Raw genomic sequence first — 115,343 nt, 5'->3', positions numbered from 1 at the left:
GCGAGTTTAAACGTCGTGCCTTTGATGAATGCTATGCCTGGCTTGACCTTGTGGCAGAAAAATACGGCAGAACGCGCGGCGGCGCAAAGGGTAATGTGACATTCAGCAGCTTTGACGGTGGCGAGCAAATCACTATACGCGTACAGGAAACGCTGACTTTCGGTCCGGAGTTGCAGATTGCTAAAGACCTGTTTGATGAATGCGTCACTGAATGGTCGAAAGATGCCAATGTTAACCTGCGGGCTATTGTGAGCGATGCTTTCCAGGTTGATAAAGAGGGACAGCTTAACACCGGGCGTATTCTCTCCCTGCGAAGGGTAAAAATTCAGGATGAGCGCTGGATTAAGGCAATGGATGCGATATCGGAATCGCTGCAGGTGGCCATGTCCAAAACCTATATTAATTTCCGGGAGAAAGATAAGTCCGGGAAGCTGGTTAATATACCGTTAGATATAGCTGCTATTTAATTTATTTCTGCATCTCTTTTTAATCCGGCGTCAGTGCCGTGGGATTCTGCACGCCGGATTTAGCAATAGGACTAATTATGCTGACATTAGCCGGTTTTATTTTACTGGTATCAGCCTGCGGAACAGATGCCTGTGACGCACTGCCTGTTACTGAAGATATCTATCTGAATAAGCAGTCCTGCGAGCTGGTCGCAGACGTCATTCATGAGCGCTCACCGGGCGCTTTATTGATTTGTGGGGAAGTCTGGCGGGAGGAATAATAAATGTCTCTGTTATGCAAACGTTGCGACAACCCGGTCGATGATCTGGATTTTGAGCAAGCGACCATTATGGAAAGTTTTGATGGTACGTGGTGTATCGACCTGATTCTGAAATGCCCTCACTGCGGACTTTCCTATAACGCTTTTGTCCCCACCGCTGAATTACAACCTCTGACTGGTGATGAAAATGACAAATGAAACTGAAAAGTATCTGGCTAAAATCAAAAAACTCCTGAATCTGGCCCGTCGCAGTTCGAATTCTCATGAAGCGGCCACTGCGCTCAATCAGGCGCAGGCATTGATGCGTAAACACAAGCTGAGCCAGAATGATATCGATCTGATGGATATCACCAGCAAGGCCAGTAAAGGTGCGCCATCCCATGCACAAAACATCCCTCGTTATATGACGTTTCTGGGCCAGTTAATTTGCCGTGCTATGGGTGTTAACTGCTATTACTCTTTCCGCCGCAACTATATGAACGGCCAGAAGCAAAACACCGTCATTTTTTATGGTCCGGATGAGCGCCCGGAAATTGCCGCTTATGCCTTTGATGTGCTTTCCCGCCAGATGGTCAAAGCCCGCCGTACATTTATTAGCTCTCTGCGTAAGAATATTAAGCCTTCCACTAAAACAGCCCGCGCTGACCAGTTCTGCGAAGGGTGGACTGAAGGCGCGCATCAGGCGATAGAGCCATTTATAGTGACTGAAACCGAAGAAACATTGATGGCGAATTTTCTGGCGAAGATGAAGAAAGAGCAGGAATTATCCGATCTGAAACCCCGTGAAGCTAAAAAATGCCGGGGTGATCAGGATGCAGCGGAAGCGGGATTTAATGAGGGATTAAAAGCGCGTTTGAATCAAGGCGTATCCGGTAAAGATTTGGCCCTTTCTCTGGAGTACAAGTCATGAAACTAACTGTCGGGAATATTCTTTTATTGTGCTTGCTGGGCTGCATCGTCATATGGGTTGCAGTCGGGTTTATCGGTTATTACACCGTTATCGCTACCCTGGATTATTTTAATAAACCGTAAGAGGCTTACATATATGAATAAAAAACTTATAGCTGAAGCCTCCCGCTTTCAGTCATCGCAAGAGCGAAAAGGGTTCTGGTGGTTAATTCTGGGGACTGTAGTTGCTGCTTTAATTGTTTTATTCATTTTTAATTTATTTTGATGGAGATAAAATGATTATTGGCGCACTGATTTTAACCATTATCGGCCTTTTACTCGCTATCATGGCTGGGTCTTTATCGGCAAATAATCTAAGCCCTGTACCAGCCATGCTGGGAGTCATCGGTTCAGTTATTGTTATTGTGGCACTTGCCCTGGCTCATGGTCCAGGCAAGGTCCATGCCCCGGATTCGCCCCTTGTTACTCAGGAGGCAGGTAAATGACCCGTTCCCAGCTGATTAAAATCATCCATGTGGCAAAGCGTGAACTGCGCATGGATGAAGATACTTACCGCCAGTTGCTGAATACCTACGCTGGCATTGAATCCACGCGAGAAATGAATATCGGGCAACTGAACCAGATCCTCGATGCGATGAAAAAAATCGGGTTTAAGGTCCGGACTCAGAAGAAAGAAAAGCTCACGGCCACCGACGATCAGTCGAAGAAAATCCGGGCACTGTGGCTGGAAATGGCTGACGAAGGTTTTATTCACGACCGCACCGAACGGGCAATCAACGTCTATGTGCATCGCATTACGGGCGTCAGCCGCCTTGACTGGCTCAATACATCGGCAGCAAGCCGTGTGATTGAGACACTGAAGCAGTGGCAGACTCGCGAACGCAAGGCTCTGGAAGAACTGCAGGGCGCAAAGTGATTTCTGGAGGTCACCATGACAACACCAATGGAGCATAAGCGGCATAAACTGCTGTCTGAAGTTGCCGACCACGTTACTGAGACCGGCGTTGATTACGGTTTATCATCCGAACAGGCTGAACAATTGGGGCTGGCTGTGGCAGATTTTCTGGCATCTCACTTTGGCGGGCAAAACTTCACCTTTCCTCGTGACTACGCATATAAGCTGTCTCTGCGTGATATGCAGATTTATGAAGAGTTCCGGGGGAATAACTGGGCTGAGTTAAGTACGAAATACGGCATTACTGAACGGGGGCTACGGAAACTGATTCACCGTGTACACAAACAAGTGATGGCTCACCGCCAACCACAGCTGTTTTCCTTTGGTGATAACGAGTAAAATAATGGGCAGATGAAGAAATTTCTCTGCCCGATTTCTTTTTCACTGTATGTAATAGTTTTACAGTAACAATCCCAATAAATCCCCGGGACAGCCACAGAATCCCACAATTATCTCGCTTATCCCTGTTCATTTATCTCACTTCTAATCATAAGGCAGTCATTGCGATTCATGGCGGAGCAGGGGCAATAAGTCGCCAGCAGATGTCAGCGGAAAAAGAGCGCGAATATGTCACCGCGTTGTCCAGCATTGTGGAGCATGCGCAGCAGATGCTGGAATCCGGTGCCAGCGCGCTGGATACGGTGACCGAAGCGGTTCGCCTGCTGGAGGAGTGCCCGCTGTTTAACGCCGGGATCGGCTCGGTGTTTACCGCCGATGAAACGCATGAACTTGACGCCTGCGTGATGGACGGCAATTCGCTGCAGGCGGGGGCCGTCGCTGGAGTAAAGCGCCTGCGTAACCCGGTGCTGGCGGCCAGGCTGGTGCTGGAAAATAGCCCGCACGTGATGTTGATTGGCGAAGGGGCAGAGGCTTTTGCGCAGACGCAGGGCGTCGAGCTGGTCGAGAATTCGCTGTTCTCCACCGACGCGCGTTTTCAACAGCTTATTGAGGCGCGCAGCAACGGTGAGTTTATTCTCGACCACGACGCGCCGCTTGATGAACGGCAGAAGATGGGCACCGTCGGCGCGGTGGCATTAGATCTCAACGGCAATCTTGCCGCGGCGACGTCTACCGGCGGCATGACCAACAAGCTGCCAGGGCGGGTGGGCGATAGCCCACTGGTCGGCGCGGGATGCTATGCCAACAACGCCAGCGTAGCCGTCTCCTGTACCGGCACCGGCGAGGTGTTTATCCGCACGCTGGCGGCTTACGATATCGCCGCATTAATGGAATACGGCAATCTCAGCCTGCTGGAAGCCTGCGAACGCGTAGTGATGGAAAAACTGCCCGCGCTGGGCGGCAGCGGTGGGCTGATTGCCATCGATCGTGAGGGCAACGTCGTGCTGCCGTTTAACAGTGAAGGGATGTATCGCGCCTGGGCCTATGCCGGGGATACGCCTACGATTGGCATTTATCGCGAATAGATAGAAGGAGTCACCGTGCCGCATTCCGACGAGCTTGATGTCACGCAGGTGCTGAGCATTCAGAACCTGAACGTCGCGTTTCGCCAGGACAAGCAGTCCGTGCGCGCCGTGCATCAGCTCTCTTTTCACCTGAACCGAGGAGAGACGCTGGCGATTGTCGGCGAGTCCGGTTCGGGCAAGTCCGTGACGGCGCTGGCGCTGATGCGGCTGCTGGAACAGTCCAACAGCCAGATGCAGTGCGAGCAAATGCTGCTGCGGCGGCGCAACCGCGAAGTGATCGAACTGCAGGAACAAACGCCCGCCCAGATGCGTAGCGTGCGCGGTGCCGACATTGCGATGATTTTTCAGGAGCCGATGACTTCGCTTAACCCGGTGTTTACCATCGGTGAGCAGATTGCCGAGTCCATCCGCCTGCATCAGGGGCTGGGCCGCGAAGAGGCGCTGATTGAGGCGAAAAAAACGCTCGATAAAGTGCGCATTCCTGAGGCGCAGACCATGCTGTCGCGCTACCCGCATCAGCTCTCTGGCGGCATGCGTCAGCGGGTGATGATCGCGATGGCGCTGTCATGTCGTCCGGCGGTGCTGATTGCCGATGAGCCGACAACCGCGCTGGACGTCACGATTCAGGCGCAGATTCTCCAGCTTATCAACGTGCTGCAGCAAGAGATGTCGATGGGGGTGATTTTTATCACCCACGATATGGGCGTCGTCGCGGAAATCGCCGACCGGGTGCTGGTGATGCATCAGGGAGAGGTGGTGGAGACCGGTACCGTTGAGGCTATTTTTAATGCGCCGCAGCATCCGTATACCCGCCGTCTGCTGGCGGCGGTTCCCCGACTGGGGGCGATGCGTGGCAGCGATTTTCCGCGTAGCTTTCCGGAGCTCAACGCGCCGGAGATTGAGCCTCAGCAGCAAAAAACAGTGGTGGAGGGTAAGCCGATTCTTCAGGTGCGTAACCTGGTGGCGCGCTTTCCGCTGCGCGGCGGCGTGCTTAACCGTGTGACCCGTGAAGTGCATGCGGTGGAAAATGTCAGCTTTGACCTGTGGGGCGGTGAAACGTTGGCGCTGGTGGGTGAATCTGGCTGCGGCAAATCCACGACGGGACGAGCGCTGCTGCGGCTAGTGGAATCGCAGAAGGGCACGATTACCTTCAACGGCGAGCGTATCGATCTGCTCTCCGCTCACCAGCTTCAGCCGCTGCGCCGCGATATTCAGATAATCTTCCAGGACCCTTACGCCTCCCTCGATCCGCGCCATACGGTTGGCTTTTCGATCATGGAGCCGCTGCGCGTGCACGGCGTACTGCAAGGCGAAGCGCTCCAGCAGCGGGTTGAGTGGCTTTTGCAGCGCGTCGGATTAGAGCCGGAACATGCCTGGCGGTATCCGCACGAGTTTTCCGGCGGCCAGCGCCAGCGTATCTGTATCGCGCGCGCACTGGCCCTACAGCCGAAGGTGGTGATTGCCGATGAGTCGGTATCGGCGCTCGATGTTTCCATTCGCGCGCAGATTATCAACCTGCTGCTGTCGCTGCAGCGGGAGATGGGCATCGCCTTTCTGTTTATTTCCCATGATATGGCGGTGGTGGAGCGCATCAGCCATCGCGTGGCGGTGATGTACCGCGGGCGGATTGTGGAGATTGGCCCGCGGCGCGCTATTTTTGAGAATCCGCAGCATCCTTATACCCGCAAGCTGCTGGCCGCCGTGCCGGTGGCCGACCCGACGCACAAACGTCCGCAGCGCGTGCTGCTGTCTGACGAGCTGCCGGGCAATATCTACAGACGGGGCGAAGAGGTAGAACCGATCGGTTTGCAACAGGTGGCACCGGGGCACTATGTGGCCCGCGAACCGGCAAGCAGTGCGCTGATAAATCGATAATAAAACGACAGGCAGGGGACAATATGACACAACGCGTTTCACGTAAATGGCTGGTTGCACTGGGGGTGGCTTCAGCGCTGGCCTCCGCTTCCTCGTTCGCGGCAAAAGATGTGGTGGTGGCGGTAGGCTCCAACTTCACCACCCTCGACCCGTACGACGCTAACGACACGCTATCACAGGCGGTGGCGAAATCCTTCTATCAGGGGCTGTTCGGCCTGGATAAAGAGATGAAGCTGAAGAACGTGCTGGCGGAAAGCTACACGGTATCGGATGACGGCAAGGTCTATACCGTCAAGCTGCGCCAGGGCGTCAAATTCCAGGACGGCACCGATTTCAACGCCGAAGCGGTGAAGGTCAACCTCGATCGCGCCAGCAATCCAGAAAGCCACCTCAAGCGCTATAACCTGTACAAGAACATTGATAAGACCGAAGTCGTCGACCCGCAGACGGTGAAAATCACCCTCAAGCAGCCGTTCTCGGCGTTTATCAATATTCTCGCCCACCCGGCGACGGCGATGATCTCGCCAGCGGCGCTGAAAAAATACGGCAACGAGATTGGCTTCCATCCGGTAGGGACCGGACCGTATCAGCTGGATACCTGGAACCAGACCGACTTCGTGAAGGTCAGCAAGTTTGCCAATTATTGGCAAAAAGGGCTGCCGAAGCTGGACTCCATCACCTGGCGTCCGGTGGTCGACAACAATACCCGCGCGGCGATGCTGCAAACCGGTGAAGCGCAGTTTGCTTTCCCGATCCCTTACGAGCAGGCGGCGCTGCTGGCGAAAAATAGCCAGCTTGAGCTGGTGGCCAGCCCGTCAATCATGCAGCGCTATATCAGCATGAACGTGACGCAAAAACCGTTCGATAACCCGAAGGTCCGTGAGGCCATCAACTATGCGATTAACCGCCAGGCGCTGGTGAAGGTGGCCTTTGCGGGTTACGCGACACCGGCTACCGGCGTCGTGCCGCCGTCGATTGCCTACGCAACCCAGTATCAACCGTGGCCGTACGACCCGGCAAAAGCGCGTGAGCTGCTGAAAGAGGCGGGTTACCCGAACGGCTTTAACACCACGCTGTGGTCATCGCACAACCACAGCACCGCGCAGAAGGTGCTGCAATTTACCCAGCAACAGCTGGCGCAGGTGGGCATTAAGGCGCAGGTGACCGCGATGGACGCCGGGCAGCGTGCGGCGGAAGTGGAAGGCAAGGGGCAGAAAGAGAGCTGCGTGAGAATGTTCTACACCGGCTGGTCGGCCTCGACGGGGGAAGCCGACTGGGCGCTGTCGCCGCTGTTTGCCTCCTCAAACTGGCCGCCAACGCAGTTCAACACCGCGTTCTACGGCAATCCGCAGGTGGATAAAGATCTCAGCGCAGCGCTGCAAAGCACCGACAGTAACGAAAAAGCGCGGCTGTATAAGGACGTTCAGGATACTATCTGGAAAGAGTCGCCGTGGGTGCCGCTGGTGGTAGAGAAACTGGTATCAGCGCACAGCAAGTCGTTGACCGGATTCTATATTATGCCGGATACCGGGTTTAGCTTTGACGACGCGGATTTGAAGTAAGCGACGTTTCCCTGCCTCATGAAGGGGCAGGGAGTCATCGGCAAGGAGAGTCATGCTCAACTATGTGATTAAACGCCTGCTCGGCCTGATCCCCACGCTGTTTATCGTGGCGGTGCTGGTGTTTTTGTTCGTCCACATGCTGCCCGGCGACCCGGCCCGGCTGATTGCTGGCCCGGAAGCGGACGCGCAGGTGATTGCCATGGTGCGCCAGCAGCTGGGTTTGGATCAACCGCTGTACGTGCAGTTCTGGCATTACATTAGCCATGCCGTGCAGGGCGATTTTGGCACGTCGATGGTTTCCCGCCGTCCGGTATCGGAAGAGATTGCCAGCCGCTTTTTCCCCACGCTGTGGCTGACGCTCGCCAGCATGGGCTGGGCGGTGCTGTTTGGCATGGGCGCGGGCATTGCCGCCGCCGTCTGGCGCAACCGCTGGCCGGATCGTCTGGGCATGGCGCTGGCCGTGACCGGCATTTCGTTCCCGGCCTTTGCCCTCGGGATGCTGCTGATGCAGATTTTCTCCGTTGAGCTGGGCTGGCTGCCGACCGTGGGCGCCGACAGCTGGCGACACTATATTTTACCCTCATTGACGCTGGGCGCCGCCGTTGCCTCGGTGATGGCTCGCTTTACCCGCGCCTCATTTGTTGACGTGCTGAACGAGGACTACATGCGTACCGCGCGTGCCAAAGGCGTCAGCGAAAAGGTGGTGGTGCTCAAACACGGGCTGCGTAACGCGATGATCCCGGTGGTCACCATGATGGGGTTGCAGTTTGGCTTCCTGCTCGGTGGCTCGATCGTGGTCGAAAAGGTGTTTAACTGGCCGGGGCTAGGACGCCTGCTGGTCGATTCGGTGGAAATGCGCGACTACCCGGTGATTCAGGCCGAGGTGCTGCTGTTTTCGCTGGAGTTTATTCTTATCAACTTAGTGGTGGACGTGCTGTACGCCGCCATTAACCCGGCTATCAGGTATAAATAACGTGCGATTATTCAACTGGCGTCGACAGGCTGTTCTTAGCGCCATGCCGGTGATGCAGGCAGCGTCGCAGCGCACGCCGTGGCGGGAGTTCTGGCGGCGCTTTCGTCAGCAGCCGGTGGCGATGGCTTCGGGCATTTTTGTGCTGCTGCTGATTGTGGTGGCGGTGGCCGCACCGTGGATTGCGCCGTTCGATGCGGAAAACTATTTTGACTACGACAGGCTAAACGACGGGCCGTCGCTGATTCACTGGTTTGGCGTGGATTCGCTGGGGCGTGATATTTTCAGTCGCGTGCTGGTTGGCGCGCAGATCTCGCTCACCGCAGGCGTCTTCGCGGTGCTGATCGGTTCGCTTATCGGTACCGTGCTGGGGCTGGTGGCGGGCTACTATGAAGGCTGGTGGGATCGCATCATCATGCGCATCTGCGACGTGCTGTTCGCCTTTCCCGGCATTCTGCTGGCCATCGCCGTGGTGGCGATTATGGGCAGCGGCATGACCAACGTGATAATCGCCGTGGCGATTTTCTCCGTCCCGGCGTTCGCCCGTCTGGTGCGCGGCAATACCCTGGTGCTCAAGCAACAGACCTTTATCGAGTCGGCGCGCAGCATTGGCGCCAGCGACAGGACGATCATTTTCCAGCATATTCTGCCGGGGACGGTATCGTCGATTGTGGTCTATTTCACCATGCGTATTGGCGTATCGATTATCTCTGCCGCCAGCCTGTCGTTCCTCGGCCTGGGGGCACAACCGCCAACGCCGGAATGGGGCGCTATGCTCAATGAGGCGCGTGCTGATATGGTGATTGCGCCACACGTCGCGGTCTTCCCGGCGCTGGCCATTTTCCTGACGGTGCTGGCGTTTAACCTGCTGGGCGATGGGCTGCGCGATGCGCTGGATCCAAAGTTGAAAGGGTAATGAGGCGGCTATGTGCGGTGATTTTGCCTGATGGCGCGATGCTTATCCGGCCTACGCTTTAAATACAGTCGTAGGCCGGATAAGGCGAAGCCGCCATCCGGCAATGTGCGATGTTACCGGAGATTAAACCCGGCTACCCCACAGGTCATACTCGTCGGCGTTTTCCACCTTCACGCGTACCACGTCACCCGGTTTCACCTTCGTTTCACCGTTCAGGTAAACCGCGCCGTCGATTTCCGGGGCATCGGCCATGCTGCGGCCAATCGCGCCTTCTTCGTCCACTTCATCGATCATGACCAGAATTTCACGGCCGACTTTCTCCTGCAGACGTTCAGCGGAGATTTGCTGTTGCAGCTGCATGAAGCGGTTCCAGCGATCTTCCTTCACGTCGTCCGGCACCTGGTCCGGCAGATCGTTCGCGGAGGCACCATCAATCGGGCTGTACTGGAAACAGCCGACGCGGTCGAGGCGGGCTTCTTTCAGGAAGTCGAGCAGCATCTGGAAATCTTCTTCCGTTTCACCCGGGAAACCGACGATAAAGGTTGAGCGCAGAGTCAGGTCCGGGCAGATTTCACGCCATTGTTTAATCCGTGCAAGCTGACGGTCTACCGAACCTGGGCGCTTCATCAGCTTCAGAATGCGCGGGCTGGCATGCTGTAGCGGGATATCGAGATACGGCAGAATTTTACCTTCCGCCATCAGTGGGATCACGTTGTCAACGTGCGGATACGGATACACATAGTGCAGGCGCACCCACACGCCGAGTTTTGCCAGCTGTTCACACAGGCTTTCCATGCTGGTTTTCACCGGCTCGCCGTTGTGGAAACCGGTACGGTGCTTCACGTCCACCCCGTAGGCTGAGGTGTCCTGAGAGATCACCAGCAGCTCTTTCACGCCAGCGTCGACCAGACGTTTCGCTTCCGCCAGCACTTCGCCAATCGGACGGCTGACCAGATCGCCGCGCATCGACGGAATGATGCAGAACGCGCAGCGGTGGTTACAGCCTTCGGAAATTTTCAGATAGGCGTAATGGCGCGGCGTCAGCTTAACGCCCTGTTCCGGCACCAGGCTCAGGAACGGGTTGTGCTGCGGTTTTGGCGCGTAGTGGTGCACGTGCTCCAGAACCTGCTCGTAGCTGTGCGGGCCGGTGATTTCCAGCACCTTCGGGTGTACTTCGCGAATTTGATCTTCTTTGGCACCCAGGCAGCCGGTCACAATGACCTTGCCGTTTTCTTGTAGCGCTTCACCGATCGCTTCCAGAGACTCCTGGACGGCGCTGTCGATAAAGCCGCAGGTATTGACGATGACCATATCGGCGCCCTCATAAGTGGGTACCACCTCATAACCTTCGGTGCGCAGCTCGGTAAGGATGCGTTCGGAGTCGACCAGGTTTTTCGGACAGCCTAAAGATACAAAACCAATTTTGCTCATTTTATGTACGAATCATTGCTCAGGAAAACGCGGAGTATACATCATGCCCCAACGCTACAGCTATATCCGATAGTCATCTAAGCGGCAGAGTTAGGGAACAACTGAATCAAGGCTGTTAACAGCCGCAAAAACGTATGTCGCCAAACATATCTAGAGATGGTTGACTCAAGTAATTTGCACCGAACGGTACAGAGTACGGAAATGGCAAAACCCAATTTTTCAGAGAGAAAAAGTAATCAGTTAACTGCATGGTAGCTATCGCGTACAAAATCTCATTTACACCCCTTTCCTTTTGAGTAGGTTTGTTGATGGTTGGAACGGGATATGCTACCTACAGTAAAGTTATTACCCCAACTGCCGATAATATCCGTGTATGTCACAATGATAATCATGGATGCTTATATGAAAACCAGTACCAAACTAATCTGGGGCTTTGCAATAGTCGCAACATATTTCCATTTCAAAGATGGAACGCCCACAAAGGCCGTTGCAGAAACCGAATCAGTGAAACTAACAGATCAAGAAACACAGGATGCAAAGGATTTTGCACAAGCACTAATCCAGCGTGATTACACTTGTAATGAGGTAACAGCATTTAGTAATGCTAACTTCTCTGGGTATGTGGAGATTGGTTGTGATGATCGTCAGATGTTCAAAGTAAGTAAAAATTCATCCGGTAGATGGATAGTAGAACCGCAGTAATCCTAAAAAAGCCCTGTGGATTTTTCCTGTAGGGCTTTTGTGTTACTATCTACAGTACCTGTAGATGGAAAATGAATAGTAGAATGAAAATTACTGTAGAAAATATCGCTGAAATGTTCGAAGGAACGAAAGAACTATTAATTGGTGGTTTAATAACGGCAATCACTGGTGCACTTATTATTGTTAAAATTAGTGAGGTAGTACCCGCTAAAATTCCTTTAATGATAATTGCAATATTTCTTTTTACCGTTGTACCGGGTTTCTTTGCAATGTTGTTTTCACCATTAACTAAGTTAACTGCAAAGATATTCGATATCAAAAGCAGTACAGTAATATGCCGTATATTCTCAGGAATATACTTTATACTTTATTGGTTTATACCATTAATAATAGTCAACGCGATTATCTCAAGTATCATGCATCTTGGTAGTGGTGATGGTGGATTGAAAGCATGTTTTGCAATAGGGTGCTTTATCATTGCCGTGGTGCAGACCAGGAGATTCTATACGCTCCTTACTAAGTAACTCTCCATAGCTCACAATCACGTGAGCTTTTTTACGTCCTCAATACTCGCACGATCGCTTACTTACATTATCCCCTCGGTACACTTGTAATCGCACCTGATGGCTCTCAGAGCGGTTATTAACCCACACGCTCATAGAAGACTTCACGATATCAGAAGAAGGATTCTGTGAATTTGATTTAGGGAAATATGAAACTTTCTACCTTCTAAAACACTCCAGAAATCACGCTAAGAGGTGCAAAGGGGGGATGCGATAATAGTATTAGTTAGTGTAAGATAAGGATATACAGAGTCTTGGAGGACGTTAAAGTGCTAGAACTCATTATAAAACCGCTGGCATCCATTAAACGCTATATTTTTAATGAAGTTACGACCTCTATTGGAATGTGGTTAATTGGGGTCGTCTTTGTTTTTTTTACTATATTAGCTCTGCTGTATGTAATCTTCTCTAAAGAAATTGATGCTTCTTTTGTATCTGCTGTTATGGATTCAATTATAGCGGGAACCGCGATATTAGCTGTGTTTGGTGCTAAGAATTATCTAGCACAATTTACTGCTCAGGAAGGATTCAAGATAGCTATATCATTAGTTAATGATGATCTGATGACTCTAGATAGACATCATGTAGTGTTAAATAATTACCTTAAACTTTACGACCATATTCATGAAGTTGATGGTAAGACTATAAGTAAAAGTATGGCGCCGAAACTAACAGAACTACAGAAGGAACTGACAAGTTCGAGAACTGAATTATATACGCTATATAACCGAATACTTGAGAAAAAACGTAAGCTAGATACTTATGGTATCGCTGTTCAAAACAGTAAAAATAAATTTTATATTGATATGATTTCTAATTTGACAATGTTCCTGGGTGAATGCCAAACACTTGAATCTAAAACTCAGGTGATGACTGGAGCTATTGAATATCTTTATAAGGAAAGTGAAAATACAATATTTAGCAACAAGCTTGATGTTTCCAGATATAATTTTAATGACGAGATTTCAGACCACCGTAAGGATATAAATCTCCTTTGGATGTCGATTATCAACAACTATACTAAATTCAGAGAGGAAGGGGGCAGCAGTATTACTAAACTCTTTAAAGTTAACGGGTGAAGTAGTGGCTAAACGACGGTGACGATTTACTACACACCGCTTGTATTATAAGAGCCAGACTTCGAACTTATAGTAATGTATTTTTGTAATGGGTACTGTCTGCCTGTGAAGGGAATTTCCCCTGGAACCTGGAAAACGATACGCCAATAATCCGCTTCGTGAGCACGAATGCAGGCCAGAAAAAGCGCCTGCATTCTGCCTTCACCTCGGCAGCGTATTACTCTTTTTTCACCACATCGCCCCGGATGAGGAAAGGAACGGAATCACGCAGCGATGGATTGACGGTACCACTGTGGTCAAGCCCTTCATAAACATGCACTTCTGCCTGTGTGCCGGCGGCTTTAACGGCCTCGGCGAAACGCATCTGCATGGCGGTAGGAACGTTGATATCCGCGCTGCCAATACCGATAAACACCGGGTGCTGAAGGCGCATTGTCGGGTACAGCATGGTGTTGATCCCGTTGCTTAACAAGGTTTCGATAGCCGGTTTGAGCGTATTGCCGGCGTTCAGACCCGCCTGCATCGTTTTTTGCGTCAGCGGCGTGATACAGAGATTTTTCGCCTGTTCCAACAGCGGCAGCGCGCCGTTCTGGAAATAATCTTCAGGCTTCAACGAGGGATCGGCATCTGCCGCGGCGAGGTAGATATAGAAGATATACGGAATCTTAGGATCTCCGGCGTTCTGATTATCCCCTTTTGCCGGTGGCAGGATATCAGCAGCGGTGGTTCCGATCGCAAAATACGGTGTACCGGTTAATACGGTGGCGCGGATATTCAGTTCCGGGGCGTACTGGGGCTGGAATCCTGCGCTGGAAAATGCCGCGTGAGCCCCTTGCGATTGGCCCACCAGAGTCAGTTCATTTTTCAGCGGGAACTGGCGTAGCGCGGCGCGAACGCCATCCAGTATGCTCCATGCTTCGCCACGAGCATTAAGATAGTGGTGTACGCCTTCCGAACCCAGACCGGCATAGTCAGGCGCCACAATGGCGTAGCCCAGCGAAAGCCAGGTATTAAGGTACTGTTTATCGCGTGCCGTACGTTCATTGAGCGACGGTGCGCATTGACCGGCTACGCCGACGGTGCCGTGCGCCCAGACCACGACGGGCCATCCGCCTTCCGGCGCTTTCCCTTTTGGAATAAACACCGCGGCGGAATCAACGCGCGGCGAGCGCCCGTCAACGCCACTACGGGAAGGGTAATGTATCAGATACTGCTGGGCGGCTTCGCTAAGCCCATGGTCGGCGGCCAGAGTGGCCGTATTTTCATGCTCTTTGGCCTGCGTCGGCGCAGCAAGCACGGGGGAGGCGCTTGCGGATAACAGCATTAATGCACAGGCCGTTACCCGGACTCTTTCCTGAAATAACATACACAACATCCTTTTTTCATCTGAATAGTCACAGTGTAGTCGGCGACGCGTTAACGTGGCGTCAATGACCTTGTGATGTGGGGCAGGGCGCTTGAGGTCCTTTTCCCGCTCCGACGATGTTTAAGGTTGGCTCATTGTTAAAAATGTTGCAAATGATGAATTGTTGATATCGCGCAGCATTTTGTACGTTAAGTAATCTCATAATGAGAATGCCAATGGGTGGCAAGGGAGGTAAATGCATGACGGAAAGCAAACTGAAACGCAAGCTGGTGGGGCGGCTCATCAACGCGCGAATTGACCTTGATGCCTATTTGCAGCTGAGGAAGGCAAAGGGGTATATGTCAGTCGGTGAAAACGATCATCTGCGTACTAACCTGCTTGAACTGTGCGGCGAGCTGCGTGATAACGCGGTCGCGCTTAAGCGCTGTACATCACTGAACGAATTGGAAATGATGCGGCAGGCGGGCGAGGCAATGGCCTCTGCAGCGGTTTGCCTGATGAGCGGGCGCTATGATTGCCCCTCTTATATTGCGGTTAACGTAGAAACGCTCGATCGCTGCCTGGCGGCGTTGACGAAAAGTATTCGTAAGCTGGACGCAGGGTCTCCCGTGGTGGAAACCTGAAACCAGGGGGACATTCGTCCCCCTGTCACTGTTACCCTACCTGGGTGGAACCCTTTGGCTGTGCTGCGATGGGGTTATCAGCCCGCGAATCCCGGAGTGTGAAGACGGAGAGCAGCGTAAAGCAGCCGGCAATCGCGCCGAGAATGAGATACGTGTCGGCAAAACCAATCGTGTCATACAGATAACCCGCAATGGGGGAGTAGATAGCGGTAGCGATAGAGGCGACAAACAGTACCAGCAGGTAGACCGTTGAGAGCAGCTTGTTATCGAAATTGGCAGAGATAAATTTAAACACCGATACCAGAATGAGCGGTTTTTCAATGGCGTGCAGCATTTTCACCGCCGCAATCCACACCGGCCCGAGCTGAACGGCGGATCCCGCAATACGGACCGACATAATCGTACCCGCAATAATTAACGCCCATTTAGCGCCCGTTCGGTTAACAAACCACGGCATCAGGCACAGGAACAGCGTCTCTCCGCATACCTGAATGGATGCCAGTATGCCGTACCAGTGATTGCCTTCTTCTTTCGTGGGGAACTGCATTGAGAAGTACTGGGCGAACTGTTGATCGTAGGTGTCGTAAATCTGCGTGACGAACAGCGTAAAGATCAGCAGCATCCAGAATTGACCATTCTTCGCCAGCTCCAGCGCGTGAACCGCCTTGAGTGAATTTGTTTTTTGGATCTCCGCGTCGGTCAGCTCGATTTTGGTCATCATAAAGCAGATTGCCGCCACCACAATCGCGCAGCTTGCCAACCAGAAGGAGAGGTTTGGCAGCGTATCGATATATTTGCCTACGATCCACGCTGCGGCTGCCCAGCCGAGCGATCCCCACATTCTTACCCGACCGTATTCGAAGCCATAACGACGGGAAATTTTGTCGATGTAGGAGTCAATAACGCCGCAGCCTGAGTTAAAGATAATACCGAGGTAAACCCCGCCAAGCACAGCGCCAAGCCAGAAGCTATGCGTCAGCAATGGCGCGTAAACATAGATAAAGAATGGGCCAACGGGCAGCAGTAGGGCGACAATAATCCAGATAAGCTGTTTTTTCAGGCCAAACTTATCGGAAATAAAGCCAAAGAACGGCTGCATCAGTAGCGCGATAAAGGCGTTAATCGAATAGAGCAGCCCGGTTTGCGTCGCGCTGATGCCGAGATGCTGTGTCGTCCAGATGACAAAGAATGCCATGGTTGACGACCAGGCAAACAGATACAGAAAATCGAAAATGCTGAGCAGAATATAATTACGTTTGCCGGGTAGTAGCATCGCCCCATCCTCATCAAATATCAGATAACTCACCTGGCACGTGGCGACGCCATCATGCCCACTGGTTATTGTTTTGGTATGTCTCGTTATTAAAATGTCATACGTTAACAATTTGCGTTTTAATCTGACATCCAATCGCTATAGGTGAGCAATCCCTATAGCGATTAATTGTGATTCTATTCACAGATGTAGAGGGGGTTTCGCTGTGATTAGCGATGGCGATCACTTAATCATTTTTGAGAGCGTATGACTTTTTACGGTTTTTCTGCGAGCTGGTCTGCCAGCGCACGGAGTTTTTCGGCGATATCCTGTAGGTTGGTTTCCGATGTATGCAGCGGACCGGCAGAGCGACGTACGACCAGGCGGCTGGGTAAGATGGTTGAAGCGCGCGTCGCCAGCGGCGATTCAGACGATTGCAGAAGCTGCTGCACCGCCATTTTTCCTTGTAAATCAAAATCGATCGCCACGGTTGTTAACGCGGGCTCAAAAAAGGCGCTCTCGTAAGTATCGTCATAGCCAATCAGCGAAATATCCTGCGGGATTTTGCGTTTTTGCTGATGTAGCGCGCTGAGCGCACCTAACGCCATTTGGTCATTGGCAATCAGCAGCGCCGTTACCTGTGGGGTTTCTCGGAGCATCTGCAGCGTTGCCAGATAGCCGCTTTGCGCATCCCATTGCCCGTGGTGTATCGCCAGGGGGCTGATTTGATATGAGGCCAGCGTATCGCGCCAGGTATTCAGGCGAAGACGGGCGGGCACGGATTCTTCCGGCCCCGAGAGCAGGCAGAACTGGCGGTGGCCCAGCTCGTAGAGATATTTGACGCTGGCCCGTGCGCCCTCCGCAGGGTTAAAGGTGACGTTGAACACGGAACTGTAGGGGTCAACATCAAGAAACAGACATTGCACCTCCGGATTCTCGTCGACCAGACTTTCCGCTACCGGGGTTTCCAGCGGCGCGTTGATGATGATGCGTTCGACGCGTTGGGATTTCAGATCGTTAATCGCGTGCTGAATCGCGCCGTCACTGGCGTCATCAATCATTGAAATCAACACCTGATAGCCTTGCTCACCCGCGTATTTTTTTACCGCGGCGGCAATCTGCGAGGGGGCATGCAGCGCAAGTGATGTTGTCACTAGCCCCAAGGTTTTGCTCTCTTTGCCCACGAGCTGCTGGGCCATGCGATTCGGGACGTATTTCAGCTCCGCGATCGCCAGTTCAATTTTCTTGCGTGTTTTGGCCGATACGTTAGCCGAATTATTCAGGACGCGGGAGACGGTCTGATAAGAGACATCGGCGTGACGCGCCACATCCGCGAGAGTTGCTGCTTTGGTTTTCATACTCGCCCCATCAAAAGTTTGTCTCAGTATACCCGAGCCGTTGTTGGACGTATCACCTAAGCGCACATTGCCTGGGTGACCGACCACGTATTGACGGGATAATAGGGTGAAAATGCGCGTGAAATCACATTTTCTGCCGCTGCTGGTTGCGTCATAAGCGGTGTGGCGCGTAGAAATGTTGAAATGTGAACGAATAACATTTTTTGTCTTTGTGTTACATTGAGGAGCCGACATGGACAAGCATCTTCCGATAAATCCCCGCGCGCCGTGGTTGTTGCACGGTGCCGATTACAATCCTGAACAGTGGTTGCACGTACCGGGGATCCTGGAACAGGATATTGCGATGATGCAGCAAGCGGGCTGTAACATCATGTCGGTGGGGATTTTCAGCTGGTCAGCGCTGGAGCCCGTTGAAGGCCATTATACCTTCGAGTGGATGGATACGGTCCTCGATAAGCTCTATGAGGGCGGGATTTCCGTCTTCCTGGCGACGCCGGGCGGGGCAAAGCCCGCATGGCTGGCGGCGCGTTATCCCGAAACGTTGCGCGTCAGCGCCGACAGAGTAAAAGCGCTGCACGGTGGCCGTCATAATCACTGTCCTTCCTCGCCGGTATACAAAGACAAAGTGACGCAAATAAACACAAAATTGGCTCAGCGTTACGCGCATCACCCCGCCGTTTTGGGCTGGCACATCAACAATGAATACGGAGGAGAGTGTCATTGCCCGCGTTGCCAACAGGATTTCCGCGCCTGGCTGAAGGCGCGTTATCACAGCCTGGAAGCATTAAACCATGCCTGGTGGACCGGGTTCTGGAGCCACACCTACAGCGATTGGTCGCAGATTGAATCTCCCGCTCCGCAGGGAGAGACATCCAATCATGGACTGAATCTTGATTGGCGACGTTTTGTCACCTCGCAGGTGAAAGCGTTCTATCAGACGGAAGTCGCGCCGCTGAAAGCCGAGCGTCCTGAGCTCCCGGCGACAACCAATTTTATGTGGTATTTCAATGATTACGATTACTGGCAGCTGAAAGATGTGGTGGATTTTGTCAGTTGGGACAGCTATCCCATGTGGCATAAACACGATGATGAACGCGCGGTGGCCTGCAAAACGGCGATGTATCATGACCTGATGAGAACGCTCAAAGGCCAGCCGTTTGTGCTGATGGAGTCAACGCCGAGTCAGACCAGCTGGCAGCCGACCAGTAAGCTGAAAAAACCGGGAATGCATATTCTCTCCTCGCTGCAAGCCGTGGCCCATGGCGCTGATGCCGTGCAATATTTTCAGTGGCGTAAAAGTCGCGGTTCGATTGAGAAATTCCACGGCGCCGTGGTCGATCATGTCGGTCATCTTAATACGCGTACCGGGCGTGAAGTCACGCGCCTGGGGCAGATGCTAACGGCCTTAAGCCCGCTGGTGGGCAGTAAAACTCAGGCGAAAGTGGCGATCATCTTTGATTGGGAGAACCGTTGGGCGGTGAATGATGCCGCCGGGCCGCGCAATGTGGGTATTCACTATGAACAGACGGTAGTCGATCACTATCGCCCGTTCTGGGAGCAGGGGATCGCGGTGGATGTGATTAACGCCGACTGCGATCTCTCAGGCTATGCGCTGGTGATTGCGCCGATGCTGTATATGGTGCGTGACGGCTTTGCCCAACGCGCAGAAGCATTTGTGCGTGAGGGCGGCTATTTTGTCACGACCTACTGGTCGGGGATTGTGAATGAGACCGACCTTTGTCACCTCGGCGGTTTCCCGGGCCCACTACGCCCGCTGCTTGGCGTATGGGCGGAGGAGATAGATAGCCTGACCGATACGCAATTCAACGGAGTTGAAGCCTTGCCGGACTGCGGCCTTCAAGGACGCTGGCGTGCACGCGAATTGTGCGAGGTGATTCACCCCGAAGGCGCAGAAGTACTGGCTTGTTACACCGATGATTTCTATGCTGGCTACCCCGCGCTGACACAAAATCGCGTCGGTAAAGGCAAGGCCTTTTATATCGCATCACGTAATGATGATGACTTCCACCAGGCATTCACGGCAATGCTGGTTAAGGCGCTCAAACTGCCGCGCGCGTTGAACGCCGAGTTGCCCACTGGCGTGGTGACCACACGTCGTACAGACGGTGAATGGGAGTGGATATTTGTGCAAAACTACACCGACGTCGAGCAGAAAATTATGCTGACGGACCGTTTCCATAATGCGGTATCGGGTGAAAAAGTGGAAAACCAACTGATGCTGGCAGCGTGGGGCTGCGAGGTGCTGGTACGCGCATTGTAGTTTCTAGTGGCGCAGTTAGCCCGGAACGTGGCGGTTGCCCGGGCTAACTGCGCCATCTCGGTCATCTCACTAGCGCATAATACGGCGTAGAATACGGTTGGCCTGCTCTTCGAAGTTCGTTGCGGCCTGGTCGATCGTGGCCTTACCGTAATCGATACTTTGCAGCGCGGCGCTGAACAGTGAACCAAACTGTGGGTCTTCCAGATACGGCAGCGCTTTCGACTTGTTCGGCAGCGAGGCCGACTGTAACAGCCCGGAAATAACCGGATCGTCATCGGTCAACAGGCCCGCCTCGCGCAGGATTTTCTCGCCCGATTGGCTCAGCGGGACGCCACGTTCCAGCGCTACCGGCAGCACGCCTTCTTTCTCGCTCATCAGGAAGTTAATTAACGTTGCCGCCTCTTGCGGATGGCGCGTGTTTTTACTGATAGAGAACATCAGCGCCGTTTTATGGAACTGCCCGGCGTCTTTCGCGCCTTCGCGCATCGGGTATGGCCCCATCACCAGATCCGCCGGATTGGCCAGATTCTGCGACTCGGCGGTGTACAGCACGTTCCAGTTATAGACGCCGCCCCATTCGCCGTTGATCCACGGTTTCATCTCATAGGCCACGCCTTTGCCAAACGAAGCCATGGTACGGGCGTCCGGCACCGCGTGGGCGTCAACCAGCTTACGATAGAAGGTGAAAGCCTCGACGAGATCGGCGTGGTTCCAGCCGAGCTTGCGTTTCTTCTCATCGACCATCGGTTTCTGGTTGCCCTGATAAACATACGAGTTCAGCAGTAGCAGAGAATCCTGCTCGGTGAGAATCAAGGGATAGTAGTTATCACCCAGCTTCTCTTTAAATATCGGCCCGGCCTGCAGCAGTTCGTCCCAGGTTTTGGGTAACGCAACGCCGGCTTTTTTCCACGTGGCGGCGTTGTAGTAAAACAGCATCACGTTGGCGGAAACCGGAATAGCGTTGATTTTGCCGTTCACCGTGGTGCTGGCCAGTGACTCTGGCGAGAATTGGTTGAGGCCAATCGGCTTCGCCAGTTTATTGAGGTCATAAAAACCGTCGCCGGTTTTTGACAGCAGCGTCAGCCAGTTCCAGTTGGTTTGAATAACGTCGGCTTCGGTATTGCTGTTGATCTGCGTCGTCAGACGCGAGTAGAAGCCGTCCCAGCCGGTGTATTCCGCCTTCACTTTGATATTGGGATATTTAGCCTCAAAGGCCTCAAGCGCTTTCAGGGTCGCCTGGTTGCGGGCCTTGCCGCCCCACCAGGCAAAACGGAGTTCCACCTGATCGGCGCTGTGTGCGATGGGCATCGCGCCGAAACTGCAGCAGGCCAGCAGGAACAATATCGACTTTTTCATGGATGAATCCTCCGTGTCATAAGATTAACGCTGCTGCCGACGCCAGGTCGTTAAACCTTTCACCAGCTGCATTTCCTGCTCGCACCACGGTTTGCCCTCTGGGGTTAACACATCGTGGAACCAGAGCGACTGCGGATCGGGGTGATTTTTATTGACGCTGGTCCATGGGATCCAGGTCTGGGTGCGGCCCTGCACCAACCCCCACTGATAGCAGCCGGTATCAAAGGCGCAGAACAGCGGTAGCTGTTCGCTGAAGACGCAGTCCATATGACGAGCCAGCCACTCGGTACACAGTACGGGACGATTGCGGCGAACCAGGTTCTCCAGCACGCTCAACTGGCAGGCGGCGGTGTTGTAGTTGTGGTAGGTGATGATGTCCGACAGATCCATTGCGGCGGCGTCGATCGGGTGTTCCAGCGTGCCGTACTTGTCGTGATCGATATGCCAGGCGCCCACGGTCAGCGGCTGGGTTGGCCCCACGTCACGCGCCCAGCCGAAGGTGGCGATCATCAGCTCCAGGGCGAAGCTTTCCAGCGCTTCGTCATACTCTGTTGATTCCGTTGGCGACAGGTTGATGCCGCGGTTTCCCGGTTCGTTGTAGAGATCCCAGATGCTGATGCGTGCGTCGTCTTTAAATTGGGTCAGCACATCGCGCACGTAGGCTTCAACCCGCGGCCACTGCTGTGGATCCATCACGATGGCGCGACCCGGGCTGGCGGCAGCCTGGCTGTTGTGGACGCCTTCACGCGGCGCTTTTTGCGGGCCGAGGTACGGCTCATCGCCAGAGAAGCCGCAGTCGTCCATCAGCGTCAGCATCACCTGAATGTCATGCTTTGCGGCGAGTTCCTGGAAGGTGTCGATACGCGCCAGCAGGCCCTCGCGATCCGCTTCCCAGACGATAAACGGCAGGTTAGTGCGCAGGGCGTTATAGCCGTAAGTGTGCGCCCAGCCCAGCTCCTGATCGATCGTTGCGGCGTCAAAGGTATCGGCCTGCCACATCTCCGTCCAGTTGACCGCGCTGCGCGGTAGATAGTTAAAGCCGCAGGCCCAGCCATGTTGTTTAAGCCACGCCTGCGCCTGAGATTCGGTCCATTGCGAATGCATTGCTGTTTCTCCATTGCTAATAATTATTAGCTAATATTTATTAACACCTGACCCGGACGCAACGATCGGGCGCTCATTCTGCTGGGGTGTTCACAAAAAAGACGGCGGATAACTGTGCTATAGTCGGCGGCGACAAGGAGTAATCATGCAGAAAAAAAATAAGATAACGATGAGTGATATCGCCAGGGAAGCCGGTGTTTCTCAGGCGACCGTTTCGCTGGTGCTCAACAATAGCCGGGCAATTCGCCTGAGTGATGCCACGCGCGACCGGGTGTACGCCGCGGCGCAGGCGTTAGGCTATCAAAAAATTATCGTGCCGCATCGCCAGGACGGGCAGGAAGAGATTGCGCTGCTGCTCAGCGGGATGCCGAACTACGATCCCTTCGTGGATGCCATCAGCGAGGCCAGCAGCACGGCGTGGCAGCGCGATACGCTGCTGACGGTTTACGATTACGGCGACGATATGGAGCTGGCCGGGCAAATTCTGCGTCAGCTGGAACGGCGCAACTGCGCGGGGGTCATTCTCGCCAGCTCGGTGACGCGCGCCTTTGATTTTTCGCCTTTTGAGTCGCTTATCAATAAGCCGGTGGTGCTGCTGAACCAGTACGATCCCAACCGCCCGCTGTTGCCGACTTTCCTGCCGGATGACCGGGCCAACGCCTGTCAGACCGTCAACCATCTGCTGGAACAGGGGGTGACGCGCATTGCGCACATCATGGGCGATGAGTGGATGGATGCCAGCGTGCTGCGCCTGGAAGGATATCGCCAGACGCTTGAACATGCGGGTATTACGGTGGATGACGCGTTGATCAAGCAAACGGACTGGTCGCTGGACGCCACGTTTAAGGCCACGCTGGAGCTGATGCGCCTGCCGCAGCCGCCGCAGGCCATCTTCTGTGCCAGCGACTGGATGACGCTCGGCTGCTATCAGGCGCTGGCAACGTTAAATGTGTCGATTCCCGGAGACGTGCTGGTGTGCGGTTATGACGATCAGCGGATTGCCCATCAGTTGACGCCAGCGCTGACCAGCGTGCAGCTCGCTTATCACGAGTTGGGGAGAATGGCGGTGAGCTATCTTTGCGATGGCGACGATACCGCCGCGCATATCCGACTGGTGGGTAAACTGCAGGTGCGCGGCAGCAGCCAGCGCACCTGAAAAAATTAGCTGACGGGAATCATCACCACGTCGCGGAACGCCGGGCGCTCGGCTAACTGCTGATACCAGCGCGCCAGGTTTGGACGTGGCTGCCAGGTTTTAACGGTTTCCAGCAGGTTATAGACGAACGGCGCAACGGCAATATCACCGACGCCGAACGTTTCGCCGGAGAGCCAGGCCTGTTTTGCCAGCGTGCTCTCCAGAATGTCCAGCAGCGGTTCGCAGGCTTCAATGGCCGCTTCAATCTCCGCCATATTGCGCTGTTCCGCTGGGGTTCTCACCAGCCCGAAGAGAATTTTGCGGTGCACCGGTGACAGGGTTTCGTTGGCCCAGTCCATCCATTTTTCACTTTTGGCTCGCTGGATTGGGCTGGCCTGCCACAGGCTGTCTGCACCGTACTGCGCCGCCAGGTAACGAACGATGGTATTAGACTCCCACAGCACATCATCACCGTCTTTCAACATCGGCACCAGACCGTTCGGATTGAGCGCCAGATAGGCCGCGTCGCGGTTCACGCCAAAGCTCTGTCCCGCCATAATCTGCTCGTAGGGCAGGTTGAGTTCGGCCAGCGTCCAGCGCACTTTCTTCACGTTCGTTGAATTATTTCGTCCCCACAGCGTAACCATAACCACTCCCGTTTTTTTAGCGAAGGTTCAATGTGCGGCAAAGTTAACGCTTACGCAATCTTGATCAAAAAAAATGTCAGGTTTTAAGCACAAGTTGGGGATCTTGCGTAAACTTAAAAAACTTTACCAACTCACTGTTTCTTTAAGAGAGTTTCTACGTTATTACTCACGGCCTGGTGCAGCACGGCACTGTCGTGGCGTGTTTTTGGGAATGGATACTTGGGTGGTTTTTATGATGAGTAACGCTAACGCCTTCAGGAGCCTGATGGCAGGCTCAGCGCTTTTACTTTTGATTGCACCGGCGGTGCAGGCGGCGGAGCAGATGCCCGATGCGCCGGCTATCGACGCGCGCGCGTTTATATTGATGGACTATGCCAGCGGTAAGGTGCTGACCGAAGGCAATGCCGATGAGAAGCTGGACCCGGCCAGCCTGACGAAAATCATGACCAGCTACGTGGTTGGCCAGGCGCTGAAGGCGAACAAAATCAAGCTGACCGATATGGTCACGATTGGTCGCGATGCGTGGGCCACCGGCAACCCGGCGCTGCGCGGTTCCTCGGTGATGTTCCTCAAACCGGGCGAGCAGGTCTCCGTCGAGAACCTCAATAAAGGGGTGATCATCCAGTCGGGCAACGATGCCAGCATTGCCATCGCTGACTACGTCGCGGGCAGCCAGGACTCATTTGTGAGCCTGATGAACGGCTATGCCCAGAAAATCGGCCTGACTAACACCACGTTCAAAACGGTTCATGGCCTGGATGCGCCAGGGCAGTACAGTACCGCCCGCGACATGGCGTTGCTGACCAAAGCCATGATTCACGATGTGCCGGAAGAGTACGCGGTACACAAAGAGAAAGAGTTCACCTTCAATAACATCCGCCAGCCGAACCGCAACCGTCTGCTGTGGAGCACTAACCTCAACGTTGACGGCGTGAAAACCGGTACGACCGCAGGCGCGGGCTACAACCTGGTGTCATCGGCAACCCAGGGCGACATGCGCCTGATAGCCGTGGTGCTGGGCACTAAGAGCGATCGCGTGCGCTTTAATGAGTCGGAAAAACTGTTGACCTGGGGCTTCCGTTTCTTTGAAACCGTCACCCCGATTAAGCCTGATGCGACCTTTGTCAGCCAACGTGTGTGGTTTGGCGATAAGAGCGAAGTGAATCTGGGGGCCGGAGAAGCCGGTTCTGTGACGATTCCAAAAGGGCAGTTGAAAAACCTGAAGGCCAGCTACAGCTTAACTCAGCCGCAGCTGACTGCGCCGCTCACCAAAGGACAGGTGGTGGGGACCATTGATTTTAAACTCAACGACAAGACGATTGAACAGCGCCCGCTGATCGTCATGGAAGCGGTCGAAGAGGGCGGGTTCTTTAGCCGGATGATGGACTTCGTGCTGATGAAATTCCACGAGTGGTTCGGCAGCTGGTTCTCTTAATGGCTGATTAATACAGCAGCGAGATTTGCTGCTGTTTCGCCAGCGCCACCAGCTCCTCGTCCGGACAGGTGTCGCTGGCAATCACATCAAAGCGCGTCAGATCGCCCATGCGGGCGGGGCGCACCTTACCAAACTTGCTGTGATCCGCCACCAGCACATGGTAGCGCGACTGGCGCATTGCCCAGTGCTTCACCGGCAGCTCTTCCAGATTAAAACAGGTTGCGCCCATCTCGACGTCGATGCCCGCTGCGGAATAAAAAGCGATATCCGGGCACAGGTGCGATAACGTATCGTTTTCGCTAAGCGGTTTGAAAATGGCGTTACTGGCGTGGAACTCGCCGCCGCAAAGAATAGGCCGACAGTTGGGCTTGTCCTGCAGCGCAAGGAAGGTGTTGAGAGAGTAGCAAACCGCGGTAAAAGGCAGGTCGTTATCAATAGCATCGATAATCCACGGTGTGGTCGTGCCGCAGTCGAAAAATGCCATCTGGTGCGGCTTTAGCAGCTTTGCTGCATGGCGCGCCGCCAGTTTCTTCTCTTCCACCAGGCGGGTTTTTTGGTCGCTCAGTAAATAGTGCGGCACGCTGCGCGGTTCCAGCACCACGTAGCCTCCCAGCAGCACGACCGGCCCGCTTTCGCTGTTGAGATCGCGACGAATCGTCATTTCAGAAACGCCAAGCAGCGCGGCCGCTTCTTTAAGATGCAGCTTATCGCTACGTTTCAGTGCCTGAATCAGTTGACCAATTCGCTCGTCGCGTCGTGTTTCCATAGTGCCTCTATCGGAAATGCCTCGGCAAGGATGCCGAGGTCAGCGCGGTATTTTACCTGTGAGCGGCAACTTCGCAAAGGCTTCCTCAAGGTCAAAGATATTGTGCCAGCAAGCTTTCCAGACTGTTCTGGTCAACAGCAAACAGACGAATGCCTTCGGCCAGCTTCTCTACCGCCATGGCGTCCTGATTGTGTGCCCAATAAAACGCTGCTTCGCTGATGGCGTCAGGCTTTGGCTGCGTTTCACCGGCATAGTGCAGCGGTGCTGGTACGCTGGCATTGCGCTGCTGAAGCTCGGCAAGCAGCGAGGGGGAAACCGTCAGGCGATCGCAGCCGTTCAAGGCCAGTACCTGCTCCGGCGTGCGGAAGCTCGCCCCCATCACCACAGTCTGGTAGCCATACGTTTTGTAGAAGTGATAGATACGACGGACGGACTCCACGCCCGGATCGTTTTCCACGGTGTAGCGGGTTTCCGGATTGTTTTTTTTGTACCAATCGTAAATACGCCCGACGAACGGAGAGATCAAAAATACGCCCGCATCGGCACAGGCGCGGGCCTGCGCGAAGGAGAAGAGCAGGGTGAGGTTACAGCGAATGCCCTCTTTTTCCAGCACTTCGGCCGCGCGGATTCCCTGCCAGGTGGCGGCAAGTTTAATCAACACGCGTTCTTTTCCTACGCCTTGTTCGGCATACAGCGCAATCAGCTCACGGGCCTTGTGAATACTGGCGTTGGTGTCAAACGACAGGCGCGCATCCACCTCGGTGGAGATACGCCCCGGCACGCTTTTCAGAATCAGCGCGCCGATGCTCACCGCCAGATGATCGGCCAGCGTGGCAGGCAGGATTGTTTTTCCAGCGTTGCGTAATTTTACGCGAGCAACGGTCTCTTTTATCAGAGGCTGATACTGTGGCAACTGTGCTGCTTTATAAATAAGCGACGGATTGGTGGTCGCATCTTCGGGCTGATAGGCGATAATGCTGTCAATATCCCCGCTGTCAGCGACAATAATGGTGTGCTGCTTTAATTGTTCAAGCTGATTCATAACCTGTACCTGTATTTATTCAGTGCGATGAAAAATAAGGAGGGGCCCTCTCCCTATTTTTCGCCGTTTATTATTTAGCTTGCGCGACGCGGGTGGTCAGACCCGGCATATTAAAGCACTCAGCTTCGTTCTGAATCATGTCTTTAATTTTGTTCACCACATAGCGTTCTGGTTCGATGCCGAACGATTTCAGGTTGGCAAACATCAGCTGCATCTCTTTCACGACCGCCGGTTTTTCATAGTTATAGTGACCGCTGAGCTCAAGAATTTCCTTCAGCAGCGCAGGTTCACTAAAGATTTGCTCTTCGGATTTATTTTTATGCTCGTCGGTCATCCATTTTTCCCATTTGTGGCTCAGGACACACTCGCGGGTCAGTACGGTTTTTAAATCCGACGCGGATTTAATAAAGCCTTTTGCCGCCAGATCTTTTTCCACTTCCGCGAGCTTCAGATAGGCGCGGGTTTCAATGGTGCCGTAGGCCGGAGCGACGTTCATCGCGGTGATTCCAAGGCCTGGATGTTTGAGCAGTATTTCGTCCGGCAGATAGTCGCCGTTGTGCTCTTTCAGGCCCACGCCGTAACGGGTGCTGATTGCCGACAGTTCCGCCGATTGCGTATCGTTGAAATGGCCAACGTTTTTGGTCAGGCGGGTCAGGGTACCCGTCTGGCCGACGATAAACAGCGGTTGCGGCAGCCCTTCGTCACTGAGACGTTTGTTCAGTTCGATGATAAAGCCTTCGTAGGCGCTGATGTCGGTCAGACCGCCGTTGGTCTCTTCGGTGCCCACTTCGTAGAAGAACTCTTTCAGATTGTTCTTCTTACGGTACGCTTCACAGAAGCGAATAAGCTCAACGGTACGGCTTAATACCAGCTCAATATCAATCACTTTCCCCATGACATACGGGTCTTTCGTGGGGTCGATATGCAGCAGGTCGAACCCCGCATCCATATCAATTTGATAAGAGCGCCGCGCCAGCTCCATCGCTTGTGCTTCGGGAATATGGTCTTTACGCTCTTTATCACGCTGCCATGGGCCACCGTGGTCACGACAGAGGAAGTAGTCGCCATCGAAACCGACCTTATCAGCCATGGCTTTCAGGTCGGCGGCGAAGCGGAACTGGTCCCAGTTATTGACGTAGCCTGCGCCAAATTCATCGGCATCAACCTGGTTACGGCTGGCAATGAACATCAGCGGCAGATCTTTTTCTTTGCCTAATTCAAAACATGCCTGAATAAGCGCCGGAGACATTGGGCCAATACCCAGCATCGTGGACTTTCCACCCTTAACGATATAATCAACGTACTGCTTCATGGTGTTTTTCATGACAACTCCTTAGGCTTTATTCATATCGGAATGAACGGTTTTTTTAGCGTCGGTTTTCTTAATCGGTTCGCTAATGTTTGGACGTAGAATGTGCAGGCAGATCGCGGTAACAACGACGCCAATCGCCATATCGAGGACGTACCACAGAGGCGCTTTATTGACGCCCGCGATGGCAATTAATCCGCCGTGCGGCACCATCGACTCCACGCCGTGAACCATCGCCAGGCCAGCGCCGACAGCGCTGCCGATAATGATGGAAGGCAGAACGGTCTTAAGGTTTTTCACCGCGAAAGGAATCGCGCCTTCGGTAATCCCAATGAGCCCCATAAAGGCCGCCGAGGTACCCATACGGCGTTCATCCTCAGCCCATTTACGCTGAGAAATGAAAGTGGACAGGGCGATGCCCAGCGGCGGAATCGCACAAGCAATTCGGTAGGCGCCGTTCGGGCCGTAAATTCCTTCTGCCATCAGCGCCAGGGTGAAGGCCGTGGCGGTTTTGTTGACCGGGCCACCCATATCGAAGGCTGCCATCGCGCCAAGGATCAGCCCTAATACGATGCCGCTGCTGCCCTGCATATTGGAGAGCATGGAGACCAGCCATTTCATGGCGGCGCCGATAGGCCCAATCAGGACGTACAGGTAGAGCATGCCGACGATGCAGGTGGAGACGATGGGGATAATCATGATTGGCATAACCGGCATCAGGGCTTTACCCACCTTCCAGGTTTTGATCCATTTCGCGACGTAGCCGCTGAGAATGCCGAGCAGCATTGCGCCAAGGAAACCCGTCACCACGTGATCTGCACCCAGCGGAGTGCTGGCCATAAACCCGGTGATAATGCCTGGCGTTAGCCCCGGCTTACCGGCGATGGAGTAGGCGATATAGGCGGCCAGCACCGGAATCATCATTCCAAGCCCCGCACTCCCGATAGCCCCCAGATTGAGTAAGAATGGGTTGGTTACCACCATCCCTTTGCCTACGACCGGTTCGCCGCCAACCAGTGACAGCGCCAGGCAGATCCCACCGACCACCACCACTGGCATCATGTACGACACACCGGTGCTGAACGCTTTAACTAAATCATCTTTAATGGCTTTCATTTTTTCCGACATATTTATCCTCCTGGCTCCCGCTATTTTTTATTAGGCCAGCGTCCTGATGAGGGTGTAACACGCCCCCAGACACTCAGGTCTGGCCATGAAAATAATGGGCTCGCAGAAATTACATTACGTGTTATGTCCCTTTCCGAATGCCGAAATAAATTCGGGAAAGGTCGTTTTAATTAACTCACCAGCTTTTCTGCTCTATCAATAATCGCGACGGGGTCGCGTACGACTTCGGCTGGGTTGAGTGAAATGACGCGTCCGGCATCTTCTTTTTCTTCAAAGCGTTCAACGCCTTCGATACCGATGGCGATCGCCAGAATCACCACATCGGCCTCGGCAATCTCGTCGTCGCTTAATTCGTTTTCAATGCCCATACCGCCCTGTGTTTCAACCTTTACGTCGTATCCCCGTTTTTTACATTCCTGCTCAATGGCTTCCTGAGCCATATAGGTATGGGCAACACCGGTAATGCATGCAGCAACTCCGACAATTTTCATAAGATGCTCCTGAGATTTTTATATTGGCTGTTTATTTAAATTTTTAATCTATGACCATGAACTTAGACGTCCAGCGTTCTGGTCATCAGGTTGTAGAGTACGTCGACGCTATCAGCATTTTTTATTTCATTGCGAAATTCCTCTTTCATTAATTTACGGGCGAGGGTGGAGAAATATTTCATATGCATATTTGAGTCTGCGGATTTACAGACTGTAAGCATGAAAATAGTTTCCACCTGCTGGTCGCCCCATATAATAGGGTGCGCCAGCGTCGCCATACTGATGGTTGAATCGGTGATGTGGTCGGATTTGGTATGCGGAATGGCAAAACCGTAGCCGACGGCGGTAGAGAACGCGTCCTCGCGCGTCCAGATATCATCGCACAGGTGCTCACGGCAGTCGGTGCGGTGATGTAGCCAAAGGTTATCGGTCATCTTCTTAATGACTTCGTTTTTATCCTCGGCATCAAGATTGAAAAGAATAAACTCCGGCGCGAGAATCGATTTTTGAGTTTCCGCCTTCACTGCTGGCGTCTGAAGCGCGGCTTTCACTTCCGCTGAGCGGGTAAGCGCAAGCACTTCCAGAGCCATCAACCGGCACTGAGCGAAGTTGAGTTCGCGCAGCGCATGTTTTACGCCGGGGATAGCGGTAGCGCTCATACTGAGTTCGTCAAACCCCATACCGATGAGCAGCGGCAGGAAATCTTTACTGGCGCCGAGCTCGCCGCACAGGCCGATCCATTTTCCAGCACGATGTACTTCATCGATAGCAAACTGCAGCGCTCGCAGGAAGGACGAGGCATAGTTGTCATAAACATTAGCTACCTGTGGGTTTCCCCGGTCGGCGGCGAAAAAGTACTGCGTCAGGTCGTTGCTGCCGACGCTAAAGAAGTCGGCATATTCGGCCATTTCAGGAATCGCGAAGATGACGGACGGCACTTCCAGCATGACCCCAAGTGAAATCGTGTCGTTAAACGGTAAACCTTCCTTGCGCATCGCCTGTTTGACCGCCTCCAGCACTTCTCGACACCAGATAATCTCTTCCACGCTGGCAATCATCGGGATCATCACCTTCGCATCGCCCGCCGAGGAGGCGGTAAGGATGGCCTTCAACTGCATTGCAAACAGGTCACGATAGCGCGGGTAGGTGCGTATCGCGCGATAGCCAAGGAATGGATTCTCTTCTTCGCCGAGGTTCAGGTAATCAACGGGCTTATCGCCGCCGATATCAAAGGTGCGGAAGATGACGGGCTTACCGTTGGCGCAGGCCATCACGCGAGTATAAAGAGCCGCCAGCTCGGCATAATCCGGCGGCGTTTCGCGGTCCATAAATGACATTTCAGTACGGAATAGCCCGATGCCCTCGGCGCCGTTATTAAACGCCGCCTCGGCCTCTTCAACGCTGGCGATATTGGCGGCTATTTCCAGACGATGCCCGTCGGCGCTGACCGCAGGCTGGTGGACGCTGCTCAGCATCTGCTGTTGCATCGTTCGTTGTACCGCCATTTCGTTACGGTAATAACGCAGGAGCGGCTCATCGGGATCCGTTGCCAGGAGAGCCAGGTTGCCGTCGATAATTATTTCCTGCTGCGGCTGTAGATCGAGCGTGGAAAAATCGATATCGGTCAGCGTCGGAATGCCCAGTGAACGGGCAAGAATCGCGGTATGCGATGTTGTTCCGGTGGCAGTAAGCACCATCCCCGCGAGCATCTTTTTATTAATCCCGAGGAATTTACTTGGCGTCAGGTTATCGGAAAAAATAATCGAAGCGGCATTAAGATTAAGGCCGTGTTGCGGTAGAGAATGCTCACCATAGACGGTGGTCAGCAATTGGCTAGTAATATCAAGCACGTCCAACGTTCTTTCTTTAATATATTTACTGGACGATTTTTTGAGTATTTCGCAGAAATCCATGGCCGCCAATACGGTGGCGCGCCAGACATTTTCACCATTATCAATAAAGTGGCTAATAGATTGCTGGAAAGCGGCGTCGGTAATAATGGATAAATGAGCCTGGATAATATCATGTTCGACGCCGACTTTGCTTTCAAGGATATCCAGCTTGGCCTGTTTTAACGCCTCGATGCCGGCGTTCAGCGCCTGCTTTTCCTCGGCTGTTGCACGGGTTTCCATGGGGGCTCGCGCCATGATGTCGTCAAAACTCAGACTCTTCACCACCACCGGACGGGCAATTGCCACGCCGCCGCTGATACGTGAACCCTGAATGAAACTGGGCTGCATTTCACGCAGCGATCGAGGAAGATAGCCGGCAGGAACCTGTGATTCTTCCTCGTGAGCGACTTCAAACTGCGGCAACTTTTTTAGCAATGCCGTAAGTTCACTTGCCGCACGTCGGGCGTCGGCGCCGCTGAGGATAATTTCGCATTCGTCATTCAGAAGGGTATCAGTAGCGACAAGCGAGAGCGCACTTTTGGCGCTGCCCTGTAATCCGCTGCGTATATTTTTCCAGTTCACCTCAGACTGAAAAGTATTACAAAGGCGTTCAATATGTCCTGCCGGTCTGGCATGGATACCTTCCTTAAGCTCACACTGATAGGTAATCAATTCCGACATAACCACTCCCCAAACGTTTCGCCAATGCGGGTTAATTTTTGTTTTGCAGAACGGTATCTGCATTTCATAGGTATATCCTTGACCGTTCAGCACGTTGTTTGAATATAAAAAATGTGACGTTTTCTTGAAAAAAATGGCCAGCTATTTATTTTGTGACTTTAATCATGAAAATGAACTTAAATAAGGGGGGATAGGGTGGTGATAACAGAATTACTATGGAAGCCCCTTTATTTATATTTATTGAAGGTCATTAGCTGCGATAGAAATAAAGAATGTTGTGGCTAGTGATGGTGATGAATATGCATTTCCGTGGACTGCTCTTTGATTTAGACGGCACGCTGGTAAATTCGCTGGATTTTGTCGAGGCCTCCTGGAGCGCCTGGGCGGAGCGTAAGGGGGTCAGTGCGCAGGCGGTGCGTCATTACCTGCATGGGAAGCCGGCGGTTAGCACGCTGCGTCACTTTATGCCGGACGCAAGCGACGCGGTTATTGAACAGGAGTTTCTGGCGCTTGAGGCGTATGAAGTAAGCCATGCGGAAGGCATGACGCCAGTGCCCGGAGCCCGGGAGTTTCTCCAGTCCCTCAATTCGCTCAGCGTCCCCTGGGCCATCGTGACTTCGGGTTCACTGAAGGTGGCTTCGGCGCGCATTCACCACGCGGGGCTGCCTTTCCCCAACGTGCTGATAACCAGCGAAGATATTACGCGTGGGAAGCCTGACCCGCAGCCTTTCTTGCTGGGGGCGCAGCGTCTGAATATTTCCGCATTCCACTGCGTGGCGTTTGAGGATTCCTGTGCCGGACTGCTGTCGGCGCAGGCGGCGCAATGTGCGGTGGTGGAGGTGTTGACACCACAGTCTGCAGCCCATGATCTCGAGGTTTTCGCCACGATACCGTACTACCAGAATCTTTCCGTCAGTCGTAAAGACAGCGGGACATTTTTCCTCAGCATTGAACATGGAGCATGTGATGATCTCGAAAAAAACGCTGGCGAACGCGATTCGCTTTCTCAGTATTGATGCGGTACAGCAGGCGAAATCGGGCCACCCGGGCGCGCCGATGGGAATGGCGGATATTGCGGAAGTGCTGTGGCGAGACTTCCTCAACCACAATCCGGCAAACCCGGGCTGGGTTAACCGCGATCGCTTTGTTCTGTCGAACGGTCACGGCTCGATGTTGATCTACAGCCTGTTACATCTCACCGGCTACGATCTGCCGCTGAGTGAACTGAAAAACTTTCGTCAGCTGCACTCAAAAACACCGGGACACCCGGAAGTGGGCTACACCGCAGGCGTCGAAACGACAACCGGCCCGCTGGGGCAGGGGATTGCCAACGCCGTAGGCATGGCGATAGCGGAGAAAACGCTGGCGGCGCAGTTTAACCGCCCCGGCCATGCCGTGATTGACCACTTTACCTACGTTTTTATGGGCGATGGCTGCATGATGGAAGGGATTTCCCATGAAGCCTGTTCGCTGGCCGGCACGCTTAAATTGGGAAAGCTGGTGGCATTTTATGATGATAACGGGATCTCGATTGACGGCCACGTGGCGGGATGGTTCACCGACGATACCGCCCTGCGTTTTGAAGCCTACGGCTGGCACGTGGTGCGTGATGTCGACGGACATGATGCTTCGGCGATACAGCGCGCGATACAGGCCGCCCGGGCGGTGAGCGATAAACCGTCTTTGCTGATATGTAAAACGGTGATTGGTTTTGGCTCTCCGAACAAAGCGGGCACCCATGACGTGCACGGTGCCCCGCTCGGTGAGGCGGAAATTGCCGCCACCCGTCGGGCGCTGAACTGGCCATATGCGCCTTTTGAGGTACCGTCCGAAATTTATGCACTCTGGAACGCGAAAGAGGCCGGTGAAGTCAAAGAGTCGCAGTGGCAGCAGAGTTTTGCCGCCTACGCGCAGGCTTTCCCGGAGGCGGCGGCGGAACTGACCCGTCGCCTTAACGGCGATCTTCCTGCTGAATTCCATGCAAAATCGCAGGCTTTTATTGAACACCTGCAGGCTAAGCCGGCGAAGATTGCCAGCCGTAAAGCGTCACAAAATGCCATTGAAACCTTTGGCCCGCTGCTACCGGAGTTTTTAGGCGGTTCGGCGGATTTAGCGCCCAGCAATCTGACGCTATGGTCCGGCTCAAGGGCCATTAATGAAGATAGCGATGGTAACTATATTCATTATGGCGTACGTGAGTTTGGTATGACCGCTATCGCTAACGGTATTGCACTGCACGGCGGTTTTCTGCCATACACCTCCACTTTCCTGATGTTCGTTGAATACGCGCGCAACGCGGTGCGCATGGCGGCGCTAATGAAGCAGCGTCATGTCATGGTCTATACCCACGACTCGATTGGTTTGGGGGAAGATGGCCCAACGCATCAGCCGGTGGAACAGATTGCCTCGCTACGCCTGACGCCAAATCTCAGCGTGTGGCGGCCTTGCTGCCAGGTAGAAACCGCTGTGGCGTGGCAACAAGGCGTTGAACGCAGAGACGGCCCGACCGCGCTGATCCTCTCGCGGCAGAATCTGCTTCAGCCGGAGCGCACCTGGCAGCAAATTCAGGACATTGCGAGAGGGGGCTATGTGCTGAAAGCCTGTGAAGGTGAGCCGCAGGTGATTCTCATCGCCACCGGTTCGGAGGTGGCGTTGGCTATGGCAGCCTGGCAGCAACTGACTGCCGAAGGCGTTCGCGCTCGTGTGGTGTCGATGCCCTGTACCGATCGTTTTGATCGGCAGGAGGCCGCCTACCGTGAAGCGGTGTTGCCAACATCGGTGACCGCCCGGGTGGCAATCGAAGCTGGTATCACCGACTACTGGTTTAAATATACCGGGCTGAACGGAGCAATTATCGGAATGCATGGCTTTGGTGAATCTGCGCCCGCTGAGCAGCTGTATGACGCGTTTGGTATCACCACGGAGGCCGTGGTACGCCAGGCCAAAGCGCTGCTGGCGTAATCATTCAGGCCCCTGTTGACCGGGGCCGATTTTCACCGGGAGGAGTTATGTTCAACGTTGATTTGCATCTGCATACCGTGGCGAGCACCCATGCCTACAGCACCGTTCACGATTATCTTGCCGCCGCCGCGCGTAAAGGCGTAAGGCTCATTGCCATTACCGATCATGGCCCGGAAATGGTCGATGCCCCTCACGCTTTTCATTTTAACAATCTGCGTATTCTGCCAAGAGTAGTGGACGGCGTGGGCCTGCTGCGCGGTATTGAGGCTAACATTAAGGCCAACGGCGAAACGGATTGCAGCGATAAGATGCGCAGCGCGCTGGATCTTGTCATCGCAGGCTTCCATAAGCAGGTTTTTGCCCCCGCAGGTATCGTGGCCAATACCGAGGCGATGATTGCGGTTATCGCCAGCGGTAAGGTGCATATCATTAGCCATCCGGGCAATCCGGAATACCCGATAGATATTTCAGCGGTGGTCGCCGCCGCCCGGGAATATGACGTTGCGTTGGAGGTCAATAACGCGTCATTTCTGCTTTCCCGGAGAGGGAGCGAGGGGAACTGTCGCAAAATTGTGGCTGCGGTGCGCGATAGCGGTGGCTTACTGTCGCTGGGGACAGACTCGCACAGTGCGTTTTCATTGGGTGACTTCAGCGCTTGCCAGCATCTGCTGACGGAGAGTGAGTTTCCGCAAGAGCGTATTTTAAACGGCTCGCCCCAGCGAGTGCTGGCATTTCTTGAACGGCGCGGCGGCGAGCCCATTATGGAACTGAATATGCTATTTGCTAAAGATCGATAACGTTGCCCCGTGGCAGGTTCAGCGACTTGCGAATCGCAGAGATCACCTCTGACGGCTTGAGCAACAGCGAATTGATGCAGACGTTGACAATGCGGCAGCCGTCAAAGCGCGTTGGGTTATCAATGGTGATATCGGAGGCGATAATAGCGAGTTCGGCCTCGTGTAAGTCCTTTTCGGTTATCTCATTTTTCAGCCCCAGCACACCCTGAGTCTCGATTTTGATCGAGAAGCGATAGGTTTTCGCCAGTTTTTCCAACTGCTCGGCGGCCATGTAAGTATGCGCCACGCCGGTTGCGCAGGCTGTAACCGCCACGATATGCAGGTGGCGATCGCTGGAGAAGGGCTGCACTTCCTCTTTTGCGATACGGGTCATGATAGGTTTGCTCCCTTGTTTTTACGCCGGTACTCAAGCGGCGTACAATCGTTAATGTCCCGGAACACTTTGCAAAAATAGTTGGTATCGGTGAAACCACACTTTTCTGCGACCTCGTTTATCTTCATGGTGGTGTTGGTCAGCAGCATTTTCGACCGAGAGATCCGGGCGAGCTTCAGGTATTCATTAAACTTCACGTCTGATTCACGGGAAAACAGCCGCGAAAGGTAGCCGGGGGAAATATTAAAGGTTTCCGCGATGCTTTCGCGGCTGATCTCCTGATGATAATGGCTATCTATATAGCTTTTGATGTCGTCCAGCAGTGAGAAAGGCCCCCTCGGGTTATTCATCCCTTCGGCCACCTGATAAAGCAAATCGTTAAGCAGAGCGTAGACGATGTGAGCAAAGGTTTCGCCCGTTATATCCTGTGCCCACGCCATCGATTCCGCTAACTCCAGTAGCCGGTCGCGCACCGTACTGCTGGAGTTTTGCAGGTTAAATTTTTCCACCTCTTTGAACTGTGCCCCGTCCCAATTGCTGATGCTAAAGCCGACGTCCTGTTTCCAGAAAACAATCGACATACAGATAACCGGGTTTTCCCACTGCGGTGAATTCCAGCTGTTGGCGGGAATATAGGTGATGGTGCCGACTGCGCGTTCGCACTTAATAATGCGATCGCAGCCTTTTGGCAGCAGCATACTGAGCGTCCCTTTTACCGTCAGCTCAATGCGCGGTACGTGCAGGTGGTAGGCCATGACCGGCGGCTGCGCGTTACCGTTGGCGACCAGCACGCTTTCGCTGGCGGCGCTCTGGGTGCTGAACTCGCTCAAAATTGACTGAATAAATGCGGCCATTGTCTGCGTCCTTATTCCTCATCCTGGGATTTCACCATGGTTTTCAGAACCTTTACCGCAATGGCGGTGGTGAGCGTACCGGCAATCACCGAAACGATATAGCCGAAGTGGTTGCTGACGACCGGCAGTACAATAAGCCCGCCCCACGGGGCGGCGTTGGTTGCGCCAAACCACAGAGATGAAATCGCCGCCACGGCGCTGCCCAGCATGATGGCGGGGATCACGCGGATTGGGTCGGCGGCGGCAAAAGGAATGGCGCCTTCGGTAATTCCCATAAAACCCATGATGATCGCCGGTTTACCGGCTTCGCGTTCTACGTCGTTGAAAATGCCTTTAAACATAAAAGTGGCCAGCGCGAGGCCAAGCGGTGGCGTGCAGTCGGCGGCGGCGACAGCGGCCATCAATTGCGGGTTGGTCGAGATCAGCGCCACGGCAAAGAAGAAGGCGGTTTTGTTCATCGGACCGCCCATATCGACGGCGATCATGCAGCCCAAAATACCGCCGAGAATGATAAATGATATTCCCTGCATGTTAGTGAGCCATTCGCTCAGCCACTTCATCAACCCGGCAATTGGGTCACCGATGATGTAATACACCGCCATCCCGGTGACGAAGGTACCCAGCAGCGGGATGATAAAAATTGGCAGCACCATGCGCAGAAAACCGGGGACGTTCAGGCGCGCAATCCCCGCCAGCAGCACCCATACCACCAGCCCGGCGATGATCCCCGCCAGCATGCCGCCGAGAAATCCTGCCCCCATCTGATAGGCCATCAGGCCACCGATGGCGCCGGGAGCAATACCCGGCTTATCAACCATTGACCAGGCGATAAATCCGGCAAGAATCGGAATAAACAGCGTCAACCCCGCCATGCCAATTTGCGACATAGCCTTCAGGAAACCGCTTTCAGGTATCGCCGCATGGCCGCTGAACATGACGGCCAGCGCCAGCAGTACGCCACCCGCGACGACAAACGGCACCATATAGGAGACGCCAGTCATAAAATGCCGCTTGGTATTTTTTAACAGTTTTAACATACCGGCCTCGTTGCTGTGTTGGGCGAATCAGCACATTAAGGTGCTAAAAATCAGGTTGTAGAGTGCAATCGGGGTTGTGGTCTCTTTGGCTTTACTGACGAACTCATCGTTCATTAACAGGCGGGCCAAGCTTGAGAAATAGCGCATATGCTCGTTTTCCGCCGCAACCGCGCTGATGGAGAGCATGAAAACGGTCTCCACCTGCACGCCTCCCCAGGTAACCGGATGGCGTAATCTGGCGATGCTAATAGTGGAATGTTCTACCGCCTCGGTGCGCGCGTGCGGAATGGCAAAGCCTGTGCCAACTACGGTCGGGAACGGTGTCTCTCGTGCCCAGATGTCATGACAAAGCTGGTCCCGGGAATCCGTGCGCTGCTGTAGCCAAAGGTTATCAACCATGCTTTTGATCGTTTCATTTTTATCTTTAGCATCCAGATCCCACTGGATAAACTCCGGCGTCAACAAGGGCCATTCGCTCGGCGCGGCCCTGGCTTGCTGACGCTTCTGCGTCTGAACGGCTATTTCGTGGCGGAAATAGCGCTCGATTTGGTTATTGACCTCGGTAATCAGAATCCCGTGCTCGGCATCGAGTATCAGAAGCGGTTTTCGGGAAAGGGCTACCGGGTCGACATCAATATCCGCCAACGTTGGGATATTCAGCGCTCTGGCGAGGATGGCGGTATGCGAACTTTTCCCTGTCGCGGAGATCACCAGGCCCGCCAGATTTTTCCGCGCCAGCGACATAAGCTGGCTCGGGGTGAGCCGGCTTGCAAACACAAGGCTTGGGCGAGCGAGGGAGGGTGCGGGTTGCAGCAGTGGATGATCCGGGTAGAGGACATAGAGGAGCTGCGTAGCAATATCGAGAATATCCAGCGTACGCTGTTGAATATAGCGGCTAGGAGAGCGCAGCAACGCGGCGCTAAAATCCATTGATGCATGGATAACGGCAGACCAGACGCGCATTCCCCGATGCAGATAGCCCTCGATGCTGGCCTGAAATTCGCGATCGCTAATCAACATTTGATGGGCTTCCAGAAGATCCCGTTCGATGCCTTCTGAACGTTGTAAATCGCGCGCTTTTGTCTGTCGCAAGGTTTCCAGCGCGGCAAGCAGGCGCTGTTGTGCGGGCTCTGGCTGCTCAAATTCTCCTGGGCATTGGGTGAGCAGCGTGTCAAAGCTGACCCCTGAAATAAATACCGGCGGCGCGATGGCTATACCGGCGCTAATTTGGTCGCCGGGCAGATAATGCGGATGCAGTTCTTCAAGGCAGCGCGGGAGTGAGCCGGGGGGAGAGGGCGGAGCGGCACTGAAATTTGGCAACTGCTCGAGCAACGTCGTCAGCGCGACGCCTGCGCTTTGGCAGTCCGGCCCGCTCAGGGTTATGCGGCAGGTATCGCCCGGCAAGGTGTCGGTGGCGACCAGCGAGAGCGCATTTTTAGCACTGCCAACGATCCCGGTTCGTAAGTTCTGCCAGACAACATCGGCCTGCCAGGTATTACACAGACGGGCAATATGTCCAGCAGGCCTGGCGTGGATCCCCTCGCTTAACGTGCAGTGGTAGGTGATTTCCTTCGCCATGGTCACTCCTGAGGGGATTGCGCGGGTAGGTCGAGTAAAAAGATCATGTGACACCTGCTATCTTTTACCGTTCCCTCAGGGGTTAATATAGTAAAAATGTCACCTTTTCTTAAAAATAGTGAACTGATTGTGAATTTGTGATGTTAGTCATATTTTATCAGTCAGATAATATGAGCTATCTCTATGTTTTTAATAATGATAATTATTTAATAAGGCCATGGAGAGTTTGCGAGGCAAGTCACAAAATTTAAGCTATTTGGGAGGGGAAGCGGAGAAACCGCCCCTTTCAGGGCGGCAGCAGGGTAGTTATTCGCGTACCCAACCCTTGCGGATGGGCAGTGAGAAGACGGTACGATGAAGCTGCTGCAGGCGCGGATAAACCGTTGCGCCGATGGCGTGCCACAGCATTTGAGCGACCAGACAGCCCACCAGGCCGCTGAGGAAACCGCCGAGCATATCCATCGGCCAGTGTACGCCGAGGTAGACGCGGGACCAGGCAATCGCTATGCCCACGATCATCAAAACCAGCCCGGACCACAAACGATGCCAGAACAGGAACGCCAGCGCGAAGGTGAAAATCACCGTGCCATGATCGCTCGGGAAGGAGTTATCAGGCGCGTGATGCAGGAACGTATACCCGACCTTTTCGACAAACGGACGCTCGTGCGGGAACAGCTGACCAATCGTCCACGACAGCGTCAGGCTAATCGCAATTGCCAGCGCGACTTTAACCACCAGATGACGCTGAGCATGCACCTGCTTACGTTCACCCCACAGCCACATGGCGGCGGCCAGCAGCGGGACTATCAGGATCAGATCCTGCGCGATGAATGTCGCCAATGAAATTTCCCACGCCGCCGAAGCAGGGGTGGCATTGATGAGCAAAAACAGCGAGTTGTTCAGGTTTTCCAGCATAGCGTTCCGGCTTAATAGATGACATTTATATGACTGCTACCTTAAAAAGCCATGTCTGGCGGGTAAAGCGGCATTGTCTGATTCGCTATACTCAATTTAAGGCGGCCTATCGCGTGGCGTAGAGTATAGTGCCGACTACCTTAAGCCAATCTTAACAACATCAATTTGTGCGAAATTGTTAAGCTGCGTGATAATTGACTATCACCACTAGCGCGCATTGATTAAACTTGCGCGTTTTTAGAATGCATACGAGTCATATCGAGTCATATGGACACTTTATCTTCTTCCCGGAAACGCTTAGGGCGCAAGGCGATTCTGTTCCCGCTTTGCCTCGTGCTCTATGAGTTTTCTACCTATATCGGCAACGATATGATCCAACCCGGCATGCTCGCAGTGGTGAAGGAATTCAACGCTGGCGATGAGTGGGTGCCGACCTCGATGACCGCCTACCTTGCCGGCGGTATGTTCCTGCAATGGCTGCTGGGGCCGCTATCGGACCGCATTGGCCGCCGCCCGGTCATGCTCACCGGCGTTGTCTGGTTTATCGTCACCTGCCTGGCGATTCTGCTGGTGCAAAACATTGAGCAGTTCACCTTTCTGCGTTTTTTACAGGGCGTGAGTTTGTGCTTTATCGGCGCGGTGGGGTATGCGGCAATTCAGGAGTCTTACGATGAGGCGACCTGTATCAAGATAACCGCCTTGATGGCCAACGTCGCGCTGATTGCGCCATTACTGGGGCCGCTGGTGGGGGCCGCGTGGATCCACGTCGCCCGTTGGGAGAGCATGTTTGTCCTCTTCGCGGCGCTGGCAGCGTTGGCCTATATCGGGCTGCATAAGGAGATGCCGGAGACGGCGACGCGCATTGGCGAGAAGCTGTCGTTAAAAGAGCTGGGGCGAGACTATCGCGAAGTGCTGAAAAATGGCCGCTTCGTGGCGGGGGCGCTGGCAACGGGTTTTGTCAGCCTGCCGCTGCTGGCGTGGATCGCGCAGTCGCCGGTGATTATTATTAGCGGTGAAGGTGCGAGCAGCTATGAATACGGCCTGCTACAGGTGCCGATTTTTGGCGCGCTGATCCTCGGTAACCTGGTGCTGGCGCGTCTGACCTCGCGTCGGACGGTGCGTGCGCTGATCGTCGCGGGGGGGTACCCCATTATGTTCGGTCTTGCTCTGGCCGCTGCGGCGACGGTGGTGTCGTCTCATGCCTATCTGTGGATGACCGCCGGATTAAGCTTCTACGCCTTCGGCATTGGTCTGGCCAACGCCGGGCTGGTGCGTCTGACGCTGTTTGCCAGCGAGATGAGCAAGGGGACGGTCTCTGCGGCGATGGGCATGCTGCAAATGCTGATCTTTACCGTCGGCATTGAGCTCAGTAAACACATGTACCTGTTGGGAGGAATTGGCTTATTCAGCCTGTTCAACCTGGCCGGTGGTTTGCTGTGGCTTGGGCTGATGGTGATGTTCCTGCGGGATAAAACGGTCGGCAGCGGCTTACAGCCGCAATAACCGTACGCAGCTTATCGGGCCTACGATCGATAATCGACCAGTCGGCCCGATAAGCTAGCCGGATCTCAATCAGGCAAACGGCGCTTCGCCGTTGAGCACCTTATCAATAATCTCCAGCACGCCTTCTTCGTTATTGTGCGCCGCACGATAATTCGCGACCGCTTTCACCGCTTCAGACGCATTGGCCATCGCAAAACCGTAGCCTGCCTGCTTCAGCATTTCGATATCGTTACCGCTGTCGCCAAATGCCACGACTTCCTCATTATGAATGCCCCAGCGCGCCTGCAGCAGGCTCAAACCGTGTGCCTTATGCACGCCGGGGATGATCAGGTCGATACTGCCGTGGCCGGTGGTGACGGCGGTGAGCATATGGCCAAGCTGATCATCAAGCAGCGTCTGCATTTGCGGCACTTTTTCGTCCGGAATATTCAGGGCGAATTTGAGAATGGTGTCGTCAAGGTTATCGAAATTTTCCACCAGCTCCAGACGGTGATAATAGTGCACCGCAATATCGTGGAAGCGCTGGTCATAGTGCTTCAGCGTGTAGGCGCTCTGTTTACCGCAGGCAATAATCTCAATTTCCGGGCGCGTTTGCAGGAACGCCACAATCTGCTGGAAATGGTCACGCGGCATTGAACAGTTGAAAACGTCCTCTCCGGCGTCGCGGACCCAGCCGCCGTTTTCGGCAACGAAGCCGATTTCATCAACAATTTCCGGGAAGAACGACGCCAGCTGGTAGTACTGGTTGCCGCTGGCGACCACAAAGTGAATCTGCTGTTCTTTCATCCGCGCATACTGTTGACGGAAGCGCTCGCGGTTATAGGTTTTCTTGTCGTTTAAAAACGTGCCATCCATGTCGACAGCGATCAGTTTAACGCTCATCAATGACTCTCCATTACAACGCGGGGCTCGGGTTTCGCCACCGCTTTCGCCACCAGAGCGGCAATCAGAACCAGCGCCAGAACGGCCAGCATCGCGCTACGCAGACCGTAATGTTCGCCGAGGAAGCCGAGCAGCGGCGGCCCGACCAGAAACGCCAGATAGCCGGTGGTGGCGACAACGCTGACGCGGGTTGGCGCATCCGGGCCGGTATCGCTGGCTGCGGAAATCGTGAGCGGGAAGCCAAGCGACGCGCCCAGTCCCCATAGAATAACCGACACGCCGGCCACCCAGGCGCTGTCGACAAAAATAATTAGCGCAATGCCGAGCGCCCCCATCAGCGCGCTGGCGCGCACGACGCTGACGCGGCTGTAGCGGTCGATAAACCAGCCGCCGGTAAAGCGCCCGACGGTCATACCCAGCGTGAAGCCCGCGTAAATGAGCGAGCCGGAAGTCGGGCTGAAGCCGTGGCCGTCGACCATCAACAGGGGCAGCCAGTCGTTGGCAGAACCTTCGGCGAACGCCATCGCCAGCACCACCACGCCAATCAGCATCAGCTGCATATCGCGCCAGAACGGCAGGCCTTTTTCCTGATGCTGGGCATCTTCCGCGGCGTTTTTACCCGTGCCGTCGGGAATGGCCTTAATCGCAATGGCAATGGGGGCAATGCCCACCAGCGCCGCCAGCAGGATATGCCACATTGCAGGAAGACCGAAAGCGGTGACCGCCATGCCGATGCCGGCGCCAACCAGCGTGCCGAAGCTGTAAAAGCCGTGCATCATCGGCAATACGGTTTTTTTCATTTCGCGCTCGACCGCCGCGCCTTCAACGTTAATCGCCACCTCAGCCGAACCGAAGCTCGCGCCAAAGATGGCGAGGCCGATGGCGAAGATCCACGCCGAGCTAAAGTGCAGCGCCAGGCTGAGGATCATCATCCCAAAGAGGGCGCATGACATGGTGGTACGAATCACCGCGCGGGTCCCGAATCGTTTCACCAAAAAGGCCGAACAAAGGATGCCGCTCATCGAACCAATCGACAGGCCAAACAGCACGATGCCCATCTCGGCGGTGGAAACCGATAAAATATCGCGGATCGCAGGCGTACGCGTAGCCCAGGAGGCCATTAATAAACCGGGTAAAAAGAAGAACATAAAGAGCGCCCACATTCGCAGCTGTAGGGCTTTACGAGAAGTTAACGTTGTCATCCATTCGCGTCGGGTCGGAAAGTGTGCAGACAACACTAACAAGACTGTGTACATTTGTACATAATCTGCATGAGGAGAATTATGGCTCGTCGACCGAATGACCCGCTGCGCCGGGAGCGCATTGTTGATGCCACGCTGGAGACGATCGCCACGCATGGCATTAATGCGGTTACGCACCGTAAAATCGCCACCTGCGCCGATGTGCCGCTGGGGTCTATGACCTATTATTTCGACGGCATTGAAGCGCTGCTGGGCGAGGCGTTTCGTACCTTTACCGAGCGGATGTCAGAAGAGTACACGGCGTTTTTCACCCATGTGACCAACACTACGGAAGCCTGCGATGCCGTGGCTGGCATCATTTTCAGCAGCCAGGTGACCACGCCAAAGAATATGACACTGATGTATCAGCTGTACGCGCTGGCGAGCAGTACGCCGTCGATGAAAGCGATTATGCAAAACTGGATGACGCGCAGCCAGCAGACGCTGGAGCAGTGGTTTGACCCGACGACGGCCCGTGCGCTGGACGCCTTTATCGAAGGCATGACGCTGCATTTTGTCACCGACCGCCAGCCGCTGGCGCGCGAGGATATTCGCAACATGGTGGGGCGCATTGCCGGGGAGAATCTGCGCTAGCTCAGCGTCGCGCCAGCGGTCACGTTGACGATAGTCGCGGTCATGGCCCCGGCGGCGTCAGCGGCCAAAAATGTTATCACGCCGGCGACCTGCTCGAGCGTAGGCAATTGTTTAAGCAGGGTGCCTTGCGCCGCGCCGCCCAGCCATTCGTCGACGGTGAGTTCCATCGCCTGCGCCTTCTGGCGAAAGATCTCTCCGGTATAGGAACCCGCCTCTACGGCCCCGATAATTGCGTGTGAACGTACGCCGAGCACGCGGATATTGCGTGGGCCCAGTTCGCTCGCCAGCGCTTTAATAAACGCCTCCGTTGCCGCACAGCCAACGATATGTCCCAGGTGTCCAGGCATTGCCATCGCGGCTGCCGGGGCGACAACGGTCAGCATCACCCCCTGGCGGCGTCCGCCCAGATAGGGGGCAGTCGATTTGGCGATAATAAACTGGGCTGCCAGAAACGGATCGATCCCCTGCCTGAACTCGGCAAGAGAGAGCCGCTCCAGATGTTTTCCCTGCTCATGCATAAAGCCGGTTGCGTTCACCACCACGTCGATACCGTGAGCCTGCTCGGCCAGCTGCGCAACGCGCCGCTGCGTCGCCTGTTCATCGAGTACGTCAACGGTAAAGGTGCTGACAGTCCCCCCCTGCGCGCGCACGCTTTCGGCCACCGCGTCGAGCTTATCCTGATGGCGCGCCGCGAGATGCACCAGCGCGCCCTCACGGGCCATGGCATGCGCTACCGCGCCGCCAATAGCACCGCTACCGCCGAAGATAATCGCCACTTTGCCTGCTAATAACATAGGTCACCTCATGGGTCGGTGCGTGTTCTATGAGTATGGGATAGGGGGAAAGAGATGCAAGCGAAGGGGAAAAGTGGTGTGTGTTAACGGTTTGATTTTATGTTGGTTATTTGAAATTCAGGCAACAAAAAACCCATCAACCTTGAACCAAAGATGGCGGGGTTGATGGGCTCCACAAAATGGGGACATCAAAGAAAAGCAGTGGCACTAATTAAGACTCGCACCCTGAGGAAAAGTTCTGCGTTGCGCAAAAAAATTTTCTTTTCTTTGTTTTCCCCTGCCAGGGCTAGCCGCCTAGCCCTGGCCAGATGATGATAATGAGCGTACCGGCAAGGGTTAACAGCACGTTTGCGATCGCATACGTGCCCGCATAACCCAGCGCCGGAATATTGCTGCGCGCGGTATCGCTGATGATTTCCATTGCTGGCGCACAGGTACGTGCCCCCATGATGGCGCCGAACAGCAGCGCGCGGTTCATACGCAGGACGTAAGCACCGAACAGGAAGCAGATAACCACCGGAACCAGGCTCACGAACAGGCCGGCAACCAGCATCTGGCCGCCAACCACGCCGAGGCTGTTGCCAATGCCGCCGCCAGCGCTTAAGCCGACGCCCGCCATAAACACCATCAGACCAAACTCTTTCACCATGTTCAGCGCGCCCTGTGGGATATAGCCGAAGGTGGGGTGGTTGGCGCGCAGGAAGCCAAGCATGATGCCCGCAAACAGCAATCCGGCAGCGTTGCCGACGCCGAAACTAAAGTTGCTGAACTGGAAGGTGATCATGCCGATCATCAGGCCGATGATAAAGAAGGCGCAGAAGGCCAGCAGGTCGGTCACCTGGCTGTGGATGGAAACGAAGCCGATACGATCGGCGACGGTTTTCACGCGGCGCGCGTCGCCGCTCACCTGCAACACATCACCTTTATTGAGGACGATGTTATCGTCGATCGGCATTTCAATCTGGCTGCGGATGACGCGGTTGAGGAAGCAGCCGTGGTCGGTCAGCTTCAGCTGCGCCAGACGGCGGCCCACCACATTATGGTTTTTCACCACGATCTCTTCGGTAACGATGCGCATGTCCAGCAGATCGCGGTCGAACACCTCTTTACCGTTACGGAAGCTCGGGTCCAGACGCGCATGGGCATCCGGGTAGCCCACCAGCGAAATCTCATCACCCATTTGCAGGACGGCGTCGCCGTCCGGGTTCGCCAGAATGCCGTTGCGGCGGATACGTTCGATATAGCAGCCGGTCTGGCGATAGATGCCCAGTTCGCGCAGGTTCTTGCCATCGGCCCATGCGACCAGCTCTGGACCCACGCGATAAGCGCGGATCACCGGTAGATAGACTTTACGATTGGTGTCGGTGTCCAGACCGCGCTCGCGGGCGATCTGCTGGGCGCTGGTTTGCAGATCCTGATGCTGGAACTTCGGCATATAGCGGGCGGCGACGATCAGGCTGACCAGACCAATCAGGTAGGTCAGGGCGTAGCCGAGGCTCAGATGATCCTGCGCCTGCGCCAGCAGAGTGGCCTCCATCCCGGAGTGGCGCAGGGTATCTCCTGCACCCACCAGAACCGGCGTAGACGTCATGGAGCCGGCAAGCAGACCGGCAGTCAGACCGATATCCCAGCCGAAGAGTTTACCGAGGCCCAGCGCAATCAGCAGCGCGCTGCCGACCATCACTAACCCCAGCATGAGATAATTTTTACCGTCGCGGAAGAAAATAGAAAAAAAGTTAGGCCCGGCTTCAACGCCGACGCAGAAAATAAACAGCATAAAGCCCAAATTCAGCGCGTCGGTGTTAATACTAAAGTGCTGCTGCCCTAATAAGAGGGAGACGACTAAAACGCCAATGGAATTACCAAGTTGGATAGAGCCCAGCCGTAATTTGCCAAGACAAAGCCCCAGCGCTAATACCACGAATAATAACAGGATGTAATTCCCGTTTAACAAATCTGCGACGTTTATATTCACGGAATCTAACTTATCGTTTACCAGTAACGTGTTGAAAGAAATGGTTATTTGGTCTACTGTTGACCAAGGGCGATGGTTGGCTTGATGCTATCCTGTACCCAAAAAATAACCAGAAAATAGCGGTCAGTAGTTTAATCGTTCCTGAAAGCTACGGCTAGCAACAATCGCTTTTAGCACCGAAGTGTTTTGGCAGGGAAAGCCAAAAACTTTATCTGACTGGGCGCCCGTAAGGGTGATGAATGGGGTTTGATAGAGAATTTTTCAGGAGATGCGTGTGAAAACTGAACGCGGTTGGGTCGGTATAATATGCTGCTTTTTACTTTTTATTGTGGTCTTTTTTTCACTTGTCCTGCACGTCAAGGGCGCATTTCGCGCATCTGGAAATCCTGAACTCGGCCTGCTGTTTTTTATTATTCCAGGCGCGGTGTCCAGCTTTATCTCTCCACGTCGCCGGGTGATGTTGCCGCTGGTCGGGGCAATCCTTGCGGCACCGTTTTGCCTGTTGCTAACGCGACTGTTTCTCGAGAACCACGGTTCTTTCTGGCAAGAGCTGGCGTGGCTGTTCAGCGCTATCTTCTGGTGTGCGCTCGGCGCGCTGTGCTACCTGTTCGTCAGTTCGTTGCTGCACGACAAACGCCGGGAAGACAAACGCCCGCTTTAAGGGCGGGCGTTGTGTCACGTCTCGTTAAGCGAATCAGGCAAACAGGCCCAGATTCTCTTTCGCCCACGCTTCAAAATCGGTGCAGCCGCCGATGTGTTTCTGATCGACAAAAATCTGCGGCACGGTTTCAACCGGTTTACCTACCGTTTTTTCCAGATCGGCTTTGCTGATGCCTTCTGCGTGAATATCCACGTAACGGTAGTTAAAATCGTCGCGCTCCTGAGTCAGTTTCTCCGCCAGCTCTTTTGCACGAACGCAATAAGGGCAGCCCGGACGACCAAAAATTACGGTAAACATAGTGTCTCTCCTCAAACGAGCGGAATCATTAACGTGCCTGTCGGCGAATGGCGCTTATCATGCCGCGCCGGACGAGCAGGGGAAAGAAGGTTCTGCCTGTTGTTCTGATTCATCAAGGCTATGTTTGGCTAATTATTTTCCCCCGCTTACCGTTATACTCGAGCTAAATTGGCTATCAAAATACGCGACAGGTTCACAGGAGGAGAGGCATGCGTTCGCTGGGAGCACTACCGAAAAGCGTTTTAATTCTGGAGACCATCGGCATGATTGTGCTGGCGGTGGCGTGGCTGTCGTTGAATCAGTATGTCACGCTGCCCGCGCCGTTTGCCAGCCCGCTGGCGGCGGTGGTGATGATCTTCGTGGGAATTGCGCTGATGCTGCCTGCCGCTGGCGTGCTGTTCCTCGGTATTGCCCGCGCCGTAGCGCCGCAGCTGATGAATCCTGGCCAGTCGCGAAAAAAGGAAGACAAAGATGACACCGACCATTGAGGTATTGCTTAACCATCGCTCCATTCGTCAATTCACCGACGAACCAATTCGCGACGACCAGCGTCAGGCGATTATCGCCAGCGCCCAGGCAACGTCCAGCTCGAGCTTTTTGCAGTGTACATCGATTATTCGCATTACCGATAAAGCGATGCGCGAGCAGCTGGTCGGCCTGACCGGCGGGCAGCAGCACGTGGCGCAGGCGGCTGAGTTTTGGGTGTTCTGCGCCGATTTTAACCGTCATCTGCAGATTTTCCCTGATGCGCAGCTGGGGCTGGCGGAGCAGCTGCTGTTGGGCGTGGTGGATACCGCGCTGATGGCGCAAAATGCGCTGACCGCGGCGGAATCGCTGGGGCTGGGCGGCGTGTATATCGGCGGTCTGCGTAATAACATTGAAACCGTGACCGAGCTGCTGGCGCTGCCTAAGCACGTGCTGCCGCTGTTTGGTCTGTGCCTGGGCTGGCCGGCAAGCCATCCGGACCTCAAGCCGCGCCTACCTGCCGCGCTGTTGGTGCATGAAAACCATTACCAGCCGCTCGACCATGAGGTGCTGGCGCAGTACGACGAGCAGCTGGCGCAGTATTATCTGTCACGCAGCACCAACGCGCGCCGTGATACCTGGAGTGACCATATTCGCCGCACGCTAATTAAAGAAAGCCGTCCGTTTATTCTGGACTATCTGCACAAGCAAGGTTGGGCGACACGCTAAGCGCTGTGCCCCCAGAGGCCCGATAAGCGCAACGCTATCGGGCTGAATCTTTGTCAGGGCGCATACATTCGGCCAGGGGAAAGCGGTATGCTACGTCGGCTTTTTTTACGGTCTTTTTGGAGAGGTAAAGGGTGAAAATCGCCATTTTATCCCGGGATGGAACGCTCTACTCGTGCAAACGTCTGCGCGAGGCCGCCCTTCGCCGTGGCCATATCGTCGAAATACTCGACCCGCTTTCGTGCTACATGAATATCAATCCGTCAGCGTCGTCCATTCATTATAAAGGGCGCCAGCTGCCGCATTATGATGCGGTGATCCCGCGTATCGGCTCGGCTATCACCTACTACGGCATGGCGGCGCTGCGTCAGTTTGAAATGCTGGGCAGCTACCCGCTCAACGAATCAGTGGCGATTACGCGTGCCCGTGACAAGCTGCGTTCGCTCCAGCTGCTGGCGCGCCAGGGTATCGACCTTCCGGTGACCGGCATTGCCCATTCGCCGGACGATACCAGCGATCTTATCGACATGGTCGGCGGCGCGCCGCTGGTGGTCAAGCTGGTGGAAGGGACGCAGGGAATCGGCGTGGTGCTGGCCGAAACCCGACAGGCGGCTGAGAGCGTGATTGACGCCTTTCGCGGGCTGAACGCGCATATTCTGGTGCAGGAATATATCAAAGAGGCCAAAGGGCGCGATATACGCTGCCTGGTGGTGGGCAATCAGGTGGTGGCGGCGATTGAGCGTCGGGCGAAGGAGGGCGATTTTCGCTCCAATCTGCATCGCGGTGGTGTCGCCACGGTGGCCGATATCACTCACGCCGAGCGTGAGATTGCGATTAAGGCAGCTCAAACTCTGGGCCTTGATGTAGCCGGTGTGGATATCCTGCGCGCAGCGCGCGGACCGCTGGTGATGGAAGTGAACGCCTCGCCGGGGCTGGAAGGGGTGGAAACCACGACCGGTATCGATATTGCCGGAAAAATGATCGCCTGGATCGAACAGCAGGCACACCCTGGTTTTTGCCTGAAAATCGGTGGCTAGTGCGGCTTTCATGGTATGTGAGGCTTTTTTTGCGTAAGCTATAAGTCAATCAGGTTCTCAGGCCGGGCGCTGTCCCGGTCGTTTGTGTTTTATGAAATGTTACTTTACCGCATGAGGTCATAGGCAATATGGATTCTCTCGTCGTCCCGAGTCTGGATACGTTACGTCAGTGGCTCGACGAAATAGGCATGAGCTTTTTTGAGTGCGACACCTGTCAGGCGCTGCACCTGCCGCATATGCAAAATTTTGATGGCGTCTTCGATGCCAAAATTGACCTCATTGATAACGTCGTGCTCTTCTCGGCGCTGGCCGAGGTCAAGCCGTCTGCGCTGCTGGCGGTGGGGGCCGACCTGTCTGCGATTAACGCCAGCTCGCTGACGGTGAAAGCGTTTCTCGATATGCAGGATGATAATCTGCCAAAGCTGGTGGTTTGCCAGTCTTTATCCGCTGCGGTTGGGGTCAGCTTTGAACAGTTTGCGGCTTTCGTGCAGCAAAGCGAAGAGCAGGTCTCGATGGTGATCCTCGAGGCGTCCGCCCAGCAGCTGCTGTATAAGCCGGAAGAGGAAGAGCAGCCGCCGGAAGATGTTCAATACCATTTTCTTCACTAATCCTCCCCGCTAAATAGCGCAGTCACTGCCATGGTGGCTGCGTATTACATGCTTTTATTCTGCTTTTAACCTTATTTTAAAGATTCTTTCACTACCTGATTGGCTCTTTTGGCTTATCAGATAGAGTGATCTTGCATAAAAAATTGATAAAAGGCGTTTTTTACGCTGACCTATAGCCTCCGGCTCGGGCTACAGTTATCCTTGCGACATATCGCTGCACCCCCTAATTATTGCTGGCAATTCTCATTGTTGGCGAGAATTTTGCATCGATAGCGCGAGCAATGACTGCAGGGGAGCCCGGTCTCTTCTCTTTCATGCAGTACGAAAAAATATGCATGATTTCTGCATACTCTAAATTGCGTATATTTAGTCCGTTTGTTAACGGGCGACGAGAAGGATAAGAGATATGGCCGCCTTAAATAAAAAATGGTTAACAGGTCTGGTGACGGGTGCGCTGATGGCTGCCTCGGCAAGCGTGCTCGCTGCAGAACAAAAAACGCTGCATGTCTATAACTGGTCCGACTATATCGCGCCGGATACCGTGGCGAACTTCGAGAAAGAGACCGGGATTAAAGTCGTGTACGACGTATTCGACTCTAACGAAGTGCTGGAAGGGAAACTGATGGCGGGGAGCACCGGTTTTGACCTGGTGGTGCCGTCGGCAAGCTTCCTGGAGCGCCAGCTCACCGCGGGCGTGTTCCAGCCGCTCGATAAGAGCAAGCTGCCAAACTGGAAAAATCTCGACCCGGAAGTCCTGAAGCTGGTCGCTAAGCACGACCCGGAGAATAAATACGCCATGCCTTACCTGTGGGCGACCACCGGTATTGGCTATAACGTCGATAAGGTTAAAGCCGTTCTGGGCAAAGACGCGCCGCTGAACAGTTGGGATCTGGTGATGAAGCCGGAAAACCTTGAGAAGCTGAAGAGCTGCGGCGTCTCCTTCCTCGATGCGCCAGAAGAGATTTTTGCCACCGTGCTGAACTATCTGGGCAAAGATCCGAACAGCAGCAAGGCGGATGATTACACCGGCCCGGCAACCGACCTGCTGCTGAAGCTGCGCCCGAATATTCGCTACTTCCACTCCTCTCAGTACATTAACGATCTGGCCAACGGCGATATCTGCGTGGCCATTGGCTGGGCAGGCGACGTGTGGCAGGCGGCGAACCGTGCGAAAGAAGCGAAGAACGGCGTGAACGTCTCCTACTTCATTCCGAAAGAGGGGGCGTTGGCATTCTTTGACGTCTTCGCAATGCCTGCCGATGCGAAAAACAAAGACGAAGCCTATCAATTCCTCGATTACCTGATGCGTCCGGACGTGATTGCGCACATCAGCGACCACGTGTTCTACGCCAACGGCAACAAGGCTTCAACGCCGCTGGTGAGCGCGGAAATTCGCGACAACCCGGCGATTTACCCGCCAGCCGATGTCTTCGCCAAGCTGTTTACGCTGAAAGTCCAGGATCCCAAAATCGACCGCGTCAGAACGCGCGCATGGACCAAAGTGAAAAGCGGGAAATAATGACGTTATGCACCGGGGCAGTGCAACTGCCCCAATCTGGACACCCACCACGCGGCGGGTGTCCAGAGGTTGATATGACAACCGGGTCATATCGATATTCGTTTTTTGCCGGAGAGCACCAGATTGAACGACGCTATTCCCCGCCCACAGGCGAAAACCCGCAAAGCGCTCACCCCGCTGCTGGAAATCCGTAACCTGACTAAATCCTTCGACGGCCAGCACGCCGTGGATGACGTTAATCTCACTATCTATAAAGGCGAAATTTTTGCGCTGCTGGGCGCTTCCGGCTGCGGGAAATCGACGCTGCTGCGTATGCTGGCGGGTTTTGAACAGCCGACCGCCGGGCAAATCATGCTGGATGGCGTCGATCTGGCGCAGGTTCCGCCGTATCTGCGTCCGATTAACATGATGTTCCAGTCCTACGCCTTATTCCCGCACATGACCGTTGAGCAAAATATTGCCTTTGGTCTCAAGCAGGACAAGCTGCCGAAGGCTGAAATCACCGCCCGCGTCGCCGAGATGCTGGCGCTGGTGCACATGCAGGAGTTCGCGAAGCGTAAGCCGCACCAGCTTTCCGGCGGCCAGCGTCAGCGTGTGGCGCTGGCGCGAAGCCTCGCCAAACGTCCGAAACTGTTGCTGCTCGATGAACCGATGGGCGCGCTGGATAAAAAGCTGCGCGACCGGATGCAGCTGGAAGTGGTTGATATCCTTGAGCGCGTTGGCGCGACCTGCGTGATGGTCACCCACGACCAGGAAGAAGCCATGACCATGGCGGGCCGCATTGCCATTATGAACCGCGGTAAGTTCGTACAGATTGGCGAACCGGAAGAAATTTACGAACACCCGACCACCCGCTACAGCGCCGAGTTTATCGGCTCGGTCAACGTTTTCGAAGGGCTACTGAAAGCGCGCGACGAAGACGGGTTGGTGATTGAGTCTCCGGGACTGGTTCATCCATTGAAAGTCGATCCGGATGCCTCTGTCGTCGATAACGTGCCGGTGTACGTAGCGTTACGCCCGGAAAAAATCATGCTCTGTGAAGATCCGCCAGCGGATGGCTACAACTTCGCCGTGGGGGAAGTTGAGCATATTGCCTATCTCGGCGATCTCTCCATTTATCACGTCCGCCTCAAAAGCGGCCAGATGATCAGCGCACAGCTGCAGAATGCTCACCGCTACCAGAAAGGGTTGCCGACCTGGGGCGATGAAGTCCGTCTGTGCTGGGAAGCCGATAGCTGCGTGGTGTTGACGGTTTAAGGAGGGGCTATGAGTACGTATGAACCACCGGCCCGCCCGCACAAACCGGGCGGCTTCGCCCTGTGGCTGGCGCGGGTCAATATGAAGCACGGGCGCAAGCTGGTCATTGCGCTGCCGTATGTCTGGCTGATTCTGCTGTTCCTGTTGCCGTTCCTGATTGTTTTTAAAATCAGTCTGGCGGAAATGGCGCGGGCGATCCCGCCGTATACCGACCTGATGGAGTGGGCCGACGGCCAGCTGACGATCGCGCTGAACTTCGGCAATTTCCTGCAATTGACCGACGATCCGCTCTATTTTGAAGCGTATCTCCAGTCGTTGCAGGTTGCCGCCATTTCAACGATCTGTTGCCTGCTGCTCGGCTACCCGCTGGCGTGGGCGGTGGCGCACAGCAAGCCGTCAACGCGAAACATTCTGCTGCTGCTGGTGATTCTGCCGTCGTGGACCTCGTTCCTGATCCGCGTGTACGCGTGGATGGGGATCCTGAAAAACAACGGCGTGTTGAATAATTTCCTGATGTGGCTGGGGGTAATCGATCAGCCCCTGACTATTCTGCACACCAATCTCGCGGTCTACATCGGCATTGTTTACGCCTATCTGCCGTTTATGGTGTTGCCTATTTACACTGCGCTGACCCGCATCGACTATTCGTTAGTTGAAGCCTCGCTGGATCTCGGCGCGCGTCCGCTGAAAACCTTCTTCAGCGTAATTGTGCCGCTCACCAAAGGGGGGATTATTGCCGGCTCGATGCTGGTGTTTATCCCGGCGGTAGGGGAGTTTGTGATCCCGGAGCTGCTCGGCGGCCCGGACAGCATCATGATTGGCCGCGTACTGTGGCAGGAGTTCTTTAACAACCGCGACTGGCCGGTGGCCTCGGCGGTGGCGATCGTCATGCTGCTGCTGTTGATCGTGCCGATCATGTGGTTCCATAAATATCAGCAAAAACAGATGGGGGACCACGGATGAACAATCTACCGGTCGTCCGCTCACCGTGGCGGATCCTGATTCTGGTGCTTGGCTTCACCTTCCTGTATGCGCCGATGCTGATGTTGGTGATCTATTCATTTAACAGCTCGAAGCTGGTCACCGTGTGGGCAGGCTGGTCGACGCGCTGGTACGGCGAGCTGTTCCGTGACGATGCGATGATGAGCGCGGTCGGGCTGAGTCTGACCATTGCCGCCGCGGCGGCTACGGCGGCGGCGGTTCTCGGCACCATTGCCGCAATGGTGATGGTGCGTTTTGGCCGCTTCCGCGGTGCCAACGGTTTTGCCTTTATGATCACCGCGCCGCTGGTGATGCCGGACGTCATCACCGGGCTGTCGCTGCTGCTGCTGTTCGTCGCTCTGGCACACGCTATCGGCTGGCCGGCGGATCGCGGCATGCTGACCATCTGGCTGGCGCACGTGACCTTCTGTACCGCCTACGTGGCAGTGGTGATCTCCTCGCGACTGCGCGAGCTGGATCGCTCCATTGAGGAGGCGGCGATGGATCTTGGCGCCACGCCGCTGAAGGTATTTTTCGTGATTACGCTGCCGATGATTATGCCGGCGGTCGTCTCCGGCTGGCTGCTGGCCTTTACGTTGTCGTTGGACGATCTGGTGATTGCCAGCTTCGTCTCCGGCCCGGGAGCGACAACCTTACCGATGCTGGTCTTCTCCAGCGTGCGTATGGGGGTGAATCCGGAGATTAACGCCCTGGCGTCGCTGATCCTTGGCGTGGTCGGAATTGTCGGATTTATCGCCTGGTATTTGATGGCGCGCGCGGAAAAACAGCGGGTGCGTGATATCCAGCGTGCAAGACGCGGATAATCCACTTAAAATCGATACGGATATGCAGTCGATGCCGCGAATTTTCGCGGCATCGTTTTCATGGAAGGCGATACATTGGAACTGTTTACTCGAAGCCGTCGGTCGCATGCCCGTCTGAATGTTCCTGCTTTAGTGCAGGTGGCGGCGCTCGCCATTATTTTAATCCGCTGTCTCGACCTGTTGATGGTGTTCAACCTGTTGGGGCTGAGCGGGATAGGCGAATTTATTCATCGCAGCGTCCAGACCTGGTCGCTGACGCTGGTCTTTCTCTCCAGCCTGGTGCTGGTGTTTATCGAGATTGCCTGCGCCTTTTCGCTGGTCAAAGGGCGCAACTGGGCGCGCTGGGTCTATCTGCTAACGCAGGTGATTGCCGCCAGCTACCTGTGGGCGGCATCGCTGGGCTATGGCTACCCGGAACTGTTCAGCATTGCCGGTGAATCGAAGCGCGAGATCTTCCGCTCGTTGGTGATGCAAAAAATGCCGGATCTGCTGGTTTTATGCCTGCTTTTCGTGCCCGCCGCTTCCCGGCGATTTTTCCGCTTACAATAACGGTGATACAATCCACGCCCCATTAGTCTCAAGGTTTTTCTATGCAGTGCGCACTTTATGATGCCGACCGCTGTCGTTCCTGTCAGTGGATTGAGCGGCCCATCGCCGAACAGCTTGCCGCCAAAATGGCCGATCTCCAGACGCTGCTGGCGGGGTTTACCGTCGCCGACTGGTGCGCACCCGTTTGCGGGCCGGAGCAGGGTTTTCGCAATAAAGCCAAAATGGTGGTCAGCGGCAGCGTAGAGCACCCGCTCCTCGGCATGCTGCATCGCGACGGCACGCCGGAAGATTTAACCGATTGTCCCCTCTATCCGCCGTCGTTCGCGCCGGTGTTCGCCGCTCTTAAGCCGTTTATTGCCCGCGCGGGCTTGACGCCGTATAACGTGGCGCGCAAGCGCGGTGAATTGAAATATTTACTGTTGACGGAAAGCCAGCTCGACGGCGGGATGATGCTACGCTTCGTACTGCGGTCAGAAAACAAGCTGGCACAGCTGCGCGCCGCGCTGCCGTGGCTGCAGGCGCAACTGCCGCAGTTGAAGGTGATCACCGCGAACATCCAGCCGGTGCATATGGCGATTATGGAAGGCGAGCAGGAGATTTTCTTTACCGAACAGCAGGCGCTGGCGGAGCGTTTTAACGGCGTGCCGCTGTGGATTCGTCCACAAAGCTTTTTCCAGACCAACCCAACGGTGGCCAGCGCGTTATACGCCACGGCGCGCGACTGGGTACGGGCGCTGCCGGTGAATCACATGTGGGATCTGTTCTGCGGCGTGGGCGGTTTTGGCCTGCACTGCGCGACGCCCGAGATGACCCTGACCGGCATTGAAATTGCCCCGGAAGCCATTGCCTGTGCGAAGCAGTCGGCGGCAGAGTTGGGGTTGGACAAGCTGCATTTCCAGGCGCTGGACTCCACACAATTTGCCACCGCCCAGGCGGATATTCCGCAACTGGTGCTGGTCAATCCGCCGCGCCGGGGCATTGGTAAAGCGTTATGCGACTATCTCAGCGAGATGGCGCCGCAGTATATTATTTACTCCAGCTGCAACGCGCAGACCATGGCAAAAGACATTGCCCACCTGCCGGGATACCGGATCGAAAAAGTACAGCTGTTCGATATGTTCCCGCACACCGCGCACTATGAGGTGCTGACGCTGCTGGTTAAGAGCCTATCCCATTAGGCTATTTTATTCGCCATTTTGGGGCCGGGCAGTGCTCGAAATCCTCACGTACTACGTGTACGCTCCGGTTTCTGCGCGCTGTCCGGTCCCAAACTGGCTTCAACAATTACGCCTACTGGGATAGGCTCTAAGCGTTGAGCCGTCCCGCCCGGAAGTTTAAATAAAATGTGATAACTCGTGACGCCCGCCTGAGTTAAGCTTGAAAAAAAGCGTCGGTGGAGCGTCATGAATAACGCAAAAAAAATCTTACTGGTGGAAGATGACCAGGATATCGCAACCCTGCTGCGCCTGAATCTGCAGGATGAAGGCTATCAGATTGTGCATGAGGCCGACGGCACGCGTGCGCTGCATCAGCTTGAGCAGAGCGTATGGGACGCGGTGATTCTTGACTTAATGCTGCCCGGCGTTGACGGGCTGGAGATCTGCCGCCGTATTCGGCAGATGACGCGCTATTTACCGGTGATTATTATCAGCGCCCGCACCAGCGAAACGCACCGCGTGCTGGGGCTGGAGACGGGGGCCGACGACTACCTGCCCAAACCGTTTTCGGTGCTGGAGCTGATTGCCCGTGTCAAAGCGCTGTTTCGTCGTCAGGAGGCGATGGGGCAAAGTATCCGTCTGGAAAGCGGGGCGATTGCCAGCCATGGTCTGACTATCGATCCGCTCTCCCGCGAGGTGCGGCTGCATGGGGAGTCTATCGAGCTTACGCCGCGTGAATTCGACCTGTTGTACTGGTTTGCGCGCCATCCTGGCGAGGTCTTCTCGCGCCTGTCGCTGTTGGAAAACGTCTGGGGCTATCAGCACGAAGGCTATGAACATACCGTCAACACCCATATCAATCGCCTGCGAATCAAAATAGAGAATGACCCGGCCGAGCCGGAGATTATCCTCACCGTCTGGGGAAAAGGCTATAAGTTCGCCACTGACAAACCGGAGCCTGCGCCATGAATCGACGGCTGAGCCTGAGCCAGCGTCTGACGCTGGTCTTCACCGCCATCCTGCTGCTGTGCGCGATCGCCGCTTGCAGCATACAGCTGTATAACAGCAACCAGTACGGCAATGCGATGGTGCAGCGTCTCTCCTCCGGGCTGGCGCAGCAAATCGTCAACCGCGAGCCGCTGCTGGAAGCGCACGGCGAGGTGAATCGTCAGACCCTGAAAATGCTGTTCGATCGGCTGATGACCTTCAATCCCAGCGTCGAGCTCTATCTTCTGTCGTCCGAAGGCACGATTATCGCCGACGCGGCGCCGCCCGGACACATCAAGCGCCAGCAGCTCGACATTGAACCGGTCAAAACCTTCCTGAGCGGCGCCTCCTGGCCGGTATACGGCGACGACCCGCGCAATCTGAATAAACGCAAGGTATTCAGCGCAGCGCCGGTGATGCAGAACGGCAATCTGCAAGGCTATCTTTATATCGTCCTCGAAGGGGAGAATTTCAACGCGTTGGCGGAGAGCGCCTGGCAGAAAACGCTGTGGAGCACCGTGGTTTGGTCGCTGCTGCTGGTGGCGCTGTTTGGCCTGTTGGCGGGGGTGATGATCTGGTACTGGGTTACCCGCCCGGTACGCCAGCTTACCGCAGATGTTGAGGGGCTGGATCGGGACAGTATCAGCGCTATCCGGCAGCTCGCGCAGCAACCGCTGGAGGGCGATACCTCGAACGAGGTCGCGATTCTGCGCAATACCTTTATCGAGCTGGCGCGCAAAATCGCCGGCCAGTGGGACCAGCTTTCCGACAGCGATCGGCAGCGCCGCGAATTTATTGCCAATATTTCCCACGACCTGCGCACGCCGCTGACCTCGCTGTTGGGGTATCTGGAGACGCTTTCGCTGAAGGCCGATACCCTGACGCCGGAGGATAATCGTCAGTATCTGGCGATTGCGCTGCGCCAGGGGCAAAAGGTACGCCATCTGTCACAGCAGTTGTTTGAGCTGGCAAAACTGGAGCACGGCGGCATCAAGCCGCAGCGGGAACCTTTTGCCATCGGTGAGCTGCTGCAGGATGTGGCGCAAAAATTCGATCTGGCGATTGAGACGCGCCGACTTACGCTGAAGGTTGAGATCCCGCGTGCGCTGCCGTTACTGAATGCCGACGTTTCGATGATTGAACGAGTCGTCACGAATCTGCTGGATAACGCCGTGCGTCATACGCCGCCGGGTGGCACGGTGATGCTGCGCGTGTGGCAGGAAAATGAACGCTTGCAGGTGGAGGTGGCGGACAGCGGGCCGGGCGTCGAGGCCGCTTTGCGGGAACAGCTTTTCCAGCGTCCTTCCGCGTTAAGCCCGCAGAGTGCGCGTGAAAACCGTGGTGGCTTGGGGTTGCTGATCGTTCGAAGAATGCTGGAGCTGCATGGCGGCAGCATTCGTCTGGTCGACGCGGCGGCGGGGGCCTGTTTTCGCTTTTTCGTGCCGCTGTAGAAAAACAAACCCGGTAAGCTGGGCGCTTACCGGGATAAAGGTGGCTTACTCAGCAAACCACTTATCGTTAATTTTCTGGTAGGTACCGTCGGCTTTAATCGCTTTCAGCGCGCCGTTCAGTTTTTCCAGCAGCGCTTTGTTATCCGGGCGTACCGCAATGCCGAGACCAATGCCAAAGTACTGCGGGTCGGTCACTTTCTCGGTCGCCGCGCCCAGCTGCGGGTTGGTTTTCAGCCATTCGTTAACCACCGCGGTGTCGCCGAATACACCGTCGATACGGCCATTTTTCAGGTCGATAATCGCATTCTGGTAGCTGTCATAGGCCACGGTTTTAACTTCCGGGTGCTTGTCCATCAGGTATTTCTGGTGGGTGGTACCATTTTCCATACCGATGCGTTTGCCTTTCAGGTCGTCAAACGTTTTGAACTCACCTTTTTTGGCAATGACCAGCGCGGAGTTAGCGTAGTAGGCGTCGGTGAAAGCGACCTGCTTGCTACGTTCCGGCGTGATGTCCATACCGGAAATCACCGCGTCATATTTCTTGAACTTCAGCGCCGGAATCAGGCTGTCGAACGCATGGTTAGTGAAGGTACATTCAGCCTGCATCTGCTTACACAGCGCGTTGGCGAGATCGATATCGAAGCCGACAATCTGGTTGTTGGCATCCATGGATTCAAACGGCGGGTAGGTCGCGGAAACGCCGAAGCTGATTTTTTCTGCGGCCTGAGCGCCGAAGGTCACGGTGGCCAGTAAGGCGGCCAATACTAATTTTTTCATGGATGAGCTCCTGTCTGTCTCGCTTATAGAATGCTGCCCTGCGTGTGGCATGGAGTTACAATGCCATTATGTGAATTTATATGCAATATATTTGAGTAAATATTTTATTTGAGATGAAAAAAAACGGATAGGCCAGAGGCTTATCCGTTTTCTGTTTTAATGATTATGCAAAAATCAGTTACGACGCTCGAAGGCCAGCGCTTTACGTTCAATCAGACGCATCAACAGCGTCAGCAGGCCGTTGACGACGAGATAGACCAGCCCGGCGGCACCAAATACCATCACATCGTAGGTGCGGCCATAAAGCAGCTGCCCGTGGCCCATCACTTCCATCAGAGTAATGGTGTAGGCCAGAGAGGTACTCTTGAACACCAGCACCACTTCGTTGGAGTAGGAGGAGAGCGCGCGCTTAAACGCGTACGGCAGCAGAATCGCCAGCGTATCTTTCTTACTCATTCCCAGCGCGTTACACGACTGCCACTGGCCTTCCGGAATCGCGCGAATGGCCCCGAAGAACAGCTGCGTGGTATAGGCGGCGCTGTTCAGCGACAGAGCAATCAGCGCACACAGCCACGGTTCCGAGAGCAAATGCCACAGTACCGGGTAGTTCTGCAGCGTCGGGAACTGGCCGGGGCCGTAGTAGATCAGGAAGATCTGCACCAGCAGCGGCGTGCCGGTAAACAGCGTAATGTAGCCGCGAACCAGCCACACCAGCACCGGCGTCTTCAGCGTCAGGATGATGGTGAAGATCAGCGCCAGCACCAGCGCCACCACGATGGAGGCGACGGTCAGCGTCAGGCTGGTGTGCAGCCCTTTCATCAGTTCCGGTAAATACTCGAGCATCAGCCTGGTCTCCGTTCAAAGCGAGTGGTACGCAGGTCAATGCGTTTGAGAATGTACTGGCTGAGCAGGGTAATCACCAGGTAAATGGCTGCCGCCACGATGTACCAGGTAAACGGCTCCTGGGTACGGGTGGCAATGCTTTTGGTTTGCAGCATCAGGTCGTTTACGCTAATCAGCGAGACCAGCGCGGTATCCTTCAGCAGCACCAGCCACTGGTTGCCGAGCCCCGGCAGCGCGTGACGCCACATCTGCGGCATCACCAGGCGGAAGAAGATCGCGCTTTTCGACAGCCCCAGCGCCTGGCCGGACTCCCACTGGCCTACCGGCACCGCTTTCAGCGCGCCGCGCAGGGTTTGCGAGGCGTAGGCGGCGTAGAGCAGGGAGAGGGCAATCACGCCGCACAGGAACGGGCTGACGTCAAAGTTTTCAATCTGCATCTGCACCGGAATCTGCACGAAACCGAGGTTGATGCTAAACCCATCGGACAGCGTCAGCAGCAGCTGTGAAGAGCCGAAGTAGATAAACAGCACCACCAGAATTTCCGGCAGGCCGCGTAGCACCGTCACCAGCGCGGAGCCGAGCCATGCGATCGGGCGCCATTTTACCGACTCCCATACCGCAAAGAACATCGCCAGCGCGAGCCCGATAATCAGTGCACAAATGGCAAGGCCGACGGTCATGCCGGCGGCGCTTGCTAAAGGAAACATTTCGTTCATCAAGTCTTACTTCTGGAACCATTTCGCGTAGATGGTTTGGTAAGTGCCATCTTTCTTCACTTTTTCCAGCGCAGCGTTGAATTTCTGCTGCAGCTCGGTGTTGCCCTGACGCACGGCAATGCCCAGACCGGTACCGAAGTAACCTTTGTCGGTGACTTTGTCGCCAACGGCGGCCAGCTTGTCGTTCGCTTTCAGCCATTCGGTGACCACGGCAGTGTCGCCGAAGACGGCATCAATACGACCGTTTTGCAGATCCAGTTTTGCGTTCTGGTAGCTGTCGTAAGGCACGGTGGTGATTTCCGGATGTTTATCCATGATGAACTTCTGGTGGGTAGTGCCGTTCTGCACGCCCACTTTTTTGCCTTTCAATTGGTCGACGCCGGTAAATTTACCTTTCACGCCCACGAACAGCGCAGAATTGTCGTAATACGGGGTGGTGAACAGTACCTGCTTTTCACGTTCTGGCGTGATATCCATACCGGCCATGACCGCGTCGATGCGGCGGAACTTCAGGCTTGGGATCAGGCTATCGAAAGACTGGTTGCTGAAGGTACAGGTGGCGTCGATCTCTTTACACAGGGCGTTCGCCAGATCCACGTCAAAGCCGACGATCTGGTTGTTGGCGTCCATGGACTCAAACGGAGGGTAAGACGCTTCGGTAGCGAAACGGATGGTTTGAGCAGCACCAGCGGAGAGGCTAACGCTAGCAAGCAGCGCGGCAATCAGTACTTTTTTCATCGTCATTGTCCTGAATCTCAGTGAGAAAGATAACTTCTAAATGCATCAGTCTGTGGGCTGTTAAAGCAGCTTGCATCGCCTTGTTCGACGATATAACCGTTTTCCATGTACACCACGCGGCTGGCCGTTTTACGCGCCACTTCCACTTCGTGGGTGACGATCACCTGGGTAATGTTGGTTTCCGCCAGTTCATGAATGATGCTGACGATCTGGGCGGTAATCTCCGGGTCGAGCGCAGCGGTCGGTTCATCAAACAGCAGCACCTGCGGTTCCATCATCAGCGCACGGGCAATCGCCACACGCTGCTGCTGGCCGCCGGAGAGATGCAGGGGATAACGGTCGCTGAACGGCTTGAGGCGTAAACGCTCGAGCAGTTTTTCGGCACGCGCCATCGCGCTGTCTTTGCTTAAGCCGAGCACGCGGCACGGCGCTTCAATCAGGTTCTGTACCACCGTCAGGTGCGGCCACAGGTTGTACTGCTGGAAGACCATCCCTACGTTTTGACGCAGTTCGCGAATCGCCTTGTCTGACGGGGTTTTAGCAAAATCGAAATGGTTACCCGCAATCGCCAGGGTACCGGACTTCGGCATCTCCAGCAGATTCAGCACGCGCAGCAGTGAGCTTTTGCCTGCGCCGCTGGGGCCAAGCAGTACCAGCGTTTCGCCCTCCGGGCACTGTAGCGTGATGTCGAACAGCGCCTGATGCGCGCCATAAAAGCAGTTAATGCCGTCTAATTTAATGCTCATTGATACCCGTCACGAAAGAGTTATTCTCGCCCTGGAAACGCCAGGTGCTTACTCTGCTGCCGCTCTTCTATTTCCCCGCTGAAGGCATCAGCCATAGAGGAATTATCAGCAATTGAGGCCGCAAATAGTACCTTTGACAGAATAGTTATGCAATATTTGTGCGTTAAAACTTAAATATAAACCAACTTTTCTTTTAAAGTTAGCACAAAATAACGGTCGGGGTGGGCGAGGGGTATAAATGTCGGCATTCCTGGAGGAATGCCAGACATTTTGCCGGGATAAACGATTTAGCAGGATTTGTTTACACTTTATTAACGTTTCTCGAGAGATTGACGCAACGTACCCGCTGGCGCGTGGCTGTTGTTGCCAAGGTAGCGCACATCGTCCACCGCCCAGCACTGACCTTCCCGAATCATCAGCACTTCATCTTTCCAGCTTTGGGTTCCCTGTTTTAAATCGACGCGCAGCGGAATATTGCGGGCATCGGTATTCGGGATAGTCGAAGCGCTAGCCACGCTTGCCGAATCAGGCGCCGTAGCGCTGCTGGAGAACAGGCCGGACTGCATCAGCGAGCGTTTGCTGGCATCCTGACTGCTCTCGTTCAACAGTTTGGCGAGGCCGTCGCTGAGATAAGGACGCAGGGCGGTGATGTCGCTAGTCCGGTGCTGGATCTGGTCGTCGTAGAATTTTTGTGCCACGGTATCCGGGCCGCCTTCAACGCACTGCCCCACGCGCGTGCCGGTATCTTTATAGGCGGGAGTGACGGTGGTGCAGGCGCTCAGCAGCAGCGCGGCGGGAAGAATAAGTGCAAGGTTGGTGTAACGCATAGTGATTCCTTGTTAGCTGTCTCAACATTAGTCGCTTCTACGCCGTCGAGGGCGTATCAACCGCCGCCATGCAGCGGGCGCGATTTACGTATACGATAATGAAGTAATCCCTTTTCAAGCATAGCGTATCGGTCCGATAATGCGTTTAGCGCTGAGAGCTAAGGCATTGAACGTTAAAGAAGGAGCTGTCCATGCAATTTTCAACCACCCCCACCCTTGAAGGGCAACCGATTGTCGAATACTGCGGCGTGGTCACCGGAGAGGCGATTTTAGGCGCCAACATTTTTCGCGATTTCTTCGCTGGGATCCGCGATATCGTTGGCGGTCGCTCGGGGGCATACGAAAAAGAGCTGCGCAAAGCGCGCGAAATTGCCTTTAAAGAGTTGGGCGAGCAGGCCGCGGCGCTGGGTGCCGATGCGGTTGTGGGCATTGATATTGATTATGAAACCGTGGGTAAAGACAGCAGTATGCTGATGGTCAGCGTGAGCGGTACGGCGGTCAAAACGCGCAGATGAAACGTATTCTGACAATAGCCATGCTGGCGGTGTTACTGGCGGGATGCGCCAGTAACGATGATAAAAAGGCGGTTATCGAGAAACTTGACTATGTGCTCGATACCAGCCGTTCTGCTCCCGCGGCGTATCCGCGCATCAAAATGCTGGTGATTCACTACACGGCAGATGATTTTGATGTCTCGCTCACCGCGCTGACCGGCAAGGATGTGAGCGTCCATTATCTCATTCCTGCCGTGCCGCCGCTGGTACGCGGCAAGCCGCGAATCTGGCAGTTGGTGCCGGAGTCCGAGCTGGCGTGGCACGCGGGGGCGAGTTTCTGGCGCGGGGCAACCCGCATTAACGATACTTCTATCGGCATTGAGCTGGAAAACCGTGGCTGGCAGAAGTCGGAGGGGACGAAGTTCTTTACGCCGTTTGAACCGGCGCAAATCCAGGCGCTGGTGCCGTTGGCGAAGGACATTATCAAACGCTACAACATCGAACCGCAAAACGTGGTCGCACATTCGGATATTGCGCCGCAGCGTAAGGACGATCCCGGTCCGTTATTCCCGTGGCAGTCGCTGGCGCAGCAGGGTATCGGCGCGTGGCCGGATGCCAGCCGCGTGGCCTTCTATCTGAACGGCCGCTCGCCGAATGCGCCGATTGCCTCGTATACCCTGCTGGATTTGCTGGCGCGCTATGGCTATGACGTTAAACCGAATATGACCCGGCTCCAGCAGATGCGGGTGATAGCGGCCTTCCAGATGCACTTCCGCCCGACGCGTTATGACGGCGTTGCGGATATGGAAAGTCTGGCGATTGCCGAGGCGTTGCTGGAGAAATACGGCCAGGGCTAAACCCTAGCGATGCAGCTTACCGTGATCTTCCAGCCAGGCGGCGGTACGTACGATGCCGTCGTCCAGCGAAACAATCGGCTCGTAGCCCAGCTCTTCGCGGGCGCGGCTGATATCCAGCGTAAAGTCGAAGTTCAGCTTTGAGACGCCGTAGTGGGTCAGCGACGGTTCTTTGGCTTTTTTATCGCCAAAGCGCTCCATGCTGCGCGCAATCATATCCAGCATCGGATAAGGCACCGAACGAATTCGGCAGGCAATGTCCAGCTCGTCGATTAGCCGCTCAACGATGCTTCGCAGCGTGCGCGGTTCACCGTTGGTGATGTTGTAAGCGCGGCCTGACGGCAGGCCGTCGCAGCGCGGCTGGCTGGCGAGCCACATGGCGTGGGCGGCGTTTTCGTAGTAGGTCATATCAACCATCGCGTGGCCGCCGCGCGGCAGCAGCACGCTGCCATAATGGTGCATCATCTGCGCCAGTCGCGGGATAAACACCTTATCGTGCGGGCCAAAGACGCTCTGCGGGCGCAGAATGGTAAAACGCGTGTTCGGGTTGGCCTGCGCCAGCAGCTGGATCACCTCTTCGCTGGCGGCTTTACTGCGGGCGAACTCGTTGGCAAAACGGTGCGGGCGAAAATCTTCTTTGATATCCCGATGGTGGTGATAGTCAAAGTAGAGTGACGGCGAAGAAATATGGATAAAGTTGCGCACCCCCCAGGCCACGGCCCATTCGCCGAGGCGGCGGGTGGCACGGACGTTGGCGAGGTCGAAGGCGGCCTGGGTGCCCCACGGTGAAGTAAAGCTGGAGCAGTGCCACAGCGTATCAACGCCGGCCAGCATGACTTTGGCCTGAGAGGAGACCAGTTCGGTCAGGTCGGCATGGACGAACTCGGCGCCCATTTTTTCCAGCAGTTTGCCCATCGCTTCATTGCGACCGCTCGCTCTGACGCTAATGCCCTTGCGGCGCAGATACTCAACTGCGTTTCTGCCTAATCCGCTCGTGGCGCCGGTGACCAGTACCTTCATAATCATCCACAGTGTTAAAAAAGAGTTTCGTGCGCATTCTTCCGTTTATTTCACTTGTATGCAATGGGAAACTAAGACGAAAAAGGGTTATTGCGCACTTTTTCCTGTGACTTCTTCTGCCAGGCGGGCAATACGCCGCGCCATTCCGCGAAAGATGAACAGATGTGCTGGAATCATCAGCAGCCAGTAGATTAATCCTGGCATACCGTGCGGATGCCACCAGGCGCGCACGTCAAGTTCGCGATGGGTGCCTTTATCGACCAGCGTAAAGCTAAGACGCCCCAGCCCCGGCGCTTTCATGCCAAACAGCAGCGTCAGCGCTTTTTCGGGTTCAACGATAATCACCTTCCAACTGTCGACCATGTCGCCGGGCTGGAGCAGCGGGTGCGCGGGGCGGCCTTTGGCGAGCCTGTGCCCGACCAATAGATCCATCGCCGCGCGGGTTTTCCACAGCGCGTTGCCAAAGAAATAGCCCTCCTTGCCGCCGAGCCGGTTAACCACTTCCCACAGCGCCGTCAGGCTCGCCTGGGTGCTGACGGTGAAACCTGCCTGCTTGGCAAAGAAGCCGTACTCCGGACGCCAGCGGGCGAAGGCCTGCGCGTCATAGCCCCAGTCGCTGGAGTTGGCCAGCTTTTTCTCTTCCTCCAGCGTGCGGCGTACCGCTTCATCGAAGGGGATTAAGGTTTGCGGGATCAGCGTGCGCAGCGCGCGATCGTCGGCCAGCAGATCGTGTTTTAATCCCTGGATCAGCGCCTTGGCGATCGTCGGCGGAACTGAGGTGATCACGTTCAGGAACCAGACCGAGATCCAGCTCGTGGGGAAGGGGATGGGAATGAGCGGGCGATGACGGCCGCTGACTGCCATAAAATGTTCGAACTGCTGCTGATAGGTCAGCTCTTCCGGCCCGGCGGCCTCAAACACGCGGTGTTCTGTGGACGGATGATTGAGCAGTTCGACCAGGTAAACCAGCAAATTCTCCAGCGCAATCGGCGTGGTGCGCGAACGGACCCAGCGCGGCGGCGTCAGCACCGGCAGGTTGTAGACCATATCGCGCATCACTTCGAAGGCGGCGGAACCCGCGCCAACGATAATCCCGGCGCGCAGCTCGCTGACCGGCACGCCCGCTTCGCGCAGGATATTGCCGGTAAGCTGCCGGGCGCGCAGGTGCGGCGACTGCTGGTGCTCTGGCGCTTGTAGCGAGCTGAGAAAAATCACTTGCTTAACGGGGGTAATCCGCAGCGCGTCGCGGACGTTTTCCGCCACCCGGCGTTCATGGCGGATAAAATCCTGGCTTTCACCCATGCCGTGAACGAGGTAGTAAACGGTATCCACGCCGTTCAACAGCCGGGCAATATCCCCGTTTTTTTCCAGGTCAACGGAATAGCAAGTCACCCCGGCAAGCTGTAGCTTCTGGAGTCGTTCAATGCGACGTGCCACCGCCCGTACGGTATAGCCGCGCAGGCTTAATTCAGTGACCAGATGCTGGCCAATATAGCCGCTGGCCCCAAAAACCAAAATAGTCTGTGACACGCCGAACTCCTTATCGTGCTAAAAAGGCTTTCCAGTGGGCAACCACTTCCGTGAGCTGTTGACGATTGACGTCCAGATGCGTGACCAGCCGCACGATGGGCGAGGCGTTGATCAGCACGCCGCGCGCCTGCATAAACTCCCCCAGCACGGCAGCATTTTCTTCGCCCACGCGCACGAACAGCATATTGGTGTCGTGACGCATGACGTCGGCGCCAATCTCACGCAGCGCAACGGCAAGCCAGGCGGCGTTGTCGTGATCGTCCTGCAGTCGCGCGACGTTGTTTTGCAGCGCATACAGCCCGGCCGCCGCCAGAATACCGGCCTGGCGCATGCCGCCGCCGGTCATCTTCCGCCAGCGGTTGGCGCGTTTGATGTAATCATAATTCCCGACCAGCAGCGAGCCGACCGGCGTGCCCAGCCCTTTGGACAGGCAGATGGTGAACGAGTCGCAGTATTGGGCGATATCTTTTAGCTCGCAGCCGTAGCTAACCAGCGCGTTGAAGATGCGCGCGCCGTCGACGTGGAGCGCCAGACCGCGTTCGCGGGTAAAGTCCCACGCCGATTTAAGATATTCGCGCGGCAGTACCTTGCCGTTGTGGGTATTTTCAATGCTCAGAAGTTTGGTGCGCGCGAAGTGGATATCGTCGGCTTTGATTTTTGCCGCCACTTTATCCAGCGGCAGCGTACCGTCGCTGGCGGCGTCAATCGGCTGCGGCTGAATGCTGCCCAGCACCGCCGCGCCGCCCGCTTCATACAGATAGTTATGCGCGCCCTGGCCAACGATGTACTCCTCGCCGCGTTCGCAGTGGCTCAGCAGCGCCACCAGGTTGGCCTGGGTGCCGGTGGGCAGGAACAGCGCAGCCTCTTTGCCCGCCAGTTCCGCAGCGTACTGCTGAAGGGCGTTAACGGTAGGATCGTCACCATAGACGTCATCACCGACCGGCGCGGCCATCATCGTTTCGAGCATGGCGCGCGTCGGGCGGGTTACGGTATCACTGCGTAAATCAATCACGGCATTTCCTTTTTAAACTCGGAAGAATGCCACCATTTTTACCTGAGCCAGTTGGTTTTCGCCAGTTCGATCACTTCATCGCCACGTCCGCTGATGATGGCGCGCAGCATATACAGGCTGAAACCTTTGGCCTGCTCGAGTTTAACCTGTGGCGGAATCGCCAGCTCCTCTTTGGCCACGACCACGTCGACCAGTACCGGACCGTCGATGCTGAAGGCACGTTGTAAGGCGTCATCGACGTCGGCGGCTTTCTCGACGCGAATGCCGGTGATGCCGCAGGCCTCGGCAATGCGCGCGAAGTTGGTGTCGTGCAGTTCGGTGCCATCGGTCAGGTAGCCCCCGGCTTTCATCTCCATCGCCACAAAGCCCAGTACGCTGTTATTAAAGACCACAATTTTGACCGGCAGCTTCATCTGCACCACCGACAGGAAATCACCCATCAGCATGCTAAAGCCGCCATCGCCGCACATCGCGACAACCTGGCGTCCCGGTTCTGTCGCCTGCGCGCCCAGCGCCTGCGGCATGGCGTTGGCCATTGAGCCGTGGTTGAAGGAGCCGAGCAGACGGCGCTTACCGTTCATCTGTAGGTAGCGAGCGGCCCACACCGTTGGCGTGCCGACGTCGCAGGTGAAGATGGCATCATCGTCGGCAAAACGGCTAATCTGCTGCGCCAGATACTGCGGGTGAATGACTTTGTCGCTGGGTTTGGCCAGATCGTCCAGCCCTTTACGCGCGTCGCGATAGTGCTCCAGCGCTTTATCGAGAAAACGGCGATCGCTTTTCTCTTCCAGCAGCGGCAGCAGGGCGGCCAAGGTGGCTTTGATATCGCCAACCAGCGCCATATCGACTTTACTGTGCGCGCCGATGCTGGCGGGGTTGATATCTATCTGAATGATGGTGCTTTCGCTGGGGTAGAACGGGCGATACGGGAACTGGGTGCCCAGCAGAATTAGCGTATCGGCGTTCATCATGGCGTGGAAACCGGAGGAGAAGCCAATGAGCCCGGTCATGCCGACATCGTAAGGGTTGTCGTACTCGACGTGCTCTTTACCGCGCAGTGCGTGGACGATGGGGGACTTGAGTTTTTCAGCAAACGCGGTCAACTCGTCATGCGCCCCGGCGCAGCCGCTGCCGCACAGCAGGGTGATGTTGCGTGAGGATTTCAGCGTGTCGGCCAGTTTTTCCAGTTCGCTCTGCGGCGGCGTGACTATTGGGTGCGGGGCCGGATACCAGTGGCTGCTGGCGTTTTCCGGCGCGGCCTTCAGCGCCACGTCGCCCGGTAGTACCACCACCGATACGCCGCGGTTAAGCACCGCTTTACGCATCGCAATGGCCAGTACTTGCGGGATCTGCTCGGGGGTGGAGACCAGCTCACAGTAGTGGCTGCATTCACGGAACAGCTCCTGCGGATGCGTCTCCTGAAAGTAGCCGCTACCGATTTCACTCGACGGAATATGTGCCGCAATAGCGAGGACGGGCACGTGATTACGGTGACAATCAAAAAGGCCGTTGATGAGGTGCAGGTTTCCCGGCCCACACGACCCGGCACAGACCGCGAGTTCACCGGTTAGCTGTGCTTCGGCGCCTGCCGCGAAGGCGGCAACCTCTTCGTGTCGCGTCGGCATCCACGCAATGGTGCCCATGCGGTTAAGACTATCGCTCAGGCCGTTGAGCGAATCGCCCGTAACGCCCCAGATTCGTTTCACGCCAGCCTGTTCGAGCGTTTTAGCAATGTAGTTGGCTACGGTTTGTTTCATTGGTTTTCCATCTCCTGAAGTGTGATACCGGTTACAAGTTTAGATGAATCCTGTCGTTTCGCTGGGAAAATCCCCTTATTTTCAGCGGGTATATTTTGTAAATGAGAAGCAGTAACGTAGTGTTCAACAGGGATAAAACAGGAAAAATATAAATGATGACAACCATATTAAATTCACTGAACCGCACGCTGTCGTGCGATGATTTTGGCAAGCTGTTACTGCGTTTGGCCGTGGGCGGGCTGATGCTGTTTCATGGGCTGCATAAGCTGTTTGACGGTGTTGACGGCATTAGCGCCATGCTGGTGGCGAAAGGTCTGCCGGGCTTTATCGCCTATGGCGTGCTGGTGGGTGAAGTGGTCGCACCCATCCTGCTCATTCTTGGCGTGCTGACGCGCCCGGCGGCGTTAGTGTTGGCCTTTACCATGGTCGTGGCCTGGTTGATGGTGGGGCTCGATAAAACCGCCGCACTGGATAAAACCGGGGCATGGGCGATTGAGAGCTTGGTCTATTTCTTTGTTGCGGGGTTGGCGATCGCGTTTCTGGGGGCGGGGAAATTTGCGCTGGGTAGCAAATCGACCTGGCAGTAGTGACTATTTGACGATATATCCCAGAGGCGAGCTCACTCGCCTCTCTCTAAAAGAGCGTTAGTCTCTGTCGTCGCTAAACCACCGTTTTTTCCTGCGTTTCACCGCGTGTTGAATCAACGCATTGCTCATCGCTGCGCCAATCTCGGCGTTGGCCACCAGCCCCTGAATAAAAGGACGATCGTGCATTAGCCACGGCAGGCCGCCAAAAGCGATCCGTCCACGGGCGTTATCCGGCGCCAGCAGCGTGTAATCGTCACCGATATCCGGAATATCATCACCGCAGGCCAGCAGTTGAGTGCGTAATGTCGGGAAGGGAATATCTTTGCTCTTTAACGGTTTTTGTCCTCTTGCATCGATGAAGACATCAAATTCGCTGCGTTGATTATTGTGGTAAATAACCGTCGTGTCGCCTTCGTTCTGTCGTTCATAATCCGCGCCCAGCGCCAATATTGCGATTAGCCCGGCGTCGTGCAGGGCCAGCAGACGACGGATCGACTCAGAGGGAATTGCTGCATAGTTATCGATAAACACGCGCGCTAGCCCACGCTTGAAGCGTTCATTGTCATGCTCGTCCAGATGAGGCACAACCTCTTCGATGATCTCATGCAGACGTAGCAGGGTGTAGCGCCAAGCCACGGTGTGCTGCTGTTGCTTGTTACGTTCGACTTCCAGCAGATTGAGCTTTGCCCAGTCAAATGGGTCATGGCGTATTCTGTCGGCAAAGTAGGCGGCGGAAAAGGTATCGGCGGTGAGATTTTCCAGGCCAATCTGCTGACTCCAGTTTGGGGCTGAGTCCTGTAACTGCTTCACAATCAACTGAAAGATGCGATCTAATAGCCCATCAGTGCCCGATGCTATGACATGCACAATCGCCTCTTCTGTGGCGATATTGAGGGGTTCATAGGGAAGAGGGCAGTAAAAATCGGCTTCCGGCAGTATTCCGGTGCGCGACATTAGGGTGATTTTCAGGTTTTGGCTGCCGGGATGACGTATAAACTGCGGCACATTGTCCCTATCGCTGGTGAAGAAACCATGCTGGCTGACGACCGCAACCGCAGCATCAATTGCGCTTAATGAGGTGCCCAAAATCCCCACGCGGCAGGCGTCAATTTTGGCTTCCATCAGGCCGGACCATGGGCTGGGGAAAAAATCGCGAGGAGAGTCATCATCCTCAGGCCACTGATGGCCCGTGGCTATGACGGCAAAATCAACGTCGACCGGACGTTCCGTGTGGTTGATCCACAGAGCAACCCCGTGTGGATTTGCACTCAGGTCGGTGACTTGACTGGATTCGTTAAGGGTGATGTCGAAGCCAAAAGATCGCGCTTTGTCGATGATGGCAAAAAGACGATCGCGATAATAGTCGCCAAGGAGCACGCGTGGTAAAAACTGGCGCTCATGCAGCGTCATACGTTCGATATTAAATTGCGCCAGGTATTCATCGCTCTGGTTTTGTAACCATGTCAGATAGGTAATATAAATGGGCGGGATCTCAATACTGGCGATGTTGGCCAGCATAGATTCCGTGCTGTTTTCGCCGCTATAAGGCATACCAACGCCTGCGTGCTCAGCCTGCTCGTAGAGCAAGATAGCCAGCGGTTCTCCCCGCTCAACCAGGGCGTGGAAAGTGTATATACCGGTAGGGCCGACGCCGACGATGGCCACTTTTTTCATGACAGATCCTTGTTAATCGTTCGCAGATAGAACGGGGATGTTGAGTCGTCTTTCAATAGTCATTGTGGTCGATAAATTGATTTTGGCGATCTTCATTTCACGCTGTTCATACACCTGCCAGTTGAATGGTGAACCCGTTGATAAGTTTAGATGAGACTTGTCGTTTCGCTGGAAAAGGCCGGTTCATAGGCGATTTAAAGCCTGGTGACTTTTTTTTGGCGAGATGGAAAATGTGAAACCATCCCGCTGAGGTTGAACCCAGCCAGCCTTTCGGTAACTGTTTCTAGCCGGTATTGATAAGATTGACGGGGTGTGTTGCGGATTGATAAATTGTTTCGCAAGAAAATAATGTCGAGCTATTGTCAAAATAATGGTAGATAAATGTATTGCTACGTAAGTTATGGAACAGAATATCACCATTAGTAAACGAGGCTATCTCATAGCCCTCTGTATTATTTTGCTTTGTGCCCACTTCAAAATTATCCCCCCATTTTTCCTGAACATGGCCGTAGAGATGAAAAATGACCTCAATGTATCCTCTCTTTTGGCAGTTGAGCGTTAAATGTTTTAATGGGCTGCTAATAGCAGAGACCGCCTGAGAGTGAATAAACAAAACAATAATTACTGTGTTTTTTATAATGCTTAGTGTTTCATTAAACATAATGAAAATTAATCCTTAAAGCGAGGTTATGGAGTCAAGGTTTAGCGTGAATGTTCCTGCGCGGTAGTAAATTGGGAACAAATTTCCTTAATGTCTTGTTCACATTCGAGAAATGCGTTTACCACCGAGGGATCAAACTGTGTTCCTGCCCCACTAATAATGATGTCGAGGGCTTTACTATGAGACATGCTTTTTTTATATACACGCTTACTGGTTAATGCGTCATAAACGTCCGCGACGGCCATCACGCGGGCGCAAAAGGGGATATCGGTACCTGACAGGCGGTCGGGATAGCCTTTGCCGTCCCAGCGTTCATGATGGCTGCCCGCCATATCAATGGCGCAGTGGAGAAACTCACTGGGTGCTCGCAGTTTATCTGCGGCATCGGCTAGCAGCCGCCGACCGATGGTGGTGTGCGTTTTAATCACGTCAAACTCTTCGTCGGTAAGGGCACCAGGTTTCAGTAAGATTGAGTCAGGAATGGCCACTTTGCCGACGTCATGCAGAGGTGCCGCATGGAATAATGAATCGATAAAAAAAGGATGCTGTGCTTCTGGATGATACTTTTCCAGAACCTCAGCAAGGCGTTTCACGTAGAACTGGGTGCGGCTGGTATGTCCTCCTGTCTCCGGATCTCTGGAATCACATACGGCGGCCATCGCATGCAGCAAAGCATGATTTGAATTCTCGAGGTCTTCTTTCCATATATTCATATTTTTTCGTAATATCAAATATTCTACAAGTTCATGTAGTATGATCAGAATGAATGCCCCTATAACTGCATAGATAACCGGTAACCAAACGTTATAGAAATAAAATGCGCAAAACATGGTGGCATTTAACAGGATAACTAAGAATGTAATAATGCTAATGCGACGAGTAAAATTGTTCGATAAAAAATAGAGTATATTTATTACTGACAACAAGCTAATGCAGGTGATGACATCCCATATTTTAAGCCATGATGGATGTATCACGACGTTATTGTTCATGATATTGTTCAGCATCGTTGCATGCGCGCCAACACCCGCAATCGCCTGGTGATCGCGCATGATGACTTTGTCATGGAGTGCAGCTGAGGAGGACCCAATCAAAATGAGTGGCTCTGATATTTTATCGGATTGCCCGGAGAGTATCATTGACGATGATATGCTAACGAACGGGCTTTCAGCTGGCTTTGTGTTTATCCAGGCCTTACCTTCATTGTCTACCGGGATATGATACTGACCGACATTAATTTCCCGTCCCCAGACGGTTTTCTCAATTGAAAAGTGGTCGACTCCCTCTTTTTCCATTAGCATGGCCAGAGTAAATGATGGAATATTACCTTCGTCGCTGTTAATTATCATTGGAATATTACGTAGGACACCATCACCTTCATTGATAAAGTTAACAAAACCAGCGCGTGTAAGCGATGTTCTGATTTCGGGTGTATTTTTTAATATCATTTCAGCATAGGGTAAGTTCAAGCTGGTGTTAAAAATGTGTTTAAGAGTGTGAGTATCACGAGCACGACTCAGAATAAGTTGTGTTGCCCCAACGATAGGGGCTTCATCCCGCAAAACACTCGCCAGATAATGATCGTTGTCGCGCATACCCTCGGGCACGCCGACAACAAACATATCCATATCAAACTCCATTTTATACCGTTGCTGAATATAATTCAGTGACGTTCTATCGGGTTCTAAAAGAAGAATGTCCATGCCAATAACCTGGCTCTTTTCCTGCCTGGTGGCTTTGATCAAATTGCCAAGAACATAACGCGGCCAGGGCCATTGGCCAACTTTCTGTAAGCTTAAATCATCAATATCCACAATCGCCACGGTGGGGGCTTTCGGCTTGTATGGAGTAAGAATATTAAATATCTCCTGTAGATGGTCCTCCAGCGAGATAAAAATATTATTGGATGTGGCGATAAAAATGAGCCAGATAACCATAAAGGTGAGGCCAATGACGCCATGGGGCCGGCGTTTTTTTTTCGTACTTGTGAGAGGCATATTAGTGCACCATGATTTCTACTCGCCTGTTTTTAGGCTGTGAGCGGCCTGATGGCGTTTTAATCAGCGGATCAAAGGGGCCATGATAGCGAATATCCATAGCGGATTGAGGGAATCCCCCATGTAATAACATGTCATGGATAACTTGTGCCCGGCGCAGGGAAAGCTGCATATTATACTGGTTATTACCTATGCCATCGGTATGGCCGATGATGGTTATCTGACAAGGTTTACGCTGCAGGCAATCTTTTCTAACGCGATGGATGAGGTCGCTCGGCGCAGATAATGGTTCAACTGAATCATTAGGAAACCAGACCGTTTCACTGGCAAGTGGCGCCGGTTCTGCTTTAAACAGTGCAGGACGCTGCTGGCGGGCATCAGCAGGAGATAACTGGCCCTCATGTTCTCCCAAAAGACCATCGACAAGGGTTTGCCCCGAATTGTCTAATGTGACGGGTTGATTATCATTATTTTTTACAATGACACGCCCGACATGCCCGGTGGCATCGGGAAGCAACGTTACTTTGGTGCTCGTACAACCGGCCAATAATAATAATGCAGATAATATAATTTTCTTTCTCATGCGGAATAGGCCTCAATCGGTTGAAACAAGAAATCGCGTGCCCCGAACAGCAATAACTGTCGTTGGCGTTTTAAATTTCACGGCTGCAGGATCTAGTTTTCCTAATCTTCCCGATGAATATAATGCGGCTCCGCGACTTAATAAAACGTCAAAAGAGTAGCTATGCTTTAACGGCGTGTAGTCATATTTATTGATCTGGAATTTGCTATCGGAATCTAACGCGACAGTTGTACCATCATTAAAACTTAATCCGGCATAGCCATCTTTTCCTGTTTGAATCACATCCCCTTCATATATTTCATCCCCGGAAGAGATGATCTGGCATGATGAACGCAACATTTTGCAGGCGTGAGCCGTTTCTTTTATCACAGCCACCTTTTCGGCCGCTATAGCATCAGCGGAGACGAAAAGAAGTACTGCTACAATTATTCTCTTTGAAATAGTTTGCATGTTTTCTCCAATCATGAAAATACACTAATAGTTTCAGTTCGTGAATAGCAAGTACATAAGGCAAAGAGAAGTGCACTAAACCAAATTATGTATTATGTTGATGAACAGATTTTTCCTGATAAACAAAAGCATCAGCTCTGCTAATCGTTTCTTCAAGCGTCCCTGAATACTCAGCTAACCCGACAGAGAATTCTGGTAACAATATTATATTGTGCTCATCAACCTTTATATATTGACGCGACATAAATCGTAATCGCTTAATCAATTGTTCTGCATCTTCAGGTTTGAAGTCGTAGAGCATAATGATGAATTCGTCCCCACCGAAACGAACGACACGATCTGTACTACGTAACGAATGTCGCAATAGTCTACTAAAAGCAACCAAAATTCGATCGCCAATCAGATGGCCATAGTTATCATTAATTTGCTTAAAATTATCCAGGTCAAGCATGATGAGATGGCTTGGCTTGTTGTTTTTTGTCTCTTCATAAAGATAATGTCGGTTATAAACTCCGGTGAGCGGATCGATGTAAAGGTTTTTACGTTCGCGAACTAAACGTATATAACCTCCTGTGCGCCAAATAGCAAAAGACAGAGGTATAATGAGTAGTAATATAGGATTGAGGTAACTCAGTATAGACAAGTTATGTATTACTGACTTTACTTCCTGTTGTTCCTTTTTATTCATCTCATTAAGTTTAATGTTTATCTTTTTTATTTTTTGACAATGATTATTGTTCTCTCCGGATTGTGCTTCTGACATCGGTTGTGTCGTTTTATTTTTCCACTCAATTGGTTTTTCTTTCTGTATCTCACGATGAAGGTCTTTACGGTTAATGTCCGCCTCAGGGCACATTGCCTGAAGTTGATCTGAGAGCGTTTTTTGTAACATCAAATGCCGAAACGAGACGGTTTTTAAAACATTGCTTACTCTAATATTTTCTCTGTTATTTAGCTGAAAAACACATAACAGTGAGATGGATGAAATAATCAATACAAGATACGATATAAAAATATTTCTTTGTTGCATCATATAATAAGAATTACTATGCTTTTAAAATTCAAGTTCAGGTTTAATTATTGCAATTTAGGTCTTTGTTGAGATATTGCAGTGAGGTAATAAAAAACCTTAAATCACGATAAATCGTACCCCATTTTTGATGGTTTAAGTTTTATTTTCTGGCCCGTGGAAATCGGATTGGGGATATATTACGATTTTATTCTGTTTTTAACAACTGTCAGGTGATGAGTGTAACTAATTGAAATGATTGATAAAAACTAATCCCGCATTTTGTTTTTAGTGTTATGTTTTAAATTAGACACTGATATCCGGTTTTTTATTCTGATTTTTATTTATTTATTGGTTTTAAATTTTGCATTTATGGGTTTTTTGGTGTCTTTTGTTTGCTTTGGTTTTGATTTGTCAACGGCTTATTTGTAATATAGATGACCAGCCTGCAACTATAATAAGTTAAACGCGATTTATTCAATGGTATTAGAATCGCGCTAGTTTTAAAGAGACTTCCCGGTAAAAAATGGTGGTGAGAAATGAACCAACAGTCTAACAATATAGCGCCAGACGCGAGATTACTCCGGCTGGCACGACAATATAAAAGACTGTTGAACCGCTATCAAAACCAGCGGCGTGAAGTACAGTTACAGGATGTTGCTGATACCCTCGCGTGCTCGCCTCGTTATGCCCGCACGCTATTAAAAGAGATGCAACAAATTGGCTGGATTAGCTGGGCCTCCTTACCTGGGCGGGGTAAGCAAAGTCTCATACAGTGCCGGCATGACATCCATCACCTTCAGGAGGGTATTGATACTCCTGTTAAATCCTCCGTGATACCAAAACCGGTGATACCCGCATCTGGCGGGTATCATTTCATCTTTCCTTACTATCGTCCGATTTCCGCAATCGTTCCTAAATTATCGGCACAGCATCTTACCCGGCATTTAATCAGAATGGTTCATGTGGGATTGGTGAGGTATCTTGACGGTAATACGCAGCCAGAATTGGCTCTTGCCCACCACGTTGAGGTATCTACCGATAGAACGTGCTGGCGCTTTTATCTTCGGCAGGGGCTGGTATGGCATAATAACGATCCGTTCAGTGTTGCTGATTGCGCGCGCACATTGCGCGCTTTTGCTGGAACAGAAGCGTTACCTTATGTTCAGAGTATTACCGCTGACCAGCAATGTATTGAGTTCAATCTGACGCAACCTGATGAGATGTTACTGCATCGTTTGGCGAATCCGGTTGTTGCAATACCGCATCCGGTTTTTCCCACAGTTGGCATCGGCCCGTTTTTGATCGCTAAACATACTGATGACGGTATCTCACTTGTCCGCTTTCCCGGCTGGTACGGTGAAATGCCGCTCGCGCGCGCGATTACGCTTGAAACGCGTTTGCGGAAAGTCAAGGACTGGGGCGTGGTTCAACTTGAGACCGAGCGCTCTACGGAGCGGCAGGAGAGGGCAGAAACCTTGACCTGTAGCGATACGTTTTCCTTCCTGGCATTTAACAATAGCAGCACGAGTATTCTCTCTCGTCAGCAGCGCATCACGCTGACAGAAATCGCGAAAACTCTGGCGAGCAGCATGATGAAGAAGCAGTCTGATCTGCTGCCCGTTGAGAGTTGGCTGACGATGTCTGGAAAGAAAATGGACATGTCCGAGCTCCCTCCGCTGCTTTCCATGGCCTATTTCAGTACGCCTGATACGGAAATTTTCGTCAAAATGTTTGCCCGATATTTGCTGCGTGTCGGATGTCGGTTAACGGCACGTGCCATTCATAATACCCATTGGCCAGCAAGCGGAGCGCTCTGGGAAAGCATGGATATTGCCCTGGGCTACTTAAGCTCTGTCCAGCAAGCCGCGTTTACTTTTGAGGAACGCTGGCGCAGAAGCAGCATGGTAAAGGTATTCTGGCCAAAAGAGACTCAAAAACGCGTGATAAGGTTACTGGACAGGTCGGTACACCGAGAGCCGGAACGTCATAAGCGGTTCCTTATTGCGCTTCAGCGGCATGCTATTCGCCATCATTTGGTCGTTCCTCTGTATCAAAAGCAGTACACGTTGCGGTATCCAGAATCAGTGAAGGGGATTCATTGCCATCCGCAGTGCTGGCCAGATTTTGCGAGGATATGGATTGATGATAAAAACAATACGTGGTGACAATCGGCAGCTGTTTATCTTTATGCATGCCCATTAAAAAAGGCCACCCATTTTACAGGGTAGCCTTTTTGCCGTAGTGGGTGAATTACGCCACTACCAGGTCGCCCTGCGGATGGCAGGAACAAGCCAGTACATAGCCTTCGGCTATTTCCGCATCCGTCAGCGTCATGGTGCTGCTGACCGTGTAGTTACCGTCAACCACTTTGGTTTTGCAGCAGCCACAAACGCCCGCACGACATGCGGCAACGACCGGCACTTTATTGCTTTCCAGCGCTTCCAGCAGCGTACTGCCCACCGGCGCGTAAAACTCTTTCGCCGGTTGCAGTTTGGTGAACTTCAGACCGCTGGTTGCAGCTTCAGCCACCGGGGTAAAGAACTGCTCTTTAAAGAAGCGGGTCACGCCCAGCGCTTTCACCTCTTTCTCAACCAGATCCATATACGGCGCCGGGCCGCAGGTCATCACGGTACGAGAGCTCAGATCCGGCACGCTTTTCAGCAGATCGGTCGTCAGTCGGCCAGAAACAAAACCGTGGGTGGCATTGTTTTCAGCGACTAGCGTCACCGGATAGTTACGCCATTCGTCGGCAAAAATAACATCTTGCGGTGAACGCACGTTAAAGATCACCTGCACATCGGCCTGTGGGCGGTACTTTGCCAACCAGCGACGCATTGACATGATTGGCGTCACGCCGCAACCGGCGGCCAGCATCAGGAACTTATCTTCCGCTTTATCCTCACAGGTAAATTCACCCATGGCATCGGACAGCCAGATATAGTCGCCGCGCTTCACGTCGCGGGTCAGCCACTGTGAACCTGCGCCATCGTCAATCCGGCGAATGGTCAGCGTAATGTACTCGCTTACCCCCGGCGTAGACGAAATGGTGTAAGCACGCAGCGTTTCCGCTGAATTACGTACGCTGACCAGTGCATACTGCCCGGCGCGGTACGGATAATAGTCGTGGCACAGCAACGAAATCGTCCATACATCCGGCGTTTCCTGGTGGATGTGATGCACCTGCATCCGCCATGGGCACTGATGAGTTGGCATTGTCATTCTTTACTCCTTACGCGCTCAGCAGCTGCTTCATGTCTTCTTCAACGGTGGTGACGGAACGCAGGCCGAATTTCTCGTTGAGCACAGCCAGCAGATCCGGCGTGAAGAAACCAGGCGCCGTCGGGCCAGTGACGATGTTTTTCACGCCCAGCGACAGCAGGGTCAGCAGAATCACAATCGCTTTCTGTTCGAACCAAGAGAGCACCAGAGACAGCGGCAGGTCGTTGACGCCGCAGCCCAGCTTCTCTGCCAGAGTGACTGCCAGGATGATGGCTGAGTAAGCATCGTTACACTGACCGGCATCGACCAGACGCGGCAGACCTTCGATATCGCCGAACTCCAGTTTGTTGAAACGGTATTTACCGCACGCCAGGGTCAGGATCAGGCAATCGTCTGGTACGCTGGTGGCGAAGTCGGTGAAGTAGTTACGTTCGCCGCGCGCGCCGTCGCAGCCGCCGACCAGGAAGATATGACGCAGTTTTTCACGGCTGACCAGGTCGATCAGCGTATCAGCAGCGCCCAGCAGCGTCTGACGACCGAAACCTACGGTGATCAGGTGCGGGATTTCGCTGTACGGGAAGCCAGCCATCTGCTGCGCCTGAGCGATAACCGGACCGAAGTTGTCGCCTTCGAGGTGGCTCACACCCGGCCAGCCGACGATGCTACGGGTCCAGATACGGTCGTCGTAAGCACCCACGGTTGGGTCGATGATGCAGTTAGAGGTCATCACGATTGGGCCAGGGAAGCGAGCGAACTCAACCTGCTGGTTCTGCCAGCCGCTGCCATAGTTACCAATCAGATGTTTGAACTTGCGCAGTTCCGGGTAGCCGTGTGCCGGCAGCATTTCGCCGTGGGTATAGACGTTAACGCCGGTACCTTCGGTCTGCTCCAGCAGGTTGTAGAGATCTTTCAGGTCGTGACCGGAGATCAGGATGCATTTACCAACGGTTGCTTTAACATTGACCTGAGTCGGCGTCGGGTGACCGTATTTAGTGGTTTCACCGGCGTCCAGGATGCTCATCACTTTGAAGTTCATCTGGCCGATTTCCATAGAACACTCCAGCAGAGCGTTCATATCGGCAGGCCAGGTCCCCAGCCACGCCATAATTTTGTGGTACTGGGCGTAGATGTCGTTGTCGTACTGGCCGAGAACGTGCGCGTGTTCCATATAGGCCGCGGCACCTTTCAGACCGTACAGGCACAGCAGGCGCAGGCCGAGAATGTTCTCGCCAATCGTCGCTTTGTCTTTGTTCGGGGTAAATTCAGCCGCCTGTTTTTGCAGGTCGCCCAGATCGTCGCTGACCAGCTGCAGGTCGGCCATCGGGTTATCGACGGTTGCGTTAGCGTCTTTGCCGAGGCACTGCGCTTTCAGCGCTTCACGCAGGGCAATCGCTTCACGGGCGTAGCCCACGATACGCGGAGAGTCGAAGTTAACGTTGGTCAGGGTGGAGAAGAACGCGCGCGGGGCGAAGTTATCAACGTCGTGGTTGATGATGCCGTATTCACGTGCTTTCACCGCCCATGCGGACAGACCTTGCAAAGACGCAATCAGCAGATCCTGTAGATCGGACGTTTCAGCCGTCTTACCACACATACCCTGAGCGTAAGAGCAGCCGTTCCCTGCCGGAGTACGGATGGTTTGTTCACATTGCACACAAAACATGGGTCACACCTTTTTAAAGTTATATTTAATATACATGTTTAAGGGTAAGCCTGAGACTCAACCTTGAAAAGGCATTTTTAGTGCAACTTAAAGGGAGGTTGATTTAGCGCAATTTTGGCGGCAGCGAAGGCTACCGCCATGGAGGTATTAAGCGGTGAAGAAGGCCATCATCAGCGGTACGAGCAGGCTAAGAATAAAACCGTGGACGATAGCGGGAGGGACCATTTCCACGCCGCCGGAGCGCTGGAGGACCGGTAGGGTGAAGTCCATTGACGTTGCGCCGCACAGGCCGAGCGCGGTGGAGCGGCTGCGGCGTACCAGACCGGGAATGAGCATAATGGCGAGCAGTTCGCGCGCCAGGTCATTAAAGAAGGTGGCGCTACCGATCACCGGGCCGTAGGCGTCGGTCAGCAGAATGCCGGACAGCGAGTACCAGCCAAATCCGGAAGCCATCGCCAGACCGGTTTTAATGGGCAAACCGAGCAGGAACGCATTGATGATGCCGGCAACCATTGAACTGGCCACCACGACCAACGCGATGACCATGCCGCGACGGTTGAGAATAATTTGTCGCAGGGTCATGCCGCTGTTTCTAAGCTGAATACCGACCAGGAACAGCAAGAAAATGAGCGTATATTCGCTGGCATCGGTGGCGTGCTGTAAAAAGGAAAGCCCGCTTAATCCGAGAACAAAACCGGCAATTACCACAAAGCACAGCTTTAATGATTCCAGCGCCATCGCGAGGCGTGAGGGTAATTTTTCCTGATGATGCGGATGCCCCCACGGCAGCACTTTTTCCAGCCACAGCAGTGCCGCAATATTGCAAAGTAAAATAACCACAATGCTAATAGCAGAATAGTGGAGGATGGATAATAGATTCGCCGCCAGATTATCCAGAAATGCCAGGCTGATCCCCATAAAGAAGAGAATCAGATAAACAATCCAACTGAGCAGGCGATTGATTAGCTGCAGCGCACCGCGGTGGGTCAGGGGAATCAGATAGCCGATAACCAGCGGCACCAGAATGATGAGGAGTCCCGATAACATAACGAACACGCTTCCTTGTAGTATTTAAATCGCGCACAGACACTACCGAAAACCGCATACTGAGTAAAGCTGCGAAAAAAGAAAGACCCGGCTGTACCGGGTCTTTCTTTGCCGAGTTGGCGCATTCACGCCATGCCCGGGTTACAGAAGGCTTATTTCTTTTCCAGCAGGGTGCGATAAATCACGCCGCCGAGGATACCGCCGATGATTGGCATCACCCAGAACAGCCACAGCTGGTCAAGCGCCCAGCCGCCCTGGAAAATAGCGACCGCGGTGCTACGTGCCGGGTTAACGGAGGTGTTAGTCACCGGGATGCTGATAAGGTGAATCAGGGTCAGCGCCAGGCCGATGGCGATCGGCGCGAAGCCTGCCGGGGCATTTTTGTCTGTTGCACCGTGGATCACCAGCAGGAAGCCGCAGGTCAGAACGATTTCAATCACAATCGCGGAAAGCATTGAGTAGCCGCCCGGTGAATGTTCGCCGTAACCGTTGGAGGCGAAACCGCTGGCCGCCGCGTCAAAGCCTGCTTTACCGCTGGCGATTAAATACAATACGGCAGCGGCGATAATCCCGCCGACAACCTGTGCGACAATATAGCCAATCACTTCTTTGGCCGGGAAACGACCGCCAGCCCACAGGCCCAGGGTCACTGCCGGGTTAAAATGGCCGCCAGAGATATGGCCAACGGCAAATGCCATGGTGAGAACGGTCAAACCGAACGCCAGCGCAACGCCCGCAAAGCCAATCCCTAATTCCGGGAATGCTGCAGCCAGAACGGCGCTACCGCAACCACCAAATACCAGCCAGAAGGTGCCAAAGCACTCTGCAGCCAATTTTCTAAACATAACCACCTCGAATTAAAAATTATTATCGTCATAAAGGGTGACGACTGAATATATCCCTACCAAAATGGGTGGCAGGCATAGTCCTCATTATTTTAAAAACGAACGTCATCCCTCACCAGTTAAATAAATCGCCGAACTTTGATACAAAACAATGTGGTGTTATTCCTTGAGCAATTCATTCTTTGAATTAGAGTGTAGTGCATTATTTTCGGAATAATCGTGGAAGGTGATAGATAACGCACTTTATTACTTTCAACGGTTAATAAAGCATCACTCCGTACGCAGGCGGTGTGCCAGCCGGGTGTCAAGTGCGGTGCATGCCGCTATACTGCCGATAACGAAGGGATAGCAGCTATCGTGTTATGGAGGGGTTATGCTTCTTGAACGCACTGAGATTGCAGGGTTTCGCGGCATTAATCGATTATCGTTAATGCTGGAGGAGAATAACGTCTTAATCGGCGAAAACGCGTGGGGTAAATCGAGCCTGCTGGACGCGCTCACGTTACTGCTCTCGCCGCATGATGAGCTGTATCACTTTGTGTATAACGATTTTTGGTTTCCGCCCGGCGACCTGCAGGGGCGCGAGCACCATCTGCACATCATACTGACCTTTCGCGAAAATGAACCTGGCCGCTACCGGGGCCGACGCTACCGCGGGCTCTCCGACTGCTGGACGCTGTGCGACGACGGTTTTCGACGTATTTTCTACCGCCTGGAAGGTGAGCTGGCCGCCGACGGTAGCGTGCTGACGCTACGCAGTTTTATCGACAGCGACGGCCAGGCGTTGGACATTGACGATATTGACGGTCAGGCGCGTGAGTTGATTCGCCTGATGCCGGTACTGCGCCTGCGTGATGCCCGTTTTATGCGCCGGATCCGCAGCGGTACCGTGCCGGATGTGCCTGACGTGGAGATCACCGCGCGCCAGCTCGATTATCTCTCCCGCGAGCTGGTGACGAGCCCGCAGAATCTCAGCGATGGCCAGATCCGCCAGGGGCTGGCGGCGATGGGACAGCTGCTGGAACACTATTTCTCTGAACAGGGTTCAGGTCCGGCTATCCAACGTCTGATGCGCCGTCGCTCGCACGACGAGCAGCGTAGCTGGCGCTATCTGGATTTGATTAACCGTATGATCGATAAGCCCGGTGCGCGTAATCATCGGGTGATTCTGTTGGGTATGTTCGCGACGCTGCTGCAGGCGAAGGGGTCGGTCAAGCTCGATAGAGACGCGCGTCCGCTGCTGTTAGTGGAGGACCCGGAAACGCGGCTGCATCCTATTATGCTGTCGGTGGCCTGGAATCTGCTGAATTTGCTGCCGTTACAGCGTGTGGCCACCACCAATTCCGGTGAGCTACTGTCGCTCACGCCGATGCAAAACGTCTGCCGCCTGGTCCGTGAGTCTTCCCGCGTGTCGGCCTGGCGGCTGGGGCCAGAGGGAATGAACGCCGAAGACAGTCGCCGCATTTCGTTCCACATTCGTTTTAATCGCGCTTCGTCGCTGTTTGCGCGCTGCTGGCTGCTGGTGGAAGGTGAAACCGAAACCTGGGTGATCAACGAGCTGGCGCGGCAGTGCGGGCACCATTTCGATGCCGAAGGGGTCAAGGTCATTGAGTTTGCCCAATCCGGGCTTAAGCCGCTGATCAAATTCGCCCAGCGGATGGGGATAGAGTGGCACGTGCTGGTCGACGGTGATGAGGCGGGCAAAAAATATGCGGCAACGGTGCGCAGCCTGCTGAACAACGATCGTGAAGCCGAACACCATCATCTGACAACGCTGCCCGCGCCGGATATGGAACACTTTATGTACCGGCAGGGGTTTTCCAGCGTTTATCACCGCGTGGCGCAATTGCCGGAAAACATCCCGATGAATATGCGCCGGGTGATCACCAAGGCGATACACCGTTCATCGAAACCCGATCTGGCGATTGAAGTGGCGATGGAAGCTGGGCGGCGCGGTACTGAAGCCGTTCCGCCCTTACTGAAGAAAATGTTTTCCCGCGTCGTCTGGCTGGCGCGCGGGAAAGCGGATTAACGCTGGATCATTTCGCTAATTTGCTGCTGGAGCTCGTCCAGCAGCGTATAGCGACGGCGGTACTCTGCGCGCTTCTTGCTGGCAATCTCTTCCATTGATTTACGCGCCAACGCCAGCGGTAAAACGTAATCACCTTCCTCGTCGACCTGTGCCCCCAACGACTCCCAGAAACTGTTGTAGTCGGCATGCAGCTTGCCGCGTTTTTTACGGCGGTAGCGTAGGCTGCGATAAATGTGCGTTTCATTGCTGACGGCGCGTACGTGTGAAACGGAGAGCAGCGAACCCAGCGTGAGCAGCGCGTCTACCACTAAGCGTTTTGGGAACAAACCGTGACACGCTTTGGTCGCGGTTTGAATGAGCTGGTGCGGAACATCGGCTTTCGCTCCCTGTAGGCCGCCCACAAAGAAGGTATTCATCCCGTTGTACTGGCACAAGGTAAACGTCAGCTCTGCCAGCACGGTGTTGCTGTCGTCGTGGAAGGTCAGCGTCGCCTCGCCTTCTTTATCCAGCATCGCGTCAGCACACAGACGAATGCTGTACTGCTGTCCTTCTTTACCGTTAAGCGTCGCGAGCAGAGCGCCGCGCGTGGAAAGATAGCCGCTGGCGACGCTTTCCGGCAGCAGGGTCAGCAGTTGCTGATAGTGCCAGCACAGCGCATCAATGGTTTGCTGGTGGTTCAGGTGCGTGCATAGCCATGGGCGATGCAGTCGGCACGGCAGACCGGGCTGTACGTTAAGGATCTGCATCAGATGCGGCTGCTTGGTCAGCGCCCCGAGTAGCTTGCCGGTCATTCTGGGCGTACTGAGCGAACGCAGCAGGAACTTACGTCGGTACGCCGGGTTTTTCCACGCGCGACCGGGTGCAAGCGTGCCGGTCGACAGTAGCCGAAAAAGGTGCCAGCTGGATTCAGGTTGTGGAGGCGTAGAAGCAGAAAAATCGGCAATGCTCGACATAGGAAAAATCTCATTTCTGGAGGTTTTGCCTATTTAATCAACGGAACCTTCAACGTAATTTCAACAAATGCAAAGAATGTGAAGATTATGCTTTGTTGATGAAGCGTTTAAGATTGCTAGTGTTTATTTTTGGTTGATATCTACACGCTACATCAGCAGCGTGTAGAAAAAAAGATTAAGGTCGGTTGAATAAGCCTGACATCTGGGTCTGAATAGCATCCATTAGCTCGTAGCGACGGCGGTATTCCGCGCGTTTTTTACTTGCAATTTCAGCAATATCCTTGCGGGGGATGGCGACAGGGATATGGTAATACCCTTCATTATCACGCTCACCGCTTACAGCTTCCCAGAAGGTGTCATAATCAGAGAGAATCTTTTTATTCTTGTCCTGGTAGCGTTCGCCGCGAAAAATGTGCACATCGTTACTGACGGCGAGGATCTGCTCTACGTGCAGGCGTTCGGCTAAGCGGCAGATGGCCTCCATCACCAGGCGTTTCGGGAACAGACCGTGGCAGGATTTCGTCGCATTCTGGATAGCCTCATGCGGCAAAGTGCGTTTACCGCCCTGCAGGCCACCGATAAACAGCGTGCGTTGATCATGATAATTCAGCAGGGTAAAGGTCATTTCCGCCAGTACATCGCCGTCGGCGTTGCGCATCAAAATGGTGCTATCGCCTTCTTTATCCAGATTAATCTGCATGGTCAGCTCAAGGGTATACGTATCGCCATTTTTACCCTCAATCTGCGCCAGCGGCAGGGCCTGTGTATTCAGGTAGGTTGCGAACTCTTCTGAGGACATCGCCTCTGACAGCAGCGTATAGTGATAACGCAGCGCATCCAGTACCTGATGGCGGCTAAAGTTGACCGCCAGATAAGGGCGATGCAGGCGCACCGGCAAGCGCGGTTGACGGGTGAGCAGGGTATCGAGATGGGACCATTGCGACAGTTCATTCATCCATTCGCGGCTCAGACGTGGCATCAGTAAAGAACGCAGCATAAACTTCCGGCGGAAGCTGCGCTGGTTCCAGAATTCACCGGGACGCCATTGCCCGCTAAACAGGCTAAAAAAGAGGCCGAGTGCGGAAGGTTGGCGGGAAGATTCGAATGAATTTTCGCTGAGCTGTGACATGGTTTACTATCCAGAATTACATATGGATGGCGATTTTAGCATCACCAGAGCGAATCAATTAGCGGGGTAGCGGTGTTTGCTAAGACTTTTCTCAACTTGTTTAGCTTGCGTTGAAGTTTGACTTCACAATTTGTCGAAATTTTTGGGGATTTCAGGATTTTATGATCATCAAGGGAAAGTTAAAAAAACGCTACTGGCTGATACTTGCCGTGCTTATCGTGGCGCTCATCGCCGTCTGGAAAATGCTCAACGCGCCGTTGCCCAATTACCAGACGCTGATTGTGCGTAAAGGCTCGCTTGAACAGAGCGTGCTGGCGACAGGTAAGCTCGATGCGTTGCGCAAAGTTGACGTCGGCGCGCAGGTTAGCGGGCAGTTGAAAACCCTGTCGGTGAACATCGGCGATAAGGTAGTAAAAGATCAGCTTCTAGGGGTGATTGACCCGGAACAGGCGGAGAACCAGATTAAAGAAGTGGAAGCCACGCTAATGGAATTGCGCGCACAGCGCAAGCAGGCAGAAGCGGAATGGAAGCTGGCGAGCGTCACCTTTTCCCGTCAGCAACAGCTGGCGAAAACCCAGGTGGTGTCACGCCAGGATCTGGACACCGCGGCCACCGATATGGCGGTAAAACAGGCGCAAATAGGGACCATCGATGCGCAGATTAAACGCAATCAGGCCTCGCTCGATACGGCCAAAACCAATCTCGACTACACGCGTATCGTGGCCCCGATGCGTGGCGAAGTGACACAAATTACGACCCTGCAAGGGCAGACGGTGATTGCTGCCCAGCAGGCGCCCAACATTCTGACGCTGGCGGATCTCAGCACTATGCTGGTAAAAGCGCAGGTTTCCGAAGCGGACGTCATTCATCTTAAACCGGGACAAAAAGCCTGGTTTACGGTGCTTGGCGACCCGCTGACCCGCTACGAAGGCACCCTGAAAGATATTTTGCCGACGCCGGAAAAAGTCAACGATGCCATCTTCTACTATGCCCGTTTTGAAGTGCCGAACCCTAACGGTGTCCTGCGTCTGGAGATGACCGCGCAGGTGCATATCCAGCTCGGCGGCGTCAATGATGTGTTGACCATTCCGCTGTCGGCGCTGGGCGATAGCGTAGGAGATAATCGCTATAACGTACGTTTACTGCGCAACGGTGAAGTGAAAACGCGCGAAGTGGTCATCGGTGCGCGCAATGATACTGACGTAGAGATCGCTAAAGGGTTGGAAGCCGGCGATGAAGTGATAATCGGAGAAGGTAAAGCCGGAGCGACAAAATGACCGCTCTGCTTGAACTGACCGATATTCGGCGCAGCTACCCGTCGGGTGACGGTAGCGTTGAGGTTCTCAAGGGTGTCTCGCTGCAAATTAACGCCGGTGAGATGGTGGCGATAGTCGGTGCCTCGGGTTCGGGGAAATCGACGCTGATGAACATTCTCGGCTGCCTCGATAAGCCGACCAGCGGCACCTACCGCGTGGCGGGAACCGATGTGGCGACGCTGGACGGCGATGCGCTGGCCGCGCTGCGCCGCGAGCACTTTGGCTTTATTTTTCAACGCTATCACCTGCTGTCGCACCTGACGGCGGCGCAGAATGTGGAAGTGCCGGCGGTGTACGCGGGCGTGGAACGTAAGGCGCGGCTGGCGCGGGCGAAGCAGCTGTTGCAGCGTCTGGGGCTGGCGGATCGCGTTGATTATGCGCCTTCTCAGCTCTCCGGGGGCCAGCAGCAGCGGGTGAGTATTGCCCGTGCGCTGATGAACGGCGGCCAGGTGATCCTCGCCGATGAACCTACCGGTGCGCTTGATAGCCGCTCCGGTGAAGAGGTGATGGCGATTCTCCATCAGCTTAAAGAGCAAGGGCACACGATTATTATCGTTACCCACGACCCGCAGGTGGCCGCGCAGGCAGAGCGCGTGATTGAGATTCGCGACGGTGAAATTATCCATAACCCTCCGGCGCGGCAAACCGCGGTCGCGCCGCGTCAGCCGGTGATGCAGAACACCTCCGGCTGGGGGCAGTTCAGCAACAGCTTCCGCGAAGCGTTGTCGATGGCCTGGCTGGCCATGGTGGCGAATAAAATGCGCACGCTACTGACCATGCTGGGGATTATTATCGGCATCGCCTCGGTGGTGTCTATCGTGGTGGTGGGCGATGCGGCCAAACAGATGGTGCTGGCCGATATTCGCTCCATTGGCACCAATACCATTGATGTGTATCCGGGGAAAGATTTCGGCGATGACGATCCGCAGTATCAGCAATCGCTGAAGTATGACGATCTGCTGGCGATCGAAAAGCAGTCCTGGGTCAGCTCGGTGACGCCGTCGGTGTCAAAAAATCTGCGCATCCGTGCAGGGAATATCGACGTCGCGGCCAGCGTGCAGGGTATTGGTCAGCACTACTTCAACGTCTATGGTATGACCTTCAGCGAGGGCAATACCTTTAATGATGTCCAGGCCGCAGAACGCTCGCAGGTGGTAGTACTGGACAGCAATACGCGCCGTCAGCTGTTTCCCAATAAGGCCAGCGTGGTGGGGGAAGTGATACTGGTGGGTAATACGCCCGCGACGGTGATTGGCGTAGCGGATGAGAAACAGTCGATGTTTGGCAGCAGCAAGATTCTGCGCGTTTGGCTACCGTATTCAACGATGTCCGGACGGGTGATGGGGCAGGCGTGGCTGAACTCAATTACCGTAAGGGTGAAAGAGGGCTACGACAGCAGTCTCGCCGAACAGCAGTTGACCCGGCTGCTCAGTTTGCGTCACGGTAAGAAAGATTTCTTTGTCTGGAACATGGACAGCATCTTGAAAACGGCAGAACGCACCACACATACATTACAGCTGTTCTTAACGCTGGTGGCGGTGATCTCGCTGGTGGTTGGCGGTATTGGTGTGATGAATATCATGCTGGTGTCGGTAACGGAACGGACGCGAGAAATCGGCATTCGTATGGCGGTCGGCGCGCGGGCCAGCAACGTCCTGCAGCAGTTTTTGATCGAGGCGATTCTGGTGTGCCTGGTGGGTGGCGCATTGGGCGTCACGCTGTCGTTGATGATTGCGCTGCTGCTCCAGGTGGTGCTGCCGGGCTGGGAGATTGGTTTTTCACCGCTGGCGCTGTTGACGGCGTTTATCTGCTCGACCCTCACCGGCGTGCTGTTTGGCTGGCTACCGGCGAGAAACGCGGCGCGGCTGGATCCGGTGGATGCGCTGGCGCGGGAATAACGGCGAAAAATAAATGAAAAAATGCCAGTCAGAAGGACTGGCATTTTGACAGCGGGATGTACACAATGGGGCAGTAAACTAGGCGGCTGTTTCTGCTTCCACGGGGATAATCACGCTAGCATGATTACCTTTCGGCCCCTCGTGGACATCAAACTGGACGGCTTGTCCGGCTTTTAACGTTCTGTACCCATCCATCTGGATGGTGGAGTAATGGGCGAAGATGTCCTCGCCACCGCCTTCCGGGCAAATAAAACCGAACCCTTTGGCATTGTTGAACCACTTAACAGTACCCATTTCCATACTTCGACATCCTTCGTAACTCTATTATACGTTTATAAGTAGATGGAATGAACCGGTGGTGGAGTCAGGAGTTGTTCAAAACCTCACCAACTCTCGCCAGTACAATTTAGATATTTCGCACAGTGCGTCAAGCGTTTGCGGAGGGCTGAAGGGGGAAAATGCATCAAAATTTGAAGCAGTTAACGCTATTGACGGGAATGTGACAGAGTTCGCGGATGACAGCTATAGGTGATAGTTATCTATGATCTACAGTAAATTAAGAGCCTGTATGCACAGGAACAAAAGGTGACGTGCTGGCCGGGAGATGTGTCATTAATCCTGTCAATAATACGGAGCCTTACGTGGACGCAGCCTCGTCAGCAGCAATTGATGACACCGACGATGATGACTGACAATGAGCAAGACCAGAGACTGGCTGGATTTCGACCAGCTTGCGGCAGATAAACTTCAGGATGGGCTTAAACCCCCGTCAATGTATAAAGTGATATTGGTCAATGATGATTACACTCCGATGGAGTTTGTTATTGACGTGTTACAAAAATTCTTTTCTTATGATGTAGAACGCGCAACACAGTTGATGCTAACGGTTCACTATCAGGGTAAAGCAATTTGTGGTGTTTTCACGGCAGAAGTCGCCGAAACCAAAGTTGCGATGGTGAATCAGTACGCGAGGGAGAACGAGCATCCGCTGCTGTGTACGCTGGAACAAGCCTGATACAGGCATGAAAATTGGGGGAGGTGCCAATGCTCAATCAAGAACTGGAACTCAGTTTAAACATGGCTTTCGCCAGAGCGCGCGAGCACCGTCACGAGTTTATGACCGTGGAGCATCTGTTGCTGGCGCTGCTCAGCAACCCATCAGCCCGTGAAGCGCTGGAAGCGTGCTCGGTCGATTTGGTGGCGCTGCGTCAGGAACTCGAAGCCTTCATCGAACAAACCACGCCGGTTCTGCCGGTCAGTGAAGAAGAGCGCGAAACACAACCGACGCTCAGCTTCCAGCGTGTTCTGCAACGCGCGGTCTTCCACGTCCAGTCTTCCGGGCGTAGCGAGGTTACCGGCGCCAACGTACTGGTGGCGATTTTCAGCGAGCAGGAGTCGCAGGCCGCCTATCTGCTGCGCAAACATGAAGTCAGCCGTCTCGACGTGGTGAACTTCATCTCTCACGGCACGCGTAAAGACGAGCCAAGCCAGCCTTCCGATTCCGGAAATCAGCAACCTAATGAAGAGCAAGCAGGCGGGGAGGAACGTATGGAAAACTTCACCACCAATCTTAATCAGCTTGCTCGCGTTGGGGGAATTGACCCGCTGATCGGCCGTGACAAAGAGCTGGAGCGCGCTATTCAGGTGCTGTGCCGCCGTCGTAAAAACAACCCGCTGCTGGTGGGGGAATCCGGCGTCGGGAAAACGGCGATTGCCGAAGGCCTGGCATGGCGCATCGTGCGCGGTGACGTGCCGGAAATCATGGCCGATTGCACTATCTATTCGCTGGATATCGGCTCGTTGCTGGCGGGTACCAAATACCGCGGCGATTTCGAAAAACGTTTTAAAGCGCTGCTCAAGCAGTTAGAGCAGGACACCAACAGCATTCTGTTCATTGACGAAATCCACACCATTATTGGTGCGGGTGCCGCGTCGGGTGGGCAGGTGGATGCCGCAAACCTGATTAAACCGCTGCTCTCCAGCGGCAAGATTCGGGTGATGGGTTCGACCACGTACCAGGAGTTCAGCAATATCTTTGAGAAGGACAGGGCGCTGGCGCGTCGTTTCCAGAAAATCGATATTACCGAACCGTCCGTAGAAGAGACCGTGCAGATCCTGAACGGCCTGAAGCCGAAATACGAAGCGCACCACGACGTTCGCTATACCGCCAAAGCGGTGCGCGCGGCGGTGGAGCTGGCGGTGAAATACATCAACGATCGTCATCTGCCGGATAAAGCAATTGACGTGATTGATGAGGCTGGCGCCCGCGCTCGCCTGATGCCGGTGAGCAAGCGTAAGAAAACGATCAACGTGGCGGACATTGAATCCGTGGTCGCGCGCATTGCGCGAATCCCGGAGAAAAGCGTCTCCCAGAGTGATCGCGATACGCTGAAAACGCTGGGTAATCGCCTGAAAATGCTGGTATTCGGCCAGGATAACGCCATCGATGCGCTGACCGAAGCCATCAAGATGAGCCGTGCGGGCCTCGGCCACGATCATCGTCCGGTGGGATCCTTCCTGTTTGCTGGCCCAACCGGGGTGGGTAAAACGGAAGTGACCGTCCAGCTGGCGAAGGCGATGGGCATTGAGCTGCTGCGTTTCGATATGTCCGAATATATGGAACGCCACACGGTGAGCCGCCTGATCGGTGCGCCTCCGGGATACGTTGGTTTTGACCAGGGCGGCCTGCTGACCGATGCGGTGATTAAGCATCCTCACGCGGTTCTGCTGCTGGATGAAATCGAAAAAGCGCACCCGGACGTCTTTAACCTGCTGCTGCAGGTGATGGACAACGGCACGCTGACGGATAACAACGGGCGTAAAGCCGATTTCCGTAACGTGGTGCTGGTGATGACCACCAACGCCGGCGTACGTGAAACCGAGCGTAAATCGATTGGTCTTATCCAGCAGGACAACAGCACCGACGCGATGGAAGAGATCAAAAAGATCTTTACGCCAGAGTTCCGTAACCGTCTGGACAACATTATCTGGTTCGATCATCTGTCTACCGACGTGATCCATCAGGTGGTGGATAAGTTCATCGTCGAGCTGCAGGTTCAGCTGGATCAGAAAGGCGTGTCGCTGGAAGTGAGCCAGGAGGCCCGCAACTGGCTGGCCGAGAAGGGTTACGACCGGGCGATGGGCGCACGTCCGATGGCGCGCGTGATTCAGGACAACCTGAAAAAACCGCTGGCTAACGAACTGCTGTTTGGTTCGCTGGTGGACGGCGGTCAGGTCACCGTGGCGCTGGACGCCGAGAAAAACGCGCTGACCTACGGCTTCCACAGCGCGCAGAAGCACAAACCGGAAGCGGCGCATTAACGGCGGTCGCTCACATTAAAACGAAAACCGGGCTGATAGTGGCTCGGTTTTTTTTTGTCTCTCGCTTCTCCTGCAACGTTGACATACCCTTTTCGCAAATTTGAACTGTTGAATAATAACCCGACGTAAGTCGCGGCATGCTAACGACAGGATTTAGCCGAACGGTGGGATGATGTTGACAAAAGCGTTATCGGTGATGTTGCTGACGTGTGCCTTGTTTTCTGGCCAACTGATGGCCGGGCATAAAGGTCACCAATTTCTGTGGGTAAAGAATGTCGGTCACCAGCTACGCCATGAGGCTGATAGCGATGAACTGCGTGCGGTGGCGGAAGAGTCGGCGGAAGGGTTGCGTGATAGTAATAGCTGGCGGAAAGCGCATAAACCCGAGGTTCATATTTTATGAGACGGATGACGGAAGGCCAAAAAAATGCCCCGCATAAGCAGGGCATCATATTCGGCAAATAGCGCTCGGCGAACTTTGCGCCAGACGCTCATTATCTGCGGTGATTAGCGACTACGGAAGACAATGCGGCCTTTGCTCAGGTCGTACGGGGTCAGCTCAACAGTCACTTTGTCGCCCGTCAGGATGCGGATATAGTTTTTGCGCATTTTACCGGAGATATGTGCAGTAACCACGTGTCCGTTTTCCAGTTCTACGCGGAACATGGTATTAGGTAACGTTTCAAGAACGGTACCCTGCATTTCAATATTGTCTTCTTTGGCCATCTAATCCTCTGGGGTATCACTACCGTAATTTGAACCGGCAAGATAATGCCGAAGTTCATCATATAAGTAAAGAATTGTCCGTCTTAATCGGCGAAAGTCGTTTTTGCGCATTACCCTTTCACCACACCAGAACAGCGTGTGATGGGCGCGAACCAGGCCGGAAATAGCAGGATAAACGTGGGCGTTATCTGACTCGAATGATTCCCAAACGGCGGCGGGGCAAAAGGCAGAAGCGACTCTCGTCGGCAATTATATCATCCTGATGGAAATTGTGCTGAAAACATTTACGCTTCAGGTGAAAAGAGCGGCCTCGGAACCCAGAATTTATCCTCAATAGGCTGCATGCGTAGCGTATTGAGATATTCAAGGTAGTCGCGGCGAGGTATCTCTATCGCGCCCAGAGACGCGGTGTGGCTGTTTAACACCTGGCAGTCAATCAGTTTGCCGCCCGCACGACTAAACGCCTCACAGAAGACGTACAGCGCCGTTTTAGAGGCATTCTCCGCGCGGCTGAACATAGATTCACCGCAAAACAGCTCGCCCATGGCGACGCCGTACATGCCGCCGACCAGCGTTTCGCCCTGCCAGACCTCAATGGAATGTGCATGGCCCAGCTCGTGCAGGCGATGGTAGGCCTGACTGATGCTGGTGGTTATCCAGGTGCCTTCATGGCGATCCTGCGCGCAGCCCTCGATCACCTGGCTAAAGGCGTAATTGAGCGTGACGCGATAAGGTGACTGGCGATGAAAACGCTTCATGCTGCGGCTCAGGTGGAACTGCTCGGGCCACAGCACGGCGCGAGGATCCGGCGACCACCAGAGGATCGGATCGCCGGGCGAGAACCACGGAAAGATCCCACGTTGATAGGCCATCAGCAGACGCGCGGGGCCAAGATCGCCGCCGAGCGCCAGCAGCCCGTTGGGTTCACGTAATGCGCCTTCGGGTGAGGGAAAAGCAATCGAATGACGAGAAAGCTGCACAAGGCGCATGTCGCGATAACCCCACGAAACTAAGTTAACTCAATCATAGTCTACAGACGCTGTTTGAACTGGTAGTAACGACCTTGTTTTGCCAGCAGTTCTGCATGATTACCTTGCTCAATAATTTGCCCGTTGTCCATGACAATTATCCGATTAAATCGCGCCAGTCCACGCAGGCGGTGGGTGACCATCAGCAGCGTTTTTTCGCGCATGACTTCAGCCAGCAGTTCAAGGATCTGGCTTTCGGTGGTGGCGTCCAGCCCCTCGGTCGGTTCGTCCAGCAGCATCAGCGGCGCATCGTGTAATAACGCTCGGGCAATTCCCAGACGGCGTAGCTCGCCACCGGAGAGCTGACGGCCGCCTTCGCCCAGCCAACTATTGAGCCCGGCATCTTCCAGCAGTTTCTCCAGCCCGGTGCGATGCAGCACGTCACCAAGCATATCGTCGGTGGCATCTGGCCGGGCCAGCAGCAGGTTGTCGCGCAGCGTAGCGCTGAACAGATGCACCCGTTGCGGCACCAGGCTCATGGTCTGACGCAGCGTCTGCTCGTCGAACTGATTAAGCGCGGTGTCGTTGAGCAAAATGCAGCCCTGCTGCGGATCCCACGCGCGGGTCAGCAGTTGCAGGAGGGTAGATTTGCCGCAGCCGGTGCGCCCGAGGAGAGCGATATGTTCACCTGCTGCCACGTGCAGCGAGAGATTTTCCAGCGCGGGTTGCGTCTGCTCTGGATAGGTGAAGGCGACCTCCTTCAGCGTAAGCGCCACCTGCGATGGACGAACGCTGGCTTGCTGCGGGAAAGTGACTTCCGGCTGTTGCTCGATAATCTGGCTCACGCGCAGCGCCGATGCAATCACCTGTCCCAGATGCTGGAACGCGCCGGTCACCGGGGCAAGGGCTTCGAAGGCCGCCAGCGCGCAGAAAACAAACAGTGCAATCAATGCGCCTGGCTGGGCGATATCGCCCACGCCGCCTGCGGCAAGCCACAACATGGCGACGACGGCTGCGGCGCCAATCAGCAGCATCAGCGCCTGAGACAGCGCGGTTAGTTCAGACTGGCGGCGCTGCGCGTCGTGCCAGTTAAGCTCCGTCTGCTCCATCTGTTTACGATAGCGATCGCTGGCGTTGAAAATGGTCAGCTCCGCCTGCCCTTGCAGCCAGCCGGTGAGCTGCTGGCGATATTGACCGCGCAGGGTAGTGAGCTGCTCGCCCGTGGGCTTGCCCGCGCGATAAAATAGCGGAGGCAGTATCAGCAGCGTGGCGAGCATAATTCCGCCGAGCGTCAGGGCCAGATTGACGTCCAGCAGGCTTAATCCGGCGGTAACGACCAGGATAACCACCAGCGCGCCGACCAGCGGAGAAATCACGCGTAGATAGAGATGATCCAGCGTATCGACATCGGCCACCATGCGGTTAAGCAGTTCGCCCTGGCGGAAACGGGCTAGCCCGGCAGGCGACAGTGGCAGCAGTTTGCTGAAGGTGAAGACGCGCAGATGCTGCAACACGCGGAAGGTCGCATCGTGGCTGACCAGACGCTCAAAATAACGCCCGGCCGTACGGATAATGGCCGCGCCGCGGACACCCGCCGCAGGCAGCATGTAGTTAAAACTGTAAGCGCCCGCAAACCCGACGACCGCCGAGGCGGAGAGGAACCAGCCGGAAAGCGTCAGCAAGCCGATGCTGGCGAGCAGCGTCACAATCGCCAGAATCACGCCGAGGCTTAACAACCATTTATGGCGTTTATAGAGCGCCAGATAAGGCAACAGTGCGCGCATTTAGATCTCCTCCTGACGATTGGCCAGCAGGCTGGCGAAAACGCCGTTGGCTGCAACCAGCTGCGAATACGAGCCTTGCTCGATAATCTGGCCGTTTTCCATCACCCAGATAGCATCCCACTCGGTAATACCTTCCAACTGGTGGGTGACCATCAAGGTCGTTTGTTGCGTTGAGGCCTCGCCCAGCGCCTGCATGACGCGCTGTTCGCTGTGGGCATCGAGGCTGGCGGCGGGTTCATCAAGCAGCAGCAGACGGCAGGGGGCGAGCAGGGCGCGGGCGACCGCGACCCGCTGCGCCTGGCCGACGGAGAGGCGCGCGGAATGCTCGCCGACGGCGGTGTCGACGCCGTCGGGAAGCTGCAGCAGAAACTCATTGACCCACGCTTTTTCCAGCGCCAGATGCAGCTGTTCTTCATCGGCGTGTGGGTTGCCCAGCAGCACGTTCTCACGCAGTGTGGCCGCCGGCAGCTGTGGATTTTGTCCGACCCAGCTCATCAATCGATGCCAGCTTTCAGGCTGGAGGTGACGGAGTTCGACACCATTGACCTTTAGTGAACCGCTGTAGGGGAGGAAACCGGCCAGCGCGTTCAGCAGCGAACTTTTACCGGAACCACTTTGCCCCACCAGCACCGCTCGCTGCCCGGCGTTAAGCGTGAAGTTGAGCGGGCCGACGAGCATTTTGCCTTCCGGCGAAGTGATAAACAGATCTTTCGCGCAAAGTGAAACCGGCTCGCTGGTCTCCAGCACCTGCTCACCGCGTTCAGGATGCGCCAGCGGCGATTCAAGGAAGGTTTTCAGGCTGTCGGCAGCGCCTACCGCCTGAGCCTTGGCGTGGTAGAAGGTGCCCAGATCGCGTAACGGTTGGAAAAATTCCGGGGCCAGAATCAGCGCCAGGAAGCCGGAGGAGAGCGTCACCGCCGCGCCGTAGCTACCAAAATTCAGCTCGCCCAGGTACGAGAAGCCGAAATAGACCGCCACCAGAGCAATCGAAAGGGAGGTGAAAAACTCCAGTACGCCGGAGGAGAGGAACGCCAGGCGCAGAACTTCCATGGTGCGTTGGCGAAAATCCTGCGAGGCTTCGCGGATGTTGTCGGTCTCGGCTTTGCCGCGGCCAAAAATACGTAAGGTATCCATGCCGCGCAGACGGTCAAGGAAGTGGCCGCTCAGGCGCGCTAACGCCAGGAAGTTGCGCCGGTTGGCATCGGCGGCACCCATGCCGACCAGCGCCATAAACAGCGGGATCAGCGGAGCGGTGGCCAGCAGTATCAGTGCGGCGACCCAGTTCGAGGGGAAAATGGCGACCACGATCAGCAGCGGCACGCAGGCGGCCAGCGCCATCTGCGGCAGGTAGCGGGCGTAATAGTCGTGCATGTCGTCAACTTGCTCAAGAATCAGCGTCGCCCAACTGCCCGCAGGTTTACCCTGGATCCACGCCGGGCCGGCCTGTTGTAGACGGTCGAGCACCTGACGGCGAATCTCAAAGCGAATCTGTTGCCCGGCATGAAACCCGACACGTTCGCGCAGCCACACCACCCAGGCGCGCAGGACGAAAACCAGAACCAGCTGAATAAACGGCATCAGCAGCGCTTCACGCGGAATGTTCTCCATAATCATATGGTGGAGGATGCGGGCCAGCAGCCACGCCTGAGCAATAATCAATATCCCGCTGGCGAAGCCGAGCAGGCGGGAGAGCATCAACCAGCGGCGAGACAGGACGCTTTGCTGTTTGAGCCAGCGGGTGAGTTCTTGTTGGCGACTTTTATTCATTGGGCGCTTAGCAGGTGGCTTCTGGATAATGGTTTCAGTTATGGGCGCGGCAATGTTACATCGCAGAAAAAATAAAGGCGACTTATCGTCGCCTTTTTTACTTTTGTTACTGACTTGTAAAGATTATTTGCAGGCGTCAGCCAGACCGTCGAGGTAGCGTTCTGCGTCCAGCGCCGCCATACAGCCGGTGCCCGCAGAGGTAATTGCCTGACGGTAAATATGGTCCATCACGTCGCCCGCTGCGAACACGCCAGGGATGCTGGTCTGGGTGGCGTTGCCGTGGATACCGGACTGCACTTTGATATAGCCGTTCTCCAGCTCCAGCTGGCCGTCGAAAATCGCTGTATTCGGGCTATGACCGATCGCCACAAACAGACCTGCGACGTCCAGCGATTCAATATCATCGCTCTCGGTTGAACGCAGGCGCAAACCGCTCACGCCCATCTGATCGCCGGTCACTTCTTCCAGCGTACGGTTGGTGTGCAGCACGATATTGCCGCTTTCCACTTTATCCATCAGACGCTTGATGAGAATTTTTTCCGCGCGGAAAGAGTCACGACGGTGAATCAGGTGTACCTCTGAGGCAATGTTGGACAGGTACAGCGCTTCTTCTACTGCGGTGTTGCCGCCGCCGATGACCGCCACTTTCTGATTACGATAGAAGAACCCGTCGCAGGTAGCACAAGCGGAAACTCCGCGGCCTTTGAACGCTTCTTCCGACGGTAGACCCAGATAGCGGGCAGAGGCGCCGGTCGCGATGATTAAGGCATCGCAGGTGTATTCACCGCTGTCGCCGGTAAGACGGAACGGACGGTTTTGCAGATCCACGCTGTGAATGTGGTCAAAAATAATTTCGGTTTCGAATTTGGTCGCATGCTCGTGCATACGTTCCATCAGCAGCGGACCGGTCAGATCGTTCGGATCGCCAGGCCAGTTTTCCACCTCGGTGGTGGTGGTCAGTTGACCGCCTTTTTCCAGCCCGGTAATCAGTACCGGTTGCAGGTTTGCGCGTGCAGCATAGACCGCAGCGGTGTATCCCGCAGGTCCAGAACCAAGGATTAGCAGCTTACTGTGTTTGGCCGTGCCCATGAGATCCCCATAATTGTTGGCAGACATTGTCCGGGATTGTAGGGAATTTGTAGACGTAAAAAAAGAGCGCAGCGATTTTGTTAACGATATGTGTAATAGATCGAGCCGATTGATTGTTTATTTTAACATCAAGAAATATAACTATTTCTACTGTCCGCTGCCGGATTATAAGACGATTACATGTAAATCAAGCCCGGGTGATAATGAATATCTGGCATGTTGTACTAAAAAAAGATGTTTTGCTTTGACAATCACCTGTGCTTTTGCGACAACATTCAAGGAAGAAGAAAAGCAGTGTTTCGCGTGTGGTGAATTTTCATGCACGCAAATACCATTTTTACCCGGATCACTGAAATCTACGTATGGTGTGGACAGACACCATACGTGATGTCGGAGGGTGGCCGCAAGGCGCCGGGGCTTCTCATACGCAACCCCTGGGATATGCGTCGTTGCAGCAACAACGGCGTGTTGAAAACGGGAAAAGGCTCTGAACAGTGAAGTGCACAGAGTCAAGACAGGAGTAGGGAAGGAATACAGAGAGACAATAATAATGGTAGATAGTAAAAAACGCCCTGGCAAAGATCTCGACCGCATCGACCGCAACATCCTTAATGAGCTGCAGAAAGATGGGCGTATTTCGAACGTCGAGCTTTCCAAAAGAGTAGGACTTTCTCCGACCCCGTGCCTTGAGCGCGTACGTCGTCTGGAACGACAGGGTTTTATTCAGGGCTATACCGCGCTGTTAAACCCGCATTATCTGGATGCATCGCTGCTGGTATTCGTTGAGATTACTCTGAATCGCGGTGCGCCGGACGTATTTGAACAATTTAACGCCGCTGTACAAAAACTTGAAGAAATTCAAGAGTGTCACCTGGTGTCCGGTGATTTCGACTACCTGTTGAAAACCCGCGTACCGGATATGTCGGCTTACCGTAAGCTTCTTGGCGAGACCCTGCTACGCCTGCCAGGCGTTAACGACACCCGTACTTACGTCGTGATGGAAGAGGTCAAGCAGAGTAATCGTCTGGTAATTAAGACCCGCTAAAACGGAACAGGTGCAAAATCAGCGTAGTTTGATTACACTCCTGTTAATCCATACAGCAACAGTGTCAGCGCAATCTGACACTGTTGTCCGTTTTAGCATTTGGCACCTGGAGAGCCTTTCTTGAGCCAGGAATATACAGAAGACAAAGAAGTCAAACTCACAAAACTCAGCAGCGGACGCCGGCTCCTTGAGGCGTTACTCCTTCTCTGCGCCATTTTTGCCGTCTGGCTAATGGCAGCACTACTGAGCTTCAATCCTTCCGATCCCAGCTGGTCGCAAACGGCCTGGCACGAGCCTATCCACAATTTGTGCGGCGCTTCCGGCGCATGGCTAGCCGATACGCTGTTCTTCATTTTCGGCGTGATGGCCTACACCATTCCGGTGATTATCATCGGCGGCTGTTGGTTCGCCTGGCGACACCGTGCCAGCGAAGACTACATCGATTATTTTGCCGTATCGCTGCGCTTGATTGGCGTGCTGGCGTTGATTCTGACCTCCTGCGGCCTTGCCGCCATTAACGCCGATGATATCTGGTACTTTGCTTCCGGCGGCGTCATTGGCAGCCTGCTCAGCACTGCGCTACAGCCCATGCTCCATAGCAGCGGCGGCACCATTGCGCTGCTGTGTATTTGGGCGGCGGGCCTGACGCTGTTTACCGGCTGGTCCTGGGTCAGCATCGCTGAGAAAATGGGCAGTTGGATCCTCAATATTCTCACCTTTGCCAGCAACCGTACCCGTCGCGACGATACCTGGGTCGATGAAGACGAATACGAAGAAGAAGACGAGTACGAAGATGACGCAGCGCAGAACAATACGCGCGAATCTCGCCGCGCCCGCATTCTGCGTGGCGCGCTGGCGCGCCGTAAGCGTATTGCTGAAAAATTCGCAAACCCGATGGGCCGCAAAACCGACGAAGCGCTGTTCTCGGGCCGCCGAATGGATGAGCCGGAAGAGACTGCCCGTTATGCAGCCCAGGCCGATCCTGATGATGTACTGTTCTCCGGCGCCAGCGCAACGCGCGCGGCGGAGTATGATGAATATGACCCGCTGCTGAATGGCCACTCGGTTACCGCGCCAGCCGCCGCAGCAGCTGCCGTTGCTTCAGCCCCAGTATGGGCAGCCGATTCGACTCAGGCGATTCCGCCTGTGGAAACGCCGAGCGTGGAATGGCAGCCTGTACCGACGCCAGCTACCGTTGACCCAACCATCGCGCCTGCGCCAGAAGGCTGGCCGCCAGTGCAGCCGGCTTACGAGCAGCCGCAGTATGCCCAGCCTCAGCAGCCGGCTTACGAGCAGCCGCAGTACGCTCAGCCTCAGCAGCCGGCTTACGAGCAGCCGCAGTACGCTCAGCCTCAGCAGCCGGCTTACGAGCAGCCGCAGTACGCTCAGCCTCAGCAGCCGGCTTACGAGCAGCCGCAGTACGCTCAGCCTCAGCAGCCGGCTTACGAGCAGCCGCAGTACGCTCAGCCTCAGCAGCCGGCTTACGAGCAGCCGCAGTACGCTCAGCCTCAGCAGCCGGCTTACGAGCAGCCGCAGTATGCTCAACCTCAGCAGCCTGCTTACGAGCAGCCGCAGTATGCTCAACCTCAGCAGCCTGCTTACGAGCAGCCGCAGTATGCTCAACCTCAGCAGCCGGCCTACGAGCAGCCGCAGTATGCTCAGCCTCAGCAACCGGCTTACGAGCAGCCGCAGTATGCTCAGCCTCAGCAGCCGGCTTACGAGCAGCCGCAGTATGCTCAGCCTGAACAACCTGTTTACGAACAGCCATACGTGGCCGAGCCTGCGCCAACGGTTGAGCCTGAACCGGTGGTTGAAGAAGAGGTCAAACCGGCCCATCGCCCACCGCTTTACTACTTCGAAGAAGTGGAAGAAAAACGCGCGCGTGAGCGTGAACAGCTGGCAGCATGGTATCAGCCGATCCCTGAACCTTTAGCGCCGGTTGAACAGCGCGCTTCGTCCATGCCTTCTGCGTCGGCGTCGGTTGCGGTGCCTGAACCTTCAGCCGCTGTGGATCCGGTTGCGGCCAGCGTTCGTCACGCAGCTACCGCTGCTGGCACCGTCGCTGCCACAGCAGCGTCAGCACCGCTGTTTAGCCCAGCAGAAGGTCCGCGTCCGCAGGTGAAAGAGGGCATTGGCCCGAAATTACCGCGTCCGAACCGTGTCCGCGTGCCGACGCGTCGCGAACTGGCCTCCTATGGCATCAAGCTGCCGTCGCAGCGTATGGCCGAAGAACGTGCCGCTCGCGAAGCTGAGCGTTATCAGCATGATGACGATGTTAATCTGAGCGACGATGAAGCCGATGCCCTGGAACAAGATGTGCTGGCGCGTCAATTCGCCGCCTCTCAGCAGCAGCGCTACGGTGAATCGCACGTTGAGGATTACGCCGAGGACGAAAACGACGCCGATGCTGCCGCGGAGGCTGAACTGGCACGCCAGTTTGCCGCCTCTCAGCAGACGCGTTATGCCAGCGAGCAGCCGGAAGGCGCGCATCCGTTCTCTCTCGATGATTTCGAATTTTCGCCGATGAAAGCGCTGGTTGATGATGCGCCAAAAGCGCCGCTGTTTACCCCAAGCGTGATGCCGGAGCCTGAGGCACCGCAGCAGTATCAACAGCAACCGCCACAGCATGCTCAAAGCTATCACCAGCCACAGCAGCAGCAGTATGCTCAACCACAGCAGCAAACGCAGTATGCGCCGCCGCAACAGCACGTGCAGCAGCCTGCCACGCCGCCGCAGGAGAGCCTGATTCACCCGCTGTTGATGCGTAACGGCGACGATCGCCCGCTGCAAAAACCGACCACGCCGCTGCCGTCGCTGGATCTGTTAACGCCGCCGCCAACGGAAGTTGAGCCTGTCGATACCTTCGCGCTGGAGCAGATGGCGCGCCTGGTGGAAACGCGTCTGGCGGATTACCGTATCAAAGCTGACGTGGTGAACTACTCACCGGGTCCGGTTATCACGCGCTTCGAGCTGAATCTGGCGCCGGGCGTGAAGGCCGCGCGAATCTCTAACCTTTCTCGCGACCTTGCGCGTTCTCTGTCGACCGTGGCGGTGCGCGTGGTGGAAGTTATTCCAGGCAAACCGTACGTCGGCCTGGAACTGCCAAATAAGAAACGTCAGACCGTTTACCTGCGTGAAGTGCTGGACTGCGACAAATTCCGCGATAACCCGTCGCCGCTGACCGTGGTGCTGGGTAAAGACATTGCCGGTGAGCCCGTGGTGGCCGATCTCGGCAAGATGCCGCACCTGCTGGTGGCGGGTACCACCGGCTCTGGTAAGTCCGTCGGCGTGAACGCCATGATCCTCAGTATGTTGTACAAAGCGCAGCCTGAAGACGTGCGATTCATCATGATCGACCCGAAAATGCTGGAGCTGTCGGTCTACGAAGGGATCCCGCACCTGCTGACGGAAGTGGTTACGGACATGAAAGATGCCGCCAACGCCCTGCGTTGGAGCGTCAACGAAATGGAACGCCGCTACAAGCTGATGTCAGCGCTGGGCGTACGTAACCTTGCGGGCTATAACGATAAGATCGCCGAAGCCGCGCGTATGGGCCGCCCGATCCCGGATCCTTACTGGAAACCGGGCGACAGCATGGATGCCACACATCCGGTGCTGGAAAAACTGCCTTACATCGTTGTGCTGGTGGATGAATTCGCCGACCTGATGATGACCGTGGGTAAGAAGGTTGAAGAGCTGATTGCGCGTCTGGCGCAGAAAGCGCGTGCGGCGGGGATCCACCTGGTGCTGGCGACCCAGCGTCCCTCGGTGGATGTGATTACCGGCCTTATCAAGGCCAACATCCCAACCCGTATTGCGTTTACGGTTTCCAGTAAAATCGACTCCCGCACCATCCTCGATCAGGGCGGCGCGGAATCGCTGCTGGGGATGGGGGATATGCTGTATGCTGCCCCTAACTCGAATACCCCGATACGTGTTCACGGCGCGTTTGTGCGCGACCAGGAAGTCCATGCGGTGGTTCAGGACTGGAAGGCGCGCGGTCGTCCGCAGTACATCGACGGCATCACCTCCGATAGCGAAAGCGAAGGCGGCGGCGGTGGCTTCGAGGGGGGCGAAGAGCTGGATCCGTTGTTTGACCAGGCGGTGAATTTTGTGACCCAGAAACGTAAAGCATCCATTTCTGGCGTACAGCGTCAGTTCCGCATCGGCTACAACCGTGCGGCGCGTATCATCGAACAGATGGAAGCGCAGGGGATCGTCAGCGAACAGGGGCATAACGGCAACCGTGAGGTGCTGGCACCGCCGCCGTTCGACTGATTGCAAAGATGGGTAAATAAGTCAAAATTCAGTATTTTCTTCTGTCGCCGCTCGGGATGAGGTCTTAGAGTGAGTGACAGAAGCTCTCCTGGCGGGAGCATGAGGCTATTTAAGGAATAACAATGAAAAAGACAGCGATCACGTGTGCATTACTTTCCAGCTTTATTGTCAGCAGCGTATGGGCTGACGCCGCCGGTGACCTGAAAAGCCGACTTGACAAAGTCAGCAGCTTCCACGCTAGCTTCACCCAGAAAGTGACGGACGGTAGCGGCAACGCGGTCCAGGAAGGCCAGGGCGATCTGTGGGTGAAACGCCCGAATCTGTTTAACTGGCATATGACCCAGCCGGATGAAAGTATCCTGGTTTCCGACGGCAAAACCCTGTGGTTCTATAACCCGTTTGTTGAGCAGGCGACCGCCACCTGGCTGAAAGATGCCACCGGCAACACGCCGTTTATGCTGATTGCCCGTAACCAGGCAAGCGACTGGCAGCAGTACAATATTCAGCAAACTGGTGATGATTTTGTGCTGACGCCGCGCGGCAGCAACGGCAACCTGAAGAAATTTACCATTAACGTCGGACGCGATGGCACTATCCATCAGTTCAGCGCCATCGAGCAGGACGATCAGCGCAGCAGCTATCAGCTGAAATCGCAGCAGAACGGTTCGGTGGACGCGTCCAAATTCACCTTTACACCGCCGCAGGGCGTGACGGTGGATGACCAGCGTAAGTAAGAGGCATGCGTGGGCAACCTGTCGCTCGATTTTTCAGATAACACATTTCAACCGCTGGCCGCGCGTATGCGGCCAGAAAACTTAGCGCAGTATATCGGTCAACAGCATCTGCTGGCGGCCGGTAAGCCGCTGCCTCGTGCCATCGAGGCCGGGCATCTGCATTCGATGATTCTGTGGGGGCCGCCGGGCACCGGCAAGACCACGCTGGCGGAAGTGATTGCTCGCTATGCCAACGCCGACGTGGAGCGGATTTCAGCCGTCACCTCCGGGGTGAAAGAGATTCGCGAAGCCATCGAGCGAGCGCGGCAGAATCGCAACGCCGGGCGGCGCACGATTCTGTTCGTTGACGAAGTTCACCGCTTCAATAAAAGCCAGCAGGATGCTTTCCTGCCGCATATCGAAGATGGCACCATTACCTTCATCGGTGCGACCACCGAAAACCCCTCCTTCGAGTTGAATTCGGCACTGCTTTCTCGCGCCCGCGTCTATCTGCTGAAATCGCTCACAACCGACGATATTGAGCAAGTGCTTACTCAGGCGATGGAAGATAGCGCCCGGGGCTACGGCGGTCAGGATATCATCCTGCCAGATGAAACCCGCCGCGCCATTGCCGAACTGGTGAATGGTGATGCGCGTCGGGCGCTCAATACGCTGGAAATGATGGCCGATATGGCCGAGCTTGATGACGCGGGTAAGCGCGTACTTCAGCCACAGTTGCTGACTGAAATCGCCGGCGAGCGCAGCGCGCGTTTTGATAACAAAGGCGACCGTTTTTACGATCTGATTTCCGCGCTGCATAAATCGGTTCGCGGCAGCGCGCCGGATGCGGCGCTGTACTGGTATGCACGCATTATCAGCGCCGGCGGCGACCCGCTATACGTGGCGCGACGTTGTCTGGCGATTGCCTCAGAGGACGTGGGCAACGCCGATCCGCGCGCCATGCAGGTGGCTATCTCCGCCTGGGACTGCTTTACTCGCGTTGGCCCGGCCGAAGGGGAGCGGGCGATTGCGCAGGCCATTGTTTATCTTGCCTGCGCGCCGAAAAGCAACGCGGTCTACACCGCGTTTAAAGCGGCGATGGCCGATGCCCGTGAACGTCCGGATTACGATGTGCCGGTTCATTTGCGTAATGCGCCGACGAAGCTGATGAAAGAGATGGGCTATGGTCAGGAGTATCGCTACGCTCACGACGAACCTAACGCTTACGCCGCCGGTGAAGAATATTTCCCCAGCGAAATGGCGCAAACTCGCTACTATCACCCGACGAATCGGGGTCTTGAAGGCAAGATTGGCGAAAAGCTCGCCTGGCTCGCTGAACAGGATCAAAATAGCCGCACAAAACGCTACCGCTAGTGCAGTCGTTGCGGTAATGTTGTCAACGTACCTCTGCGACCACGGGCTGTGGTCGCATACTCCACTTTCAATTCGATAAGCATAGGATAAGCATGCTCGATCCCAATCTGCTGCGTACAGAGCCAGACGCAGTCGCAGAAAAACTGGCACGCCGGGGCTTTAAGCTGGATGTAGATAAACTTCGCGCTCTCGAAGAGCGTCGTAAAGTACTGCAGGTAGAGACTGAAAATCTGCAGGCAGAGCGTAACTCGCGATCGAAATCCATCGGCCAGGCGAAAGCACGCGGGGAAGATATTGAGCCTTTACGCCTGGAAGTGAACAAGCTTGGCGAACAACTTGATGCCGCAAAATCTGAACTGGACGTTCTGCTGGCAGAGATTCGCGATATCGCGCTGACCATTCCGAACATTCCGCATGACGACGCGCCAATTGGCCGTGACGAAAACGACAACGTTGAAGTTAGCCGCTGGGGCACGCCGCGCGAATTCGATTTCGAAATCCGCGATCACGTCACGCTGGGCGAAATGCACAGCGGTCTGGACTTTGCTGCAGCCGTTAAGCTGACCGGTTCACGTTTCGTTGTGATGAAAGGTCAGATCGCTCGTATGCACCGCGCGCTGTCGCAGTTCATGCTGGACCTGCACACCGAACAGCACGGCTATAGCGAAAACTATGTGCCGTACCTGGTTAACCAGGACACCCTGTACGGTACCGGGCAGCTGCCGAAATTTGCCGGCGACCTGTTCCATACCCGTCCGCTGGAAGAAGAAGCCGACAGCAGCAACTATGCGCTGATCCCGACCGCGGAAGTGCCGCTGACCAACCTGGTTCGCGACGAGATCATCGACGAAGACGACCTGCCGATCAAAATGACCGCGCACACGCCGTGCTTCCGTTCAGAAGCGGGTTCCTACGGCCGTGATACCCGTGGTTTGATCCGTATGCACCAGTTCGACAAAGTTGAAATGGTGCAGATCGTGCGTCCGGAAGATTCCATGGCGGCGCTGGAAGAGATGACCGGTCACGCGGAAAAAGTCCTGCAGTTACTGGGCCTGCCGTACCGTAAAATTATCCTCTGCACCGGTGATATGGGCTTCGGCGCCTGCAAAACCTATGACCTCGAAGTCTGGGTTCCGGCGCAGAATACCTACCGCGAGATCTCCTCATGCTCGAACGTCTGGGACTTCCAGGCGCGCCGCATGCAGGCTCGTTGCCGCAGTAAGTCCGATAAGAAAACCCGTCTGGTCCATACCCTCAACGGCTCAGGCCTGGCGGTAGGGCGTACGCTGGTTGCGGTGCTGGAAAACTACCAGCAGGCAGATGGCCGTATTGAAGTACCTGAAGTACTGCGTCCTTACATGAACGGTCTGGAATATATCGGTTAATTCCCTGATAGTTTCATCCGAAAAAGCGCCGAAAGGCGCTTTTTTTATATCCTCATTGATACTGAACAATACCTCTCCTGGCAGAACCCTTAATACTCACTTCGAAGTAGCAACAGCATATAACACTAAAATAATAGCATTTCGTTATATACAAAACCATATAACGAACTTTGTTTCCAATGTAAGCAACGAAGTGAGTGTCCATGAAAACTGAAACCCCCGATGCTTTACTGGCAGCCGAGGTCAGCCGCCGTGGTTTAATGAAAACCACGGCCATAGGTGGCCTGGCGATGGCCAGCAGCGCTTTTACGCTTCCCTTTAGCCGCATCGTGAACGCGGCCGATACGCTGGCCCCGGCTACCGCCGCTGAGCACGTTACCTGGAGTGCGTGTACGGTAAACTGTGGAAGCCGCTGCCCGCTGCGCATGCATGTTGTCGATGGCGAGATTAAATACGTAGAAACTGATAATACCGGCGACGATAACTATGATGGCCTGCATCAGGTTCGTGCCTGTCTGCGCGGCCGCTCGATGCGCCGTCGCGTCTATAACCCGGACCGTCTCAAATACCCGATGAAGCGCGTCGGTAAACGCGGTGAAGGCAAATTCGAGCGTATCAGCTGGGAAGAAGCCTTTGATACCATTGCCGATAATATGAAGCGCCTGATCAAAGATTACGGCAACGAATCTATTTATCTCAACTATGGTACCGGGACGCTCGGGGGCACCTTAACCCGTTCCTGGCCGCCGGGAAAAACCCTGATTGCGCGTCTGATGAACTGCTGCGGCGGTTACCTTAACCATTATGGTGACTACTCTTCAGCACAGATTGCTGCCGGCCTGAACTACACCTACGGCGGCTGGGCCGACGGTAACAGTCCGTCCGATATCGAAAACAGCAAGCTGGTGGTGCTGTTCGGTAACAACCCCGGCGAAACGCGTATGAGCGGCGGTGGGGTGACCTACTATCTGGAGCAGGCGCGGCAGAAATCGAACGCGCGGATGATCATTGTCGATCCGCGCTATACCGATACCGGCGCCGGGCGTGAAGATGAATGGATCCCGATTCGTCCGGGTACCGATGCGGCGCTGGTTTCGGCGCTGGCGTGGGTGATGATTACCGAAAATCTGGTCGATCAGCCGTTCCTCGATAAATACTGCGTCGGCTATGACGAGAAAACGCTGCCGAAAAGTGCTCCGGCCAACGGTCACTACAAAGCTTATATCCTGGGTCAGGGTAACGATGCTACGGCCAAAACGCCGGAGTGGGCATCGACGATCACCGGGATTCCGGCCGATCGCATCGTGAAACTGGCGCGTGAAATCGCCAGCGCTAAACCGGCCTATATCTCTCAGGGCTGGGGTCCGCAGCGTCACGCCAACGGTGAAATCGTCACCCGCGCGATCTCCATGCTGTCGATTTTGACCGGTAACGTCGGTATTCACGGTGGTAACAGCGGCGCGCGTGAAGGTTCCTATGAAGTGCCATTCGAACGTATGCCAACGTTCGATAACCCGGTTGAAACCAGCATCTCCATGTTTATGTGGACCGATGCGATCGTTCGTGGCCCGGAAATGACCGCGCTGCGCGACGGTGTACGCGGTAAGGACAAGCTGGACGTGCCGATCAAAATGATCTGGAACTATGCCGGCAACTGTCTGATTAACCAGCACTCCGAAATTAACCGCACCCATGAAATTCTGCAGGACGATAAGAAATGCGAAATGATTGTGGTGATTGACTGCCACATGACTTCATCGGCGAAATATGCCGATATCCTGCTGCCGGACTGCACCGCTTCCGAGCAGATGGACTTCGCGCTGGATGCTTCCTGCGGCAACATGTCCTACGTTATCTTCACCGATCAGGTCATCAAACCCCGCTTTGAATGTAAAACCATTTACGACATGACCACCGAGCTGGCGAAGCGGATGGGCGTTGAGCAGAAGTTCACCGAAGGCCGCACGCAGGAAGGCTGGATGCGTCATCTGCATGAGCTTTCTCGCCAGGCGGTGCCGGAACTGCCGGATTTCGATACCTTCCGCAAGCAGGGCATCTTTAAACAGCGCGATCCTGAAGGTCACCACGTGGCGTACAAAGCGTTCCGTGAAGATCCGCAGGCGAATCCGCTGACCACGCCGTCAGGGAAAATCGAGATCTACTCCGAAGAGCTGGCGAAAATCGCCGCCACCTGGGAGCTCCCGGAAGGCGATGTGATCGATCCGTTACCGATCTATACCCCGGGCTTTGAAAACTACAACGATCCGTTGGCGGAAAAATTCCCGCTGCAGATGACCGGCTTCCACTATAAGGCGCGCGTGCATTCCACCTACGGTAACGTCGACGTGCTGAAAGCGGCCTGTCGTCAGGAAATGTGGATCAACCCGCTGGATGCGAAGAAACGCGGCATTGCCAATGGCGATCGCGTGCGTATCTTCAACGATCGCGGGGAAGTACATATTGAAGCGAAGGTGACTCCGCGCATGATGCCTGGCATCGTGGCGCTGGGTGAGGGGGCCTGGTATGACCCGGATACAAAACGTATCGACCAGGCGGGCTGCATTAACGTGCTGACCACTCAACGCCCGTCGCCGCTGGCGAAAGGCAACCCATCGCACACGAACCTTGTCCAGGTTGAGAAGGTGTAAGGAGTAACCGATGACCACCCAATATGGCTTTTTTATTGATTCGGCCCGCTGCACCGGTTGTAAAACCTGTGAACTGGCGTGTAAAGATTACAAAGACTTAACTCCGGACGTCAGCTTCCGCCGTATTTACGAATACGCGGGCGGCGACTGGCAGGAGGACAACGGCGTCTGGAACCAGAATGTCTTTGCCTACTACCTGTCGATTGCCTGTAACCACTGCGAAGACCCGGCCTGTACCAAAGTGTGCCCCAGCGGCGCGATGCACAAACGTGAAGATGGTTTTGTGGTCGTTAATGAAGATGTCTGCATCGGCTGCCGTTACTGCCACATGGCTTGTCCGTACGGCGCGCCGCAATACAACGCGGCCAAAGGTCATATGACCAAGTGCGATGGCTGCCATGAGCGTGTAGCGGAAGGCAAAAAACCAATCTGCGTGGAATCCTGCCCGCTGCGCGCGCTGGACTTTGGGCCGATTGAAGAGCTGCGCCAGAAGCACGGCCAGCTGGCGGCCGTTGCGCCGCTGCCGTCGGCGCACTTCACCAGGCCGAGCATTGTGATTAAACCTAACGCCAATGCACGTCCGTGCGGCGATACTACTGGCTACCTGGCCAACCCGAAGGAGGTGTGAGATGGGAAGTGGATGGCATGAATGGCCGCTGATGATCTTCACGGTCTTTGGGCAGTGCGTGGCCGGCGGTTTTATCGTTCTGGCGCTGGCGCTGATGAAAGGGCAGCTATCGCGCGAGCAGCAGCAGCGCGTGGTGCTGAGTATGTTTGCGCTGTGGGTGCTGATGGGCATTGGTTTTGTCGCCTCGACGCTGCACCTCGGCTCGCCGATGCGCGCGTTTAACTCGCTGAACCGC

Annotated in this window: 106 protein-coding genes (2 of these 106 running past the window's edge); 55 read left to right on the top strand and 51 right to left on the bottom strand. The window is 54.6% G+C overall.

The genetic code is table 11. From position 1 onward, the window contains the following. The 12 genes from ABTW00_RS15855 to gsiD form a co-directional block, all read left to right on the top strand. Positions 1-467 carry the 3' portion of a DUF3164 family protein gene (locus ABTW00_RS15855; protein WP_101836659.1) on the top strand. 145 nt of this gene lie to the left of the window's left edge, so only the last 467 of its 612 coding nucleotides appear in the window; its start codon lies beyond the left edge, outside the window; the stop codon is at positions 465-467. Positions 468-544: 77 nt separating this feature from the next. Beyond that, the gene (locus tag ABTW00_RS15850; protein WP_151224927.1) at positions 545-727 is read left to right on the top strand and encodes a hypothetical protein; all 183 of its coding nucleotides are present in this window, start codon (positions 545-547) and stop codon (positions 725-727) included. A gap of 3 nt (positions 728-730) precedes the next feature. Continuing rightward, positions 731-925: a hypothetical protein gene (locus ABTW00_RS15845; RefSeq protein WP_032742822.1), complete on the top strand. Its 195-nt coding sequence runs from the start codon at positions 731-733 to the stop codon at positions 923-925. Beyond that, a complete protein-coding gene (locus ABTW00_RS15840; protein WP_414438261.1) occupies positions 915-1,637 on the top strand; it encodes a DUF2786 domain-containing protein in 723 nt (240 codons plus the stop codon). The genes ABTW00_RS15845 and ABTW00_RS15840 overlap by 11 nt, the downstream gene beginning before the upstream one ends. A gap of 274 nt (positions 1,638-1,911) precedes the next feature. Next, positions 1,912-2,121 carry a hypothetical protein gene (locus tag ABTW00_RS15835; RefSeq protein WP_151224926.1) on the top strand — a complete coding sequence of 70 codons (210 nt, stop codon included), beginning with the start codon at positions 1,912-1,914 and terminating at the stop codon, positions 2,119-2,121. Continuing rightward, positions 2,118-2,552, top strand: a complete 435-nt coding sequence (locus ABTW00_RS15830) for a gp16 family protein (protein WP_016808609.1) — start codon at positions 2,118-2,120, stop codon at positions 2,550-2,552. The genes ABTW00_RS15835 and ABTW00_RS15830 overlap by 4 nt, the downstream gene beginning before the upstream one ends. 15 nt (positions 2,553-2,567) lie before the next feature. After that, entirely contained in the window at positions 2,568-2,930 is a 363-nt protein-coding gene (locus ABTW00_RS15825; RefSeq protein ID WP_025712890.1) for a Mor transcription activator family protein, read from the top strand. Positions 2,931-3,133: 203 nt separating this feature from the next. Further along, positions 3,134-4,015 (top strand): beta-aspartyl-peptidase, encoded by an 882-nt coding sequence (gene iaaA, locus ABTW00_RS15820; RefSeq protein WP_433636311.1) that lies wholly within the window; start codon positions 3,134-3,136, stop codon positions 4,013-4,015. Between the two features lie 15 nt (positions 4,016-4,030). Next, positions 4,031-5,890: a glutathione ABC transporter ATP-binding protein GsiA gene (gene gsiA, locus ABTW00_RS15815; protein WP_433636310.1), complete on the top strand. Its 1,860-nt coding sequence runs from the start codon at positions 4,031-4,033 to the stop codon at positions 5,888-5,890. Between the two features lie 23 nt (positions 5,891-5,913). Continuing rightward, positions 5,914-7,452 carry a glutathione ABC transporter substrate-binding protein GsiB gene (gene gsiB / locus ABTW00_RS15810; protein WP_433636309.1) on the top strand — a complete coding sequence of 513 codons (1,539 nt, stop codon included), beginning with the start codon at positions 5,914-5,916 and terminating at the stop codon, positions 7,450-7,452. A gap of 52 nt (positions 7,453-7,504) precedes the next feature. Continuing rightward, positions 7,505-8,425 (top strand): glutathione ABC transporter permease GsiC, encoded by a 921-nt coding sequence (gene gsiC / locus ABTW00_RS15805; RefSeq protein WP_064548521.1) that lies wholly within the window; start codon positions 7,505-7,507, stop codon positions 8,423-8,425. Between the two features lies 1 nt (position 8,426). Further along, a complete protein-coding gene (gene gsiD / locus ABTW00_RS15800) occupies positions 8,427-9,338 on the top strand; it encodes a glutathione ABC transporter permease GsiD (protein ID WP_433636308.1) in 912 nt (303 codons plus the stop codon). A 123-nt stretch (positions 9,339-9,461) separates the two neighbouring features. Here gsiD and rimO read toward each other — a convergent pair whose 3' ends face one another. After that, on the bottom strand, positions 9,462-10,769 hold the full coding sequence (gene rimO / locus ABTW00_RS15795) for a 30S ribosomal protein S12 methylthiotransferase RimO (protein WP_433636307.1): 1,308 nt from the start codon (positions 10,767-10,769) through the stop codon (positions 9,462-9,464). Positions 10,770-11,171: 402 nt separating this feature from the next. Here rimO and ABTW00_RS15790 point away from each other — a divergent pair, with 402 nt between their 5' ends. The 3 genes from ABTW00_RS15790 to ABTW00_RS15780 all read left to right on the top strand — a co-directional run bounded on the left by ABTW00_RS15790 (position 11,172) and on the right by ABTW00_RS15780 (position 13,113). After that, positions 11,172-11,471: a hypothetical protein gene (locus ABTW00_RS15790; RefSeq protein ID WP_433636306.1), complete on the top strand. Its 300-nt coding sequence runs from the start codon at positions 11,172-11,174 to the stop codon at positions 11,469-11,471. Positions 11,472-11,554: 83 nt separating this feature from the next. Further along, on the top strand, positions 11,555-11,995 hold the full coding sequence (locus ABTW00_RS15785) for a hypothetical protein (RefSeq protein WP_433636305.1): 441 nt from the start codon (positions 11,555-11,557) through the stop codon (positions 11,993-11,995). Positions 11,996-12,303: 308 nt separating this feature from the next. Beyond that, on the top strand, positions 12,304-13,113 hold the full coding sequence (locus tag ABTW00_RS15780) for a hypothetical protein (RefSeq protein ID WP_433636304.1): 810 nt from the start codon (positions 12,304-12,306) through the stop codon (positions 13,111-13,113). Between the two features lie 217 nt (positions 13,114-13,330). Here ABTW00_RS15780 and ABTW00_RS15775 read toward each other — a convergent pair whose 3' ends face one another. Then, entirely contained in the window at positions 13,331-14,479 is a 1,149-nt protein-coding gene (locus ABTW00_RS15775; RefSeq protein WP_433636303.1) for a lipase family protein, read from the bottom strand. Between the two features lie 239 nt (positions 14,480-14,718). Between ABTW00_RS15775 and ABTW00_RS15770 the strand changes: the two genes are divergently transcribed. Continuing rightward, complete coding sequence (locus tag ABTW00_RS15770; RefSeq protein ID WP_433636302.1) at positions 14,719-15,102, top strand: biofilm formation regulator BssR; 384 nt, start codon at positions 14,719-14,721, stop codon at positions 15,100-15,102. Positions 15,103-15,133: 31 nt separating this feature from the next. Here ABTW00_RS15770 and ABTW00_RS15765 read toward each other — a convergent pair whose 3' ends face one another. Together ABTW00_RS15765 and ABTW00_RS15760 are read right to left on the bottom strand one after the other, a co-directional pair. After that, on the bottom strand, positions 15,134-16,375 hold the full coding sequence (locus ABTW00_RS15765; RefSeq protein WP_433636301.1) for an oligosaccharide MFS transporter: 1,242 nt from the start codon (positions 16,373-16,375) through the stop codon (positions 15,134-15,136). 254 nt (positions 16,376-16,629) lie between these two features. Continuing rightward, the gene (locus ABTW00_RS15760; protein ID WP_433636300.1) at positions 16,630-17,712 is read right to left on the bottom strand and encodes a LacI family DNA-binding transcriptional regulator; all 1,083 of its coding nucleotides are present in this window, start codon (positions 17,710-17,712) and stop codon (positions 16,630-16,632) included. 232 nt (positions 17,713-17,944) lie between these two features. Between ABTW00_RS15760 and ABTW00_RS15755 the strand changes: the two genes are divergently transcribed. Further along, entirely contained in the window at positions 17,945-19,993 is a 2,049-nt protein-coding gene (locus tag ABTW00_RS15755; RefSeq protein WP_433636299.1) for a beta-galactosidase, read from the top strand. A gap of 69 nt (positions 19,994-20,062) precedes the next feature. Here ABTW00_RS15755 and ABTW00_RS15750 read toward each other — a convergent pair whose 3' ends face one another. Next, complete coding sequence (locus ABTW00_RS15750; RefSeq protein WP_433636298.1) at positions 20,063-21,349, bottom strand: ABC transporter substrate-binding protein; 1,287 nt, start codon at positions 21,347-21,349, stop codon at positions 20,063-20,065. Between the two features lie 24 nt (positions 21,350-21,373). Next, positions 21,374-22,453, bottom strand: a complete 1,080-nt coding sequence (locus tag ABTW00_RS15745) for a cellulase family glycosylhydrolase (protein WP_433636296.1) — start codon at positions 22,451-22,453, stop codon at positions 21,374-21,376. Positions 22,454-22,598: 145 nt separating this feature from the next. Here ABTW00_RS15745 and ABTW00_RS15740 point away from each other — a divergent pair, with 145 nt between their 5' ends. After that, a complete protein-coding gene (locus ABTW00_RS15740; RefSeq protein ID WP_433636295.1) occupies positions 22,599-23,609 on the top strand; it encodes a LacI family DNA-binding transcriptional regulator in 1,011 nt (336 codons plus the stop codon). A gap of 5 nt (positions 23,610-23,614) precedes the next feature. Here ABTW00_RS15740 and ABTW00_RS15735 read toward each other — a convergent pair whose 3' ends face one another. Next, on the bottom strand, positions 23,615-24,235 hold the full coding sequence (locus ABTW00_RS15735) for a glutathione S-transferase family protein (protein ID WP_433636294.1): 621 nt from the start codon (positions 24,233-24,235) through the stop codon (positions 23,615-23,617). A gap of 232 nt (positions 24,236-24,467) precedes the next feature. Here ABTW00_RS15735 and dacC point away from each other — a divergent pair, with 232 nt between their 5' ends. Continuing rightward, entirely contained in the window at positions 24,468-25,670 is a 1,203-nt protein-coding gene (gene dacC / locus ABTW00_RS15730; protein ID WP_064548727.1) for a serine-type D-Ala-D-Ala carboxypeptidase, read from the top strand. A 7-nt stretch (positions 25,671-25,677) separates the two neighbouring features. On the opposite strand, the gene deoR is transcribed toward dacC, so the two are convergent. From deoR to ptsP, 6 genes are all read right to left on the bottom strand, one after another. Beyond that, positions 25,678-26,436 (bottom strand): DNA-binding transcriptional repressor DeoR, encoded by a 759-nt coding sequence (gene deoR / locus ABTW00_RS15725; RefSeq protein WP_433636293.1) that lies wholly within the window; start codon positions 26,434-26,436, stop codon positions 25,678-25,680. 91 nt (positions 26,437-26,527) lie between these two features. Continuing rightward, complete coding sequence (tal, locus tag ABTW00_RS15720) at positions 26,528-27,478, bottom strand: transaldolase (RefSeq protein WP_065355617.1); 951 nt, start codon at positions 27,476-27,478, stop codon at positions 26,528-26,530. Between the two features lie 70 nt (positions 27,479-27,548). Next, positions 27,549-28,802, bottom strand: coding sequence for a class II D-tagatose-bisphosphate aldolase non-catalytic subunit (locus ABTW00_RS15715; RefSeq protein ID WP_433636292.1), 1,254 nt, complete (start codon positions 28,800-28,802; stop codon positions 27,549-27,551). Between the two features lie 9 nt (positions 28,803-28,811). Then, complete coding sequence (locus ABTW00_RS15710; RefSeq protein WP_065355619.1) at positions 28,812-29,915, bottom strand: PTS fructose transporter subunit IIC; 1,104 nt, start codon at positions 29,913-29,915, stop codon at positions 28,812-28,814. 170 nt (positions 29,916-30,085) lie between these two features. Beyond that, entirely contained in the window at positions 30,086-30,406 is a 321-nt protein-coding gene (locus tag ABTW00_RS15705; RefSeq protein ID WP_065355620.1) for a PTS fructose transporter subunit IIB, read from the bottom strand. Between the two features lie 62 nt (positions 30,407-30,468). Beyond that, on the bottom strand, positions 30,469-32,979 hold the full coding sequence (gene ptsP, locus ABTW00_RS15700; RefSeq protein WP_433636291.1) for a phosphoenolpyruvate--protein phosphotransferase: 2,511 nt from the start codon (positions 32,977-32,979) through the stop codon (positions 30,469-30,471). Positions 32,980-33,251: 272 nt separating this feature from the next. Between ptsP and ABTW00_RS15695 the strand changes: the two genes are divergently transcribed. From ABTW00_RS15695 to ABTW00_RS15685, 3 genes are read left to right on the top strand one after another with little or no spacing between them, the layout of a single operon-like run. Beyond that, a complete protein-coding gene (locus ABTW00_RS15695; RefSeq protein WP_433636290.1) occupies positions 33,252-33,995 on the top strand; it encodes an HAD-IA family hydrolase in 744 nt (247 codons plus the stop codon). Next, positions 33,946-35,940 carry a transketolase gene (tkt, locus tag ABTW00_RS15690; RefSeq protein ID WP_433636289.1) on the top strand — a complete coding sequence of 665 codons (1,995 nt, stop codon included), beginning with the start codon at positions 33,946-33,948 and terminating at the stop codon, positions 35,938-35,940. The genes ABTW00_RS15695 and tkt overlap by 50 nt, the downstream gene beginning before the upstream one ends. A gap of 47 nt (positions 35,941-35,987) precedes the next feature. After that, complete coding sequence (locus tag ABTW00_RS15685; RefSeq protein ID WP_433636288.1) at positions 35,988-36,737, top strand: phosphatase; 750 nt, start codon at positions 35,988-35,990, stop codon at positions 36,735-36,737. Here the strand turns inward: ABTW00_RS15685 and ABTW00_RS15680 are convergent. The 5 genes from ABTW00_RS15680 to ybjG all read right to left on the bottom strand — a co-directional run bounded on the left by ABTW00_RS15680 (position 36,724) and on the right by ybjG (position 41,494). Continuing rightward, positions 36,724-37,110 carry a PTS fructose transporter subunit IIB gene (locus tag ABTW00_RS15680; protein ID WP_065355624.1) on the bottom strand — a complete coding sequence of 129 codons (387 nt, stop codon included), beginning with the start codon at positions 37,108-37,110 and terminating at the stop codon, positions 36,724-36,726. The genes ABTW00_RS15685 and ABTW00_RS15680 overlap by 14 nt on opposite strands. Further along, a complete protein-coding gene (locus tag ABTW00_RS15675; protein WP_065355625.1) occupies positions 37,107-37,964 on the bottom strand; it encodes a helix-turn-helix domain-containing protein in 858 nt (285 codons plus the stop codon). The genes ABTW00_RS15680 and ABTW00_RS15675 overlap by 4 nt, the downstream gene beginning before the upstream one ends. An 11-nt stretch (positions 37,965-37,975) precedes the next feature. Next, positions 37,976-39,001: a PTS fructose transporter subunit IIC gene (locus tag ABTW00_RS15670; RefSeq protein WP_065355626.1), complete on the bottom strand. Its 1,026-nt coding sequence runs from the start codon at positions 38,999-39,001 to the stop codon at positions 37,976-37,978. A gap of 27 nt (positions 39,002-39,028) precedes the next feature. Then, on the bottom strand, positions 39,029-40,579 hold the full coding sequence (locus ABTW00_RS15665) for a PTS sugar transporter subunit IIA (protein WP_433636287.1): 1,551 nt from the start codon (positions 40,577-40,579) through the stop codon (positions 39,029-39,031). A 306-nt stretch (positions 40,580-40,885) separates the two neighbouring features. Beyond that, positions 40,886-41,494: an undecaprenyl-diphosphate phosphatase gene (ybjG, locus tag ABTW00_RS15660; RefSeq protein WP_433636286.1), complete on the bottom strand. Its 609-nt coding sequence runs from the start codon at positions 41,492-41,494 to the stop codon at positions 40,886-40,888. 267 nt (positions 41,495-41,761) lie between these two features. Between ybjG and ABTW00_RS15655 the strand changes: the two genes are divergently transcribed. Then, the gene (locus ABTW00_RS15655; protein ID WP_433636285.1) at positions 41,762-42,997 is read left to right on the top strand and encodes an MFS transporter; all 1,236 of its coding nucleotides are present in this window, start codon (positions 41,762-41,764) and stop codon (positions 42,995-42,997) included. 69 nt (positions 42,998-43,066) lie between these two features. On the opposite strand, the gene ABTW00_RS15650 is transcribed toward ABTW00_RS15655, so the two are convergent. Beyond that, positions 43,067-43,879: a Cof-type HAD-IIB family hydrolase gene (locus ABTW00_RS15650; protein WP_433636284.1), complete on the bottom strand. Its 813-nt coding sequence runs from the start codon at positions 43,877-43,879 to the stop codon at positions 43,067-43,069. After that, the gene (locus tag ABTW00_RS15645) at positions 43,879-45,081 is read right to left on the bottom strand and encodes an MFS transporter (protein WP_433636283.1); all 1,203 of its coding nucleotides are present in this window, start codon (positions 45,079-45,081) and stop codon (positions 43,879-43,881) included. The genes ABTW00_RS15650 and ABTW00_RS15645 overlap by 1 nt, the downstream gene beginning before the upstream one ends. An 81-nt stretch (positions 45,082-45,162) precedes the next feature. Between ABTW00_RS15645 and ABTW00_RS15640 the strand changes: the two genes are divergently transcribed. Beyond that, positions 45,163-45,714 carry a TetR/AcrR family transcriptional regulator gene (locus ABTW00_RS15640; RefSeq protein ID WP_433636282.1) on the top strand — a complete coding sequence of 184 codons (552 nt, stop codon included), beginning with the start codon at positions 45,163-45,165 and terminating at the stop codon, positions 45,712-45,714. On the opposite strand, the gene ABTW00_RS15635 is transcribed toward ABTW00_RS15640, so the two are convergent. After that, positions 45,711-46,508 carry an SDR family NAD(P)-dependent oxidoreductase gene (locus ABTW00_RS15635; RefSeq protein ID WP_433636281.1) on the bottom strand — a complete coding sequence of 266 codons (798 nt, stop codon included), beginning with the start codon at positions 46,506-46,508 and terminating at the stop codon, positions 45,711-45,713. The genes ABTW00_RS15640 and ABTW00_RS15635 overlap by 4 nt on opposite strands. A 286-nt stretch (positions 46,509-46,794) precedes the next feature. After that, positions 46,795-48,483, bottom strand: coding sequence for an aspartate:alanine antiporter (locus tag ABTW00_RS15630; protein WP_433636280.1), 1,689 nt, complete (start codon positions 48,481-48,483; stop codon positions 46,795-46,797). 274 nt (positions 48,484-48,757) lie between these two features. Here ABTW00_RS15630 and ABTW00_RS15625 point away from each other — a divergent pair, with 274 nt between their 5' ends. Next, positions 48,758-49,144 carry an inner membrane protein YbjM gene (locus ABTW00_RS15625; protein ID WP_064548735.1) on the top strand — a complete coding sequence of 129 codons (387 nt, stop codon included), beginning with the start codon at positions 48,758-48,760 and terminating at the stop codon, positions 49,142-49,144. Positions 49,145-49,177: 33 nt separating this feature from the next. Here ABTW00_RS15625 and ABTW00_RS15620 read toward each other — a convergent pair whose 3' ends face one another. Beyond that, on the bottom strand, positions 49,178-49,441 hold the full coding sequence (locus ABTW00_RS15620; RefSeq protein ID WP_064548642.1) for a GrxA family glutaredoxin: 264 nt from the start codon (positions 49,439-49,441) through the stop codon (positions 49,178-49,180). Between the two features lie 209 nt (positions 49,442-49,650). Between ABTW00_RS15620 and ABTW00_RS15615 the strand changes: the two genes are divergently transcribed. The 12 genes from ABTW00_RS15615 to ABTW00_RS15560 all read left to right on the top strand — a co-directional run bounded on the left by ABTW00_RS15615 (position 49,651) and on the right by ABTW00_RS15560 (position 61,002). Next, positions 49,651-49,929, top strand: a complete 279-nt coding sequence (locus ABTW00_RS15615; RefSeq protein WP_433636279.1) for a DUF1418 family protein — start codon at positions 49,651-49,653, stop codon at positions 49,927-49,929. Then, entirely contained in the window at positions 49,913-50,635 is a 723-nt protein-coding gene (gene nfsA, locus ABTW00_RS15610; RefSeq protein WP_064548646.1) for an oxygen-insensitive NADPH nitroreductase, read from the top strand. Before ABTW00_RS15615 ends, nfsA begins: the two co-directional genes overlap by 17 nt. 131 nt (positions 50,636-50,766) lie before the next feature. After that, complete coding sequence (rimK, locus tag ABTW00_RS15605; RefSeq protein ID WP_163446981.1) at positions 50,767-51,669, top strand: 30S ribosomal protein S6--L-glutamate ligase; 903 nt, start codon at positions 50,767-50,769, stop codon at positions 51,667-51,669. 128 nt (positions 51,670-51,797) lie between these two features. Further along, positions 51,798-52,277 (top strand): YbjN domain-containing protein, encoded by a 480-nt coding sequence (locus ABTW00_RS15600; protein ID WP_065355637.1) that lies wholly within the window; start codon positions 51,798-51,800, stop codon positions 52,275-52,277. A 406-nt stretch (positions 52,278-52,683) separates the two neighbouring features. Beyond that, positions 52,684-53,796, top strand: coding sequence for a spermidine/putrescine ABC transporter substrate-binding protein PotF (gene potF, locus ABTW00_RS15595; RefSeq protein WP_065355638.1), 1,113 nt, complete (start codon positions 52,684-52,686; stop codon positions 53,794-53,796). A 123-nt stretch (positions 53,797-53,919) separates the two neighbouring features. Continuing rightward, positions 53,920-55,053 carry a putrescine ABC transporter ATP-binding subunit PotG gene (potG, locus tag ABTW00_RS15590; protein ID WP_065355639.1) on the top strand — a complete coding sequence of 378 codons (1,134 nt, stop codon included), beginning with the start codon at positions 53,920-53,922 and terminating at the stop codon, positions 55,051-55,053. Between the two features lie 9 nt (positions 55,054-55,062). Next, positions 55,063-56,016: a putrescine ABC transporter permease PotH gene (gene potH / locus ABTW00_RS15585; protein ID WP_064548656.1), complete on the top strand. Its 954-nt coding sequence runs from the start codon at positions 55,063-55,065 to the stop codon at positions 56,014-56,016. After that, positions 56,013-56,858: a putrescine ABC transporter permease PotI gene (gene potI / locus ABTW00_RS15580; RefSeq protein ID WP_064548659.1), complete on the top strand. Its 846-nt coding sequence runs from the start codon at positions 56,013-56,015 to the stop codon at positions 56,856-56,858. Before potH ends, potI begins: the two co-directional genes overlap by 4 nt. A gap of 60 nt (positions 56,859-56,918) precedes the next feature. Continuing rightward, positions 56,919-57,407 carry a YbjO family protein gene (locus ABTW00_RS15575; RefSeq protein WP_064548662.1) on the top strand — a complete coding sequence of 163 codons (489 nt, stop codon included), beginning with the start codon at positions 56,919-56,921 and terminating at the stop codon, positions 57,405-57,407. 41 nt (positions 57,408-57,448) lie between these two features. Beyond that, on the top strand, positions 57,449-58,585 hold the full coding sequence (gene rlmC, locus ABTW00_RS15570; protein ID WP_433636277.1) for a 23S rRNA (uracil(747)-C(5))-methyltransferase RlmC: 1,137 nt from the start codon (positions 57,449-57,451) through the stop codon (positions 58,583-58,585). Positions 58,586-58,810: 225 nt separating this feature from the next. Then, positions 58,811-59,533 carry a response regulator transcription factor gene (locus ABTW00_RS15565; protein WP_065355642.1) on the top strand — a complete coding sequence of 241 codons (723 nt, stop codon included), beginning with the start codon at positions 58,811-58,813 and terminating at the stop codon, positions 59,531-59,533. Further along, complete coding sequence (locus tag ABTW00_RS15560) at positions 59,530-61,002, top strand: sensor histidine kinase (RefSeq protein ID WP_433636276.1); 1,473 nt, start codon at positions 59,530-59,532, stop codon at positions 61,000-61,002. The genes ABTW00_RS15565 and ABTW00_RS15560 overlap by 4 nt, the downstream gene beginning before the upstream one ends. 45 nt (positions 61,003-61,047) lie before the next feature. Here ABTW00_RS15560 and artJ read toward each other — a convergent pair whose 3' ends face one another. The 6 genes from artJ to ABTW00_RS15530 form a co-directional block, all read right to left on the bottom strand. Further along, a complete protein-coding gene (gene artJ, locus ABTW00_RS15555) occupies positions 61,048-61,779 on the bottom strand; it encodes an arginine ABC transporter substrate-binding protein ArtJ (RefSeq protein WP_065355644.1) in 732 nt (243 codons plus the stop codon). A 174-nt stretch (positions 61,780-61,953) separates the two neighbouring features. Further along, positions 61,954-62,622 carry an arginine ABC transporter permease ArtM gene (artM, locus tag ABTW00_RS15550; protein WP_065355645.1) on the bottom strand — a complete coding sequence of 223 codons (669 nt, stop codon included), beginning with the start codon at positions 62,620-62,622 and terminating at the stop codon, positions 61,954-61,956. Further along, positions 62,622-63,338, bottom strand: coding sequence for an arginine ABC transporter permease ArtQ (gene artQ, locus ABTW00_RS15545; RefSeq protein WP_433636275.1), 717 nt, complete (start codon positions 63,336-63,338; stop codon positions 62,622-62,624). The genes artM and artQ overlap by 1 nt, the downstream gene beginning before the upstream one ends. A gap of 6 nt (positions 63,339-63,344) precedes the next feature. Beyond that, a complete protein-coding gene (gene artI, locus ABTW00_RS15540; RefSeq protein ID WP_064548676.1) occupies positions 63,345-64,076 on the bottom strand; it encodes an arginine ABC transporter substrate-binding protein ArtI in 732 nt (243 codons plus the stop codon). A gap of 17 nt (positions 64,077-64,093) precedes the next feature. Next, the gene (gene artP, locus ABTW00_RS15535; RefSeq protein WP_064548678.1) at positions 64,094-64,822 is read right to left on the bottom strand and encodes an arginine ABC transporter ATP-binding protein ArtP; all 729 of its coding nucleotides are present in this window, start codon (positions 64,820-64,822) and stop codon (positions 64,094-64,096) included. A 311-nt stretch (positions 64,823-65,133) separates the two neighbouring features. Further along, the gene (locus ABTW00_RS15530; RefSeq protein WP_433636274.1) at positions 65,134-65,649 is read right to left on the bottom strand and encodes a lipoprotein; all 516 of its coding nucleotides are present in this window, start codon (positions 65,647-65,649) and stop codon (positions 65,134-65,136) included. Positions 65,650-65,840: 191 nt separating this feature from the next. On the opposite strand from ABTW00_RS15530, the gene ABTW00_RS15525 reads away from it, so the two are divergent. Both ABTW00_RS15525 and ABTW00_RS15520 read left to right on the top strand, forming a co-directional pair. Then, positions 65,841-66,164 (top strand): heavy metal-binding domain-containing protein, encoded by a 324-nt coding sequence (locus tag ABTW00_RS15525; RefSeq protein ID WP_065355648.1) that lies wholly within the window; start codon positions 65,841-65,843, stop codon positions 66,162-66,164. Next, the gene (locus ABTW00_RS15520; RefSeq protein ID WP_433636272.1) at positions 66,161-67,000 is read left to right on the top strand and encodes an N-acetylmuramoyl-L-alanine amidase; all 840 of its coding nucleotides are present in this window, start codon (positions 66,161-66,163) and stop codon (positions 66,998-67,000) included. The genes ABTW00_RS15525 and ABTW00_RS15520 overlap by 4 nt, the downstream gene beginning before the upstream one ends. Before the next feature lie 3 nt (positions 67,001-67,003). Here ABTW00_RS15520 and ABTW00_RS15515 read toward each other — a convergent pair whose 3' ends face one another. The 4 genes from ABTW00_RS15515 to poxB form a co-directional block, all read right to left on the bottom strand. Continuing rightward, positions 67,004-68,017, bottom strand: coding sequence for an NAD-dependent epimerase/dehydratase family protein (locus tag ABTW00_RS15515; protein WP_065355729.1), 1,014 nt, complete (start codon positions 68,015-68,017; stop codon positions 67,004-67,006). Between the two features lie 87 nt (positions 68,018-68,104). Next, entirely contained in the window at positions 68,105-69,547 is a 1,443-nt protein-coding gene (locus tag ABTW00_RS15510) for a DUF2867 domain-containing protein (protein ID WP_433636270.1), read from the bottom strand. A 10-nt stretch (positions 69,548-69,557) separates the two neighbouring features. Further along, a complete protein-coding gene (ltaE, locus tag ABTW00_RS15505; protein WP_433636269.1) occupies positions 69,558-70,559 on the bottom strand; it encodes a low-specificity L-threonine aldolase in 1,002 nt (333 codons plus the stop codon). Between the two features lie 38 nt (positions 70,560-70,597). Continuing rightward, the gene (poxB, locus tag ABTW00_RS15500; protein WP_064548692.1) at positions 70,598-72,316 is read right to left on the bottom strand and encodes a ubiquinone-dependent pyruvate dehydrogenase; all 1,719 of its coding nucleotides are present in this window, start codon (positions 72,314-72,316) and stop codon (positions 70,598-70,600) included. Positions 72,317-72,468: 152 nt separating this feature from the next. Here poxB and ABTW00_RS15495 point away from each other — a divergent pair, with 152 nt between their 5' ends. After that, entirely contained in the window at positions 72,469-72,903 is a 435-nt protein-coding gene (locus tag ABTW00_RS15495; protein ID WP_065355653.1) for a DoxX family protein, read from the top strand. A gap of 57 nt (positions 72,904-72,960) precedes the next feature. Here the strand turns inward: ABTW00_RS15495 and ABTW00_RS15490 are convergent, their stop codons facing one another. The 6 genes from ABTW00_RS15490 to ABTW00_RS15465 all read right to left on the bottom strand — a co-directional run bounded on the left by ABTW00_RS15490 (position 72,961) and on the right by ABTW00_RS15465 (position 79,160). After that, positions 72,961-74,577: an FAD-NAD(P)-binding protein gene (locus ABTW00_RS15490; RefSeq protein ID WP_433636268.1), complete on the bottom strand. Its 1,617-nt coding sequence runs from the start codon at positions 74,575-74,577 to the stop codon at positions 72,961-72,963. Positions 74,578-74,860: 283 nt separating this feature from the next. After that, a complete protein-coding gene (locus ABTW00_RS15485) occupies positions 74,861-75,238 on the bottom strand; it encodes a hypothetical protein (RefSeq protein ID WP_065355655.1) in 378 nt (125 codons plus the stop codon). Between the two features lie 41 nt (positions 75,239-75,279). Further along, positions 75,280-77,235, bottom strand: coding sequence for a CHASE2 domain-containing protein (locus ABTW00_RS15480; protein WP_433636267.1), 1,956 nt, complete (start codon positions 77,233-77,235; stop codon positions 75,280-75,282). Position 77,236: 1 nt separating this feature from the next. Then, the gene (locus ABTW00_RS15475; RefSeq protein ID WP_433636266.1) at positions 77,237-77,818 is read right to left on the bottom strand and encodes an OmpA family protein; all 582 of its coding nucleotides are present in this window, start codon (positions 77,816-77,818) and stop codon (positions 77,237-77,239) included. A gap of 12 nt (positions 77,819-77,830) precedes the next feature. After that, positions 77,831-78,268 carry a FecR family protein gene (locus ABTW00_RS15470; RefSeq protein ID WP_433636265.1) on the bottom strand — a complete coding sequence of 146 codons (438 nt, stop codon included), beginning with the start codon at positions 78,266-78,268 and terminating at the stop codon, positions 77,831-77,833. A gap of 85 nt (positions 78,269-78,353) precedes the next feature. Beyond that, the gene (locus ABTW00_RS15465) at positions 78,354-79,160 is read right to left on the bottom strand and encodes a GGDEF domain-containing protein (protein WP_433636264.1); all 807 of its coding nucleotides are present in this window, start codon (positions 79,158-79,160) and stop codon (positions 78,354-78,356) included. 656 nt (positions 79,161-79,816) lie between these two features. On the opposite strand from ABTW00_RS15465, the gene ABTW00_RS15460 reads away from it, so the two are divergent. Beyond that, positions 79,817-81,445: an SgrR family transcriptional regulator gene (locus tag ABTW00_RS15460; protein ID WP_433636263.1), complete on the top strand. Its 1,629-nt coding sequence runs from the start codon at positions 79,817-79,819 to the stop codon at positions 81,443-81,445. Between the two features lie 85 nt (positions 81,446-81,530). Here the strand turns inward: ABTW00_RS15460 and hcr are convergent, their stop codons facing one another. From hcr to aqpZ, 4 genes are all read right to left on the bottom strand, one after another. Then, complete coding sequence (gene hcr / locus ABTW00_RS15455; RefSeq protein WP_433636262.1) at positions 81,531-82,499, bottom strand: NADH oxidoreductase; 969 nt, start codon at positions 82,497-82,499, stop codon at positions 81,531-81,533. 10 nt (positions 82,500-82,509) lie between these two features. Further along, the gene (gene hcp, locus ABTW00_RS15450; protein ID WP_433636261.1) at positions 82,510-84,162 is read right to left on the bottom strand and encodes a hydroxylamine reductase; all 1,653 of its coding nucleotides are present in this window, start codon (positions 84,160-84,162) and stop codon (positions 82,510-82,512) included. 147 nt (positions 84,163-84,309) lie between these two features. Beyond that, complete coding sequence (locus tag ABTW00_RS15445; RefSeq protein ID WP_433636260.1) at positions 84,310-85,209, bottom strand: lysine exporter LysO family protein; 900 nt, start codon at positions 85,207-85,209, stop codon at positions 84,310-84,312. A 152-nt stretch (positions 85,210-85,361) separates the two neighbouring features. Continuing rightward, on the bottom strand, positions 85,362-86,054 hold the full coding sequence (aqpZ, locus tag ABTW00_RS15440) for an aquaporin Z (protein WP_064548706.1): 693 nt from the start codon (positions 86,052-86,054) through the stop codon (positions 85,362-85,364). Positions 86,055-86,427: 373 nt separating this feature from the next. Between aqpZ and ABTW00_RS15435 the strand changes: the two genes are divergently transcribed. Next, positions 86,428-88,086 carry an ATP-dependent endonuclease gene (locus ABTW00_RS15435; RefSeq protein ID WP_064548708.1) on the top strand — a complete coding sequence of 553 codons (1,659 nt, stop codon included), beginning with the start codon at positions 86,428-86,430 and terminating at the stop codon, positions 88,084-88,086. Here the strand turns inward: ABTW00_RS15435 and ABTW00_RS15430 are convergent. Together ABTW00_RS15430 and ABTW00_RS15425 are read right to left on the bottom strand one after the other, a co-directional pair. Next, positions 88,083-89,039 (bottom strand): VirK/YbjX family protein, encoded by a 957-nt coding sequence (locus tag ABTW00_RS15430; RefSeq protein WP_433636259.1) that lies wholly within the window; start codon positions 89,037-89,039, stop codon positions 88,083-88,085. The genes ABTW00_RS15435 and ABTW00_RS15430 overlap by 4 nt on opposite strands. A gap of 175 nt (positions 89,040-89,214) precedes the next feature. After that, positions 89,215-90,168, bottom strand: a complete 954-nt coding sequence (locus ABTW00_RS15425; RefSeq protein WP_065355663.1) for a VirK/YbjX family protein — start codon at positions 90,166-90,168, stop codon at positions 89,215-89,217. A gap of 161 nt (positions 90,169-90,329) precedes the next feature. Here ABTW00_RS15425 and macA point away from each other — a divergent pair, with 161 nt between their 5' ends. Then, positions 90,330-91,445, top strand: a complete 1,116-nt coding sequence (macA, locus tag ABTW00_RS15420) for a macrolide transporter subunit MacA (protein ID WP_433636258.1) — start codon at positions 90,330-90,332, stop codon at positions 91,443-91,445. After that, positions 91,442-93,382, top strand: coding sequence for a macrolide ABC transporter ATP-binding protein/permease MacB (gene macB / locus ABTW00_RS15415; protein ID WP_065355665.1), 1,941 nt, complete (start codon positions 91,442-91,444; stop codon positions 93,380-93,382). The genes macA and macB overlap by 4 nt, the downstream gene beginning before the upstream one ends. A 78-nt stretch (positions 93,383-93,460) precedes the next feature. Here macB and cspD read toward each other — a convergent pair whose 3' ends face one another. Next, positions 93,461-93,682 carry a cold shock-like protein CspD gene (gene cspD, locus ABTW00_RS15410; RefSeq protein WP_064548719.1) on the bottom strand — a complete coding sequence of 74 codons (222 nt, stop codon included), beginning with the start codon at positions 93,680-93,682 and terminating at the stop codon, positions 93,461-93,463. Positions 93,683-94,076: 394 nt separating this feature from the next. Here cspD and clpS point away from each other — a divergent pair, with 394 nt between their 5' ends. The 3 genes from clpS (at position 94,077) to ABTW00_RS15395 (ending at position 97,106) form a co-directional block, all read left to right on the top strand. After that, positions 94,077-94,397, top strand: a complete 321-nt coding sequence (gene clpS, locus ABTW00_RS15405; RefSeq protein ID WP_064548721.1) for an ATP-dependent Clp protease adapter ClpS — start codon at positions 94,077-94,079, stop codon at positions 94,395-94,397. Positions 94,398-94,426: 29 nt separating this feature from the next. Beyond that, complete coding sequence (gene clpA / locus ABTW00_RS15400; RefSeq protein ID WP_065355667.1) at positions 94,427-96,703, top strand: ATP-dependent Clp protease ATP-binding subunit ClpA; 2,277 nt, start codon at positions 94,427-94,429, stop codon at positions 96,701-96,703. A 172-nt stretch (positions 96,704-96,875) separates the two neighbouring features. Continuing rightward, positions 96,876-97,106: a DUF2554 family protein gene (locus tag ABTW00_RS15395; RefSeq protein WP_065355730.1), complete on the top strand. Its 231-nt coding sequence runs from the start codon at positions 96,876-96,878 to the stop codon at positions 97,104-97,106. 104 nt (positions 97,107-97,210) lie between these two features. On the opposite strand, the gene infA is transcribed toward ABTW00_RS15395, so the two are convergent. The 5 genes from infA to trxB all read right to left on the bottom strand — a co-directional run bounded on the left by infA (position 97,211) and on the right by trxB (position 103,037). Further along, positions 97,211-97,429, bottom strand: coding sequence for a translation initiation factor IF-1 (gene infA / locus ABTW00_RS15390; RefSeq protein ID WP_001040187.1), 219 nt, complete (start codon positions 97,427-97,429; stop codon positions 97,211-97,213). Between the two features lie 284 nt (positions 97,430-97,713). After that, complete coding sequence (gene aat, locus ABTW00_RS15385; protein ID WP_065355668.1) at positions 97,714-98,418, bottom strand: leucyl/phenylalanyl-tRNA--protein transferase; 705 nt, start codon at positions 98,416-98,418, stop codon at positions 97,714-97,716. A gap of 41 nt (positions 98,419-98,459) precedes the next feature. After that, positions 98,460-100,181 carry a heme ABC transporter ATP-binding protein/permease CydC gene (gene cydC, locus ABTW00_RS15380; protein WP_433636256.1) on the bottom strand — a complete coding sequence of 574 codons (1,722 nt, stop codon included), beginning with the start codon at positions 100,179-100,181 and terminating at the stop codon, positions 98,460-98,462. Beyond that, positions 100,182-101,948, bottom strand: coding sequence for a heme ABC transporter permease/ATP-binding protein CydD (cydD, locus tag ABTW00_RS15375; RefSeq protein WP_433636255.1), 1,767 nt, complete (start codon positions 101,946-101,948; stop codon positions 100,182-100,184). Between the two features lie 123 nt (positions 101,949-102,071). After that, positions 102,072-103,037, bottom strand: coding sequence for a thioredoxin-disulfide reductase (trxB, locus tag ABTW00_RS15370; protein ID WP_064548746.1), 966 nt, complete (start codon positions 103,035-103,037; stop codon positions 102,072-102,074). A 550-nt stretch (positions 103,038-103,587) separates the two neighbouring features. Between trxB and lrp the strand changes: the two genes are divergently transcribed. The 8 genes from lrp to ABTW00_RS15330 all read left to right on the top strand — a co-directional run. Beyond that, positions 103,588-104,082 carry a leucine-responsive transcriptional regulator Lrp gene (lrp, locus tag ABTW00_RS15365; RefSeq protein ID WP_000228469.1) on the top strand — a complete coding sequence of 165 codons (495 nt, stop codon included), beginning with the start codon at positions 103,588-103,590 and terminating at the stop codon, positions 104,080-104,082. A gap of 120 nt (positions 104,083-104,202) precedes the next feature. Continuing rightward, entirely contained in the window at positions 104,203-108,360 is a 4,158-nt protein-coding gene (gene ftsK, locus ABTW00_RS15360) for a DNA translocase FtsK (RefSeq protein ID WP_433636253.1), read from the top strand. Between the two features lie 122 nt (positions 108,361-108,482). Then, entirely contained in the window at positions 108,483-109,094 is a 612-nt protein-coding gene (lolA, locus tag ABTW00_RS15355) for an outer membrane lipoprotein chaperone LolA (protein ID WP_433636252.1), read from the top strand. Between the two features lie 9 nt (positions 109,095-109,103). After that, complete coding sequence (rarA, locus tag ABTW00_RS15350) at positions 109,104-110,447, top strand: replication-associated recombination protein RarA (RefSeq protein WP_064548750.1); 1,344 nt, start codon at positions 109,104-109,106, stop codon at positions 110,445-110,447. 92 nt (positions 110,448-110,539) lie between these two features. Continuing rightward, positions 110,540-111,832 (top strand): serine--tRNA ligase, encoded by a 1,293-nt coding sequence (gene serS, locus ABTW00_RS15345; protein ID WP_064548752.1) that lies wholly within the window; start codon positions 110,540-110,542, stop codon positions 111,830-111,832. Positions 111,833-112,035: 203 nt separating this feature from the next. Further along, positions 112,036-114,480, top strand: a complete 2,445-nt coding sequence (gene dmsA, locus ABTW00_RS15340; protein ID WP_064548754.1) for a dimethylsulfoxide reductase subunit A — start codon at positions 112,036-112,038, stop codon at positions 114,478-114,480. Between the two features lie 10 nt (positions 114,481-114,490). Further along, positions 114,491-115,108 (top strand): DMSO/selenate family reductase complex B subunit, encoded by a 618-nt coding sequence (locus ABTW00_RS15335; RefSeq protein ID WP_064548757.1) that lies wholly within the window; start codon positions 114,491-114,493, stop codon positions 115,106-115,108. Position 115,109: 1 nt separating this feature from the next. Next, positions 115,110-115,343: the 5' portion of a dimethyl sulfoxide reductase anchor subunit family protein gene (locus ABTW00_RS15330; RefSeq protein ID WP_433636250.1), read on the top strand. The gene runs 630 nt beyond the window's last position; the window shows 234 of its 864 coding nt (coding positions 1-234); it begins with the start codon at positions 115,110-115,112; its stop codon lies beyond the right edge, outside the window.

It is taken from the genome of Kluyvera georgiana (genome assembly GCF_050990895.1).
GTDB lineage: Bacteria > Pseudomonadota > Gammaproteobacteria > Enterobacterales > Enterobacteriaceae > Kluyvera > Kluyvera georgiana.
This window is presented reverse-complemented; position numbering and strand designations above follow the sequence as displayed.

What these genes read in the sequence shown, in the direction of transcription:
- ABTW00_RS15850 (WP_151224927.1), top strand. Translation starts at nt 545, where the DNA reads ATGCTGACATTAGCCGGTTTTATTTTACTGGTATCAGCCTGCGGAACA.
- ABTW00_RS15845 (WP_032742822.1), top strand. Translation starts at nt 731, where the DNA reads ATGTCTCTGTTATGCAAACGTTGCGACAACCCGGTCGATGATCTGGAT.
- ABTW00_RS15840 (WP_414438261.1), top strand. Translation starts at nt 915, where the DNA reads ATGACAAATGAAACTGAAAAGTATCTGGCTAAAATCAAAAAACTCCTG.
- ABTW00_RS15835 (WP_151224926.1), top strand. Translation starts at nt 1,912, where the DNA reads ATGATTATTGGCGCACTGATTTTAACCATTATCGGCCTTTTACTCGCT.
- ABTW00_RS15830 (WP_016808609.1), top strand. Translation starts at nt 2,118, where the DNA reads ATGACCCGTTCCCAGCTGATTAAAATCATCCATGTGGCAAAGCGTGAA.
- ABTW00_RS15825 (WP_025712890.1), top strand. Translation starts at nt 2,568, where the DNA reads ATGACAACACCAATGGAGCATAAGCGGCATAAACTGCTGTCTGAAGTT.
- iaaA (WP_433636311.1), top strand. Translation starts at nt 3,134, where the DNA reads ATGTCAGCGGAAAAAGAGCGCGAATATGTCACCGCGTTGTCCAGCATT.
- gsiB (WP_433636309.1), top strand. Translation starts at nt 5,914, where the DNA reads ATGACACAACGCGTTTCACGTAAATGGCTGGTTGCACTGGGGGTGGCT.
- gsiC (WP_064548521.1), top strand. Translation starts at nt 7,505, where the DNA reads ATGCTCAACTATGTGATTAAACGCCTGCTCGGCCTGATCCCCACGCTG.
- rimO (WP_433636307.1), bottom strand. Translation starts at nt 10,769, where the DNA reads ATGAGCAAAATTGGTTTTGTATCTTTAGGCTGTCCGAAAAACCTGGTC.
- ABTW00_RS15790 (WP_433636306.1), top strand. Translation starts at nt 11,172, where the DNA reads ATGAAAACCAGTACCAAACTAATCTGGGGCTTTGCAATAGTCGCAACA.
- ABTW00_RS15785 (WP_433636305.1), top strand. Translation starts at nt 11,555, where the DNA reads ATGAAAATTACTGTAGAAAATATCGCTGAAATGTTCGAAGGAACGAAA.
- ABTW00_RS15775 (WP_433636303.1), bottom strand. Translation starts at nt 14,479, where the DNA reads ATGTTATTTCAGGAAAGAGTCCGGGTAACGGCCTGTGCATTAATGCTG.
- ABTW00_RS15770 (WP_433636302.1), top strand. Translation starts at nt 14,719, where the DNA reads ATGACGGAAAGCAAACTGAAACGCAAGCTGGTGGGGCGGCTCATCAAC.
- ABTW00_RS15765 (WP_433636301.1), bottom strand. Translation starts at nt 16,375, where the DNA reads ATGCTACTACCCGGCAAACGTAATTATATTCTGCTCAGCATTTTCGAT.
- ABTW00_RS15760 (WP_433636300.1), bottom strand. Translation starts at nt 17,712, where the DNA reads ATGAAAACCAAAGCAGCAACTCTCGCGGATGTGGCGCGTCACGCCGAT.
- ABTW00_RS15755 (WP_433636299.1), top strand. Translation starts at nt 17,945, where the DNA reads ATGGACAAGCATCTTCCGATAAATCCCCGCGCGCCGTGGTTGTTGCAC.
- ABTW00_RS15750 (WP_433636298.1), bottom strand. Translation starts at nt 21,349, where the DNA reads ATGAAAAAGTCGATATTGTTCCTGCTGGCCTGCTGCAGTTTCGGCGCG.
- ABTW00_RS15745 (WP_433636296.1), bottom strand. Translation starts at nt 22,453, where the DNA reads ATGCATTCGCAATGGACCGAATCTCAGGCGCAGGCGTGGCTTAAACAA.
- ABTW00_RS15740 (WP_433636295.1), top strand. Translation starts at nt 22,599, where the DNA reads ATGCAGAAAAAAAATAAGATAACGATGAGTGATATCGCCAGGGAAGCC.
- ABTW00_RS15735 (WP_433636294.1), bottom strand. Translation starts at nt 24,235, where the DNA reads ATGGTTACGCTGTGGGGACGAAATAATTCAACGAACGTGAAGAAAGTG.
- dacC (WP_064548727.1), top strand. Translation starts at nt 24,468, where the DNA reads ATGATGAGTAACGCTAACGCCTTCAGGAGCCTGATGGCAGGCTCAGCG.
- deoR (WP_433636293.1), bottom strand. Translation starts at nt 26,436, where the DNA reads ATGGAAACACGACGCGACGAGCGAATTGGTCAACTGATTCAGGCACTG.
- tal (WP_065355617.1), bottom strand. Translation starts at nt 27,478, where the DNA reads ATGAATCAGCTTGAACAATTAAAGCAGCACACCATTATTGTCGCTGAC.
- ABTW00_RS15715 (WP_433636292.1), bottom strand. Translation starts at nt 28,802, where the DNA reads ATGAAAAACACCATGAAGCAGTACGTTGATTATATCGTTAAGGGTGGA.
- ABTW00_RS15710 (WP_065355619.1), bottom strand. Translation starts at nt 29,915, where the DNA reads ATGTCGGAAAAAATGAAAGCCATTAAAGATGATTTAGTTAAAGCGTTC.
- ABTW00_RS15705 (WP_065355620.1), bottom strand. Translation starts at nt 30,406, where the DNA reads ATGAAAATTGTCGGAGTTGCTGCATGCATTACCGGTGTTGCCCATACC.
- ptsP (WP_433636291.1), bottom strand. Translation starts at nt 32,979, where the DNA reads ATGTCGGAATTGATTACCTATCAGTGTGAGCTTAAGGAAGGTATCCAT.
- ABTW00_RS15695 (WP_433636290.1), top strand. Translation starts at nt 33,252, where the DNA reads ATGTTGTGGCTAGTGATGGTGATGAATATGCATTTCCGTGGACTGCTC.
- tkt (WP_433636289.1), top strand. Translation starts at nt 33,946, where the DNA reads ATGATCTCGAAAAAAACGCTGGCGAACGCGATTCGCTTTCTCAGTATT.
- ABTW00_RS15685 (WP_433636288.1), top strand. Translation starts at nt 35,988, where the DNA reads ATGTTCAACGTTGATTTGCATCTGCATACCGTGGCGAGCACCCATGCC.
- ABTW00_RS15680 (WP_065355624.1), bottom strand. Translation starts at nt 37,110, where the DNA reads ATGACCCGTATCGCAAAAGAGGAAGTGCAGCCCTTCTCCAGCGATCGC.
- ABTW00_RS15675 (WP_065355625.1), bottom strand. Translation starts at nt 37,964, where the DNA reads ATGGCCGCATTTATTCAGTCAATTTTGAGCGAGTTCAGCACCCAGAGC.
- ABTW00_RS15670 (WP_065355626.1), bottom strand. Translation starts at nt 39,001, where the DNA reads ATGTTAAAACTGTTAAAAAATACCAAGCGGCATTTTATGACTGGCGTC.
- ABTW00_RS15665 (WP_433636287.1), bottom strand. Translation starts at nt 40,579, where the DNA reads ATGGCGAAGGAAATCACCTACCACTGCACGTTAAGCGAGGGGATCCAC.
- ybjG (WP_433636286.1), bottom strand. Translation starts at nt 41,494, where the DNA reads ATGCTGGAAAACCTGAACAACTCGCTGTTTTTGCTCATCAATGCCACC.
- ABTW00_RS15655 (WP_433636285.1), top strand. Translation starts at nt 41,762, where the DNA reads ATGGACACTTTATCTTCTTCCCGGAAACGCTTAGGGCGCAAGGCGATT.
- ABTW00_RS15650 (WP_433636284.1), bottom strand. Translation starts at nt 43,879, where the DNA reads ATGAGCGTTAAACTGATCGCTGTCGACATGGATGGCACGTTTTTAAAC.
- ABTW00_RS15645 (WP_433636283.1), bottom strand. Translation starts at nt 45,081, where the DNA reads ATGACAACGTTAACTTCTCGTAAAGCCCTACAGCTGCGAATGTGGGCG.
- ABTW00_RS15640 (WP_433636282.1), top strand. Translation starts at nt 45,163, where the DNA reads ATGGCTCGTCGACCGAATGACCCGCTGCGCCGGGAGCGCATTGTTGAT.
- ABTW00_RS15635 (WP_433636281.1), bottom strand. Translation starts at nt 46,508, where the DNA reads ATGTTATTAGCAGGCAAAGTGGCGATTATCTTCGGCGGTAGCGGTGCT.
- ABTW00_RS15620 (WP_064548642.1), bottom strand. Translation starts at nt 49,441, where the DNA reads ATGTTTACCGTAATTTTTGGTCGTCCGGGCTGCCCTTATTGCGTTCGT.
- ABTW00_RS15615 (WP_433636279.1), top strand. Translation starts at nt 49,651, where the DNA reads ATGCGTTCGCTGGGAGCACTACCGAAAAGCGTTTTAATTCTGGAGACC.
- nfsA (WP_064548646.1), top strand. Translation starts at nt 49,913, where the DNA reads ATGACACCGACCATTGAGGTATTGCTTAACCATCGCTCCATTCGTCAA.
- ABTW00_RS15600 (WP_065355637.1), top strand. Translation starts at nt 51,798, where the DNA reads ATGGATTCTCTCGTCGTCCCGAGTCTGGATACGTTACGTCAGTGGCTC.
- potF (WP_065355638.1), top strand. Translation starts at nt 52,684, where the DNA reads ATGGCCGCCTTAAATAAAAAATGGTTAACAGGTCTGGTGACGGGTGCG.
- potH (WP_064548656.1), top strand. Translation starts at nt 55,063, where the DNA reads ATGAGTACGTATGAACCACCGGCCCGCCCGCACAAACCGGGCGGCTTC.
- potI (WP_064548659.1), top strand. Translation starts at nt 56,013, where the DNA reads ATGAACAATCTACCGGTCGTCCGCTCACCGTGGCGGATCCTGATTCTG.
- ABTW00_RS15575 (WP_064548662.1), top strand. Translation starts at nt 56,919, where the DNA reads ATGGAAGGCGATACATTGGAACTGTTTACTCGAAGCCGTCGGTCGCAT.
- rlmC (WP_433636277.1), top strand. Translation starts at nt 57,449, where the DNA reads ATGCAGTGCGCACTTTATGATGCCGACCGCTGTCGTTCCTGTCAGTGG.
- ABTW00_RS15565 (WP_065355642.1), top strand. Translation starts at nt 58,811, where the DNA reads ATGAATAACGCAAAAAAAATCTTACTGGTGGAAGATGACCAGGATATC.
- ABTW00_RS15560 (WP_433636276.1), top strand. Translation starts at nt 59,530, where the DNA reads ATGAATCGACGGCTGAGCCTGAGCCAGCGTCTGACGCTGGTCTTCACC.
- artJ (WP_065355644.1), bottom strand. Translation starts at nt 61,779, where the DNA reads ATGAAAAAATTAGTATTGGCCGCCTTACTGGCCACCGTGACCTTCGGC.
- artM (WP_065355645.1), bottom strand. Translation starts at nt 62,622, where the DNA reads ATGCTCGAGTATTTACCGGAACTGATGAAAGGGCTGCACACCAGCCTG.
- artQ (WP_433636275.1), bottom strand. Translation starts at nt 63,338, where the DNA reads ATGAACGAAATGTTTCCTTTAGCAAGCGCCGCCGGCATGACCGTCGGC.
- artI (WP_064548676.1), bottom strand. Translation starts at nt 64,076, where the DNA reads ATGAAAAAAGTACTGATTGCCGCGCTGCTTGCTAGCGTTAGCCTCTCC.
- artP (WP_064548678.1), bottom strand. Translation starts at nt 64,822, where the DNA reads ATGAGCATTAAATTAGACGGCATTAACTGCTTTTATGGCGCGCATCAG.
- ABTW00_RS15530 (WP_433636274.1), bottom strand. Translation starts at nt 65,649, where the DNA reads ATGCGTTACACCAACCTTGCACTTATTCTTCCCGCCGCGCTGCTGCTG.
- ABTW00_RS15525 (WP_065355648.1), top strand. Translation starts at nt 65,841, where the DNA reads ATGCAATTTTCAACCACCCCCACCCTTGAAGGGCAACCGATTGTCGAA.
- ABTW00_RS15520 (WP_433636272.1), top strand. Translation starts at nt 66,161, where the DNA reads ATGAAACGTATTCTGACAATAGCCATGCTGGCGGTGTTACTGGCGGGA.
- ABTW00_RS15515 (WP_065355729.1), bottom strand. Translation starts at nt 68,017, where the DNA reads ATGAAGGTACTGGTCACCGGCGCCACGAGCGGATTAGGCAGAAACGCA.
- poxB (WP_064548692.1), bottom strand. Translation starts at nt 72,316, where the DNA reads ATGAAACAAACCGTAGCCAACTACATTGCTAAAACGCTCGAACAGGCT.
- ABTW00_RS15495 (WP_065355653.1), top strand. Translation starts at nt 72,469, where the DNA reads ATGATGACAACCATATTAAATTCACTGAACCGCACGCTGTCGTGCGAT.
- ABTW00_RS15490 (WP_433636268.1), bottom strand. Translation starts at nt 74,577, where the DNA reads ATGAAAAAAGTGGCCATCGTCGGCGTCGGCCCTACCGGTATATACACT.
- ABTW00_RS15485 (WP_065355655.1), bottom strand. Translation starts at nt 75,238, where the DNA reads ATGTTTAATGAAACACTAAGCATTATAAAAAACACAGTAATTATTGTT.
- ABTW00_RS15480 (WP_433636267.1), bottom strand. Translation starts at nt 77,235, where the DNA reads ATGCCTCTCACAAGTACGAAAAAAAAACGCCGGCCCCATGGCGTCATT.
- ABTW00_RS15475 (WP_433636266.1), bottom strand. Translation starts at nt 77,818, where the DNA reads ATGAGAAAGAAAATTATATTATCTGCATTATTATTATTGGCCGGTTGT.
- ABTW00_RS15470 (WP_433636265.1), bottom strand. Translation starts at nt 78,268, where the DNA reads ATGCAAACTATTTCAAAGAGAATAATTGTAGCAGTACTTCTTTTCGTC.
- ABTW00_RS15465 (WP_433636264.1), bottom strand. Translation starts at nt 79,160, where the DNA reads ATGTTACAAAAAACGCTCTCAGATCAACTTCAGGCAATGTGCCCTGAG.
- ABTW00_RS15460 (WP_433636263.1), top strand. Translation starts at nt 79,817, where the DNA reads ATGAACCAACAGTCTAACAATATAGCGCCAGACGCGAGATTACTCCGG.
- hcr (WP_433636262.1), bottom strand. Translation starts at nt 82,499, where the DNA reads ATGACAATGCCAACTCATCAGTGCCCATGGCGGATGCAGGTGCATCAC.
- hcp (WP_433636261.1), bottom strand. Translation starts at nt 84,162, where the DNA reads ATGTTTTGTGTGCAATGTGAACAAACCATCCGTACTCCGGCAGGGAAC.
- ABTW00_RS15445 (WP_433636260.1), bottom strand. Translation starts at nt 85,209, where the DNA reads ATGTTATCGGGACTCCTCATCATTCTGGTGCCGCTGGTTATCGGCTAT.
- aqpZ (WP_064548706.1), bottom strand. Translation starts at nt 86,054, where the DNA reads ATGTTTAGAAAATTGGCTGCAGAGTGCTTTGGCACCTTCTGGCTGGTA.
- ABTW00_RS15435 (WP_064548708.1), top strand. Translation starts at nt 86,428, where the DNA reads ATGCTTCTTGAACGCACTGAGATTGCAGGGTTTCGCGGCATTAATCGA.
- ABTW00_RS15430 (WP_433636259.1), bottom strand. Translation starts at nt 89,039, where the DNA reads ATGTCGAGCATTGCCGATTTTTCTGCTTCTACGCCTCCACAACCTGAA.
- ABTW00_RS15425 (WP_065355663.1), bottom strand. Translation starts at nt 90,168, where the DNA reads ATGTCACAGCTCAGCGAAAATTCATTCGAATCTTCCCGCCAACCTTCC.
- macA (WP_433636258.1), top strand. Translation starts at nt 90,330, where the DNA reads ATGATCATCAAGGGAAAGTTAAAAAAACGCTACTGGCTGATACTTGCC.
- macB (WP_065355665.1), top strand. Translation starts at nt 91,442, where the DNA reads ATGACCGCTCTGCTTGAACTGACCGATATTCGGCGCAGCTACCCGTCG.
- cspD (WP_064548719.1), bottom strand. Translation starts at nt 93,682, where the DNA reads ATGGAAATGGGTACTGTTAAGTGGTTCAACAATGCCAAAGGGTTCGGT.
- clpS (WP_064548721.1), top strand. Translation starts at nt 94,077, where the DNA reads ATGAGCAAGACCAGAGACTGGCTGGATTTCGACCAGCTTGCGGCAGAT.
- clpA (WP_065355667.1), top strand. Translation starts at nt 94,427, where the DNA reads ATGCTCAATCAAGAACTGGAACTCAGTTTAAACATGGCTTTCGCCAGA.
- ABTW00_RS15395 (WP_065355730.1), top strand. Translation starts at nt 96,876, where the DNA reads ATGTTGACAAAAGCGTTATCGGTGATGTTGCTGACGTGTGCCTTGTTT.
- infA (WP_001040187.1), bottom strand. Translation starts at nt 97,429, where the DNA reads ATGGCCAAAGAAGACAATATTGAAATGCAGGGTACCGTTCTTGAAACG.
- aat (WP_065355668.1), bottom strand. Translation starts at nt 98,418, where the DNA reads ATGCGCCTTGTGCAGCTTTCTCGTCATTCGATTGCTTTTCCCTCACCC.
- cydC (WP_433636256.1), bottom strand. Translation starts at nt 100,181, where the DNA reads ATGCGCGCACTGTTGCCTTATCTGGCGCTCTATAAACGCCATAAATGG.
- cydD (WP_433636255.1), bottom strand. Translation starts at nt 101,948, where the DNA reads ATGAATAAAAGTCGCCAACAAGAACTCACCCGCTGGCTCAAACAGCAA.
- trxB (WP_064548746.1), bottom strand. Translation starts at nt 103,037, where the DNA reads ATGGGCACGGCCAAACACAGTAAGCTGCTAATCCTTGGTTCTGGACCT.
- lrp (WP_000228469.1), top strand. Translation starts at nt 103,588, where the DNA reads ATGGTAGATAGTAAAAAACGCCCTGGCAAAGATCTCGACCGCATCGAC.
- lolA (WP_433636252.1), top strand. Translation starts at nt 108,483, where the DNA reads ATGAAAAAGACAGCGATCACGTGTGCATTACTTTCCAGCTTTATTGTC.
- serS (WP_064548752.1), top strand. Translation starts at nt 110,540, where the DNA reads ATGCTCGATCCCAATCTGCTGCGTACAGAGCCAGACGCAGTCGCAGAA.
- dmsA (WP_064548754.1), top strand. Translation starts at nt 112,036, where the DNA reads ATGAAAACTGAAACCCCCGATGCTTTACTGGCAGCCGAGGTCAGCCGC.
- ABTW00_RS15335 (WP_064548757.1), top strand. Translation starts at nt 114,491, where the DNA reads ATGACCACCCAATATGGCTTTTTTATTGATTCGGCCCGCTGCACCGGT.